Source organism: Cupriavidus sp. 09_S30, from assembly GCF_056930435.1.
Map to the genome: position 1 here is coordinate 1,452,323 of NZ_JBXOWI010000001.1, position 109,822 is coordinate 1,562,144.

The window sequence follows — 109,822 nt, forward strand, 5'->3', positions numbered from 1 at the left end:
CTTGTACAGCGCGATCAGATCGCTGACCGCATTGCCGCGATTGACGAGATAGGCATCCTGTTGGGCGAACAGGGCGCGTTGCGCATCGAGCACGCGCTGGAAGTCCGAGTAGCCTTCGCGAAACAGGGCGTTGGCCAATGTCAGCGAGCGGTTGGCAGCCTCGGACGCCTCGCGCAGGATCGCATCGCGCTCCAGCGCCTTGACGAGCCCGGTCGCCGCGTCGTCGGCCTCACGGGCCGCCTTGCGCACGCTGTCCTGGTAGGCGATGATCGACTGCTGCAGGCGGGCGTCCTGCACGCGCACATTATTGGTGATGTGCCCGTAGTCGAAGATATTCCACCGGATGCTGGGGCCGCCCAGCAGGACCAGGCCGTTGGGCGTGGTCGGCAGCGAGCTGGCAGACCAGCCGATGCTGCCCAGCAGTGTCAAGGACGGGTAGAGGTCGGCCTTGGCGACGCCGATCTGCGCCGATTGCGCGGCAACCTGCAGTTCGGCAGCGCGGATATCCGGCCGCCGCAGCAGCAGCTTGGCGGGCACGTCCTGCAGGACTGCGCGGTCGATCAGCGGCACCACCCCTTCCTTCTGCGCCTGCGCCAGTTCCGGCAGCGGGCCCGGCGGGCGGCCGACCAGGATGGCCAGAGCATTGCGGGTCCGCATGATCTGGTTCTCCAGTTCCGGGATGCTGCTGAGCGTGCCCAGGTACTGGGTCCTGGCCTGCTGCAGGTCCAGCTCATCGCTTTCGCCGCCCTTGAACAGCTTTTCGGTGATCTCCAGGCTGCGTTGCTGCAGCTTGGCGTTTTCGCGGGCGATGCGCAGGCGCGCCTGGGCGGTGCGCAGCGCGAAGTAGCTGTCCGCCAGTTGGGCGTGCAGCAGCACCAGCGCATCGTCGTGGTTGGCCTTGGCGGCGAAGAAGGCGGCATCCGCCGATTCAATGGCACGGCTGAAGCGACCCCAGAAATCCAGTTCCCAGCCAATATCGAAACCCGCGCTGTATTGCCAGACACGGTTGCTGACGGTCAAACCATCGTAGGCATTTCGGGCATGCACGTACAGCACGTCGGCACTCACCTGCTGCATCTGCGGGTAGCGGCCGCTCAAGGCGATGCCAAGCTGGGCGCGGGCCTCCATGACGCGCAGGCCGGCGATCTTCAGGCCGGCATCATTGGCATCGGCCTCGGCGATCAGCTGTTCGAGAACCGGGTCCTCGAAGATGCGCCACCATTGGCGCATGTCCGGCTGCGGGCGCTGATCGCTGGCCTGCTCGACGGCGGGGCTGCTCCAGTGCTCGCTCCATGGCTCGCGCGGGCTCTGGAAATCCGGGCCCAGGCGGACGCAGCCGCCCAGGCACAGCAGGCCGAGCGGCAGGAGACGCTCCAGTGAGGAAAGGGGTGACATCGCCCTTGCCGGCCGCTTCAGGTGTGTGCGCTGTCGCCCGCTTCGGGCGCCGGAGGCTGGTCGTCGACCCACTGCCAGAAGAGCCGGTACCCCACCGCGAGCGCGACCGGTCCCATGAACAGGCCGATGACACCGCCGGTGACCATCCCGCCGAGGGCGCCGACCAGCACCACCGGCATCGGCACATCGACGCCGCGGCCGAGCAGCAAGGGCTTGAGGACGTTATCCGCCAGCCCCGCAACGAAAACATAGATGGCGAACACGATGGTCGCCACGCTCACCCCGCTGGTGGCGAACACGAAGATGATCACGGGGATGGTGACGAGCGTGGCCGGTAGCTGCATGATCCCCAGCAGCAGCACCGCCAGGGCCAGCAGGCCGGCGCCCGGGACGCCCATGACGATGAAGCCGATGCCGACCAGCAGCATCTGGATCAGCGCGATCCCGACCACACCCTGCGCGACGGCCCGGATCGTGGCCGTGCACAGTTCAGCGATGCGCGGCCCCTTTTCGGGACCGGAGATCCGCGAGGCGATGCGGACCGCGCTGCGGCTGCCTGCCTCACCGTAGGCCATGACGATGCCCGCAATGACCAGCGCGACGACGAACAGCAGCAGCCCGATGCCAACGCCCGCGACCGTGTTCAGCAGCGAGACGCTGACGTCTTTGAGCCGTGGCGCGAGTTTTTCCACGAGTCCGGTCAGATCCGTGGCGGCCTGCATCCAGAAGTCATGCAGGGGCTGGCCCACCAGCGGCCAGGCCGCAACGGAATCCGGCGGCTGCGGAATCGCGAAGCTGCCGCTCTTCACCGCCTGGATGGCGTGCTCCGCTGAATCGGCGATCGCAGTGCCTAGCAGGTAGGCGGGCACCATGATGATCAGGATGGCGATCAGCACGATCAGGCTGGCAGCCAGGCCATCCCGCTTCAGCACACCGTCCCTGAGCCTCACATGCAGCGGGTAGAGCGTGACCGCCAGGATCAGCGACCAGGCGATGAGGTTGAGGAAGGGGTAGAAGATGCGGAAGCAGAAGACCGCAAGTACGGCGATCAGGCCGGCTCGAATCAAGACATCGAGCAGACCGCGCGACAGATTCTTCTCGGAGATGGGCGTGGGCATCATTGGTTTTCTCCTTGCAGCCTTGCCGCGAAGGTTCCGCATCGGCAAGCCAGGCCAGCGCGAAGCCTGCGGGCAAGCGCAAGCGCCCCAGGCATGTTGGTACACCAGCATCACCGGAAGGAAAAACCGCCCAGCGATCTGACTGCTCCCGCGTCGCATGCGCTTCCCGGCACTATGTTCTCCAGGGAAGCCATTCAACCGCCACTTGCAAGAGTCATTCTTGACGCAATCCGATGGCTTCAGCGCAAGGAGAGCGACGACAGTGCGTGTCTCCAATTCATTGCTCCATTCAGCATATCAACGCAAATTGCGTTGGGAGGAGAAAGGTTGCAATAAATGTGATGCTCCACTATGGTCAATTCGGGGTAAAGCGGGAATCGCAGGGGCCACGATGATGCGTGAGTGCCGGCACTGGGGAGGAAGCGATGACTCTTTGGGTTAAGCGATCGGCCCTGTCTGCCTGCAGACTGTTCCTGTGCTGGCTGGTATTCGGCCGGAGCGCAGCCATGGCGCAGAACCCGCCGGCCGCGCCGGCCACCTCGCCCCCTTCACCCGCCTCGCCCACTTCATCTGCCTCGCCTACGTCGCCCACCTTCAAGCCGGAGGAAATCGAGGCGCTGGTCGCACCGATCGCCCTCTATCCCGACTCGGTACTGACCCAGGTTCTGATGGCGTCCACCTATCCGCTTGAGATCGTGCAAGCGGCGCGCTGGGTCAAGGCCAATCCGAATGTGAAAGGCGATGCCGCGCTCAAAGCGGTTGAAGATCAGCCATGGGATGTCAGCGTGAAATCGATGGTCGCCTTTCCGCAGGCCCTGGAGCCGATGAGCGACAAACTCGAGTGGACGCAGAAGCTTGGTGACGCTTTTCTCGCGCAGGAGGCGGACGTGCTTGCCGCGGTACAGCGACTGCGCGCGCGTGCCCAGCAGTCCGGCAACCTCAAGTCGAATGAGCAGCAGACGGTGACGACGGAGACCGGCACGGTCGCGGGCCAGCCCGGGCAGACCATCGTCAAGATCGAACCGGCCAACCCGGAGGTCATCTACGTGCCGGCCTACAACCCGACCGTGGTGTATGGCGCCTGGCCCGCTCCGGCCTACCCGCCGTATTACTGGCCGCCTTATCCGGCGTACTATCCGGGCGCGGCGCTGGCCACCGGCTTCGCGTGGGGCGTCGGCCTGGCTGCCGCAGGGGCAATTTTCGGAAGCGCGAACTGGGGCCACGGCGACGTGAATATCAACGTCAACAAGGCGGCCAATATCGACCGGAGCTTCAATAGCAGCAAAGTGAAGGGCGGAGGGGGCTGGCAGCACGATGCTTCGCACCGCAAGGGCGTCGCGTACCGCGACAACGCGTCGCGCGAGAAGTACGGCCGCAACGTCGCCGGTGCGGAGGGCCGCAATGACTTCCGCGGACGCGGTGGCGAGGGTGGTCGGCAGAACGTGGCGGACCGCGGCAATGCGGGCAATCGCGCAGGCGTCTCCGACCGTGCGGCAGGGGGCGACCGCGGCGGCGCGGCCGGCGGCGGGAACCGTGGCGGTGCGGCGGGCGGCGGGGATCGTGGCGGTGCGGCCGCCGGCGGAAACCGCGCGGCGACGGCCGATCGGGGCGGTGGTGGCGCCGGTGGCGGAAACCGTGCGTCGACGGCCGACCGGGGCGGTGCCGGCGGCGGGCGTGACAATGCCTTCCAGGGGGTCGGTGGCGGTGGCGCGTCGTCGCAGCGCGACTACGACCGGGGCCGCAACAGCCTGCAGACCTCTCAGGCCTCGCGTGGCGGCGGTGGCGGCGCCCGTGGAGGCGGCGGCGGTGGATACAGCGGTGGCGGCGGACGCGGCGGCGGTGGCGGATTCAGCGGTGGTGGTGGTGGTGCACGGGGCGGTGGTGGCGGCGGCCGGGGTGGCAGACGCTAAGGGAGGAGAATGGCCATGATCACACCGCGTCAGTTGCCGCGCATGTCATTTGCCGTGACGTGCCGCCGGATCGCCGTCGCGCTGGCCCTCGTCGCCGGCATCGTCGGCCCGGTCCATGCCCAGAAAAGTTTCCCGACGGCGGAAGACGCGATGTCGGCCTTCGGCACGGCTGTCGCCCACAGCGACGACGCGGCATTGAAATCGATGCTCGGCGAGAATTACCGCAAACTGATTCCGCCGGGCGGCGCCGATGTCCGCTTCCGTTTCCTGACTGCATGGCATGCCTCGCACGCCGTGCAGCCGGTGGATGAGGGGCACGCCCGTATCGCCGTCGGCGACGACGGCTGGACACTGCCCATTCCCTTGGTGAAAGCCGCCAACGGCTGGCACTTCGACACCGTCGCCGGCGCCGAGGAAATACGCGCGCGCCGCATCGGACGCAACGAACTGTCTGTCATCCAGGCGATGCTGGCCGTCTACGACGCGCAGCTTGAATATGCCTCGACCAGCCATGATGGCAGCGGCGTGCTGGCCTACGCCGCCAGGCTCGCCAGTTCGCCCGGCAAGCAGGATGGCCTGTACTGGCCGACAGACCCGGGGGCGAAGCCCAGCCCGCTGGGCGCGGCCTTTCTCCTTGCCGGCAAGGGCAAGGGCGAGGCCGGCAGCGAGGGCTATTACGGCTACCACTACAGGCTGCTGACCGCGCAGGGTCCGCATGCCCCGGGTGGGGCATTCAACTACATGGTGAATGGCAAGCTGTTCGGCGGCTTCGCCGTGATCGCCTGGCCGGTGCGCTATGGCGATACGGGCGTGAAGAGCTTCATGGTCAGCCACGCGGGCGAAGTCTTCGAGCGTGACCTCGGACCCAATGGCGGGGCCAAGGCGGCCGCGATGACGACCTTCGATCCGGGGCCTGGCTGGGCCAAGGTGTCACCCAAGGTGTTGCCATGAACCGCCTTGTCGCCGCCTTCGCCTGCAGCGTCCTGCTGGCATTGCAGGGGTGCACCTACTATGGCGTGCCGCCGCCCGGCACCGTGCCGGCGAACTATGACCGCTCCTTCGATGCCGCGACAGAAGCCATGCGCGACCAGGGCCTGGCCATCACCGTCCAGGACCGGACGAACGGGACCGTGGTCGGGAATAATCCCGGCGGCACTGCCGTCCGCGCGATCGTGGCCAGGCAGCCGGACGGCTCGGTCCGCGTGCAGTTCGATGCCAGCGATTCGCGCGACCCCAGCCTGCTCGACCGCGTCTCCCGCAGCTACGATCGCCGCATGGGACGCTGAGCGCAGCGCCGGCCTATCCGCCGAGCCCCCGGTGCCGGCTACGAGGGGATAGGGTCTCTTCCGTACCCTTGAACCCTGCATGTGACCCGTCGTCCACGGCTGGGCCGGCGGGCGGATGCCCATTCTCGATCTCCGGCGGGCGCAGCCTGAACGCTCCGCGCCGCACGGCTTGCCGGGGAAAACGCCGAGCGGCCCGCATCCTGGAGCGAAGGGGGAAGCACGCGGCGCCATTCCCGCCTGGCGGCCTGACCGGCCGCACTTCTTTTTTGTCAGCCCGTGCTGCTTGCGGCCCCTGGCTTTGGTCGCGGAAGCGCAGATCGCTGTAAACTCTCGTCTTTGCCAAGCCCTGCATTCAGAACTATCCATGGAATTCCGTATCGTCACCGTGTCCCTCGGTTGCCCCGAGGGCGCTCGCAACCAGCACGCTCGCAACAAGCCGTTCGGGGGGCAGGCATGAGCGCGCCTCGTATCGGCATGATCAGTCTGGGCTGCCCCAAGGCGCTCGTGGACTCCGAACAGATCATTACCCAGCTGCGTGCGGAGGGCTATGCCATCAGCGGCACCTATGATGGCGCGGACCTCGTCGTGGTCAACACCTGCGGCTTCATCGACGAGGCGGTGCAGGAAAGCCTGGACGCCATCGGCGAGGCACTGAACGAGAACGGCAAGGTCATCGTGACCGGCTGCCTGGGCGCGAAGAAGGACGCCGCCGGGCAGGACGTCATCACCAGCGTGCATCCCAAGGTGCTGGCCGTGACCGGTCCGCATGCGCTGGGTGAGGTGATGCAGGCGGTGCACACGCACCTGCCCAAGCCGCATGACCCCTTCACCGACCTGGTGCCCCCGGCCGGCATCAAGCTCACGCCCAAGCATTACGCTTACCTGAAGATCTCGGAAGGCTGCAACCACCGCTGCTCCTTCTGCATCATCCCGTCCATGCGTGGTGACCTGGTGTCGCGTCCGGTGGCCGAGGTCATGCTGGAGGCGGAGAACCTGTTCAAGTCGGGCGTGAAGGAACTGCTGGTGATCTCGCAGGACACCAGCGCCTATGGCGTCGACGTCAAGTACCGCACCGGTTTCTGGAACGGCCGCCCGCTGAAGACCCGGATGACCGAGCTCGTGGCGGCGCTGGGCGAGCTGGCTCGCCAGTATGGCGCCTGGGTGCGCCTGCATTATGTGTATCCCTACCCGCACGTAGACGAGATCATTCCGCTGATGGCGGAAGAGGGCGTGCTGCCCTACCTCGACGTGCCGCTGCAGCATGCCCATCCGGACGTGCTCAAGCGCATGAAGCGCCCGGCCAACGCGGAAAAGACGCTGGATCGTATCCGCGCCTGGCGCGCGGTATGCCCGGATCTGACCATCCGCAGCACCTTCATCGCGGGCTTCCCCGGCGAGACCGAGGCCGAGTTCCAGACGCTGCTGGATTTCATCGCCGAAGCCGAGCTGGACCGCGTGGGCTGCTTCGCCTATTCGCCGGTCGAGGGCGCCACCGCTAACGAACTGCCGGGCGCGCTGCCCGACGAGGTGCGCGAAGAGCGCCGCGCGCGCTTCATGGAAGTGGCCGAGGCGGTGTCGGCGCAGCGCCTGCAGCGCAAGGTCGGCCAGACGCTGCGGGTGCTGGTGGACGAGGTCAACCAGGACGGCGGCATCGGACGCTCGTCGGCCGATGCGCCCGAGATCGACGGCCTGGTCTATATCGCCCCGGCCACGCGCCACTCGCAGCGCTACCGGGTCGGAGAGTTCGTCGACGTGCGCATCACCGGCGCCGACGGCCACGATCTGTGGGGCGAGGTCTGAGCGGCAGGGGCGCCCACGAAATGTGATTCTTGGGGCTGATTGCCAATATCGGCCCGTCATCGGACCGATATTGGCCATTAGGTAAAAGTACGATCGTTCGTTTCCGCCGCGGCGGCGCTATACTGTGCACCGCAACATTACCCTGCATGGAGACAATGTCATGACGCGTGAAGTGGTGGTAGTCAGCGGTGCTCGCACCGCGATCGGAACCTTCGGCGGCAGCCTGAAGGACCTGGCCCCGACCGAACTGGGCGCCCTGGTGGTGCGCGAGGCCCTGGCCCGCGCCAAGGTGGACGGTAGCGACGTCGGTCACGTGGTGTTCGGCAACGTCATCCAGACCGAGCCTAAGGACATGTACCTGTCCCGCGTGGCGGCCGTCAACGGCGGGGTGTCCATCGACGCCCCGGCCCTGACCGTCAACCGCCTGTGCGGCTCTGGCCTGCAGGCCATCGTCAGCGCAGCCCAGAGCATCCTGCTGGGCGATACGGACGTGGCCATCGGCGGCGGCGCAGAAAGCATGAGCCGCGCCCCCTACCTGGCGCCGGCCGCGCGCTGGGGCTCGCGCATGGGCGACGCCAAGATGCTCGACATGATGCTCGGCGCGCTGCACGATCCCTTCCACAGCATCCACATGGGCGTGACTGCCGAGAACGTCGCCAAGGAATACGACATCTCGCGCGCCCAGCAGGACGAGACCGCGCTGGAATCGCACCGCCGTGCATCGGCCGCGATCAAGGCGGGCTACTTCAAGGACCAGATCGTCCCGGTCACGGTCAAGTCGCGCAAGGGCGATATCCAGTTCGACACCGACGAGCATGTGCGCCACGACGCCACGCTGGATGACATGACCAAGCTCAAGCCGGTCTTCGCCAAGGAGAACGGCACGGTCACCGCCGGCAATGCCTCGGGCCTGAACGATGCCGCCGCCGCCGTCGTGCTGATGGAGCGCGCCGAAGCCGAGAAGCGCGGCCTCAAGCCGCTGGCCCGCCTGGTGTCGTACGCCCACGCCGGCGTCGATCCGAAGACCATGGGTATCGGTCCGGTGCCGGCCACGCGCAAGGCCCTGGAGCGCGCCGGCCTGTCGGTGTCCGACCTGGACGTGATCGAGGCCAACGAAGCCTTTGCCGCGCAGGCCTGCGCCGTGACCAAGGCCCTGGGCCTGGATCCGGCCAAGGTCAACCCGAACGGCTCGGGCATCTCGCTGGGTCACCCCATCGGCGCCACCGGCGCGCTGATCACCGTCAAGGCACTGTACGAGCTGCAGCGCGTGCAAGGCCGCTACGCGCTGGTGACGATGTGCATCGGCGGCGGCCAGGGTATCGCCGCAATCTTCGAGCGCATCTGAGGATGATGCACGGCGTGGCGAAGCGTTGGTCCGTCGCACGGCTTGCTACGCCCGGCAGGGTGGCAGGCCGGCGGGCGGGCCGCGCCGCGCCTGCCGTGCTCGCGCTTTGCGCCGGCCTCCTGGCCACAGGGCCGGCCTGGGCGGCCGAAGGCACCGAGCTGTCGACCGCCTCCGCTGCAGCAGGACCGGCAGCACCGGCAGTGCCGCAGGCAGAGCCGGACGCGCTGGGGCTGAACCAGGCGATCCGCGAGGGCGAGGCCCGGCGTGGCACTGACGGGTCCATGGCGCGGTGCAGTCCGCTGGCGCCGCGCCCGGAATATGCCAGGCTGCCGGTCTACGTCGGCACGGTCGGCGACCAGCCGGTGCGCCTGCGTCTGGGGCCCAAGCCCGACGAACGCGACAGCGTGCGCGGCGAATACACCGTCGGCAACAAGCCGGGCGTGCGCGTACTGGCCGGCGAATATGAGAACGGCGGCTTCCTCATGGAGGAATCCGACGATGGCACCCATGTCACCGGCAACTGGGAAGGCACGATCGATGCCGCCGGCGTGGTGCGTGGTACCTGGACCGATGCGCTGAATTCCGCCATCGCGTTGCCCTTCATGATCCGCCCCCTGGGCTCGCTGGTGATCCCGCCCTTCGATATGCAGCCCTCCAGCGGTGTCAACCACGCGCCGCCGCCGCCCAAGTCCTCGAAGTAGCCACTTGCGGCGCTGCGCCCGGATACGGCGCTTCTCTTTCCATATTCCGATCGCGGTAGGGTAGTTAAAGTGCGAAGAGTAGGGCGACCAGTTTGCTGGTAAGCTCGAAGCCTCTTAGAGCACAGGGCACGCCGCGGCGGGCCGCTCCCCGGGCGCCTCGCGGGTGCCCAGCGATGGCGGAGCGGCGGACCGGGCAGGGCGCCCGCCAGACAAGGAATCCGCCGTGTCCGATCCCACGCCGACCGACCGAACCGCAGCAGCAGCCGCCGCCGACGAGGCGTCCGCCTATCCGCAGACCGTCGCGGTCCAGCCCGATCTGCAGATCCCGCCGGGATTCGGTTCCTTCTCGCCGCCCACCTGGCGCGGCTCCACCGTGATCTTCCGCAACCTGGCCGAGCTGCGCGCCCATGGCGATGGCACCACCACCTACTGGCGCTATGGCCTGCACGCCACGCCCACCAGCGAGGCGCTGTGCCAGCACCTGGCCAAGCTGGAAGGCGCGCACGACACGCTGCTGCTGCCGTCGGGCCTGGCGGCCATCTCGCTGGTGTACTTCGCGCTGCTGCGCAGCGGCGACGACGTGCTGGTGCCCGACAACGTCTACGGGCCGAACCGGGAGCACGGCGAATGGCTGGCGCGCGATTTCGGCGTGACGGTGCGCTACTACGACCCGATGATCGGCGGCGGCATCGCCGCGCTGATCCGGCCCAATACGCGGCTGATCTGGATGGAGTCGCCCGGCTCGGTGACCATGGAGGTGCCGGATACCGATGCCATCGTCGCGGCGGCGCGCGAGCGCGGCGTGCTTACGGCCATCGACAACACCTGGTCGGCGGGCCTGTATTTCCGCCCCTTCGACAAGGGCATCGACATCTCCGTGCAGGCACTGACCAAGTACCAGTCCGGCGGCAGCGACGTGCTGATGGGCGCGGTGCTGAGCCGCGACGAAGCGCTGCATGCGCGCCTGAAGCGCACCCGCATGCTGATGGGGTGGGGCGTGTCCGCCGACGACTGTTTCCTGGTGCTGCGGGGCCTGACCAGCCTGCCGGTCAGGCTCGCCGCGCACGACCGCGCGGCGCGCGAGGTCGCCGAGTGGCTGCACCAGCGGCCGGAGGTGGTCAAGGTCCTGCATCCGGCCTTGCCCGACTGCCCGGGGCACGCATTCTGGCGGCGCGACTTCAGCGGTGCCAGCGGCCTGTTCTCGGTCGTGCTGCACGCGCGCTACACGCGCGCCCAGGTGGACGCCTTCGTCGAGTCGCTGCAGCGCTTTGCCATCGGCTGGTCATGGGGCGGGGCGCACAGCCTTGCCGTGCCCTACCATGTGCCCACGATGCGGCCGGCCGGCAGCTGGCCGCCCGCCGGCTGGCAGAACGCCGGCGAACTGGTGCGCCTCTACATCGGGCTGGAAGACACGCGCGACCTGATCGCCGACCTGCGCAACGCACTCGACACCAAGCTGGCGGTCTGAGGGGGGCTGGGTCGGCGCCCTCCCGCGTTGCGGCAAGCCGTATCGCCGCCGATAGCGGCGGCGCCGCCGCGGCGGTGGCGTGTGGCTTAGTGCGGGAACAGTTCCAGCAGCCCGTCCAGGCCCACGTGGTTGAAGGCGACGCTGGCCTGCGCGCGCACCACCGGCTTGGCGCGGAAGGCCACCGACAAGCCGGCCACGGCCATCATCTTCAGGTCATTCGAGCCGTCGCCCATGACGATGGCCTGCAGCGGCTGTGCGCCGATCTGCGCACACACTTCCTGTACCGTGCGCGCCTTGACGTCGGCATTGACGATCTCGCCTACAACCTGGCCGGTCAACTTGCCGTCGACGATTTCCAGGGTATTGGCGCGCGTGAAGTCCAGCTTCAGCCTTGCCTTGAGCTTCTCGGTGAAGTGCACGAAGCCGCCCGATACCAGCAGCGTGCGCAGGCCCAGCGCCTGCACCGTCTGCAGCATGCGCTCGGCGCCCGGGGACAGGCGCAGGCGCTCATCATAGACGCGGTCCAGCACGCTCGCATCCAGGCCCTTGAGCAGCGCCACGCGACGGCGCAGGCTTTCGTTGAAGTCGGTGATCTCGCCGCGCATGGCGGCCTCGGTGATGGCCGAAACCTCGGCCTTCAGGCCGCAGAAGTCAGCGATCTCGTCGATGCACTCGATGGTGATCAGCGTGGAGTCCATGTCCATCGCCACCAGCTTGAAGTCCGACAGCCTGCGGCCGCTCGGCACCACGGCCCAGTCGATGGCGCGCGGTCCGCAGTAGGCGTCGAGCGCCTCGCGCAGCGCGGGCGTCAGCGGCGCGCTCTCGTCGGCGGTGCCTACAGTCTCGCTGCGCAGCGACAGGGCCGGGGCCTGGGCGAGGGATCGGACGGCGTCGAGATCGGCGGGGGCGAGCGGGGCGAGGCTTTGGAGGATCAGGGGCATGGCGGGCGACAATCGGGGGCCGGGCAGGCCGCGCGCAGCGGGCCGGGCGCCGCGGCAGGACGGCAAAGGCGTTATTGTAATCGCCGCGGCCCCCTTGGGGGGCGGACGCGGCCATCCACGCGGGACGCTGCCGGCGCCGCGGTTTCCGCGCAGCCAGCCCGAATATAATTTCGTCCGACCTGGATCGGCTGCGCGCTGCCCTGCAAATTCGTCGGATGCCCTCGTACCTACTTGTCCTGTGCCTCGCTTTCTCGGTCGTCGGCAGCCTCGGCGTCGGCCTGGCCGCGTGGCCCCGCCGGGATGATCCGACCGTCAAGGCCTTCCTGGCCCTGACCTGCGGCGCGGCCATCTGGAGCGGCGGCAGGTTGATGGAACTGAGCGCGGCCGAGCTGCCGAGCCGTATCCTCTGGGCCAAGATGCAGTACATCGGCATCGTTGCCGTGCCCGTCGCCTGGCTGTGGGCCACGGCCCAGCTCAGTCGCCCGCGCTACGTCATTCCCTGGTCGCTGCTGCCCGTCCCAGTGCTGGTCAGCCTGCTGACGCTGGCGCTGGTGTTCACCAACGAGCGCCACCATCTCGTCTGGAGCAGCATCACGCTGACGCCGGCCGGTGTGCTGCCAGTGGCGGTGTTCGAGCACGGTCCCGCTTACTTTGCGGCGGCCGCGTGGACGTATCTGCTGCTCTTCCTCAGTCTCTATTTCCTGCTCACGGCACGGGTTCCGAACACCAGCCTGACCCGCGCCGGGCGCGCGGTGCTGGCCTGCAGCCTGGCCTTGCCGCTGGCCGCCCACCTGGCCTATATGTGGCGCTGGACCGGACCGCTGGGCGGCGACCTGACGCCTGCCACCTTCTCGCTGATGGCGGTGCTCGTCTGGCTCTGCGCCCTGCGCACGCACCTGGACGATATCGGCCACTATGCCCGGCTGCGCGTGTTCGACGCGCTGCGGGAGGGCTGCGTGGTCGTCAGCACAGAGTTTCGCGTGGTCGACCTCAACCCGGCGGCCGTGCGCATGCTGCCCGGACTGCGCCTGGGCGATGCCGTACCCAGCGCGTGGACCGAACTGATCGCCCAGGCGGGCAGGATGGCGGCGCCTGGCCCGCATCACGCTGCGGAAAGCGACGAGTACGAGCTTTCGGTTGAGCCGGTGCGGCGCCTGGACGGTAAGGTCATCGGCACGCTCGCCTTCCTGCGCGATGTCAGCCGCTATCGTTCCCGCGAGCAGGCCCTGACGGTGCGCCTCGATGCCACCGAGGAACAACTGTCGCGCATGGCCGCCGACCTCGAGCACGATGCGCTGACCTCCCTGTTCAACCGGCGCTATTTCGAGCGAATGGGCCTGGCAGCCGTGGCCAAGGCCTGTGAGCAGGGCACCCAGGTCGGCCTGCTGGTGCTCGACGTGGACAACTTCAAGCAGTACAACGACCGGCATGGGCACGTCGCCGGCGACGCCTGCCTGCGGCAGGTGGCCGGCGCGATCGCCGGCATCGTGACGCGGCCGGGCAGTTTCTGCGCGCGGCTGGGCGGCGAGGAATTCGCCGTGGTGCTGCCTGGCAGTTCCACGTCCGAGACGCTGGCCGTGGGAGAGCGGCTGCTCATGTCGGTGCGGGCGTTGCGCCTCGCACATGGTGGAGCGTTCGCTCAGCCCTTCGTCAGCATCAGCATCGGGGCCGCCTGCGAGCGGCCCGCCACGCCACGGCTCGAGGCCCTGGTGCAGAAGGCCGATGCCGCCATGTACCAGGCGAAGCGGGCCGGGCGCGATCGTTTCGTGATGGGCGGGGAAGGGACGGCAGAGGGGGCCGCACCATAGCGTGGGCTGGCGCCGGCGGGTTCAGGGCGTGCTGCTGCGCGCACCGAACAGGGCAATTTCCTTGCTGACGGCGCGCGCGAGGCGCTCCAGGTCCGCGGGCATCGCCACAAAGACGCTGTTATTGTTGTCCGAGGAAACGCACAGGCGGATGCGCGCCACCTCGTCGCCCGCCAATTGCGCGCGCAGGATGCGGGTCGTGCGGCCCGGCCGCCATTCAACGGCCCCGAGGAAATAGGTCTGCCCGTCCCCGCGTTCGCCCGGGTCGGTCAGCAGGCCGAAGCGGGAGGTCAGGAAGGCATGCAGTTCTCTGCGGGTCATGCCGCCCGCGTGCCGCCGGGCACGGTGTCCTCATGTGCGCCCTTATGTGCGCTGCCCGGCATTACTCCGAGTCCGAATGAAAGGCACGCTTGGTCGCGTGATAGCCCTCGCGCGCTATGTTGGCGATGCCGTGGCCGACCGCCTTGGCGCCATCCGCGATGCCATGGCCAGCTGCCTTGGCACCGTTTTTGATGCCGTGACCGGCCTCGCGCGCCACTTCGCCGGTCTTGTGGGCAGCCTGCTTGGTGTCCGCCTTGATCTCTTGTTTCGCTTCCTGCACGTCTGCCCGGGCGGGCAGGCTCAACGCTGTGGCAGCAAGCGCGGTGACGATCAGGGCAAGAAGAGGGTATCGGAGGGTTTTCGCGGGCATGTATTTTTCCGGAGCCTATCGGCAGTGCGCAACCGCAAATGTGGGCTTCGCAAAGACTATTGTAGCCGTGCGGCGGGCAGGGTGACCGGCAGGGCGCCTGACCGGCGCCACGGGTGCGCGCAGCACGCGCGCTGATTCTGGCGGCCCAGGCAGTCAGTGGCTGTGGGACGTGTGCCCGGAGCGGGGGCGCAAAAAGCAAATGGCCCGCATCGCTGCGGGCCATTTGCTTTCAATCTGGTGCCCAGAAGAGGACTCGAACCTCCACAGTGTTGCCACCGCTAGGACCTGAACCTAGTGCGTCTACCAATTCCGCCATCTGGGCTGGGGAAGCCGCGAATTATACAGAAATTGCGCAAGGGATCAAGAGGCCCCGTGCAGGATTTTCGGAGATGACGGTTTTCGGTTTCCGATGCGTCCTATCGAGGCTGGCAGGGGCACGTGGGATGATCCTTCTCTTAGGAATTCGACGGCCACCTTCGGCAGGCGGTCGCGATCATCGGTGCAGATGCGGGCACCAATTCCCACCAGGGTGCAATTCGGATGCAGATCTCGTTTTACCGCTTCGGGTCGCAGCACTTGCCTGCGTATCGGTCCTGGTTCACGAATGGCGAACTGGCGCGGCGGCTGTCGTATCCAACGGATGCGTGGTTGGCGCACGTGACCCGGCGCGATACATCGCGCTGCTGGGCGGTCATGTCGTCGAGCCAGCTGATCGGCGCGGTCCAGGTTGACGGGGGTAAGGAGAGGGGCGGCGCTATCGCATTGGCCGTGGAGCCGGGCCTTTGGGGTCGGGGCGTCGGGCATATCGTGCTCACGCAGTTCCTTGCCGGCGCAGGGCGGGGCTATCCAGTCCTAGTTGCTTATGTCGAGCCCGACAATCCGGGCAGCCTGGCGCTGTTCCAGGGCTGCGGATTCCAGCCCGCGTTGCAGCCGGACGGCGATGGCTTCATCCGGATGACCTATCGCCGTGACGGCGATTAGATGGAATCGGAAATCGGCACTTGCTGCGCGCCCCCTTTTTCTCGCCCGGCAGCCGCCCAAAAGCAAATGGCCCGCATTGCTGCGGGCCATTTGCTTTCAATCTGGTGCCCAGAAGAGGACTCGAACCTCCACAGTGTTGCCACCGCTAGGACCTGAACCTAGTGCGTCTACCAATTCCGCCATCTGGGCTGGGGAAGCCGCGAATTATATAGAAGTGTTCGGGCTTTGCAAGCCCCCAGAAGTAATTTTCCTTGGGCGCGTGTCGTTGAGGGCGGTGAGGGTCTCTGCCGGGTGCGTGTGCCTTCAGATTCCGGCGCGCAAGCGCATTCCAAGCGGCAGTCCGGCCCCGCACCTTATAATCCAACGTTTTGCGCCCCACAACATACGTTCGAGACAGACCATGCCGCAATACCGTTCCCGTACTTCCACCCATGGCCGCAACATGGCCGGTGCCCGCGCCCTGTGGCGCGCCACCGGCATGAAGGATGGCGACTTCGGCAAGCCCATCATCGCCGTGGTCAACTCCTTCACGCAATTCGTGCCGGGCCACGTGCACCTGCGCGACCTCGGTGCCCTGGTGGCCCGCGAGATCGAGGCGGCCGGCGGTGTGGCCAAGGAGTTCAACACCATCGCGGTGGACGACGGTATCGCTATGGGCCATGGCGGCATGCTGTACTCGCTGCCTTCGCGCGAACTGATCGCGGATTCGGTCGAATACATGGTCAACGCGCACTGCGCGGATGCCATGGTCTGCATCTCCAACTGCGACAAGATCACCCCGGGCATGCTGATGGCCGCCATGCGGCTGAACATTCCGGTGGTCTTCGTCTCCGGCGGTCCGATGGAAGCCGGCAAGATCAAGTCGCCCACCGATGGCCAGGTCATTGCCAAGATCGACCTGATCGACGCCATGATCAAGGCGGCCGATCCCAAGGTGAGCGACGCCGAGGCCGAGGAAGTCGAGCGCAGCGCTTGCCCCACCTGCGGTTCTTGCTCCGGCATGTTCACCGCCAACTCGATGAACTGCCTGACCGAGGCCATCGGCCTGGCGCTGCCGGGCAACGGCACCATCGTGGCCACGCATGCTTGGCGCAAGGGCTTGTTCGAGCAGGCCGGCCGCCTCGTCGTCGACCTGTGCCGCCGTTACTATCAGGAAGACGACGCCTCGGTCCTGCCGCGCAGCATCGCCACCAAGCGCGCGTTCGAGAACGCCATGGCGCTGGACGTGGCCATGGGCGGCTCCACCAACACCGTGCTGCACCTGCTGGCCGCGGCGCAGGAGGCGGGCGTGGACTTCACCATGTCCGATATCGACCGCATTTCGCGCAAGGTGCCTTGCCTGTGCAAGGCCGCGCCTGCTACCGACAAGTACCACATCGAGGACGTGCACCGCGCCGGCGGCATCATGGGCATCCTGGGCGAGCTGGCGCGCGCCGACCTGCTCGACCCGAGCTGCGGCAACGTGCACAGCGGCACGCTGGGCGAGGCGATCGCGCGCTGGGACGTCAACGGCGACGCTGGCGAGGCCGCGCACAAGTTCTACCGTGCCGCACCGGGCGGTATCCCGACCCAGGTCGCCTTCAGCCAGGAAGCCACCTTCGACGCGCTGGACCTGGACCGCAAGAGCGGCTGCATCCGCAGCAAGGAACACGCCTATTCGAAGGATGGCGGCCTGGCCGTGCTGTACGGCAACCTGGCCGAGAAGGGCTGCATCGTCAAGACCGCGGGCGTGGATGAGTCGCAGTGGGTGTTCACCGGGCGCGCCCGCGTGTTCGAGAGCCAGGACGACGCCGTGGAAGGCATCCTGGGCGACAAGGTCGAGGCCGGTGACGTCGTGATCATCCGCTATGAAGGCCCGAAGGGCGGCCCGGGCATGCAGGAAATGCTCTACCCGACCTCGTACCTGAAGTCCAAGGGCCTGGGCAAGACCTGCGCGCTGTTCACGGACGGCCGTTTCTCGGGCGGCTCGTCGGGCCTGGTGATCGGCCATGCTTCGCCGGAAGCGGCGGAAGGCGGCACGGTGGCGCTGGTCAACGACGGTGACACCATCCATATCGACATCCCCAACCGCAAGATCCAGCTGGACGTCAGCGACGAAGAGTTGGCCCGCCGCCGCGCCGCAATGGAAGCGCGCGGCGAGCGTGCCTGGCAGCCGGAGAACCGCGAGCGCGTGGTCTCGGCCGCGCTGCGCGCCTACGCGGCGCTGGCCACCTCGGCCGATCGCGGCGCCGTGCGCGATCTCTCTCAGCTCAAGCGGGGTTGATCATGCAGTAGCGCCCGGGGGGCAGCGGCGGCGTGGCCGCCTGCTCCCCCGGGGCTAGATCCAATACTGCAGTGCCGGCTGCGAACCACCCGTTCGCAGTGGGCAAGGATCCACATGCGCTTTGCCCCCACAAGGCGGAGCCGCGGGCCGGCTGGCAGAAGCCCAGCCCTGGTTAGCCCGCCTGCGAAGGCGCAGCCGGCTGCCTGCCCGGCACGATCTTCAGGGTACCGACACTGCCGTCGCGGAACACGGTGATGGTCGCCGAACGTCCCGGCGGCAGTTGCGCGACTTGCGAACTCAGTTCGTTCGGGTCGGAGATACGCGCCCCGTTGACCGCGACGATGATGTCGCCCGGCTCCACGCCGGCCGCTGCTGCCGGACTTCCGGGCGATACGTCAGCGACTAGAGCGCCACCCGGGGCGTCGGAACCCGACCCTCGTGTGACGGCCTGGACATGTACACCGATATATCCCCGCCCGGCGACGCCACCACCGTTGCCGTGTCCCGCCTTACCCGTGCCAGCCAGTTGCTCCCTGACGCGCATCGCCTGGTCGATCGGAATCGCGAAGGACAGCCCCTGGTAGCCGCCCGTGCGCGAATAGATCATTGAATTGATGCCGATGACTTCGCCGTCGAGGTTGAACAGCGGGCCTCCCGAGTTGCCGGGATTCACGGGGACATCGGTCTGGATGAAGCGCGCGGGACCGTCGTCGGACAGCGCGCGGGCCTTGGCGCTGATGATGCCCGACGTCACCGTGTTGTCCAGGCCATAGGGCGAGCCGATGGCCACCACCCATTCGCCGACCTTGCTTTTCGACGGATCGCCGATCTTCACGGCCGGCAGGCCGTTGCCTTCGACCTTGAGCACGGCCACGTCGAACGTCGGGTCGGTGCCGATGACCGTTGCCGGCAGCTGCCTGCCGTCGGCCAGCTTGACGGAGACCGCGCCAGCGCCTTCGACGACGTGGTTGTTGGTCAGGATGTAGCCATCGTTGCTGATGATGAAGCCCGAGCCGATGCTGGCGCCTTGCCGGTCCTGGCCGAAGTCGTCTTCGCCCGTCGCCATGCGTCGAGCATCGATGTGTACGACGGCAGGCCCGTAGCTGGCGACGATGTGCGAGAAGTCGGGGACGGCGGCCTTGTTGCTGGTGGGCGCCGGGGCGGGCTCGGGGGTTGGCAGCAGTGATTCGGCGCCAGGTTCCTTAGCGGCACCGGTGTGACGATACTCGGCGACGTAGCCGCCAGCGAGCGCGGCGGCCACGGAGGCGATTGCGACGGGGCGCCAGTGTCTTGCGATATTCATATGGGGTTTGGCCAAATCTGGAAAGCTCGGAGTCTCGAAAGACTAGCCGCGATTAATTAACGGCGACTTAAGGCGTGGACGCCTGCGGGTGCTTTTCCTAAGATTCCAGTAAAGTCCAATCAGCTGTTGTGCCGAGTAGTGAGCTTCTGCAGGCTCGCCGGTCGGGCCCTATCCCGATGCGACTGACTTCAACGGCGAGGCGGTGTTGCTTGCAGAGTCCACAAGAGGGGGCGAGCAGCCAGGCTGCCAGAAGAGAAGACCAAGTGCAGGAGGTTCTTATGAACCCGCGTCGTGTCGTTCAATGCCTTGTCATCCTGATGCTGCTGCTATTTCCGCCGCTGTCGGCATTTGCTTTCAGCGCGCGTACGCTACACGATGTCAATATGCGCACGGGACCGGGGCGATCGTTCCGCGTCATCACGGTTCTGCGGGCGAGGACGCCGGTAAGTATCCTTCAATGCTCACGGGACCGCCGGTGGTGCAACGTTGAGGCGCGTCGCCAGCGCGGTTGGGTCTACGCCAGGTATCTCTCGCGGACGGCCTCCGGAGGAGGGCCACCGCGCGGGTAGGAATTCTTCAGCGATGGCCGCGACGTAAAGTGCTCGGGCGATTATCACCTTGGACCACACGTACGCATTGATGGCCGACGATCCGCAAGCATGCGCCGGTTTCATCCGCGAATCATGTAACTGATAGCAGATGCTGGGGAGGGGGCGATGCCTCGAAAAGAAATAATTGAAACCCTGCATAGCTATACAGATCCATTCCGCGTCACCCAGGGCACGGATTTCCGCCTGAAGGACTTCGATCCCGGCGACACGCTGGGGCTGAAGATGAACAAGGCGGAAGCGGCGCAACTTCTCCAGCGCGGGTCGGACTGGCTCGCGATGGAGCAGGAAGTTCTCTACGCGCAGGATTCCTGGTCCTTGCTCCTGGTCTTCCAGGCAATGGACGCAGCCGGCAAGGACGGGACGATCAAGCACGTCATGTCACGCGTCAATCCGCAGGGCTGCGATGTCGTCTCGTTCAAGCAGCCCTCGGTTGAGGAGCTCTCCCACGATTTCCTCTGGCGATACTCTACGAAGGTGCCTCAGCGCGGGCGCATCGGCATTTTCAACCGCTCCTACTACGAGGAAGTGCTCGTGGTGCGGGTGCATCAGCAACTGCTCGAGGCGCAGAAGATCCCGCCGGAACTCGTCGGCAAGAACGTATGGGCCGAGCGGCTCGCCGACATTGCCAGGTTCGAAGACTATCTCACGCGCCAGGGCGTAATCATCCTCAAGTTCTACCTGAACCTGTCGCACGGGGAGCAGAAGAAGCGCTTCCTCAAGCGCCTCGACAAGCCCGAAAAGAACTGGAAGTTTTCCGCGTCGGACGTTCGCGAGCGCCGGCACTGGAACGACTACATGCAGGTCTACGAGGAGGCGATTCGCGCGACCGCTTCCAAGGCGGCCCCGTGGTTCGTCGTGCCCGCCGACAACAAGTGGTTCACGCGGCTTGTCGTCGCGGCTGCGATCGTCGAGGCCGTGGAGGAGCTCGATCTCCAGTACCCCCAAGTCACGCCGGAGCAGATGAAGGATCTCGCCGTGGCGCGCGATGAGCTCGAGGCGGAAGGGTAGGCGGGACGCGACGCGAGTGCCAACGTTGACTGCCGTTCCGGCCGGTCCGGCGAACGGCGCGCTGAATGGCGTAACCTGGAGAGACCAAGATGAGCTCAGCTGAGACGATGGCTTCAGGAGTGGACGCGGCGCCTTGGCATGCCATGGCGACCGACGAGGTGGAGCGGCGGTTCAGCGTCGATCCCGCGCAGGGCATCGATGCGGCGGATGCAGCCGCGCGGCTGGGCACCTACGGGCCGAACCGGCTGCCCCAAGGCAAGAAGAAAGGGCCGCTGGCGCGGTTCCTCGCCCAGTTCAACAATATCCTGATCTATGTCCTGCTTGCAGCCGGGTTCATCAAGCTGATGCTGAGCCTGTGGCTCGATGCTTCGATCATCTTCGCCGTCGTCATCCTCAATTCGCTGCTGGGCTTCCTGCAGGAAGGCCGTGCCGAGAAGGCGCTCGACTCGATTCGCAACATGCTGTCCGCGGAGGCGCGTGTGCTGCGTGGCGGGGCGGTTCGCCTCATCCCCGCCGAGGAGCTTGTTCCTGGCGACATCGTGCTGCTGGAATCGGGCGACAAGATCCCGGCTGACCTGCGCCTGCTCGACGCCAAGAACCTGCGCACGGAGGAGGCGGCGCTGACCGGCGAATCCGTACCCGCCGAGAAGACCACCGCTCCCGTGTCCGCCAAGGCCACGGTTGGAGACCGCGAGAACATGGCGTTTTCCGGCACCATGGTCGTGTCCGGCCGCGCAACCGGCGTCGTCGTGGCGACGGGGAGCCAGACGGAACTGGGCCGGATCAACCAGATGCTCGGCGAGGTCAGCGCGCTCGAGACGCCGCTGCTGCGCCAGATCAAGAAGTTCGGCTACGTCATTACGGCGGCCATCGGCTGCATCAGCGTGCTGCTCTTCTCCTGGGGGCACTGGTTCGGGCACATGACCTTCGTACAGCTGTTCCAGGCCGTCGTCGGCATTGCGGTATCGGTCATCCCGGAAGGCCTGCCGGCGCTGATCACCATCACGCTTGCGATCGGCGTGAAGCGCATGGCGCAGCGCAACGCCATCATCCGCCGCCTGCCGGCGGTCGAGACACTGGGCTCGGTCTCGCGCATCTGCTCGGACAAGACCGGCACGCTGACCCTGATGGAGATGATGGTGACTTCGGTCGTGACGGCCGAAAACGCCTATGCGGTAAGCGGCAACGGCTACGCACCTGAAGGCGAGGTCAGGGCGGGCGGGCAGCCGGTTGGCAATCCGCCGGAAGTGCTGGCGCTGATGGGCCGTGTGTCCCTGTTGTGCAACGACGCCGAGCTCTTTGAGGACGAAGGAAGATGGAAAGTGGAGGGTGACCCGACCGAAGGTGCCCTCTACCCATTTGCCGCCAAGCTCGGCATGGATCGTGCCGTCGAGGCGGCCGCCGCACCGCGGATCGACGCGATCCCCTTCGAGTCGGAGCACAAATTCATGGCAACGCTGAACCGCTCGGCGGACGCAGAGATGTTGCTGGTCAAGGGCGCGCCGGAAGTGATCCTTGACCACTGCGACCGGCAGCAGACGGCAAATGGTCCGGCGTCGCTCGATCGTGACCGTTTCGCCAGGGAGGGCGACCGGCTTGCCGCGCAGGGCGAACGGGTGCTGGGGCTGGCGTGGCTGCCGAGCCCGGGCCTCGAGGCGGGCGGGCTCGGGCCGCAGGACCTGCCGAAGACCCTTGTGCTTCTCGGACTCGTAGGCCTGATGGACCCGCCGCGCAAGGAGGCCATCGACGCCGTGCGGGAATGTCACGGCGGCGGCATCCGCGTGACGATGATCACGGGCGACCACAAGATCACGGCCGCGGCCATCGCGGGCATGCTTGGCATTGGCGACGGCAAGACCGCCGTGGCTGGAACCGAGATCGAGGCGATGAACGATGCGGCGCTGGAGGAATGCGTGCGCGACGTCGACGTCTTCGCCCGCGCCAGCCCCGAGCACAAGCTGAGGCTGGTGAAGGCGATCCAGGCCAATCGGCAGGTTGTCGCCATGACGGGCGATGGCGTCAACGATGCACCGGCACTCAAGAAGGCGGACATCGGCGTCGCAATGGGTATCAAGGGCACCGAGGTGACGAAGGAGGCGGCGGGCATGATCCTCGCCGACGACAATTTCGCCTCGATTTCCGCAGCGGTGAAGGAGGGCCGCACGGTCTACAACAACATCGAGAAGGCCATGCTCTTCATGTTGCCGACCAATGTCGCACAGGGTGCCGTGATCGCCATGGCGATCCTGTTCGGCTTCACGCTGCCGATCACCGCGCCGCAGGTCCTGTGGGTGAACATGGTCACCTCCGTCGCGCTCGGCCTTACCATTTCGTTTGAGCCCCACGAGGCAGACGTCATGCGTCGGCTGCCGCGCGCCATCGACCGGCCTATCGTCACCAGCTTCGGGATCTGGCGCATCCTCTTTGTCGGCGCGACGCTCGTGCTTTACACGCTCGCGGCCTTCTTCTGGATGAAGGCGCAGGGCGAATCGGACCAGATGGCACGCACGGCCGCCGTCAACGCCATCACGCTGGGCCAGGTCTTCTATCTTCTGAACAGCCGCTACCTGCTCGATTCTTCGCTGTCCCTGCGCGCCCACCTGGGCAATCCCTATCTCTGGTACGGAATAGGTGCTGTGATTGCGCTGCAAATCCTGTTCACCTACGCGCCGCCTTTCCATGCGGTCTTCGACACCGAGGCGCTGCCCCTCTCGGACTGGCCCTGGCTTGTCGGCGGGGCAGTGCTGTTCTTCCTCGTGGTCGAGGTCGAGAAACTCATCATTCGGTCCATCCCGGCATTGACTGGATCTGTGACCGCTCAGGAGGTGGGAGCCGCCATGCGAGAGGTCTGAGCGCTTTCCTGATCAGGTGGTGCGCTCGTTTCGATACTGCAAGCTATAGCGCTATAGGGGCCTTTGTCATGCCATGAACGCCCGATCGACCCTGGCTCGACGGATGCGCATCGTTGCGCTCGCGCTTGTCGTGCTCATCTTTGATCAGCCAACCCCCGCGCTACGTATCTGAACAGGATTGGGGCTAGATCCTGGTGGCCGGCATCCAGCCATTGGCCGCACTGGCCTGCGCCACCTGCTGCGCGATCGAATCGCCCAGCCGCTCGGCCAGCGCGGGAATGCTGTCACGCTTCAGTTCCGACGCGCCGTGCAAGCCGGCGCCTGCCGCGGCGGCCGTCGCCACGTGGCCGACCGCGGTGCCCACCCCGGCGGTCTCCGCCATGCCGGGCATGTGCCCGCTGTCCGCGTTGGCGGCGAAGCTCTGCAGCGGCATCGGCGCGCCGCCGGCGGGCTTGTACAGGACCTGGACCTGGGCACCGACTTCGCTCTTGCCCGCACCCAGGCCGATCAGCATGCGGCGGCGGCGCCTGCCTTCATCGATCTTCTCCAGGTCGCCCTCGACGATCAGTGCATTGGCAGCGGCGGGCACGGGACCGGTCGCGCGCACGGCGGGCAGGCCCATCGACCGAAGCTTGTGCACGATGGCGTCGGCCAGCTGCTCCTGCGCCTGGCGCGCCGTGTCGGCCTGCGTGCCGGCATCCGTCGCGCCGCTGGCCGTCGTCTTCAGGCGGCTGGCCATGCCCGTGTCCAGCTTTACTTCGCCGGCGCTGGCCGCGAAGGGGTAGACGTAGATGATGTCCGCGCGCGCAACCGGCCGGGCTTGGGCCGGCGTCACCTGGGTGATGGCCTCAGCGCAGCCCGCTGTCAGGAGCGATGCTGCCGCGAAAACGGCGAGCAGCAGGCGCGAGGCGTTGTTGGCAAGGAAGCGCAGGGGGTGGAGGGTAGCTTGCATGTCGATCCTGTCAGGGGCACGTCGGTGCCGTTGCTTGTCGATGAGAAACACGATGTCACCGACAATCCTTCGATCCGCAGGATCACAAACCATCGGAGATCACACCAGCGTGTGCTGCGTAACGGCTTGTGGCCTGCGCTGCAACGCTGCGCAAAGTATGGGAAAAAGCGGCGGCGGGCGCCATTGATCAATTATGTCGCCGCATGTCAGCCTGCCCTCTGCGGCCTCGCGGGCCTCGCGGGCCTCGCGGGCCTCGCGGGCCTCGCGGGCCTCGCGGGCCTCGCCGGCATCGAAGAGCGCGCTGCCGCGCGCGACGGCATGCGAGCGCGTCACGGCGTGTGCCGGCTGGCCGTTGTGCAAAGCCAGGCACCAGCGATGTCGAAAACGCGCACGAAAGCGCTAGCCGGGAGACACCTGCAGCGGCAGGGCCACCACGGCTTCCAGGCCGCCGCCGTCGCGCGGGCGGAAATGCAGCGAGCCGCCGTGCAGGCGCGCGATGCGATCCACGATGGCCAGGCCGAGGCCGGTGCCGCCAGCGTGGCTCTGGGCGTTGCGGCCGCGGCTGAAGGGTGCCTTGAGCGCCTCCAGTTCCTGCGCGCTGATGGTGTTGCCCCGGTCGCAGATGGCGACGCAGGCCATGTCGCCCTCACGCCAGGTGCGCACGGCCAGGCCACTCTTGCCATAGACGACGGCGTTCTGCATCAGGTTCATCAACAGCCGCATCAGGCTGACCGGCCGGAACGGCAGCGTCGGCAGCGCGCCGAGCGATAGCTCGAACGCGTGGCCGAGGCCGGCGAAATCCGCCGCCAGCTGGCTGACCAGGGCATTCAGGTCGCCGGCCTGCAGTAGTTCGCGCTCGCCGCTGCCGGCGTAGTCCATGAACTGCTGCAGGATGGTGTCGATCTGGTCCAGGTAGCCTTCCACGGATGCCACGAAGGCTTCGTCGCTGCCGCGCGGGATGGCCATCGCCATGGCCAGGCGCAGCTTGGTGAGCGGCGTGCGGATATCGTGCGACACGCCGGCCAGCATCAGGGAGCGCGTGGTTTCGGCCTGCTGCAAGGCCTGCGTCATCTGGTTGAACGCGGTGCTGACCTGGGCGATTTCCGTCGGCCCGTTAGTGGGCAGCGGCACCGGCTCCATGCCGGCGCTGAGCTCGCGCGCGGCGCGCGCCAGGTCCTGCAACGGGCGGTTGATGTGCAGATGGATCAGGTAGCCCGTCAGCGCGGCCAAGAGGGCAAGGGCCGCCGACAGCAGGATGGTGGCGGTGAGGCCACCCGCGCGCGCATCCTCGATCACGGGCAGGGGCAGCCAGGCGGGCGAGCCGGGCCGGCCGGCCCCGTGCAGGCGGATCCACAGCCGCTCGTCCCCTCCTGCCTGCCAGCGCACCATGATGTCGGGCGGCAGGCGGCGCCGCAGCACGGCCATGAAGATGTCGCGCTGATAGGTGCGGAAGAAGCGCAGCAGGCTGGGCGGCGGCTCCGGTTCGGCGGACGGCGGTGGCTGCGCCTGCGCGCCGAGGCGGGCGACCTCGGCGATGGCCGCGTCGGGCGGCAAGGCGGCCAGCATGGCGTCCAGGGTCAACACGTAGCCGGCGAAGACTTCGGCAGCGCGTTCGAGGCGCGGGCGCTGCACGAAATGCAGCAGCACAGCCAGCGAGCACGCCTGAGAAAGCGCCACCAGCGCCACCAGCAAGGCGATGTTGCGCGTCAGCAGCGAGCGGGGCAGCACGGGTCGCATCACGGTTCGACGCCAGCCGGTTCGACGCCAGCCACGAGCATGTAGCCGATGCCCCACACGGTCTTGATGAAGCGCGGTTTCGACGGATCGTCTTCGATGATCTGGCGCAGCCGCAGGATCTGCACGTCGATGCTGCGGTCGAGTGCGTCGTGGTCCCGGCCGCGCGCGCGCGCCAGCAGGTTGTCGCGGCTGACTGCGCGGTTCGGTGACAGCCCTAAGGCGTGCAGCAACAGCATCTGCGCCGAATGGATCTCGACCGGCTCGCCGCGGCGCTGCAGGGTTTGCTTGCCGACATCGAACTGGAACTCGCCGAAGCGCAGGGTCTGCGTGGTCACGGTCGGGTCGCCTGCCGCCATCTTCTGCCGGCGCAGCAACGCGCGGATGCGCGCCACCAGTTCGTCCGGCACGAAGGGTTTGGCGAGATAGTCGTCGGCGCCCGTCTCCAGCCCGGTCACCCTGTCCACCGGATCGCCCTTCGCGGTCAGCATCAGGATCGGCAGCGTCTGGCCTTCGGCGCGCAGGCGGCGGCAGACGGTGAGGCCGTCCTCGGGCGCCATCATCAGGTCCAGCACGAGCAGGTCATAGGGCTCGCGTTGCAGGTAGCGATCGAGCTGCTTGCCGTCGCCGACCACGCGCACGCGGAAACCGTGTCCGCTCAGGAAGCGCTGCAGCATATTGCGCAGCTCGGCTTCGTCGTCGAGCACGATGATCCTGTTTTCCTGTTCCATGCTGGGTCTCCGGCAATGGTCGGGGGAGGGCGGCCGGGCATCAGCGGGCCAATCAGCGGGCCATCGACTTCTGCTGCATGAACGCCGCGATCTGCGGCAGCGTGACGAATCCGGCCCGCTGCGTGTCGATCTCGTCGAAGTACCGCGCCACCATCGGCATGCCGGCTGCAGCCTGCTCCCGGGTCAGCATGCCGTCATGCGTGGTGTTGGCATTGGCGAAGCGGGTTTCCAGCTGCTGCATGGCGTGCTCGATGCGCGCGCCGCCGCCCGTCGGCGGCGTCAGGCTCTGCGCGGAAGCGCCTACAGAAACAATACACAAGATAAGGGCCGCGACGTGCTTCTTCATGAGGTTCTCCAGGGTTTGGTCGGGGTGCAGGGCCACAGTCGAGCCCGCAGTCGAGTCATTTAGGGGGGCTCGGCGCCAAGGGCCCGGCGCCAGGCCGGCGGACAACGCCCGCTGCCGTCAGGCCCAGTGCGCAGGCACCCAGACGCGGCCGGCCCAGTGTCCCGGCACCCACACTGCCGCAGGCCGGGCGGGCGCCACGTAGACGGCGCGCGGGGCGACATACACCGCCGCGGGGCGCGCTGCCACGACCGCGACCGGCGGGGGCGGCGGCGCAGCGACATACACAACTTTCGGCGGGGGCGGCGGCGCAACGACCACCACCTTGGGCGGCGGCGGGGGCGGCGCGACGTAGGTCACCTTGGCCGGCGGCGGGGCAACGTAGACGGCGGTCGTGGTGCTCGGCGGGGGCGGGGCAATGGGCGCTGTTACTGCCGCCACGGTCACCGGTGCGGTGCCGACCGCGACAGTGCCGCTCACCGTGGTCACCGTGCCGCCGGCCGCGACCGTGCTGCCATGTACCACCATCGTGCCGCTCCCCGTGGTCACCACGCCGGGTGCGACGCGCGTTGCGCTGCCCGCGTGGGTGACGGTGCCGCCGTTGGTGCCGGTCACGGTGCCTGAGCGGTCGCAGGTCCCGCCCGCGCAACTGGTCGATGCGGCATGGCTGACGGTGTTGCCGTTCGATCCGGTGATCGTGCCGGAGGAGGCGTACTGGCCCGGGGCCTCGCGCGTCACGCTGCCTGAGGTGGTGGCGGTCTGGCCGTCGGGGCCGGTGAGGTTGCCCGTGTGCGAACAGGTGCCGCTCGCGCAGCTGGTACTGCCGTTGTGCTCCACGGCGCGCCCATTCGGCCCGGTTGCCGTGCCGCTGTTCGAGAACTGGCCGGGTGCGGTGCGCGTCACCGTGCCGGTGTTCGTCGCCACGCGGCCGTCGGGGCCGATCACGCCACCGGCGTGCGAGCAGCTTCCGCCGCTGCATGCGCCGGCATGCGCGCCGTTGTAGACGCCGTGCGGCGTGTAGGCGGTGCCGTGGCCGCTCCAGGCCGCAAGGGCGGGAGTGCTGGAAAAGATCAGCAGCGCGCTGGCGGCTGCAATCACGTGTCGGGGGTTCATGGGGAGTCCTTCGCGTTCAAGGTGGGTGCACGCACTGCGGCGTGGCAACGGGACGGACTATAGGCAGGCAGGGCACGGAAGTCGCCCTGGAAAACATGTCGCGCGGTTACACGGGAACAGCGGCCTCGGCCGTGACATGCGCCGACATAGTTTGCGCATGGCGCTTGCCGCCGCCGCCCCCTACATTGCCCTCACCCGACGCGACAGCGGTCACTACCGAAAGCGGCGCGTCCAATCTTGAAGAGGCAGTGCACATCATGCTTACCACCGGAAGAATCGCGCTCTACGTCACATCGTTCGTCGTTGCTGTCTCGCTGGTCGAGGCCTGCATCCTTACCTGGAAGGCCCGCCGCGGCGGCAAGCCATTCGACTGGTCCGAGGTCTGGCTCTCGCTGGGTGACCTGGCCGGCCGCAAGCTGTTCGCGCTGCTGCCGCTTTCGCTGGCCACCCCCATCTTCCAGTTCGCCTGGGAACACCGCATCTTTACTGTCTCGCTCAACAGTGCGCTGATGGTGTTGCTGCTCTTTATCGGGCAAGAGTTCTGCTACTACTGGTACCACCGCGCGTCGCACCGCATCCGCTTCTTCTGGTCGACGCACGCGGTCCATCATTCGCCGAACCAGCTGACCCTGGCATCCGCCTACCGTCTTGGCTGGACGGGCAAGCTGACCGGTACCGCGATGTTCTTCGTGCCGCTCGTGTTCCTGGGCGTGCGCCCCGAGGTCGTGCTCGCGACCGTGAGCTTCAACCTCCTGTACCAGTTCTGGCTGCACAACACGTGGATGCCCAAGCTGGGCTGGTTCGAATACGTGTTCAACACGCCGTCGGCGCACCGCGTGCACCACGCCTCGAATATCGACTACCTCGATGCCAACTATGGCGGCGTGCTGATCGTGTTCGACCGCCTCTTCGGCACCTATGTCGAAGAACGCGCCGACGAGCCCTGCCGCTATGGCCTGGTGACGCCGTCGCACACCCGCAACCCGATCGTCAACCAGTTCGAGCACTGGGTCAGCCTGGCGCGCGACATCGCCGCTGCCGGCAGCCTCTGGACCGCGATCCGCTACGTGTTCATGCCGCCGGGCTGGCGCGCCGATGGCAAGGGCGAGACCACGGAGAACCTGCGCCGCCAGGGCCGTGATGCCCAGCCGACGGTTGCCGTGAGCGGCAGCCTGCGGTGAGAGGAGGGGCGGCGGGCAGGGCGCCACGCCCCTTGTCTTGTCCGCCTGCCCCCCAGGCTGCGCCGGTTTTTCCTAAACTCAAGTTCTACCCAGTGCGAGGCGCAAAGCGGCAGACATGGCGCCTTGCCTTGCGTACCGGCATCGCGGTTCCAGGCGGAGGGCGTGACATGGAATTCCTCAACTCCGGCAAGGTCCTCCCGGCGGGACTGCCATTCTCTGAATGCGTGCGGGTCGGCCAGTTGCTATTTCTGTCGGGACAGATGGGCATCGTGCCTGGCACGACGCGGCTCGTGCCAGGCGGCATGCGCGAAGAAGCCAAGCAGACCCTGACGAATATCCGCATCACGCTCGAGGCCCACGGGCTTTCGCTTCAGCGCGTTGCCAAGTGCACCATCCTGTTGGCCGACATCAGCGAATGGCAGGCCTTCAACGACGTCTACAAGGAGTTCTTCCAGGAGCCGTATCCCGCGCGCAGCGCGCTGGGCACGAGCGGGCTGGCGCTGGGCGCCAGGGTGGAAGTGGATTGCATCGCCGCGTTCGAGTAGCCGGCGGCCATCGGCCGATGGCGCGGCGACGACGACATAGGCTTAACTGAACGGCATTGCCGCTCAGGCCTGCGCTTGCGCCATGGCCCGCCGCAGCACCGCCAGCACGCGCGGATCGGCTGATTGCGCTACGTTGAAGCGCATGAACCCCGAGGCCGTCTGCGACACGCTGAAGACATTGCCCGGCGCGAGCACGACATTGTCCTCGAGGGCCACGCGGGCCAGGGCGGTGGAATCCTGCCCCGGCGGCAGGCGACACCAGAGGTAGAAGCCGCCGCGCGGCATCAGCCAGGGCTGGATGCCCAGCGGCGCCAGCCGGTCGGCCGTGTCGCGCCGGGCGTGCGCCAGGCGGCGGCGCAGTTCTTCCATATGCTTGCGGTAGCCGCCACTGACCAGCACCTGCGCGATCAGCTCGGCCGCCACGGGGCTCGGGCCGCCGAAACTGGTCGCGACCTGCAGGTCGACCAGCCCGTCGATCCAGTCCGGCCGCGCGGCGATGTAGCCGCAGCGGACCGAGGCCGACAGCGTTTTCGAGAAACTGCCCACCCGGATCACGCGGTCGAGCCCGTCGAGCACGGCCAGCCGCGGCGACGGTTCCGGCTCGAAGTCGGCAAAGATGTCGTCCTCGACGATGGTCAGGTCGTGCGCCGCCGCCGCGCTCAGGATGCGGTAGGCGGCCTGCGGCGACATTGTGGCGCCGGTCGGGTTGTGCAGCGCGGAGTTGGTCAGGTAAAGGCGTGGCCGCTCTGCAGCCAGCGCCGCTTCGAAGGCGGCCAGATCGGGGCCGGCGGGCGTGTAGGGTACGCCGATAATCCTGGCCTGGTGCGCGCGCAGCAGCGCCCGGAAATTGAAGTAGCAAGGATCGTCGACCAGCACGGCGTCGCCGGGCCGCAGTAGGAAGCGGCAGATCAAGTCGAGCGCCTGTGTGCCCGAACCCGTCAGCAGGAGCTGCTCGGGCGCGGCGTCCAGGCCCTCTTCGGCAAAGCGGCCCAGCAGCAGGCGCCGCAGTGCCGGCGAGCCCCGTGTGCTGCCATAGTCGGCCAGCAGCGCGTCGTCGGCCCGTGCCAGCGTGCGCAAGGCGCGGCGCAAGGCGGGGTGCGGCATCCAGTCCTCCGGCAGCCAGCCGCAGCCGGGCTTCAATGCCGAGGGGTTGGCGTCCAGAGACTGCCGCGACACCCAGAATGGATCCACGGCCCCGTCGCGCCTGGGTTCGGCGGCCGCCAGCGCCATCGGCGGCAGGCCGGTACCCGCGACATAGAAACCGGAGCCGCGCCGGGCCCGGATCAGCCCCTGCGCCGCCAGGCGGTCGTAGGCCTCCACCACCGTGGACGGCGATACGCCCATGGTTTCGGCGAAGCGCCGGATCGAAGGCAGGCGGTCGCCGGAAACCAGTGCGCGGCTCGCCACCTTCATGCGGATGGCCGCCATCACCTTGCCGGTTTGTGTGTTGTCTGTGTCCTGCATGCGCACTCAGCGGAAGAGGATTGTGTGGTTAACCATATCCATACAGTTCTTCCAGATTGTATGGGAGTGTCACTACCCCTGCCAGCCGCCATTGCCTAGCATCCTGTTTTCAGGAGCGAACGAAGATGGCGCGGACGGCAAAAGGGTTGGTCAGCGGGTTGGGCAGCGGGTGGGGCAGCGGACTGGTGGGCGTGGTGATCTTCAGCGGATCCTTGCCGGCAACGCGGGTGGCCGTCGGTGGCTTCTCGCCGGTGTTTCTCACCTCGGCGCGGGCCGTCATCGCGGCGCTGCTGGGGGCGGTCTTCCTGGCGGCGCTGCGGCAGGGTCGGCCGGCACGGCGGGACCTTGCCTCGCTGGCCGTCATTGCGCTTGGTGTGGTGGTGGGCTTCCCTTTGCTCACGGCGCTGGCGCTCCAGCACATCACCTCGGCCCGCTCCATTGTTTTCATCGGCCTGCTGCCGCTGTCCACTGCCATCTTCGGCGTGCTGCGCGGCGGTGAGCGGCCCAGGCCGGTGTTCTGGCTGTTCTCGGGCCTCGGTGCCGCCACGGTGGCAGGCTTCTCGATGCTCAACGGAGGATCCGGCTCGCTCGCGGGCGACCTGCTGATGGTGGCCGCCGTCGTGCTGTGCGGCCTTGGCTACGCCGAAGGCGCCGTGTTGTCGCGGCGGCTCGGCGGCTGGCAGGTCATCTCCTGGTCCCTGCTGCTCGCGCTGCCGATGATGGCCGCGCTGGCGCTGTTCACCTTGCCGGCCACCTGGCACGGCATCGGCGGTGCGGCCTGGCTGGGGCTTGGCTATGTGTCCGTCTTCAGCATGCTGGTGGGCTTTATCTTCTGGTACCGCGGGCTGGCATTGGGAGGGATCGCCGGGGTGGGGCAGCTGCAGTTGCTGCAGCCCTTGCTCGGGCTGCTGCTGGCGGGTCTCCTGCTGCGCGAGCCGGTCGCATGGACGATGATCGTCGCCACCGGGGCGGTGGTGCTGTGCGTTGCCGGGGCCAAGCGCTTCGCGTGAAGCGCTCGCCGGCCACGCGGCTGCCGCGCTACGGCTAGCAGCCAACGCGGCTTGCGTTGCCTAGGCAGCCTGCATTGCGCGCCGGTACGCATTCGGCGGTGCGCCGTGCGCATCGCGAAAGCGGTGGCTGAAGTGGGCCGCGTTCGCATAGCCGCACTGCGCGGCGACCTGGGCGAGCGGGAGCGTGGTCGTCTTCAGCAGCGAACGCGCCCGCGCCAGGCGCTGCTCGGCAATCCAGGCGTGCGGCGCATGGCCGAACGAGGCGCGGAACATGCGCGTGAAGTGATATTCGGACAGGGCAGCAAGCCCGGCCAGTTCCCCGACCGTCAGCGGCTGGGTGAGGTGCGCGTCGATGTAGTCGCGCAGGCGGCGCCGTACCGTCGCAGACAGGCCGCCCTTGAGGCGCGCGTCGGCGCGGTTCATGCTCTGCCCACGCAGCAGCAGGCTCAGCACGGCATGGGCGGCTTCGTTGACACGCAGCCTGCCGTCGGCATCGTTCCAGCGCTCCAGCATGAGCGCCCGGCAGAGCTCCACGATGCGCGCGTCCTCGAAGTAGGTACGGTCCGCCAGCGTCAGCTCGCGCGGTTCGCGGTCGAGTTCCTGCACCGCGCGGCGTGTGAAATGCTCGGGCAGGAAATACAAATGCAGGAAGTGCATTTCGCCACGCACCCACCAGCGCGACTCATGATCGCTCGGCAGCGCGCAGAGCCGGCTCGGTGCGCCGTAGCCGGGCACCTTCTGGCGCTCGGTACGGTAGCCGCCATCCAGGTAGCACGAGAGCGTGTGGTGGCCGGGCTGCGCGTAAGTCGTCTCGGTTTCCTCGGTGATGCGCGTCCATTCGGCAATGGCCAGGCCGTCGCCCAGCCAGGCAAAGCGTTCCAGCGTGGCATTGGCCTCGCGCAGCGTGCGGCAGACGGATTGCAGCCCGAAAGGGGTCTCTCCGGCAGGGGCGGCAACGGCACCGGCACCGGGCAAGGGCAGGCCGTCGCCGGCGGGGGCATAGGGGCGGTTGCGCATGATAGCGCCCAGTATAAGGGTGACGCGGGGGCGCCGCGGGCGCGGGATCCGGCCGCTACAGAAAAACCGCAGTTCTGGACAATCCGCAGGTGGTGCGGGGCGGCATCATCGGGTCGACGGCGCGGCTCCGTTCCGCCACCTCATGACCCAATTGCAATGAACGCCTTCCTCTATCTCCTCACGGTGCTGATCTGGGGCACCACATGGATCGCCATCAAGTGGCAGCTCGGCACCGTGCCGCCGCCGGTGTCGATCGCCTGGCGCTTCTGGCTCGCGGCCGCGGTGCTGTTCGCGCTGCTGCGCCTGATGCGCAGGTCCGTGCGCGTGCCGCGCGCGGCATGGCGCTTTCTCGCCGCGCAAGGCATTGCGCTCTTCTGTTTCAATTTCCTGTGCTTCTACTATGCCGAACAGGTCGTGCCCAGCGGGCTGGTGGCGGTGGTGTTCTCCATCGCGCCGCTGCTCAACGCTGTCAATGGCCGCCTCTTCATGGGCCGCCCGCTGCAGCCTTCTGCCATCCTCGGCGCGCTGCTGGGCCTGGTCGGCATCGGCTGTCTGTTCTACCAGCAGATGGCGGGACATATCGGCGACCATGCCCTCTGGCAGGGGCTGGCAATCGCCTTCGCCGGCACGATGTGCTTTTCGACGGGGAGCCTGCTGTCCAGCCGGATGCAGTCGATGGGCCTGCACCCGCTGGTGACCAACGCCTGGGCCATGCTGATCGGCGCCGCGGTACTGACCGTGGGCAGCCTGCTCGCCGGGTTGCCATTCCGGTTGGAGGCCAGCCCGCTCTACATCGGCGCGTTGATCTACCTGGCCGTGCCGGGCTCCGTGATCGGATTCACGGCATACCTGACATTGGTCGGCCGGATCGGCCCGGAACGCGCCGCGTATTGCACCGTGCTGTTCCCGATCGTCGCGCTGGCACTGTCGACGGTGTTCGAAGGTTATCGATGGTCCGTGCTGGCGGTGCTGGGGCTGGTCCTCGTGGTGGCGGGCAACCTGGTGGCGTTCGACCTGACACGCCGGCTGTCGGTCCGACGAGCCTGATCGTAACGGCACGCCCGCGGCTGAGGGCGATGATGGAATGCGGCGGCGGCCCGGCTGATGCATGCTTGTCATCGCGTTGCGCAAAGAAATGCGAGCGGGTCATCCGCGACATTGCGATGAAACGATGAAACAAGAGGGAGTCTCTGCCGAGATTCCTGCCTTGTTCTAATGCGCGCCTATCCTCCCGCTACAGTTCAGTTGGCGATGCGCGGTTCAATATATCAAGACGTGATATATCTGTGATCCGTGCAGATGCTATCGCCAATCGGCCGGTTGGCATGCGGGAATGGCTGGCCGCCGTGCTGTCATCCTTCTGACATGTTTCGCAGGCGGCACACTCTTGTTCTTGTCACGGCGCGCGGCAGGCAGTAGAGTTTCCGGCGCCGCAATGGCAGCGCAAGATCGGTCGCCATTGTGATGTGACTAAAAGAGGTGCGACGGGCTCGCCACAGCCACGTTAGACACTGACAGGAGACCTTTCAATATGTCGACCTACGCCCAGGTCCGTTCCGCCACGTCATCCGATCTGCTGGCGATTGCCTCCCTGCTGGAAACATGCGGCCTTGCCACGACCGGCCTGACGCGAATCCTGGAAAACTTCCACGTTGCGCTGTGCGACGGCATCCTGATCGGTTGTGCGGCTGCCGTGCGCCTCGGCCAGGCCATCGTGATCCGCTCCGTAGCCGTGGCGCCCGCGTATCGGGACAGAGGGATTGCGAGCCGGCTGGTGGAGTTGCTGCTGGTTCGCGCACGCGGCACGGAGGCGAGGCATGCGTTTCTTCTCTCGTCGTCGGCTCCCGCCTATTTTGCGCGCTGGGGGTTCTCGCATATTCCCATCGAGGTCGCCCCTGCTGAGGTGCAGGCCATGACGGATACGCATGCCGCGTTTCCGTCGATGGCGTTATGCATGCGCTGCGAATTGCGCTAAGCGTAAGCCGTTCGAAAGGCGGGTGCCCTTTCGCTTCGCGCGATGCAGCGGGGCAGTAAAGAGAATGCTTTCGGATTGGACCGCTCAGCGCCTGCTTGAAAATGCGCGTCATGCCCAGGCGGGCGCCCAGTGTCTTGTCGCGTGCCGGCGCCGCGAAAGGACGCAGGCTCCCCGCCTTCGCAGGGATGACAAGTGGAAGGCCCGCCTGTAGAAAGGCCACACCACACGTTTTTTCGTTGCAGGATCCTGCGGGTTCTCGATATATTTTCTTGTCGAGACGCCACGGACGAGGTTCGCTCATGACAGTCTTCGTTGCGCATGATCGCGCCACCGCGATCGCGCATATCAATGCCCGCCTGGTTGGAACGGTGGATCTCGACTACGAGACCGCCTGGCAAGACGCGCTGGAGCTTCGCAGTCTTGGAGAGAAATACGGGGTCGCGGTGCAATTCCGCACCATCGAGCATGTTGCCGTGCGTTCTCCGGAGGCGCTCGTGCGCGGGCTGCGGGCGCCGAAATCCACGTTCCGGCAGCGGCATCTCTACTGCATGTTCGACCTCATGGACCTGCCGGAGCCGAGCCTGAGCGAACTCGAGGCCCGAGCGATCCAGAATGGCGACTACATCCTGGCGGGACACCTGCTGAGAGAAACGACCCTCACTTGGGAGTGAGGGGAAAATCGTGCAGCCGGCGCACTGAGGGGTATCCGCGCCGCCGATACGTACGCCGACACGCCAGGCGAGCGGTATCGGGGCGCGAGTCCTTTTGTTTTGGCGTCAGGCCAGGGCAGGGTAGTCGATATACCCTTCTGCGCCCGGGTGATAGTAGGTCTCAGGGCGCGGCACGTTGAGCTCGGCATCCAGCCGCAGCCGGTGCGGCAGGTCGGGGTTGGCGATGAACAACTGGCCGAAGGCGACCGCATCGGCCTCGCCGGCGGCCAGCACCTGCTGGGCGCTCTGCTTGGTCATCTTCTCATTGGCGATGTAGACGCCGCCGAAGGCTGCCTTCAGTGCCGGCCCGAGGCGGCCTTCGCCCAGCGCCTCGCGCGCGCAGAGGAAGGCGATGCCGCGCTTGCCGAGTTCGCGTGCCACATAGCCAAAGGTGGCCGCCGGGTCGGAGTCGCCCATGGTGTGCGCGTCGCCGCGCGGCGCCAGGTGCACGCCGACTCTGCCGGCACCCCACACCGCAATGCAGGCGTCGGTGATTTCCAGCAGCAGCCGCGCACGGTTCTCGATCGGGCCGCCATAGGCGTCGGTGCGCTGGTTGGTGGAATCCTGCAGGAACTGGTCGATCAGGTAGCCGTTGGCGGCGTGCACTTCCACGCCGTCGAAGCCCGCCTTCTTGGCGTTCTCCGCGCCGTGGCGGAAGGCGGCGACGATGCCGGGGATTTCCTCGGTGTCCAGCGCGCGCGGCGTCACATAGGCACGCTTGGGACGCACCAGGCTGACATTGCCCTGCGCGGGGATGGCGCTCGGCGCCACCGGCAGCTCACCGTCCAGGAACACCGGGTCGGAGATGCGGCCCACGTGCCAGAGCTGCAGGAAGATGCGGCCGCCGGCGGCGTGTACTGCGTCGGTCACCTGCTTCCAGCCGGCCACCTGGGCGTCGGACCAGATGCCGGGGGTGTCGGCATAGCCGACGCCCTGCGGCGTGACCGCGGTAGCCTCGGAGAGGATCAGGCCGGCCGACGCGCGCTGCACGTAGTACTCGGCCATCATGGCATTCGGCACGCGCTGGCCGCCGACCGCGCGGGAGCGCGTCAGTGGCGCCATGACGACGCGGTTGGGCAGTCTCGAGATCGCCGACACGGATGGGATCGAAGAGAGAGGACATGGTTGTTTGCCTTGGCGGTTGAGTGGGAGAAACACCGGGCCGCTGCCACGGCATGACGCCGTGGGCATATGGCCCGCGCGGCTCAAAGATCCTGGTGGAGTTGGTCGAGGAAGGCCTGGATGGTCTCCTCGTCACGCTTGAAGAAAACCCATTGCCCGATGCGCTTGGCACGCACCAGCCCGGCGCGCTGCAGCGTGGCCAGGTGCGCGGACACCGTCGATTGCGACAGCCCTGCATAGGCATCGATCAGCCCCGCGCAGACACCCAGGTCGAGCGGATACTCCTGTGCGGAGAAGTACGCCTCCGGCGTGCGCAGCCACGCCAGGATGTTCCGTCGCACGGGATTCGCGAGCGCCTTGTGGATTGCGTCCACGTCCAGCGCGGGCTTCTCGCCGGCAGCGCCCGGGGCGCTTTGTTTCGCTGTCTTGCGAACCATATATCGGGAAGTCTTCAAATTTATATTGGAAATTTACGATACATCGAACGGGCCTGCTTGACGCGCTTCGATGACCCTGTCGCCTGTATGGGGGATCTGCGGATCGGGTGCATCCAGATGTGAAGGAAGCCACTCTTGGTGGCATCGGCGGCCCAGCCTTGCCGCCGGCCGCCACCCTTTGCCCCGGTGAGCCGCCTGCCAATGAGGCCGCCACGCGGTCCGATGCGGTCAATTGCGCGCTTTCACCGCTTTCGGCTCGGACAACGCTGATAATCGTTACGTCGACGCTGACCAGCGCTTCCGCCAATGTTATCCTTCGTGCCCCTTTCTGCCAGTCGAGAGGGGATAACAGCATTTCAGGAAGGATTTCATGTATCGCGCTTTCAGGCTGGTTGCGTCTACCGCCTTGTTTCTCGGCATCACCACCGCCGCTCATGCGGCAGCTGATTTTGCAGCTTGCCAGCAGTTCTTCGCCCAAGGGGCAATTCCACAGGTCCACAACACCCAGAGTCTGAAGCCGCGAGCGCTGTGTTTCGACTCGTTCGCGATCCTGCATTCGGGCACCACGAAGACCCCCGTCTACGTGGCCGAGCGGATGAATGCGGCGCAGGTGGAGGATGCGCAGGACGAGCAGCGGACCAATAAGTTCTTCGCCGACGCGCGCCTGCCCCGCGCCGAGCGCGCGGAGCTGGATGATTACAAGGGCTCCGGATATGACCGGGGCCATATGGCGCCGGCCGGGGACATGCCCAATGCCACCGCGATGGCGCAGAGCTTCTCGCTGGCCAATATGGTGCCGCAGGCCCCGCAGAACAATCGCAAGAGCTGGGCCGGCATCGAGAAGGCGACGCGCAAGTACATCAAGCGCGCCAAGGGCGACGTCTATGTCATCACGGGACCGGTATTCAGCCAAGCGCCCAGCACGATCGGCCCCGGCCAGGTATGGGTGCCGCAGTATCTCTTCAAGCTCGTCTACGACCCGACGACGCATCGCGCCTGGGCGCACTGGATCGCGAACTCAGACTCGGCCCGGGCCGAGCGCCCCATCACGTACCGCGAACTGGTCAAGCGCACCGGCATCGAATTCCTGCCCGGCGTGACGCTGACGGAGTGAAGCGGTTCGAAGAGATGGTGCCGCCGCCGGCGGCCGCGCCAACTCTTCCCGGCGATGGCCCGGGCCACGGCCATCGCTGCGCTTTGAAAGAAAACCGCGCGCTTGTGAGCTACATTGATTTCAGGCGCGCGGCGATCCATGAGGTCACCGTACGCAGGCAGGCCGCATGAGGGGCCGGCCCAAATGGATCGAGGTGATGGCACACGGCCGGTGCCAGGCCGGGTGAGAATCGATGCAGCCGCGCGAGGGTTCCCCGAAGTGGAGCCGCTTCTATATCCTGGATGACAAGAACCGGCCGGTGCAGGTATTCGACCGCGATTCTTGGTCGCGCTGGATGGCGGAGAACGACCTGGTCTTCCGCCGCACCTTGCTGGAGCAGTCCGGCTGCACGGTGACGACGCGCTTTCGCGGCGTGTCGGAAGCCGCGCCGAAGGACACGCCCTTGTTCATCACGCGCGTGACGGGACTGCCCGCGGGCGCTGGCGAGAGTCAGGGCGAAAGCTACGGCGCCCCGACGCTGGATGCGGCGCTGGAGCAGCACGAGCGCATCGTACAGGAGTTGCTGCGCGTGCTGACCGGGCGATGAAGGGGCGATGAAGGTGCGATGACGGCCGCGCGCCTTTGTCCGAACGCCGGTCCCAGGGACGGTGTCCAAGCTATGTCGCAGGCCACGTCGCGGAGGCGCTGCCATGACAGACGTTTCCTTCCTATCTGCGCACGCCGCCCACGGCCAGTGGCAGGAAGCGCTGGCCGAGTGCCAGCGGCAACTGGACACCCAGGCTGCGCTGCGCCAGGCGCGGGAAGGCGCGGCAGCGCCGCTCACGCTCGGCTGGTGCTATCTGAGCGACTACTACGCCGCGTCGGCCGATGCGATCCTGGCCGCGCTGCAACAGAACTGGCCCGGCATCGCCTGGGTCGGTATGGATGCCGTGGGGGTATGCGCCTGCGGCACCGAGTACATCGACGAGCCGGCCATGGTCCTGATGGTGGCGCCTCTGCCGCGCGGCACCTTCCGGCTGTTCTCCGGGCGCCGGCCGCTGCCAGGCACGGCATCCGGCTTCACCGCCCATACCGCGCTGGTGCACGCCGATGGCAGCACCCCGGATATCCAGGATCTGCTGCGGGAACTGAGCAGCCGCACCGCCACCGGCTACCTGTTCGGCGGCCTGTCGTCGGCTCGCGACCAGGCGTTCCATATTGCCGATGACGTCCTGACTGGCGGCCTGTCCGGCGTCCTGTTCGGCCCCGAGGTCGGCCTGATCTCGCGCGTGACGCAGGGTTGCCAGCCGATCGGGCCGACGCGCACCGTGACCCGCGCCGACCGCAATCTGCTCTTCACGCTGGATGGCAAGCCTGCCCTGGATTGTGTGCTGCAGGATCTCGGCCTGGCGCACGACGCGCCGGTCGAAGAAGTGTCCGACGCCCTGTCCACCACGCTGGCAGGATTGGGCACGGGCGAGGACGACGCGCCGCACCTGCCAGGAACGTTCGGTGCCGACACAGTGGTGCGCCATGTGATCGGCGTGGACGTGCAGCACCGGGTACTGGCGCTGGCCGACATGGCCGAGCCCGGCATGCGGCTGGCGTTCTGCACGCGCAATCCGGAAGCCGCGCTCGCGGACATCATCCGCATGGCGAGCGAGATCCGCACCGAGATCGAGCGCGGAACGGCAGGGCGGGCCGCCGGCGCGCTCTACATCAGTTGCTCGGGCCGGGGCGGGCCACATTTCGGCGCCCCGAATGCCGAACTGGAGACCGTGCGCCGCGCACTGGGCGATCTGCCCCTGGCGGGATTCTTCGCCGGTGGCGAGATTGCCCGGGACCACCTGTATGGCTACACCGGGGTGCTCACGGTCTTCGCCGCGCCGTAAGCGATTTGAGCGATCTGAGCGATCTGAGCGATCATGCGCCACTTGCTGGAAGCCCGCCTGGTCAACGACACCTTCGGCGATCCGGGTCTGCTGGTGGACTTCCTTGAGGAGCGGCGCGCGCTGCTGTTCGACCTTGGTGATATCACCGGGCTGATGCCGCGCCAGTTGATGCGCTTGTCGCATGTGTTCGTCACCCACGCGCACATGGACCATTTTTCCGGCTTCGACCACCTGCTGCGCGTACTGCTCGGGCGCAAGCCGCGCATCGTGCTGGTCGGCGGGCCGGGATTCGCGGCACAGGTCGAGCACAAGCTGCGGGCCTATTCGTGGAATGTGGTCGATCGCTACGATATGGAACTGGTGGTCGAGGCACGCGAGCTTTGCCTCGATGGGCAGATGCACAGCGCCTGCTTTTCGAGCCGCCAAGGCTTCGCCAGGCAGGCCGGGGCTTCCATCGCACGCAACGGCGATATCGTCCATGACGAAGCCGCCTTCCGGGTGCGCGCCTGCTTTGTCGACCACGGCATCCCCTGCCTGGCCTATCTGCTGGAGGAGAAGGTAAGGCTCGGCATCCACAAGGAGCGGCTGGCCGCATCGGGCCTGACGACCGGCGCCTGGCTGCGCGAGCTGAAGCATGCCGTCCTGAGCGGCGCGGCCGACGACGCGCCCATCCTGGTGCAGTGGCGAGACCGGCAGGGCGACCATGCCGTGACCCGCCAGGTCGGCGAGTTGAGCGAGTTCATCCTCGACGCCGAGGCGGGCCGGCGCATCGGCTACGCCACCGATCTGCGCTATACGGAGGCGAACGTGCAGGCCGTGGCGCAACTGATGCAAGGGGTGGACCAGTTCTTCATCGAAAGCATGTTCCTGGACCGGGACGGGGCGCACGCGCTGCGCAAGCACCATCTGACTGCCGCCCAGGCGGGCTGGATCGCGCGCCGGGCGGGTGCCAGGGCCGTCACGCCGTTTCATTTCTCGCCCCGCTACCATGGCCGCGGCGAAGCGCTCGCTGCCGAGGTGCGGGCTGCGTGGTCAGGACAGGACCGGCGGGCGGCTTGTCCGGCCTGAGCCGCACGCCGCGAATCTGCAAGCACGGGTGAGGCCGGCCGGAATCCATCCCGGCGGGGGCCGGGATGGTTCAGCAAGGGCAGGAGAGGATCGAAAAGGCGCCGTGCCGCGCGCTCTCGCCTCAGATACTGAGCCTGTTGATCTTGGTGCCGTTCAGCGAGACGTCGAACATCAGGCCCGCGTTGGTCTGCACGAAGCCGACCACCGGCTGCTGGCTGGTGAGGGTGTCGATCTGGCCGTTGGCGCCAACCTTCACAATCGACACATTCGCATCGACGCCCGCGGTCCAGCCGCTGCTGGATACGAACTTCTGGTAGGCATCTGGCGTCATGAACATGATGAAGATTGCCTTGGACTGTGCACCGGCGGTGAACCCGAAGGAACCACTTGTCGTACTGAAGTAGCCCACGGTGCCACCGTGCGCGCGCAGTGCCCCATCGCCATGCTCGGCGCCGACGATGAAGCCGGCGGAGAGCACGCGGGGGAACACCAGAACGCCCTGCGCACGCTGAGCCAATTCATGCGAACCGCCCACCGACGAATACAAGCGGTTGAGCGCGCCATCGACACCCGCATCGATTTCCTTTCTCCTGGCTGCCGGGTCCGAAGAACTGCCGCTGGTCGTCGTGCAGCCCGCTGCGAACGCGGTCGCGACGACAAGTCCTGATCCGGCAATCCGGGTAACAAAATGGCGTCGATTCATGGGTACCTCCTTCTGAGAAAAGTACTGATGCGAGCACATCATCTTGAGGCAGCCAGGACGGCCATTCCATCCCCTTACTTTGCTTGAGATGGGGCTGCTGTCTACATACTAGGCCGGGATTGTCATGCTGCACATGCTCGATGGTGGCTACGACACTTCCGTTCCCCTGGCATCCGCCAGACCCCCGGCGTTTGTAAGGTTCTGTGCCAAACCTTCCCGTTCAGCCTCTCCCGTAGCAGAGGCGACGATGCTGCCGATTCTCATTCTCCCGTTGCCTGCAGCCGACCCGATTTCACCGCCGCCTTCAGGGTCGCCCAGTCCGCTTCATTGCGCTCGGCATAGGCGAGGGCAAACTGCTGGATAGCCTCGTCGAAAGCGTCCGATTTGCCGACATACCCCAGGATCAGCGCGGGATCGCCGGCTTTTGCCATCGAACGGGCCAGCGCGTGTCCGCATGACACTGCGTACTCGCTCAGATCCTCTGCGTCGAAGGTATTGATGTCGAACGCGCCCTTCATGTCGCGCAGCTGACGCACGTAAAAGTCATTGCCTGTTGCTCGCATCTTGGACCAGCCGAGGAAAATGTCGGTGGCCGATTGCAGCAGGCGCTGCCCGGTCGCTACCCGCTGGCCGTGGTTGGCAAACTTGCTTGCCGGCAGGTAGTCCTCCAGCACGGATGCGCGCGCCTCCTTGACCTGCAGGAACAGTGGGCTCTTCCCATCGGCCATGAACAGCGCCTCGTAGCAGCGCGTTCCAACCGACCCCACCCCGACCACGCGCACGGCCATATCGACCAGCTCGTAGCGATCGAACAGTGCCCGCCGCTCGACAGGCAGAGTCTGCCGGTACTCGGCGAAGAACTGCCTCACTGTGTTGTGGAACTGCTGCGCTTCCTTGCGTTTTCTCAGGGGAAAGTGGTAAACGAGCGGCGGCACGTCCTTGATGCGCAGCTTGCCATTGACAAGTTCTGTGGCATGGCTCAGGACAAGCCGGGACGATTGTTGCCGGGCCTTGCTGATGATTGCCGCCTCCTTCTCCCTTTCTTGGACCGAGTCGGCAATGGCCAGCATGTCTTCGGCCGCGAACTGGTAATACCAGACGTCGAGCGTATCCATCGTGCTGAATTCGGCCATGCACTGGCGGAACGTCGCACACAGCCGGCGCACGATGGCACGCTGCTCGCGCGTGCCGAGGCCGCGCTGGCGGGCGGCGATGACGAAGGAAGCGGCGAGCCTGCGTACATCCCAGTCAAAGGGGCCCGGCAGCGTCTCATCGAAATCATTGGGCCCGAACAGGATGCGGCGCTCCGGGCTCGCAAACAGGCCGAAATTTGCCAGGTGCGCATCTCCGCCTAGCTGCACGATGATGTCCGTACGTGGCAGCCTGGACAGGTCAAAGGCCATCAGCGGTGCGGCGCCGCGATAGAAGGCGAACGGGTTTGCCAGCATGCGGCCGTAGCGGATAGGTATCAGGTTCGGCAGCCTGCCGGCATTGGATGCCTCGAGCAGGGCGATCGCGTCCCGGTCCACTCCCGTGCACGTTGCAAGCTGAGCGCGGGGCACGCGCTGGCGCGCGGCCTTGCCGGCAGCGATGCGTGATGCCCGTGAGCCGCGGCCCGCAAACAGCCCCTCAAGGTTCTCCGGCAGTGGCGCGGGCTGTGGCTCCGCGTGTTCCGCTGGCGCTGCTCTGCGCTGTGTCTCGGCGATCTTTGGCATGGCATGCCCTCATGCGGTCAAATGGCTTGATCCCATTTCACGTCGGCTTGGTGTCAGGCGCGGGAGTCGGCGCCGGCGGGGGCAATTCGCACAAGGCCTTGATTGCCTCGCCTACGGTCGCGTATATCCCGAACTTCCCTGGTGTCCCCCCAACTGCGTGATAGTTCTCGATCTCTCTCAGCACACCCTCTGGTATTGCAACCGCAGCAATCCCAACCCCGCGCCGGTCCAGTTCCGCGCCCAGCTGCACGAGCGTCTTGCCGGCCGTATAGTCGATGTTGAAGATTTGCGACGCGTCGACGACCACCCAGTTCACCTTGGGGCCCGCCTGCTCGACCAGCCGCAGGATCTCCTCCATGAAGCGGCCGGCGTTCGCATAGAAAATGTCCGCCTCGAAACGGTAGGCGACAATACCTGGCGATGCGAACAGGTTCGGTGCCACCTCATGCGCTTTCCACTCGCCGCTGGGATGGGGCGTCAGCACGCGCGTGCGCAGCCGGTAGCTGTAGCGCGTATGGTCGATCAGCGACAGCAGCACGGCGGCAAGGATCCCGTGCATGACGTCAACGAAGACCACCACGCCCGCCGTGATCAGGGCGACGACAAACTCATCCCTTTGCAAGCGGTATAACTCCCGCATGCCCTTCACATCGACCAGTTTCACGCCGATCATGAAGACGATTGCCGACAGCACGGCGGCCGGCAGGAAACTCAGCGGCCTGGTCAGGAAAAGCAGCACCAGCAGCACGATGACGGCGGTGGTCAGGTGGGCGAACTGCGTTCGCCCGCCGGCGTCGTCGACCATCTCGGTCTTGGTCGGGCTCCCGTTGACGACGAAGGTGCCGGTCAGGGCGGCCACTGCGTTCGCACCGGCAAGGCCGACGATGTCCTGGTTGTCGTCGCCGCGCTCGTTGTAGCGATTGGCATAGGCCCGCGCGGTTGCCGCGCTCTGCGCAATGATGACGATGAAGCACGAGGCGGCGGTCGCCAGAACCTGGTCAATCTGCGCAATATCAAGATGCAAGGGCGGCAGCGACAGCGACGGCAATCCACTTGGCACCTTGCCGATGACCTCGATGCCGTGCTGAGCGAAATCGAACGCCGCACTGGCTGCAATGGCGCCGATCACGGCAATCAGTGCGCCGGGCGCCCGGGGCAGGAATCGCTTGAATCCCAGGATTACCACCAATACGGAGAGAGATAGCCCAGCGGTGATGTAGCTTGCCTCGCCCAGGCGCTGAAAGACCGAGATAAGTTGAAAGAGCGGCCCGTGTCCTTGCTTGGCCAGCCCGAACAGCCCGGCAAGCTCGCCCACCGCGACCTGTATGCCGACCCCGGTCAGGAAGCCGACCAGCGCGCTGCGCGACAGGAAATCGGCAAGAAATCCCAGGCGGAAGACGCGTGCCAGTACCAGCATGACGGCCACAGCGACGGCCACGGTACTGGTAAGGCCGACATACTGCGGGCTTCCCAGCGCTGCCACAGTTATCAGGGAGCCGGCGAGGATAGCTGCCGTCGCTGAATCGGCGGCAACGACCAAGTGGCGCGATGCCCCCAGCAGGGAAAAGGCCACCAGCGGCAGCAAGATGGTGTACAGGCCGGTGACGGTCGGCGTGCCGGCAATCTTGGTGTACCCCATCACTTCCGGGATCCCCAGGGCGGCGAGCGTGATGCCGGCAACGATATCGTGAGGCAATTGTGCGCGGTTGACCGGCAGCAGCCCTTTGAGGAGCGGCATGCGGCGCGCAGGTGCATCGGTCGGGGTGGTCGGCATCATGTCGTGTGCCTTTCTGGGAGGTTAACTCCTTCGGCCCGCGCGGTCGCAATCCGCTCACGGGGCAACCATGCCGGACGCGCTGTGGGAGGCGTCACCGCCGCTTCGTCTCCCATGGCGAGTCATAGCTCACGTTTTTCACTGGCTGGGAATGGCATGCCACTGGGGAGATGAATGAGATGACGAAGGCACCTGTCACCTGTCGCTGGTGCACTTCGTTTCGCAGCAAGGCTTGAGGTGCTTACTGTTTTCATTGTTCCACCCAAGTTCGGAACTGCCGTCAAAGCGGGGTGACGACATTTCCGCGAAACCGCGATAAGGACGCGCCTTTATCCAATCGCAGTATAGGCAACCAGATATCGCTTGGGCATTCGCGTGTTTTCCCGGCAGGGATTGCAGCTTAGTGTGACCGGCCTGCGTGGCCGGGCGAAGGGCGGCGGCCGCGCGGAAATGCCGCATAATGCCCGCTCAGTCTAGTCAGGATCCGCAGGATTGCCATGCCCACGCCACCCAAGCCCAGGAACCGGTCCGCTGCTACCGAGGGCGGCCGGTCATCTTCGCAGCGCGCCGAGGAGCAGCCGGCCGCTAGCCGACGGGCGCAGGAGATGGTGCGGCCCCCGCTGCAGCCGCGCAGTGAGCAAAACCTGGGCAAGATGGTGGCGGCATGCCGCGCGCTGGCAGAGCAGCGCGGCAACCTGGACGAGATCTCGCTGAACGATATCGTCGGTACTGCGAAGACGTCGATCGGCGCCTTCTACGCCCGCTTCAAGGACAAAGGGGCCTTCCTCGGCTACGTGCTCGATGTGGCGTTGCGAGAGGCGGAGGAAGTCACGCTGCGCTCGGTGGCGGAAGATCCCGTGTGGCAGTCCGGTCCGGCCGAAGCCATTGTCGAGCGCATCGTGCAGCTCTATGTCGGGCAGTTTCGCGAAAACCGCGGCCTGTTCAGGGGCTTCTTGCGCCATTACTCCTCGCGGGGCGCAGACGACAATCCGATGCGCGACGCCAACCGGCGCATCGCCCGCCTGGTCATGCCCTGGCTTACCAGCCAGCTTGCCGGGCGCCCGCAGGACACCGCCACCTTCGAGGTGCGCGCCGCCATGCAGTTCCTGGTGGGAACGCTGTCCAACCTGTTGCTGAACGACCCCGGCCCGCTGCGCCTGGATGGCGACGAACTGGAAGTGCACCTTAACCGCATGCTCAAGCGCTATCTCGGGCTGGACGGTGGGGCGCCGGCCAGCGGCCGCCGCCGTACGAAGTAGGGCGGTCCCGCCAAAGGTTGCCTCCAGCGCCCGGCGAGGCCGTCCGCACCGGGCGGGGGCCTCTTCTTCCGCTTAATGCTCAATAACAGAATCGATGTTCTGTTATTGGGTGTGCGGAATGGTCGTCTGCTTGATTTTCGTGGCTTCGATCTTTGCCAGAGCACTGACGTCGCCGGCGATGAAGCAAGCCCGGCAGGCACTCGCGCGCCGGTCGGGCTGCGCGATCCCAAATCAGTGGCCGGTGGCGCCGCGCCCGTGGTCGATGGTCTCCATCACATGGCGGCGCGCATCGAATTCCTCAGCGACCTTGTGGTCGTTGGCGAATTGCGCTTCCACATCGACGTCAGCAAACTCGATGGCGCCCATGTCCGCGAAGGCCTCCTGTACGCGCTTGCTCCACAGGCCGATGTCCTTGACCGTCGGCACGATGCGGCTGAACAGGCGCTGGCGGAACATGCGCATGGTTTCCGACTCCAGCACGGCTTTGGCGCATTCATCCCCGGGCAGGCCCAGGCGGCTCCAGACCTCCTTCTGGTCGAAGCGCTCGCGCATCAGGTAGCAGGCTTCGATCACGAAGTCCTCCCGCTCGCGCTGCTCGGCTTGCGTCAATTGCGGATAGTAGCCGCGCAGTGCGGTGCGGCCGAAGGCGACATGGCGCGCCTCGTCCTGCATGACATAGGCGTTGATCGAGGCCGCCAGCGGGTTTTTCGAGTAATCACGGATGCGCTGGAAGGCTGCCAGGGCCAGCCCTTCCACCAGCACCTGCATGCCGAGATAGCAGAAGTCCCAGCGTGAATCGCTGAGCGTGGTCTCGAGCAGGGATTTCAGTCCCGGGGTGATCGGATAGAGGACACCGACCTTCTCGTGCAGCAGGCGCGAGTAGGCCTCGACGTGACGCGCTTCGTCCATGGTCTGGGTGGCCGCGTAGAACTTGGCGTCCATGCCCGGCACCATCTGCACGATGCGCGCCGACACCATCAGCGCACCTTGCTCGCCATGCAGGAATTGCGACAGCGAATGCGCCTGCTGGTGCAGCCGCAGCTCGATGCGGTCCTTGTGGCCGAGCTTGTCCCACAGTGCCGTGCCATAGATCGGGATCATGCGATCGTCGAGTTCTTGTGGGTTCTCGGGGTCGAGTTCCTGTGACCAGTCGATGCGGTCGCTCGCGTTCCATTGCTGCTTCTTGCTGGTTTCGTAAAGCTGTAGCAGCTTCGACGATCCCTCGTCGTACTCCCAGTTGAACTCGGTGGCTACCTGGCTGCTGATGGACCAGCCCGTCTGGACCACGGGCAGTGTGTAGCGATGAAGCGATGTCATGTCGTCTCCTTAGGCTCAGGGGTTTTTGTGCCGATCGCTGGCCCTGCTTTGCCGGAGTCGAGGGATCGGCCTTGTATTCGCATCGGCCACCGGCTATAAAAAGAATCATAATTCTGTTTCTAGGCAATGCAAGGACGAAAACACGTCCGCAGGACGGAGGAGGCTTCCATGCAGTTCCATCGTTTGACCGTCGCAGAGGTGGTGGAGGAGACCGAAGATGCGCGCTCCTTTGCGCTTTCCGTGCCGGATGCCTTGCAGCCGTCGTTTTGCTACCGGGCCGGGCAGCACCTGACTTTCCGGGTAAACGTGGATGGGGAAGCGCTGATGCGCAGCTATTCCCTGTCGAGCTGCCCCGAGGGGGGAGGCCTGCCGGTGGTCACCGTCAAGCGCGTTGCCCAGGGGAGGGTGTCGCGCTGGTTCCACGCCAATGTGCAAGCGGGCATGACGCTGGAAGTGAGCGAGCCCGCTGGCCGCTTCGTCTGCGACGACGGCGCGGCGCCGATGGTGTTCTGCGCGGCAGGCAGCGGGATTACCCCGATTCTCTCGATGATCCGTTCCGCGCTGGTCACCTCCGGCCGGCGGATGACGCTGTTCTACGCTAACCGCGACAGGGCCAGCGTCATCTTCGGGCAGGCGATCGCGGAACTGGCCGCGTCGCATCCGCAGCGGCTGACGGTGTGCATGCACTACGATGACCAGCACGGCTATCCGGATCCCGGCTCGCTCGACAAGCTGTTGCGGCAGGACGGGGATATCCAACTCTACCTGTGCGGTCCGGCGCCCTTCATGGCGACGGTCCAACAGGCCGCAGCCGCAGCGGGGGTGCCGGCCGCGCGCGTGCACCTCGAGCGCTTCGACGCGGCACCGGCGGCGCCGGCGACGGCCGGCGCGGTGGCGGGCGCGCCGGCGGATCGCTGGGCGGAGGCCGCGTGCGAGGCGCGGGTGACGTCGAAGGGAAAGCAGCACGTGGTGCGAGTGGAGGGCGGCCAGACCTTGCTGCAAGCGGCGCTCGCCATCGGGCTGGATGTGCCCTACGCCTGCGAGGAGGGCTATTGCGGATCCTGCGCGGCAAAATGCCTGGAAGGCGAGATCGCGCACGCACGCAATGACGTCTTCAACGCCGCCGAACTTGCAGCCGGCTGGATCCTGACCTGCCAGGCCCACCCACACCAGGACCGGCCGCTGGCGATCACCTACGACGTATGAGCCGGGCAGCCATCATGCCTGCCGCCGTGGAAGGCTGGCGCATACCGCGCCAGCAGCGCAGCGAGGCAACGCTCAAGGCGCTGCTGGCGGCGGGCAGGGCACTGATCCATGCATCCGGCAGCCTGACCGGATTCTCGCTGGCAGACTTGACGCGCGAGGCGTCCGTCTCGGTGGGGGCCTTCTATACGCGCTTCCCCGACAAGGAGACGTTCTGCGCGCTGGTGCTGGAGGACACGCTGGCTGAAATCTGCTCAGAGCTCGATGCCCGGATCGCAAGCGAGGCGGCATGGCACGACGGGCCGGCTCTCACGCTGTGCCAATGCATCGTCGCGTTCTACATCGATACGTTCCGCGCGCACAGCGGCCTCTTTGCCGCCTACATGCGGCATGAGTCCATCGGCAGTCCCTTGTGGCGCCCCATCCGGGAGGCCAACCAGCGCATTCTCGACCGCATGGTTCCCCACCTGGCCAGACAGGTTCCGGGAGGGGCCTCGCGCTGGCCCGAGGACGAGATCCGCGCGACCATCCAAGTGATGGTCAGTGCGCTGACGTGCGTGGTCCTCGATGCGCCGCAAGGCCTGAGCTTGCGCGATGCGAGCCTGCAGGAGCGCTTGTCGGCCATGATGCATCGCTACCTGTGCACGCCGGCCTAGCTTCGGCCGGGATGAACAGCGCCGTGAGCAGGTTCGGATTCACGATATTGCCGTCACTGCTTTCGAAGGAAGATGCCAGGCGTCGGCTTTCCGGGAGGTTCCACAGCGTGCAGGCGAGTCCGGCGCCATCCTGTCAGGCTCACTCGTAGCGCAGCGCCTCCGCCGGGTTGACGCGGGCGGCGCGCCAGCTCGGGTAGAGCGTGGCCAGCGAGGACAGCACGAAGGAGACGATGCCGATGGTGGCGATGTCGTGTGCGCTGGGGTCGGACGGCAGTTCGCTGATGAAGTAGATGTCGCGCGCTAGGAACTTCACGTGCAGCAGCCGCTCGATGAAGGGCACGATCACGTCGATATTGGTGGCGATGAGGGTGCCACCGGCCACGCCCAGCAGCGTGCCGATGAAGCCGATGGCCACGCCCTGCACGATAAAGATCTTCATGATCGAGCCGGGCTGCGCGCCCATGGTGCGCAGGATGGCGATGTCGGCCTGCTTGTCGGTGACGGTCATCACCAGCGTCGACACCAGGTTGAAGGCGGCCACCGCGATGATCAGCGTCAGGATGACGAACATCATGCGTTTCTGGGACTGCACGGCCGCGAACCAGTTGCGGTTCTGCTGCGTCCAGTCGCGCACGTAGAGCTCGCCGCTCAGTGTGCCGGCCAGCTGGTTGGCCACTTCCGGCGCGCGCTGCATGTCGGCCAGCTTGAGCCGCACGCCGCTGGGCCCGGACAGGTGGAACAGCGTCTCGGCATCCTGCAGGTGGACCAGCGCCATGGCGTTGTCGAACTGGAAATGCCCCGACGAGAAGATGCCGACCACGGTGAACTGCTTGAGCTGCGGCAGTGCGTTGCCCGACGTGATGGCGCCACCCCGGTCGCCACCCTGCGCGGTCGCCAGCATGACCTTGTCGCCCACCTGCACGCCCATCGCGCTGGCCAGTTCGTTGCCCAGCGCGATGCCGGACTCGCCGGGCCGCAGCTGGTCCAGTCCGCCGGCGCGGAACTGCTTGCCCAGGTCCGATACCTTGGGCTCCTGTGCCGGGTCCACTCCGCGCAGCAGTACCCCGCGCACATTGTCCTCGCGCGTCAGCATGGCCTGCGCCGCCACATAGGGCGCCGCGCCGATCACTTCCTTGTTGCGCATGGCCTCGGCGGCGGTGCGCTGCCAATCCGGCAGCGCACCTGGCGCGATGAGCTCGATATGCGACAGCACCGACAGCATACGGTCGCGCACTTCCTTTTCGAAACCGTTCATCACGGACAGCACCACGATCAGCGCCGCCACGCCCAGCGCGATGCCGGACATCGAGATCATCGAGATGAACGAGATGAAGGTATTGCTGCTGGCGCGCTTGCCCGCGCGGGTATAGCGCCAGCCGATCTGCCACTCGTAGGGGAAATTCAAGAGGCGTCCTGTTTTCTGGAGGATTGACGGGGTAGGGCGGTGCGAACGGGCGGTTGGGGCCTGCAATGCCGCCATCGCGGTGGCGATGGGGCGGACTGCCTGATTTCTCGCAAGCAAGGGGCCGTCAACCGCGACGGCTGCTCGCTTTCGCGGCAAGGGCGACCAGTAGAGCTTGTCCGGCAGTGTTCGCGACCGCTCCTGTAAGCCGGCAAGTGTACAACGGCGTATCCCGGGAGAACGGTGTGCCGGGATTTCCGGCAAGGTCTTACGCCCCGGGAAGTGGCCTGTCGTCCATGCAGATAGCAGGGAAGGGGGCGGCGGCTTATCGGGAAGGCAGGGTTCGCAGTGGGTTAGCAGCATCGCGCTGTCTCGATTGTGGTCTTGTGAAGAGACAATGTGATTCCTACCATGGGGCGACAAGCCGACCTTCCTCTGAGCCGGCAACAGATCGAAAAGCAGGGAAGACACGAAAGGGACGCCATGAAAGTGATCCTGTTCGGCGCGACCGGGATGGTCGGGCAAGGCGTGCTGCGCGAATGCCTGTTGGCGCAGGATGTGGAAACGGTCCTCGTCGTCGGCAGGACCGCGGTGGAGGAACGCCACCCCAAGCTGCGGCAGCTCGTGCGCGCTGACCTGTTCGACTATCGGGACGTGGAAGACCAGCTGCGGGGCTACGACGCCTGCCTGTTCTGCCTGGGCGTCTCCGCTAGCGATGTCGACGAAGCCGGATACGTGCGCCTCAACCATGACCTGCCGCTGGCGGTGGCGAGTACGCTGGTCAAGCTCAATCCGGCCATGACCTTCCTCTATGTCTCTGGCAGCGGGACCGATGCCACGGAACGCGGGCGCGTGATGTGGGCCCGGGTCAAAGGCAAGACGGAGAATGCACTGCAGCGGCTTGGGTTCCGCTCGGTCTACTTGTTCCGCCCCGGGCTGATCGCGCCGCTGCACGGGATTCGCTCGAAGACACGGGCCTACCGCTGGTTCTATCAGTGCTTCGGGTGGGTGCTGCTGGGTTTGCGCAAGCTGTGGCCGGACCAGATCCTCGATACGGAGCAGATCGGGCAGGCCATGCTGGAGGCGGTGCGCAGAGCGGAGGGTAACCGTGTAGCGGAGAGTGCGGCGATCCATCGGCTCGCCATGGGCGCAGGGAATCGGGCGAGCTGAGGGGGCGGCAAGCTCCGGCCGGGCGCTCCGGCATCGCATCCCATTACGGCCGATGCGTGCGCAGCCAGTCCTTCAGCGCATCGTTCATCCGCGTCTGCCAGCCTTCGCCGCTGGCGCGGAAGGCAGCCAGGATCTCCGCGTCATAGCGAATGGTGACGGATTCCTTCGGGTTGGCGAGCCGCGGCCGTCCGCCTCGGTTCCTGATGTTGACCGGCCTCATCTCGCGGATCTCCTCGGCGCTGAGTTCGTAGCTATCGGGGTCGGCTGCAATGCCGCGTTGGATCGCTTCGTCCTCCTGCGGCGTGGGCATGACGATCTTACGATTCTTGAACATATCGGATCTCCTTCCGGCTGGCCTTGCGCAGGCTGATGATCCGGAGCAAATCATGACGCTGCGTGAATACCACGCAATACAGGCGATCGCCAATCCAGCCGAACCCGATCTCCCGTAGCTCCCCGAAGTCGTACCGGGTGTCGGGCCGTACGAGCACTTCCGACCAGTCGATCTCAGCAGCGAGTGCTAGCGACTCGCCATGCTTGGCGATATTTGCCCGATCCTTATCGGGGTCGAACGTGATCTCCATGCGTATGGATAGAGGTAATTGTAGTTACATAAACATGCGGAGGCAACCGGCTCTTTGCATCACAACAGGGAGCTCGTGAGGGGGCAAACGCGATCAACGTGGCGCGTCGTGCGCCGTCGCTGGTCCGGCCGGCTAGGGCTGCCGACTCCGCAGACCATAGCGTGAGTGACGTGGCAGCAATGTTGCTAACTGTGCCGGATCGCTAGGCGGCGTCGAGATCCTTCTTTGTCGCCCCTTGGGCGCTGCCGATGGCCAGCGTCGCAGCGTGTGGGTATCGGCTTGACCTGCCAACTCGCCGAATTCGACTGCAGGCCCCCGAGCGGAAGTGGGCTGCACTGACCGAAGCCGGGGCCACTGGGAACGGGTCGTTGCTAGTCCGACACACGGGCTTCGGGGACACATCGAAGCAGGCAAGAGATTATGGCCTACACTGAAAACGCGTCTTTCGCGTGCTTAGGTGCCGCTTCGACGCAAGGCATCGTGGCTGGCAATCGATTGAAGCGGGCGAATGGCGATGGCGCGGGCAACACACCGTCAATTGCTGCCTGAATTCATTCAGAACTGATGTGCAAGTAGGGGACATCATGTTGCAAGCCAGCGAAATCCAAAAGCGTTTTATGCATCTGCAGCAGACCGTCAGCGAGGCATCACGGACCTGTCACGCTGACTCTTCGATTCCAAGAGACCTGATGAACTGGATGGATGAGATCGATAAGGAGTGCAAATCAGGAAAGAAGGTCATGTCTTCCAAGGACGAGGATCGGATCCGGCAGTGGGTCGATGATCTAGAACGGATCGGCGATCGCGCCGAGCGCGCTTGCCAGCAGGCCGGCGGTCTCGACACCAAGGTCAAGGATGCAGTCACTTCGATGCATTCGGAACTCTCGGACCTGAAGCGACAACTCCACTGACCTACGTGACAGCCCCGGCCCAATCCGCCGGGGCTGTTCTGACTTCACACTGCGTCGCCGCCAAGACGCGCAGCAACGATTCCGCTCGATGCGCGGCCGTTTGCTTCCGTGTGACTGCCGTGCCCGCTTGCGGAGCCATTTCTGGCACGGAGGCATGCCATGGCCACCTACGTCATCCTCAGCCGTCTCTCGCCCGATGCGTTCAAGGATCCCAAGGACCTCAAGCAACTCGCCGCCACCGTGGCTGAGAAGATCAAGACCGAATGCCCTGCTGTCACCTGGAAGGACAGCTATCTGACACTCGGGCGCTTCGATGTCGTGGACCTTGTCGAGTCGAACGATCTGAAACAGCTCGAGCGGGCGGCCTTGATCATCCGAGCCTATGGGCACGCCGCCACCGAGACCCTGCAAGCGACACCGTGGCACGAGGCCATCGCGGCACTGTAAGTGAGAGCGATGGATCGGGTTTCAGGCGATGAAGTTCACCGGGCTGCTGCTGGGTTTCGCCATCGCCTGCCTGGCCATGTTTGCAAGTGTCATCCTGCTGCAGGACCGTTTCCTCTACTTCCCTGAGAAGGCCACGATCGAGGAACTGACCTCCGGCGGGCTGCGCGCCTGGCCGACACCCGAAGCGTTCCGAGGCCTCGTGGCGGAGCCGGCCGGACAGGTGCGTGGCACGGCCATCGTCTTCCACGGCAATGCGGGGCACGCAGGACACCGGTCCATCTATGCCGCGACGCTCACTCGCCTGGGGCTGCGCGTGATCCTCGCCGAGTATCCGGGCTACGGGCCGCGCGACGGCACGCCGGGGGAACAGCAGCTGGTGGCCGATGCCCAGCAGACCATCGCACTTGCACATCGCCTCTACGGCGCGCCGGTGCTGGTCATCGGTGAATCGCTCGGGGCAGGCGTGGCAGCATCGGCCGGTTCGCGCGAGCACGACAAGACCGCCGGTCTGCTGCTTATCACGCCATGGGACCGCCTCGATCACATCGCAGCTTTCCACTACCCGTGGCTGCCGATGAAGTGGCTGCTGCACGATCGATACGACAGCGTGGCGCACCTGGCGTCATACGGCCGCCCCGTCCTCGTCGTGGTGGCGGAGCGGGACAGCATCGTCCCCGCTCGCTTCGGCAAGGCGCTCTACGATGCGCTGGCCGGCCCGAGACAACTGCGGGTCGTGCGCGCGGCAGATCATAACGACTGGATTGGGTACGTTGACGATGGCTGGTGGCGGGAGGCGATCGGCTTCCTGCTGGCGCCTTCCCATTGACTACCCGATGCGTGCCTTCACCTCTCGTTGCAGCCGGGGAATCATCTTGCTCGCCTGCTGGGCCAGGTTGATCTGCATCGTGGTAGCGGCAAGCTCGACCAGTTCTTCCTGCAGTGGGTAGGTCCCCTTGGCGCGGAACCAGGCGAGAACATCCGCCAGATGCCAGATCGCTGCCGCCCCCTCGTGCACGGGAGGCGGAAAGCTCGCGGCATGCGTCAGCATGAGCTTGCGTACATTCTGCCGGGTGACGCCGATCACTTCGGCCACGTCCGTCAGGCCGACGAAATCGGGCGCCGCCTCGATCAGCTGGGCAGAGGGAAGGGCGCGCTTGACGTCAGCCAGTGCGCTGAGGAGTGCCACTTCCGCGGACTCGGCTTCGCGGGCGAACTCCAGCGCGATGCGGCCAGGCTGGCCGACGCCGACGAGAGCGTCGTCGCAGCCGGCGGCGCCTAGCTCTTCAACTAGCGTGTCAGCGTCCCATTTCTGCTCGGGTACCCGGTACTTCAGCGTGAAGGTGTATTCCATGGCGCAACTAGTCTTCGGTCTGCTTGCGATGTGCCGTGCAATTGTCGACGACCCGTTTCAAGGCTCGGGCGTGGTTGCCGGGGCTTCTCGGTGTGCTCCATACGCAAGCGATGCAGAACTCGCCGCAACGACAGTCCTGATCGCGGTAGGGGCAGAACATCTTGCCCCAGGCATGCGAGCCGCCCGGTTCCACGCGCCAGCCATTGGCCTCCGCATAGCGGAGCGCGGCTTCGACTTCCTTCTTCGGGTGGGACGTGCGGGCCATCCGATCTCCAGCATAGTTAGATCGTATTTGGTTGTCAACTGACAACGTGCAGGTTGCCGCCAGAAGCGTCCGATCGCTGGCGCTCGTTTCTGCCTTGGTCGTTACCGCGGCCGACGGCTGTGCGAGGATCGAGTCCTCGTGGCCGCGGGTTCCGCGCGAGGCAAGTTAGCAGGGGAGGAGAGCTTGCAGTGTTTCCGGCTGTGCCGATTCGCTGCGCTGATTTCGCGACGCGCTCAGAGCGTCCTCGCGGCACGCCGCCTGATTAACCGGAAGACCGCTTGCCGCGCGGCGAAGCCTGCGGCGGAGATGGGGCTTGCAGCGATCCTTGCGCATCGTGCCCGCCGTGCCGGGCGGCGCGTCGCGCCGGCGCAATCGGTGGGCCGGGATGTGTGCCCGGCTGCTGCACGCTCGATGAGCGGAGCCGCAGCGTTGAGCAAGGCCCGGGGGCTTATCCCCCGGCCTGCCAGCGACGCCTGGCGCAAGCCAGGCCCAGCGCTCAGCCGATCGTTGCGATCGGCGCGCCCGCCGCCACGGCGCTGCCGGCGGCGGCATGCAGGGTGATGCGACCCGCGCGGTGCGCGTGGACTTGCATCTCCATCTTCATGGCTTCCATGACGGCGACCAGTTCGCCTTCCGCAACCTCGGCGCCTGCTTCCACCTTCCAGGCGTGCACGGTGCCAGCGATGGGAGCCAGCAGGTCGGCTTCGGAGGTGGCGGCGACTTCCGAGGCGGTGGTGGCGGAGCCGGCGGCCGGCGCTTCGGCCAGGCCCCGCATCAGTTGCGCCGGCACGCCCAGGCTCACGCGGCGGCCGTCGATCTCGATGACGGTGCGCAACAGGCTGTTGTCGGGCTGAGGCACGGCGCGCACGGCGGCGGCCAGCGGCTCGGCAAAGTCGGACTCGATCCAGCGGGTGTGGACCTGGAAGCCATCCGCACCCACGAAGTCCGGGTGGTCGATCACCGCGCGGTGGAAGGGCAGCACTGAGGCTACGCCCTCGATATGGAACTCGCGCAGCGCGCGGCGGGCGCGGGCCAGGGCCTGTTCACGCGTGGCGCCGCTGACGATGAGCTTGGCCATCAGCGAGTCGAAGGTGCCCGGCACCACCGAGCCCGACTGCACGCCTGCGTCCACCCGCACGCCGGGGCCGGAGGGGGCTTCGAAACGTTGCACCGGGCCGGGCGTGGGCAGGAAGCCGCGGCCCACGTCCTCGGCGTTGATGCGGAACTCGATGGAATGGCCCAGCGGCGCGGGCGTTTCCGTGATGGAGAGCGGCAGGCCGTCGGCCACGCGCAGTTGCTCCACCACCAGGTCCACGCCGGTGGTCTGCTCGGTCACAGGGTGCTCCACCTGCAGGCGGGTGTTCACCTCCAGGAAGGAGATGGCGCCGCTGGTGCTAAGCAGGAATTCCACCGTGCCCGCGCTGGTGTAGCCGGCGGCGGCGCAGATGTCGCGCGCGGCGGTGTGGATGCGCTCGCGCTGTGCGTCGCTGAGGAAGGGCGCAGGCGCTTCTTCCACCAGCTTCTGGTTGCGCCGCTGCAGCGAGCAGTCGCGCGTGCCCAGCACCACCACATTGCCGTGGGTGTCGGCCAGCACCTGGGCCTCGATGTGGCGGGGCTTGTCGAGGAACTGTTCGACGAAGCACTCGCCGCGGCCGAAGGCCGTCACGGCCTCGCGCACGGCGGAGTGGTAGAGCTCTTCGACCTCGTCCATGCGCCAGGCGATCTTCATGCCCCGGCCGCCGCCGCCGAAGGCCGCCTTGATGATGATGGGCAGGCCATGCTGCTCGGCGAAGGCCAGCACCTCGCCGGCATCCTTGACGGGGTCGGGCGTGCCGGCCACCAGCGGGGCGCCCACCTGCAGGGCGATCTTGCGCGCCTCCACCTTGTCGCCCAGCTTGGCGATGGTGGCGGGCGCGGGACCGATCCAGCGCAGGCCGGCATCGATCACGGCCTGGGCAAAGGCTTCGCTCTCCGACAGGAAGCCATAGCCGGGGTGCACCGCGTCGGCGCCGCTCTTGCGGGCGATCTCCAGCAGTTTGGGGATGTTCAGGTAGGTGTCGACCGGGCGGTCGCCGTCGAGGCCGTAGGCCTCGTCGGCCATGCGGGCGTGCAGGGCGTCGATGTCGGCGTTGGCATAGACGGCCACGGACTGCACGCCATAGTCGGCACAGGCGCGGATGATGCGGACGGCGATCTCGCCGCGGTTGGCAACCAGGACTTTCTTCATGGCAGGTCTCAGAGGGTGCCAGCCTCGCCCGGGGCGGCGGCTGGGGAGAGGTCTTCAAAAACGCGGATCGGGTGGAAGCGCAGCCAGGCGCCCACCGGAATCTGGCCGGCGCGGTCGAGGTGGTGCGGTGCCACTGTGGCGATCACGGGGTAGCCGCCGGTGAGCGGATGGTCGGCCAGGAACAGCACGGGCTGGCCGCTGGGCGGCACCTGCAGTGCGCCCAGGGCGGTGCCTTCGCTGGGCAGCTCGCCGGCGACGGCGCGCTCCAGCGGCACCTCGCCCGCCAGGCGTAGGCCCACGCGGTTGGACTGGGGCGTGACCTGCCAGCGCTGCGCGGCCAGGCATTCTATGGCCTCGGGCGTGAACCAGTCGGTGCGCGGGCCCATGACCACGTCCAGCACCACTTCCTGCTCCAGCGTGGGCAGGTCGGCTGCGGGCAGCTCGGGCTCGCCCACCACGGCGCCGGCAGGGGCCGGGCGCAGGGCCAGCACATCGCCCACCGCCAGCGGCGCGGGGCCCACCTTGGCCAGGGTGTCGGTGGCGCAGCTGCCCAGCACCGGCGCTACGGCAAAGCCGCCGCGCGCGGCCACATAGCAGCGCGCGCCGGCCGCGGGCTGGCCGATGCTCAGCACGTCGCCATCGGCCAGGGCCACGGCCTGGTGGCCGGGCGCGGTCCAGCGGCGGCCGTCGGCGGCTTTCACGGCCAGGGGAGAGTCGGCACCGGTCACGGCCACCACGGTCTCGCCGAGGCTTTGCAGTTGCAGGCCGCCGCCTACGGTCTCGAGCGCGGCAAAGTCACTGGGGTTGCCCACCAGGCGGTTGGCCGCCTTGAGCGCGGCCTGGTCCATCGCCCCCGAGGCCGATACGCCTTGGCCGGCCTGGCCGTGGCGTCCCAGGTCCTGGAATACGGTCAGCAGGCCGGTGGCCTTGACCCGCAGCGCCGCCTGGCCCGGAGCCAGCGTGTCACGGGTGCGGTCATTGGCGGCGGAAGCGTCTGCGGCGGCGCCGGCGTTCTCCCAGGCCGCCGCGGCCTCGGCGCCCAGCGTGGCGATATTGACAAAGCGCACGCGGTAGCCCGGCTGCAGCAGCGCGGGCTGCGCGCGGCCCAGGTCCCACATGGCCACCGGTGTCACGCCGATGATCTGCCAGCCGCCGGGGCTGGCCTGCGGATAGACGCCGCTGAAGGTGCCGGCCAGGCCCACGGCGCCGGCCGGAATGCGCGTGCGCGGCGTAGCGCGGCGCGGCACGTTGAAGCTGGGGTGGCCGCCCGCGAGGTAGGCAAAGCCGGGTGCAAAGCCGGTGAAGGCCACGGTGTACTCGCTGTCCGTGTGGCGTCGCACCACTTCCTCGGGCGTGATGCCCAGCAGCTGCGCCACCTCGGCCAGGTCCTCGCCGTGGTAGTGCACGGGGATCTCCACCAGGGTGGCGCTGCGCTCGGCGCGCTGGGACAGGTCGCGTGCGGCGATGGCCTGCACCAGCTGCGCCAGGCCGCAGGCCGCCGGGCGGAAGCGCACGAGGATGGTGCGCGCGGCGGGCACCAGTTCCTCCACGCCGGGCAGGGGATCACGCTGCAGCGAGGCCAGCAGGGCCAGGGTCTGGTCCAGGTCGGCCAGTTCCACCAGCAGCGCATTCAAAGAGACGGGTAGGAAACGCAAGACGAACTCCGCAAGCGATCAAATGGGGAGGGGGGCGGTGCGGCACATCTTAAGAGACAGGGGCTGCCAGTGGCAGGGCCTGTGCCGGGAAGAGCGCAGCCCTTCCCACCGGCTCGCTCGGCTCCATGTGCCTTGCCTTGGCAAAACACACACAGGTTGATGCAGAACTACGTATGACTCAACTTAACGAAGAAGATTGTTCAACAATATGGATTGATTGACGATCATGGTATACACCTAGCACGGCAAAATGGGTTGTATTTGCGCCAAACTGGCGCGTTTGCGAGAGCAACGTGCGCTAACATGCAAGCCCGCAGCCGGGCTGCCGCGGCGCTCCGGCCGGAGCGGGCGAGCGGAACCGGCAAGGCAAGGGGGAACTGACCCGTCCATGCAAGTGCCGACACCACATGACATCCAGTCCTGACACCAAGAACCTGGCCGAACGGGTCACCGAACAGATACGCCAACGGATCGTGCAAGGGGATTTCTCGCCCGGCCAGCGCCTGTCCGAAGCCGCGCTGAGCGAAAGCCTGCAGATCTCGCGCAACACCCTGCGCGAGATCTTCCGCGTGCTGACCATGGAAGGCCTGCTCAAGCACGAGCCCAATCGCGGCGTCTCCGTGGCGATCCCCAGCATTGCGGACATCATCGACATTTACCGCGTGCGCCGGCTCATCGAGTGCCAGGCCGTGGCCCAGGCCTATCCCAGCCATCCGGCGGTGAAGCACTTGCGCGAGGCGGTCGACATGGGGCTGCGCTGCCGCGAGAGCGGCGACTGGCAGGGCGTGGGCACGGCCAATATGGCGTTCCACATGGCCATCGTCGAGCTGGCCGACAGCGAGCGGCTGAAGATGATGTTCTCCCACCTGCTGGCCGAACAGCGCCTGGCCTTCGGCATCCTGCGGGATCCCGAGTTCCTGCACGGCCCCTACGTCGAAATGAACCAGCGCATCCTGCAATTGTTCGAGTCAGGCAAGCTGGCCGAGAGCGCGGCGGTGCTCAATGACTATCTGATGCAGTCGGAACGCATCGTGCTGTCGGCCTGTGCGCGGCATCCGATGTTCAGCGCGCGCTGATTGGGTGGGGGCGGCCAGCGTCGGTGTGCTGGCCGCCGAGGGGATTACGCGCCCGCAGCCTCCAACTCGCGGCCCCGGGTTTCCGGCAGCGTCAGCGCGGCGAGGATGAGCACGCCATAGGCTGCAGCGGCGAAGATGCCGATGCTGGTGCCGAGACCGTATTGCTTGGACAGCGCGCCGATCAGGAAGGGGAAGAGGGCGCCGACGGCCCGGCCGAAGTTGTAGCAGAAGCCCTGGCCGGAGCCACGCACCCGGGTCGGGAACAGTTCCGTCAGGAAGGCGCCCATGCCGCTGAAGATACCCGAGGCGAAGAAGCCGAGCGGAAAGCCAAGCCAGAACATGGCGCCGTTGGTCAAGGGCAGCATGGTGTAGCTGAAGGCGACCGTCATCGAGCCCAGCGCGAACAGGATGAAGTTGGGCTTGCGGCCGAGCCTGTCGGTCAGGTAGGAGCTGACGAGGTAGCCGACCCATGAGCCGAAGATGATCATGGCCAGGTAGCCGCCCGTTCCCATCACGGTCAGGTGGCGTTCGGTCTTCAGGTAGGTCGGCAGCCAGGTCGTGATCGCGTAGTACCCGCCTTGGGCGCCGGTCGCCAGCAGCGCCGCGCGTACCGTCGTCGACAGCAGCTTCGGGCTGAAGATCTCCGTGAGGCTGGGGCGATCGCTCGCCTTGCCTTGTGCCGACTTCTCCTTTTCGTAGACCTCCGGCTCCTTCACGTAGCGGCGGATGACGACCACCAGCAGCGCCGGCAGCAGGCCGACCAGGAACAGTGCGCGCCACGCCAGCTCGGCGGGCAGGACCGAGAACAGCGCGGCGTACAGGATGGCCGTCAGCCCCCAGCCGATGGCCCAACCCGACTGCACCAGGCCCACGGCCTTGCCGCGATCCTTGGCGCGGATCACTTCGCCGATCAGCACCGCACCGGCGGTCCATTCCCCGCCGAAGCCGAAGCCCATCAGCGCGCGGGCGGCCAGCAACTGGTGGTAGTTCTGCGCCAGGCCGCACAGGCCGGTGAAGACCGCGAACCATAGCACCGTCAATTGCAGCGTGCGCACCCGGCCGATGCGGTCTGACAGGATGCCGGCGGCCCAGCCGCCCAGCGCCGACGCCAGCAAGGTGAGCGTGCCGATGAAGCCCGCGTCGGCCAGGCTGATGCCCCAGGTGGCGACCAGCGTCGGAATGACGAAGGAGAGCATCTGCGTATCCATGCCGTCGAGCATGTAGCCGACCTTGCAGCTCCAGAAGGCGCGCTTCTCGCGGGGCGAGGCCTCGCCGTACCAGGAGAACAGGTTGCCGCCGGTGTCGGCAGCGGCCGTTGGCGCAAGAGGCGAGGCCATCGCGGGATCGGCGGCGGCCGCCGCTGCGGGGGGATTATGGTCCATGAAGCGCTCCTGGGTGCGTGAGGTGGAACGACGAAGCAACGGAAACGAAGCAACAGAACGGGAAACGGGTGGCGTGGCGTGGCGCCGGCGCGCTCGCGCTAGAACACGGCAAGCGAGGCGTTCTTGATATCGGTCACCAGCATATGGCCGGGCTTGTGCGCGATCGCCAGCGGCAGCTTCGCCGCCATGATCGCGGTCTGGGGCGTGACGCCGCAGGCCCAGAAGACCGGCAGCTCGCCCGGCTTGATCGTGACGGGGTCGCCGAAATCCGGCCTGGCCAGGTCTTCGATCCCCAGCTCGGCCGGGTCGCCGATGTGGATCGGCGCGCCATGGACGGCGGGGAAACGGCTGGTGATCTGCACGGCACGGATCGCCTCGGCGCCGCGCATGGGCCGCATCGAGACCACCAGTTGGCCGCCGAACACTCCCGCGCGCCGGTTGGCGATCCTGGTGCGATACATCGGCACGTTGCGGCCTTCCTCGACATGCCGCAGGGGAATGCCCTCCTGCGCCAGCATCTGCTCGAAGGAGAAGGAGCAGCCGATGGCGAACACCACGAAGTCGTTCTGCCACAGCTCGGCCAGCGAATCGGTCTCTTCGGCCAGCCGCCCGTTGCGATAGACGTTGTAGGCCGGCACGTCGTTGCGGATATCTACCTCGCGCCCGAGCTCTGGCACATGCCATTGCCCTGGCTCGCCGACTCCCAGCAAGGGGCACGGCCTGGGGTTGGCCTGGCAGAAGCGCAGGAAATCGCTGGCGTGCGCCGACGGCAGGATGGCCAGGTTGGCCTGGGCATAGTCGCCGCAATGGCCGGCCGTGGGGCCGCGGAACTGGCCGCTGCGCACGGCTTGGCGAAAGTCGAAGGGCTTCAGGTCTGCGGGCATTTGCGGTCTCATATCGTTATGACTTCGTCGTGTCTGTCCTGAACGATAGAGAGTAAAATTTTCTATCGCCAACGAGTTTTTATTGGCGGACCTGTAAAGAAATGCTTAACAACTTTGCGGGTTTTCCCTTAGCTGCACTGCACTGCTGCTAGCGCGGTGCGCACGCCATTTGTCATGATCTATCTGGCAACCTGATGTCTTCTGCTGTGATTTTCGTCGCAGTCCGATGAATACGCGCTTCCTCGAAACCTTCGTCACGCTGGCCAAACTGCAAAGCTTTCGTGCGACAGCCACCGCGCTGCATGCGACACCAGCGGCCATATCGCAACGCATCAAGGCGCTGGAAGACGAGCTGCAAACGGCCCTGGTCGACCGGGAGAGCCGCGAGTTCCGCCTGACACCCAACGGCGAGTATCTGCTCGGCTACGCCAAGGGCGTGGTGGAGGCGGCGCGGCGGCTGCAGGCCGCCGCCTCGGGCGACAGCAAGATCCGCGGCCGCCTGCGCCTGGGCGTGATCGAGACGGTGGTGCATAGCTGGCTGCCCAACTACATGCGGCGCCTGGCCGCCGACTACCCGCAGCTGGAAGTCGAGCTGACCGCCGACGTGAGCGTGGTGCTGCAGCGCAGGTTGATTGCCGACGAACTCGATCTGATCATCCGCGTCGAAGGCAGCGACGAAAGCAATATCGTGTGCAATGCGCTCGCCAACTATCCCGTGCACTGGGTGGCGCGCGCCGGCCTGCTGTCTCACACGCGCGGCTCGCTCGCCGTCCAGGTACTGCAGCATCCCATCCTCACCTTCGGTCGCGGCACCGCGCCGCACCGGGCGCTGGAAGACATCGTGGCCAAGCTCGCCGGCCTGCACGGCGTGCCGCTCTCGGAAACCCGCATCACCGGATCGCCGTCGATCGCCGTCATCGTCCAGCTCGTGCGCGACGGCTTCGGCGTGGCCGCCATCCCGCGCTTGTTCGTCGACAAGCTGATCGAGAGCGGGGAGGTGGTGGAGCTGCCGCTGCTGCCCGCGCCGCCCTCCATCGTGGTGTCGATGTCGCGGCGCGCCGACGCGGCTCTCTTCGTGCACAGCGCCGCCAACTCGGCGCGGGCGGCGTGTGCAGAGTATTGCCACAACAGTGACAGGCGGCTGGTCGAGGCGCTGTGACGGGGAGGGCGGCGGGCGGTGCGTCGGTACCCGCTGGGTCTTGCTAGAGCACTAGAGCGCTAAAGCATTGGTTGCGGTGTTCATGCAACAATGCAGAATCGCACAAACACCCCCCACAGCCGGGAGAAACCGATGACCGCATCCGCCGCCGTTCTGGCCATTCTCGTCGCGCTGTGGCTGGGCGCGATGATTCCCGGGCCCAGTTTCGTGCTCGTCGCGCGCAATGCCATCGGCCTGTCGCGCAGCGACGGGCTTGCCACCGCGCTCGGCATGGGCGTGGGCGGCATCGTGTTTGGCGGCGTGGCCCTGGCCGGGCTCTACACCCTGCTGCAGGCAGTCGAATGGCTCTATATCGGCCTCAAGATCGCGGGCGGTGCTTATTTGATTTTCATGGCGTCGAAGATCTGGCGAGGCGCCGACCAGCCGGTTACCGTTGACGATGCGCTTGCCGCGCGCTCCAGCAGTGCTCGCAAGTCTTTCTGGGCGGGGCTCACCACGCAGCTGAGCAACCCAAAGACTGCTATCTGGTACGGCAGCATCTTCGCCGCCTTGCTGCCCCAGCATCCGCCTCTCTGGTGCTATTTCGTGCTGCCGCCGCTTGTGTTCCTGGTCGAGTGCGGGTGGTACACCATGGTCGCGCTGTGTTTTTCCAGCCGGGGCCCGCGCGAGATGTATCTGCGCGCCAAGAAATGGGTGGACCGGATTGCGGCCGGCGCCATTTCCGCGCTGGGTTTGCGCTTGATCCTGACCGCGCCCAAGGCCGGCATGTAGCCCGGCCACAAGGCCATCGCGACGCTACAATGCCGTCCAACCGTTTCCCCTAGCGTTCCTGCCATGCTTCCCGACAGCGAATCCCTCCTGTTGCTCGTCTCACGCCAGATGCACTTTGGCAAGTACAAGGGGACGCTGATCGCCGATCTGCCCGGCAACTATCTGAACTGGTTCGCGCGGGAGGGATTTCCACCCGGCGAGACCGGCCGTCTGCTCGCGCTGATGCATGAGCTGGATCACAACGGCCTGCGTCACCTGTTGAAGCCGCTGCGCGGGCGCGTTTGAGCCGCCGGGCGCCCGGCGCGACCACCTGCGCTTGGCGTCGCTACTACCGCTATTTCCCTTATTCCGGCTTCGGCATTTTGCCCGAAGCGCCTCGCTTCTGAGCGCATCCGCATTGTTTGATCGATCGTATCTGCCGATTGATTCACGCGATATTGCCGCTTGTTCCCTTATCCGGCCTAGCCCAGAATTGCCCCTCCATCCAACCTGGAGGGCAAGCATGAACGAGGAAATGATGCCGCCGGCCAATCATGGCCGGCCGCTTGGCATAGCACGCAATGGATTGGCAGAGCCGATCGAATTTACGCTCCAGGGCGACCGCATCCGCGGCACCTTCTACCTGCCGGCCGGCGCATCCGGGCCGCTGCCTGCCGTGGTGCTGGCGCATGGCTGGTCGATGGTCGCCGGCGGGGACCTGGAGGACTACGCCGCCGCAGTCGTCGCGGCCGGTATGGCGGCGCTGACCTTTGACTTTCGCCGCCTGGGCCGCAGCGAGGGGCTGCCGCGGCAGGAGATCGATCCGGCCTGGCAGATCGAGGATTTCCGCGCCGCCATCTCCTATGTGCGCAGTCGCCCCGAGGTCGACCGCGAGCGCATCGGCATCTGGGGTTCGAGCTACAGCGGCGGGCATGCCCTGGTGGTGGCCGCGATCGACAAGCGCGTGAAATGCGTCGTCAGCCAGGTGCCGACGATCGACGGCTACGCCGCGGGGCAGCGGCGCCTGCGCTATGACAAGGCGCAAACGCTCCAGGCCGCGTTCGAGCGTGACCGGGAAGCACGCTTCGCGGGCCAGCCGCCGGCCACGCTGCGCCTGATCGACGCCGACCCGGAGGCCGCGGTCGCCTACCCGGGGCGAGATTCCTATGACTACATGGGCGGGCAAGCCCGGCGCTGCCCGAGCTGGGTCAACGAGGTGACGCTGCGCTCGCTGGAACTGGCCCGCGCGTATATGCCGGGTGCCTACATCCAGCGCATCGCGCCGACGCCGTTGCTGATGATCGTGGCGACCGGGGATGGCCTGACACCGGCCGACCTGCAGCAGGAGGCCTTCCGCCTGGCGCACGAGCCCAAGCGGTTGATGTTGCTGCCGGGCGGGCACTACGGCGTCTACACCGAGCATTTCGCGGCGACCAGCGCCGCGGCCGCGGACTGGTTCCAACAGCATCTCGCATAACACTCACCCCTAAACACCTACCCCAAAAAGACACAGGAAGAGACAGCGCAATGCACTCCGCACCCATGACGCAGGAAGGGCGCCTCCGGTCCCTGCGGGCCGCCGCCGCCGGCAATGCCCTCGAATGGTTCGACTGGACCCTGTACGGGACCTTCTCCATCTACCTGGCCAGGAACCTCTTCGACACCACCGACCCCAGGTCGGCGCTGCTCGCCACGCTTGCCGTCTTCGCCGGCGGCTTCGTGGCGCGCCCCGTGGGCGGCTGGCTCTTCGGCAAGCTCAGCGACCGGCTGGGGCGCAAGACGACCCTCATCGTTACCATGATCATGCTGGCCGCGAGCAGCGTGGGCATCGCGCTCATCCCGTCCTACGGGCAGATCGGCGTGGCCGCGTCGGCGCTGCTGCTCTGCCTGCGCCTGGTGCAAGGGCTGGCGCATGGCGGAGAGTCCGGCGTCTCCTACACCTACGTCGCGGAGATCGCGCCGAAGGAACGCCGTGGCCTGTGGTCCAGCTCGGTCTTCGTCAGCGTCACGCTCGGCGTAATGGGGGCGACAGCCCTCGCTGCGGCGCTGTCGTCCTGGCTCGGGCCGGACGCCATGCAGGCCTATGGCTGGCGCCTCGGCTTCGGTGTCGGCGGCCTGCTCGGGTTCTATGCACTGTTCCTGCGCCGCAGCGCGGAGGAATCCGATGTCTTCGAGGACACGAGATCCGAAACCAGGCCCGCGCAGCGGCTCACCGGCTACCAGATGTTTCGCGTCGGCCTGAACATCGTGATGGTCGCGGCGGCCTCGAACGTGGCCTACTACACCTGGGTGACCTTCGCGCCGGCCACGGCGATCGCGCATGGCATGGACCCCGCCGGCGCCTACCAGGCCAGCCTGCTGGCGCAATTGCTGTGCGTCCTGTGGCTGCCCGTGTGCGGCTGGCTCTCGGACAGGTTCGGCCGCAAGCCCATGGTGGTGGCCTGGGGCATCGCCGTGATGGTCCTGACCTACCCGATCTCGAGCATCGTGACGAAGGCGCCGCTCACGCTGTTCCTGGCGCAGGGCATGGGCCTCGGCGCTTGGGCGCTGCTGGCCTCGATCTTCCCGGCCATCCTCTCCGAACAGGTGCCGACGCAAGCGCGGGCGCAAGGCGTGGGGCTGGTCTCGTCGCTGTCGGTCGCGATCTTCGGCGGCACCGCGCCTTACCTGAACACCTACCTGGCCGGCAGCGGCCACGAGCATCTCTACACCGCCTACGTGATGGCGCTCGGCCTGGTGGCCGTCATCGCCGGCCTCGTCATCCGCGAGACCGCCGGCCTGGATCTCGCTGCCATCCAGGCCCCCGGCTCCGATCACGCTACATCGTTCTCCAGCAATGCAACCTACCACTATGCCAAACATGACTAACCCGATCGACCTGACAGGGAAGGTGGCCGTCGTCACCGGCGCCGCCGGCGGCATCGGCCAGGCCATCGTCGCCACGCTGCGCCGGCACGGCGCCACCGTGATCGGCACGGACCTGCACCGGCCCGCCGAGCCGGACCCCGACTTCCGCCTGCTGGACGTCTCCGACACCGAGGCGATCCAGGCGGTGGCGGCCGAGGTGGCTGGCACCTACGGCGGGCTCGATATCTGGGTCAACAATGCCGGCATGCTGCAAAGAGTGGACGCGCGCGAGCTCACCGAAGCGGCCTGGGAGCGTTCGCTTCACGTGAACCTGCGTTCCACTGTCTTCGGTTGCCAGGCCGCGGCAAGGGAAATGGCAAGGCACGGCGGCGGCGCCATCGTCAACCTGTCGAGCTATGCGGGACTGAAGGCGCGCCCTAACTGCATCGACTACGCCGCGGCCAAGGCCGGGGTCGATCACGCGACGAAATGCCTGGCGGTGGAGTTCGGCGGGCTCGGCATCCGCGTCAACTGCATCGCACCGGGCTATATCGACACGCCCATGAGCGGCTGGATGCACGCGGACCCCGCGCTCCGTGCCGAATACCTGGCCAAGACGCCGCTGCGCCGCCTGGGCCGGCCCGAGGAAATCGCCATGGGGGTGCTCTACCTGGCCAGTCCGATGTCGTCCTTCGTCACCGGGCATACGCTGGTGATCGACGGCGGGATCATCCACGCCTGACTTCCACAGCGGCAAGTCGGTCGGGGACAGCCTTCTGCCGCCCGGTGCCATGCCGATCGACCCTGCCGATGATTCCAGCCCCAAGCTGAGTCCTCTCGGCCCCACCAGGATGGCGAAACGGGCAGGCGTTCGCCGTCTCCTTCCCCGGCCTGGCCGCAGTGCTATGATCCCGCGATTTCCATCGGACATCCCGATGGGCCAATGGCCAATCCAGTGGGGCCCGCTATGGATCTCAGACAACTCGAGTGCTTTCTGGCGGTTGCCCGCGAACTGCACTTCGGCCGCGCGGCGGAATCGCTCTACATGAGCCAATCGTCGGTGTCCGAGGCCATCAAGACGCTGGAGCGCACATTGGGCGGCCAACTGTTCGACCGCACCAGCCGCCGCGTGGCCCTGACCCCGCTCGGCGAAGCGCTGCGCCACGGCGCGGCGCCCGCCGTCATCCAGCTCAAGGCCTCGATCGAAGCCTGCAAGCGGCAGGCGGCCGGCAAGGCGCACCAGTTGAAGATCGGCTTTCTCGGCGGCGGCTTCTACGAACTGCACCAGCCCCTCGTCACCGAGTTCACCGCTGCCCACCCGGAGATCGAACTCGAGTTCGTCGAGCTTACCTATGTGACGCACTTTGCCGCCGTCAGCGACGGCTCGGTCGACGCCGCCTTCTGCCGACTGCCCCTGGGCGTCGACGGCCTGCTGCACGGGCCCGTCATCATGCGCGACCAGCGCATGCTGTGCGTGCCACGAGACCACCCCTTCGCCAGCGCCGGCCTGCTCGACCCCGAACTGCTGTCGCAGGAGCGGCTGGTGCGCATGGTGCCGGGCTCGGTCAACCAGGAATGGCAGGACTACCACTTTCCGCGCCACACGCCGCAAGGCAAGCCGATCGGGGAAGGGCCCGTGATCCGCACCATCCGCGAAGCCATCTCCGCGGTCTGCACCAAGCAAGGCCTGCTCATGATGACCAAGCGGGCTGCCAGCTACTACGCGACGCCGCAGATTGCCTTCGTCGAGATCGACTTGCCGGCCATGCCGTCCGCTCTGGTGCGGCGGGTGGATGACCATCGGCCTATCTTGCAGGAGCTGGATGATCTGCTGCTGCGGATTGCTTGCCGCTATGGGATTGCGCCGGTGTGAGAGGCAGGAGATGGGCCTCGGGAGTCGCCAACGCCTCCATCAATCGCAGGCTTTCCAGTGCGCTCGTCAAACATGACGCCGCCTGGCGGACCTCGGTCAAGGTAGGGGAGGGCGCTGGTAATAACAGCGCTTATTTGATTCGACGCTAGTACGAAAACTAGCGTTACCTCTTGCGGGCGGCGATACCAGTTTGAATGTCTGGCCCTGCGTCGATACCGATGCAGAGCATGTCTGGGTCTTGCTACTCATCTCAGACAAAATACAGAAACTCGATATTTCAATCTGGAATACTTGTCGTCAGACCATTGATCGCATTCGCGTCCCACATTGCGTCCGCTTGCATGAGAAGCTGGCGGACGAATTAGAGCAAATGGCCCCCCCAAAGGACGGGAATAAGACTTCAGCTCCCGGTGGAGGCCAAGCCGACCATCATACGGAGCGCTCCCCGCTTTCGCTGCCTTGACCACCAGCCACCTACCAGTTGCCACATCGAGGGTTCCGGTGATGGTTACATTTATCTAACTTTCATCTATTCTGATACCCGGAAATCTGGGTAGCGCGTTTGGAAAATATATTGCATGGCCAGCCTCAATTATTTGAGGAAGTTCAGTATTCCTGCGGCGAGCACAACTCCGGAGAACTCTCATGAAGTGTCCCCCAGTATTGGAGACCGAGGCAGAACGGCTAGAGGCGCTGTCAGGATACGGGCTGGGAAGCGATAGACCGTTGCCCAGCCTGGACCCGGTGGTCAGAATCGCCGCGCGTGTATTCAAGATGCCTGTTGCAGCGGTGAACATGATCGGCAGCGATCATGTCTTTTTTGCGGCAAGCACTGGTCTCGAAGGCGCACAAGTCGACATGAGCCGTGACGTTTCTTTCTGCGCGCATGCGATCACCCAGAGCGAAGTCATGGTGGTGCCGGACGCCACGGTCGACGAACGCTTTTTCGACAATCCATTGGTCACGGGGCCGGCCAACCTGCGCTTCTACGCCGGCGTCCCCCTGATGTCTCCTGATGGCCATGCCTTAGGGGCGCTCTGCGTGATTGATGGACAGCCGCACCTCGACTTCTCAGAGGAAGACTGCGAGCGTCTGCGCGAGTTGGCCAAAATGGCAGCGGACAGGCTGGAGTTGCGCCGCATCGAAATTCGTGCGCAGGAGGTACGAGGGCGTTCCCCGGAGCCGCTGACTGACAGCCAGCCAACTGCCGTCGTGCTGTTCGATGAACGAGGAGATGTCGTCAGCTGGAACGACACGGCTGCTGCCCTGTATGGGTACGAGCCGAGCGAGGGCCCAAGCCTGGCCGTTGACAGCCTGTTCCCCGAGCGAGACAGGGCTGGATTGCACCAGTTGGTCACGGGTGCGGCGGCTGGCGCGGTCGATAAGCCACCCATGCTCGGGGAACTGCACGGCTTGCGCAAAGACGGAACGGAGTTCCCTCTCAGGTTATCCGTGACTTGCGTGCGTACTGACGCGGCCCGTACTTTCAACGCGCATCTTCAGGATCTGACAGCGCAGCGGCGTGAGGAACAGGCGTTGCAACGGCTTGCGAATGTCGACATGCTCACCGGACTCGCCAACCGAGCGTGCTTCTACCGGCGTGTGGAAGACGCACTCACGCTCGCCTTGCCGGTAACCGTGGTCATCGTGGACATTAATCGGTTCAAGGACGTCAACGCCACCCTTGGCAACGCGGTAGGCGATAGGATTCTCTGCGAGCTGGCTCGCCGCCTGGAGAGAGCTGTGGGACCGAACGCTACGGTCGCGCGGATCGGCGGGGACGAGTTCGCTATCCTGCAGCCGGAATGTGACGCTTCCGAACAGGCCAAGGATGTCGCTCACGCCGTGATCGCCCACATGGCCGAGCCGATCGTCATCGATGGACATGAGGTACGGCTATCGGTCAGTTGCGGCGTGGCCATCGCGCCGGCTCATGCACAGGAAGCGCTGGAACTGATCGGCAATGCGGAGTTGGCCCTGTTCAAGGCAGCAAGCATTGGCCATGGCCGATCGTTTGTCTTCGCTACTGCGTTGCGGAATGAAGCCGTCGCGCGCCGAATCTACAATATCGAGTTGCATCGGGCCGTCAGCGAAGGCGAGTTCGTGCTCTTCTATCAACCACAGGTTCGCCTGGCCGATGGTTCCCTCACAGGTACCGAGGCACTGATCCGCTGGCTGCATCCGCGGCATGGCCTTCTGTCTCCGGCGGCTTTCTTGCCCGCCTTGGAAGAGGGAGCGCTAGCCGTGATTGCAGGATCGTGGATTCTTGACGAAGCGTGTGCCCAGGCAGCGCTATGGCGCAGAAGTGGCGCCAAGGATTTCCGAATCGGCGTCAACCTGTTCGGTGCACAGGTCCGCGCGAACGACATTGCTTCACAGGTCTTTTCAGCCCTGGAGCGGCATGGCCTGCCACCGCAGGTGCTCGAGCTTGAGGTGACCGAGAACATCGTGCTCGATGGCGACGATCTGGTGCTGAAATCGCTCCAGCGCTTGCGCAATCATGGCGTGGGCATTGCCTTCGACGATTTCGGGACCGGGTACGCATCGCTCAGCCTGCTCAAACGCTTTCCGCTGAGCCGGATCAAGATCGACCGTTCCTTCGTGCAAGGCATGCTCGAATCCGAACGGGATGCTTCCATCGTCCGCGCGCTGATCGATATGGCGCGCAGCTTCGGCCTGGAGACGATTGCCGAGGGGGTCGAAACCGAAGAACAACGTGATAGTTTGCGCCGTCTCGGGTGCCAGGAGGCGCAAGGCTACCTATTCAGTCGCCCAGTACCAGCGCTTCAACTTGCCGACGCATTCAAGATCAGGCCATACATGGGCCGTCTTTGACGGCGTCAATCGCCATGTAGCGCAAATAAGGAAGAACTCCCCGCGGGTTACGTGACCGGCCAGAGCGCGACCAGGTAGCCGACCGCATCCTCGCGCGCGATCAGCGTCTCGTTGCCTGAAGGCGCGTCCAGCCAGGCAGCGGCGCCCGGCTGCACTTGGCACGCTTCGCAGTCTTGCGAAACAAGCGACAGCGCACCCTGCACGCAATAGACCAGCCATTGCATGCCCCGCCGTCGCAGCGGCAGCGTGCGGCACATGCGCGCTGCCAGGGCCAGCGTCTCGACTTCATGCGCCCAGGCATCACGTCGGGTCATGACGTTGAAATCGGTTAGTGGCGCCGCGATGGTGGCGTGGATATCGACCTCGCCGGGAAAGCGCGCGGGTGGCTCGCCGGTCGCGAGCGATATGGCCTTGCCGTCGGCCCGATGCAATGTCATACGCCCGCCCTGGGTCACCGCCAGCGATCGGTCGACGCCGGCAAAGCGCGAGAACGGCCCGGCGGCATCGACCTGCGCGGCACTGATGCGCCAGTCGAATGCGTCGAGTGTCGCGCCGGCCGGCGCAATGGCGATCTCGGTGGTGACGCCGCCGCCGTTCTTCCACGGCATGCGGCGCATGGCTTCAGGCGCGAGCAGCCGCATGCCGCCGAAGCAGGTGGTAGGCCAGGCGTGCGGCCACGCGGACCGTGCGGCGGTCCTGGTCGTAGTCGGGGTTGGTTTCTGCGATGTCCGCCACACGCACTTTCCCGCTGGCGCAGACGTGTCGCACCAGTTCTTCGAGCACCGGCAGCGTGACCCCATAGGCGGCAGGCGCGGACACGCCGGGCGCCACGGCGGCGGCCAGCACGTCCATGTCGATGGTCAGGTAGATGTGGTCGGCATCTGCCAGCCAGGCGTCCAGGTCGGCCATGCGGGCGTCGAGATGGCGCTCCTGCATGTGCACGTCTTCCACGTAGTGCGCATGCAAGGCGTCGGCACGGTCGAACAGCGCGGGCGTGTTGGACAGGCGGCTGACGCCCAGGCAGCAATACGTCAGGTCGATGCCGTGGGCGTTGCAGTCTTCTGCGACCTGGTCGAACGGCGTGCCGGAATTGCCTGGACGGCTGGTACGCAGATCGAAGTGCGCATCGAAGTTGACGACGGCCAGGCGACCGCGCCACCCCTGTTGCTGCCAGTGGCGGCGCAGCCCCAGGTAGGTGCCGAAGGCGACCTCATGGCCGCCGCCCAGTACGACAGGATGCGCGCCGGCATGGAGCAGGCCGCGGACCGCCTCGCCAAGCTCCGTTTGCGCGCGCTCAAGGTCGCCGTCTTCGCAGCTCACGTCGCCGGCGTCAAGGAGGCGCGCCAGGCCATGTGCCGGCAGGCTCGCCAGCGCACGGCGGATTTCGCGCGGGGCCAGGGCGGCGCCGGCGCGGCCCTGGTTGCGCACCACGCCCGCATCGCAGGCAAAGCCGAGCACGGCCGGCACATCCGACAGGTCAAGGGTATCGGCGGGCTGCACGACCTGGAACAGGCGCGTCACATCGCCGCGCTCGCCAGTGTCGCGGCGGCCCTGCCAAAGGGAAGCGTCAAACGTCATCGTCATGCTCGGGTCAACACCGCCTGCAAGAAGGACCGCGTGCGCACTTCCTTCGGCTCACCGAAGATGATCGACGGCGGCCCGGCCTCGACGATGCCGCCACCGTCCATCACCACCACCACGTCGGCCACCTCGCGCGCAAAGCCCATCTCGTGCGTGACCACCAGCATGGTCATGCCTTCCTTGGCCAGCAGCTTCATCACCTGCAGCACCTCGCCGACCAGCTCTGGGTCCAGTGCCGAGGTCGGCTCGTCGAACAGCATCACCTTCGGTTCCATGGCCAGCGCGCGGGCGATTGCCACGCGCTGCTTCTGCCCGCCGGACAGGCTGGCGGGCATGGCGTCCGCCTTGTGCGCCATCCCCACCTTCTGCAGCAGTTCGCGCGCGGCGGCTTCGGCCTCATGCTTGGTCTTGCCGCGCAGCATGCGGGGGCCGATGGTGATGTTATGCAGCACCGACAGATGCGGAAACAGGTTGAACGACTGGAACACCATGCCGACCTGCATGCGCAGGTGGTTCAGGTCGTGCTCCGGCAGCAGCTTGCCTTGGTCGATCAGCTGCTTGCCGCAGATCTCGATGGTGCCGCCTTCGGCAGTCTCCAGGCCGTTGCAGCAGCGCAGGAAGGTGCTCTTGCCCGAGCCGCTGGGGCCGATCACGACCACCACTTGCGAGGGTGCCACGTCGAAGTCGATGCCCTTGAGCACGGTGTGGTTCCCGTACGATTTGGTCAGGCCGCGAATCTTGATGATCGGGGCCTCTCGCACCGGGTGCAGATTTGCCGGGTTCGCGTTCATTGCACCATGCCTCCCGCACGGATGTTGCGTTCAAGTCTGTGCAGCATGTAGCTGGCGGCGCTGGTGAGCAGCAGGTAGACCAGTGCGATCGCCAGGTACACCTCCAGCGAGCGGTAGGACACGCTGATGATCTTCTGCCCTTCGTGCATCAGGTCGTGGATGGTGAGCAGCGACACCAGCGCCGAATTCTTGATCAGCGCGATGAACTCGTTGCCCAGCGGCGGGATCATCCGCACCACGGCCTGCGGCAGGATGATGGAACGCATCGCCTGGCCCGATGACATGCCGATCGAGCGCGCTGCCTCCATCTGTCCGCGGTCCACCGACTGGATCGCGCCGCGCACCACTTCCGAGACGTAGGCACCCGAGTAGACGCCAAGCCCCAGCACGCCGCACACGAAGGCGGGCAGCAGGATGTCGAACTGCGGCAAGCCGAAGAACAGCAGAAAGAGCTGCACCAGCAGGGGCGTGCCGCGGATGAACGTCACATAGGCGGTGCAGAAGCCGTAGACGAAGCGTCGCCGCGGATTCAAGCGCCCGATGCCGACCAGCAGCCCCAACACGCAGCCGAGCACCAGCGCGGCGGCCGTCACCTCAACGGTGACGAGCCCCCCGCGCAGGATGTCCGGCCAGCCGGCCAGGACAGGAGAGAAATCGAGTTCCATAAGAGCCTTCCGATCAGCCGATTACTTGGCGGCGCCAAACCACTTCTTGACGATCTGGTCGTAGGTGCCGTCGCTCTTGATCTTCTGCAGCGCGGCGTTCAGGGCCTTGGTCAGCTCCGGCTCGTCGCGGCGCACGGCAATACCGTATTCCTCGGTGGTCAGCGCCGGCTCGACGATGCGCAGGCCCGGGCGGGCACGCACGTAAAACTGCGCAGCCGGGCGGCCGGTCACCGCCGCGTCGGCGCGGCCGATCTCGACCAGGCTGAACATCTCCTGGTTCTTCTCCACTTCCACACGCTCGACCTGCGGGTAGTTTTCCTTCAGGAAGTTGACCGACTTGGTGCCCACCTGCACGCTGACCTTCTTGCCCTTCAGGTCGGCCGGCGTCTTGACGCCGGTGTTGCTCTGCTTGACCAGGGCGACCAGGCCACCGTGGTAGTAGGGCACCGTGAAGTCCACCACCTTCTTGCGTTCATCGGTGATGTAGATGCCGGAGATGGCGGCGTCGAAGCGGCGCGACACCAGGCCCGGCACGAGGCCCTTGAAGTCAATGTCCGTCCACTCCACGGTGCGGCCCATGGCGCGGGCGAGTGCTTCCATGAGTTCCACGTCAAAGCCGGTGCGATGACCGTTCTCGATGAACTCCATCGGCGCGAAGGTGGCGTCGGTTGCCACGCGCAGCGGACCGCTCTGCGCGTGAGCAAAGGTCGTAGCGGCGCACAGTGCTGCGGCACAGGCCAGCATAAAGCGACGGCGGTTTTTCATGAGTGGTCTCCTTGTGTGCATCTGGGGTGGAAGAAGGATCAGGCGTGTTGCAACCGGGTCGAGATGGACGCGGCGGTGGCCACCGTCATGTCGATCAGGCGTTGTTCTTTGCCGCGCACGCGCGTGGCTGGGGCCATCAGGGTGATCGAGCCGAGCGCGTGGCCCGGCAGCCGGAACACCGGCACGCTCACGCCCCAGACGCCGGGATCGACTTCGCCTTCGGACAATGCATAGCCCGCCGCGCGAATCGCGGCGAGTTCGGTTTGCAGAAGGGCTTGCCGCTCGGGATCGCCGGCCAGCAGATCGGCGAGGATGGCGCGGGCAGCGGCGGGCGGCATAAAGGCGAGCAATGACTTGGCGGAAGCGCCGGCCAGCAGAGGAACGCCGCGCCCCTTTTCGAACGAGCAGCGCAGCGACTGCTGGCTGTCGACCATTTCCAGGCACACCGCCTGGTCGTTGACCGCAACCACAAGCCCGACCGACTCGCCCGACTCGGCCACCAGCCTGGCCATGCCGATGCGCGCTTCCTCCACCAGGTGGGAGGCATGGTCAAAGCCAAGCGCGAGCTGCAGGCTGATCGGGCCGGGCGCGTAGGTGCCGACGGATTCCTGCACGAAGCCCCAGCGCTTGAGCAATGCCACCTGCCGGTACAGCGTGCTCTGTGGCAGGCCCGTCAGCTCGACCAACTCACGCGCGGCTACCGGGCGGCCGTGGCGAGCGATGGTGGCGAGCACCATCAGCACGCGATCCGCGCCGGCGCTGGGTTGTGCTGGGTTCGCTTCGGTCATCGCAGAGTTCTGTGGCCTTGAGTTGCGGTGGAGAATAGGCGCAACTTCTCAAATTCACAACAATCGATTCCCATGTGATGAGAATTTGTGGTCAGAATCAGTGTTAACACCTACGCGTTTTTCGATTCCACTGGCTCTTGTGCCAAGAAAGATCGGAACACTGCTGGCAAAAGATTCGCTGAGGGCGCTTTTTGGGGGGGGCGCATCCAATGCCTTCACCCGCTCGGGTGTGGCGTGACCATGCTGGCCGTTCCACTCCGCTGGTCGCGCGCTTCTACTTTCAAAAGAGTGACGAGCCGACGTGCACGACGTGATGTGCTCGATCACGTGCCGGCGCCTAGAATCACTTTGCTGGCTGCAACCCGGTTCCGGGGTCATCCGGGGTCATCCAGCGTCAGAGGGTATCGACGACCTTCGTCTACCTCCTGATCGGTTCATCCCGCAGTTCCCAATAAGAAGAACGCGATATGGAAAAGAGAACAACGGAACGCCTGCTCGAGCGCGACAGCGCGATTGGGCGGCTTGCGGAGGCCTTGGAGAGTGCACGCGCGGGTGTGGGGAAGGTCATCCTCGTGGCAGGCGAAGCGGGAATCGGCAAGACGGCGCTGGTCGAGCGCTTCATTTGCGATCACGCCGGACAGGAGCGCGTGCTGCGCGGCGGCTGCGATGCGCTCTCCACACCGCGCCCGCTGGGGCCGATCTTCGATATGGCGCCTCAACTCGACAGCGCGGTGAACGACGCGCTGCAGGACCACGGTCGGCCGTTCCGGATCTTCTCCGCGCTGTTGGCCGATCTGACAACGCAAAGAGCGTCCACGCTGATCGTGATCGAGGACGCGCATTGGGCGGATCACGGCACACTCGATCTCATCAAATATCTGGGACGGCGAATCGCGCATACCCGGACGCTGCTCGTCGTCACCTACCGTAGCGAGACATCGGCCGGCGACGGCATGCTGTCGCGCGCGCTGGGCGAACTCCCGGCCGCGAGCACGGCACGGATGGAGTTGGAGGCGCTGTCGCCCGAGGCCGTGGCGCAGCTTGCGCGAAGCGATCGCCGTTCAGCCGATGCCTTGCACAAGCTGACAAGAGGCAATCCCTTCTATCTCGCGGAGCTACTGGCAAGCCCTGAAGATACGGTACCGCCATCGGTGCGAGACGCAGCGCTAGCGCGGGTGCGCGCGCTGTCGGCTCAGGCGCGGGCCTTGTGCGAGCTGGTGAGCGTGATTCCCGGGACGGCCGAATATGAGTTGATTTCCCACGCGCTAGCCGATTCGACACGGGGGAACGGCGAGTCTCCCGTTGACGAATGCCTGCGCCTCGGCGCGCTGCAAACGAACGAAGAGGGCGTGAGGTTCCGCCATGAACTGGTACGGCTCGCCGTGGAGGAAGCCCTGCTGCCAGGGCGCAAGCAGGCCTTGCACGAGACGGTGCTGCACTGGCTTCGCCAGAAGGGAAACGCATCGAACGCCCGGCTGGTGCATCACGGAGCGCAAGCCGGAATGGCCGAGGTCGTGCTCGACGTGGCGCCAGCGGCGGCGGCCGAGGCCACGCAGCTCGGCGCGCACCGGGAAGCGGCTGCGCACTATGCCAGCGCGATCCGTTTTCTCGACCGGGCGCCTGCGCCGCTCAAGGCGCACTTGCTGGAAGGCTGGGCGGTGGAGTTTTGCGTAACCGGCTGGCCCGATGAGCGCGTCTTCGGCGCGTTCGAGCAGGCAATCGAGCATTGGCGCATGCTGGGCGAGGTCGAGCGACAGGGCGCTGCCTTGTTCAAGCTTGCTTCGGTCTGTCATGGCACGTGGCAACGCGAGCGCGGCAAGCGATACCTGGACGAGGCAATCGCGGTTCTCCACACGATCGAGCCAACCGCTACGCTTGCGGACGTCTACAGCAAGCGCGCGCATTTTCACATGGAAGACTCTGACACGGACGCGGCGCTGGCGTGGGGACGCAAGGCCTTGGCATTGGGCGAAGCGCTCGGGGTCGCCCAGGCCGATGCGCTGGCGCTGGCGTCGATGGGCGCAGCGCTGTTGCGGCGGGGCGATGCGGAAGGCGAAGCGATGCTGAATGAATCTCTCGCCCGTGCGAAATCGAGCGAGTACTTCGGAACGCGGGTCATCGCGTACGTCTACCTGTGCGAATGCCTCTCGCGGCAGTATCGCTTGACGGAGGCCGAGGCTTACTGCGCGGCGGCGCTGGGGGCGTTCGAGGAAACCGGCATGATCCAGCATTACTTCCTCGGCATGCGTGCACGGCTCGCGCTGCAGCGCGGAGCGTTGCAGCTTGCGATCACGAAGGCCGCCGAGACGCTCGATCGCCTGACGATTGCGCCGACGGTCATGCAGTGGACACTGCTCTGCGCATCGGGGCTTGCGCGCAGCCGCGCTGGCGGCGAAGGCGCAGAGGCATTGCTGCGCCAAGCATTTGAGATCAATCTCGCGACGGGGGTGCCTTTTTACCTGTTGCCGGCCGGCGCTGCCTTGGTCGAGCATCTGGCCTTCGCACGACGCTTCGATGAAGCGCGCGAGCTGCTTGCGCAGGCGTGGGAGCATCGGGGCCGCGAGACCGACGGCTGGGCGATCGGTCCCTATCTGGTATGGGCGGCGCGCCTCGGCGTGCGCCTGCGGCACGGCGCGGGACAACTCTATGCGCCGGCGCCGCCTTTCCAGGCCGAACTGGATGGCGACTACGGCAGCGCCGCGGCCCATTGGGAGCGGCTGGGCGCGCCGTTCGAGCAGGCTTGCTGCCTGATGCACTGTGGCACCGACGGCATCCGGCGTGCGATCGAGTTGTTTGCGCGGACCGAGGCCCGCCCTGCTGAACGTATGGCGCGCAGCGAGGCACATCGACTGCGCGTACGGGGGGTCAAGCGTGGCAGCTATGCCGCAGCACGTGCGAATCCACTCGGGCTGACCTCACGGCAGATGCATATCCTCCGCATGATTGCCGCCGGATACAGCAATGCGCAGATCGCAGCCGCTGTGTCGCGCTCCGAACGCACGATCGAGCACCATGTCTCCCGTCTGCTTGCCCAGACAGGAAAGAAGAACCGGCGCGAACTGGCTGCCTACGCGCAGACATCCGGCGCAGTCGATCCATCGCGCGGCCCACTCGAAAAATAGGTACCAGTACCCAATACCTGGTCAATCCGGCCACCTACACTCGCCGTAAGTCAGCGGCGTTCGATTCCGCGCCTGAATGGCGGAACAAGGAAAAGAGTGAAGCGACTGACCATGAGGGGTGGTGGAGGGCGCCGGTGAGGCGTGCAAGGCAGCGCGCCGTCACCGGGCAGACCCGCCACGTAAAAAAGGGGTGGCGAAATGCGCGAACTACGGATGTTCGAACTGGACGAGCCGAGCCCGCCCGTGAGCTTGCACGGCGGCTGTGGACACAGCGTGAAGGTCATGGAAGGCCGCTTATGGGTGACCGAGGAAGGCCGCATCGGGGACGTCTGGCTAAAGCCGGGCCAGGTGTTCGAGTTGGCCGAGGGCCGGCGCTTCTGGCTGTCCGGCGACGGTGCCGTGCGGTTCATGCTGGCCAAGACAATGGCGCCGCCGTCGCTGTGGCGGCTGGTGGCATGGCTGCGCCTGCACGATGTAGCTTGAGCCTTGCTTCGCATCGAATTCCGCTATTGAGCTGAGGCAACGAGTCCGCTGTGAAGCGGGCCGCGCGCACTCCGGGCATGGGCCAGTGCCGATGCAGGTTCGCCACTGGCAAGTCGGGCAAACGGAACGGGAGAACTCACCATGACAACAACCGAGCGGCAATGTTACCCGGGGCAGGTCCACGCCTTGATCTTGAAGCGCGGAAGTACTCTCGTGGCGAAGGACGGCGCCATATGCGTGGAATATCGGGACGGGTCACTGGACTGGTTCCTGAGCATCGCGCCTACCTATTTCGTCAAGTTGGAGGAAGGTGCCCAGCACGTCCTGCCGTGCCACGCATTCGTCAAGATCCAGGCCGAAGGGACGCAGGCGGTGACTTGCATGATCACGCCCCCGCGGTCTCTGGCGTCGCACCTTCTGGCCCGGGTGAGCATGGCTTGGTCCTCGCGCCGGGTGCTTTCGAATACCGAATCGCAGGAATTGCGCTGAATTCATTGGCAACCCTCTTTACGGCTTGAGCGCATACGCCGGATCGCGAATCGCCCTCCGGCGTAGCGCCGCATTGAGCGGATCCGACCACAGCCGCGCCACGCACACGCCCACCGCGCCCGACAGCACCAGGTAGGCAATCAATAAGCCGATCTTCTCATCCCCGGCCGTCAAGGCTGGAGGCATCGCCGTGCGCATCAAGCCAAGCACAAGCAGATGGAAGAGATAGATCTCGTAGCTACGGCGCCCAAAGGCTGCCAGCACCAGGGCCGGCTTCGACGATGGCGCGGGGCCGCTGCCCAGCAGCAGCAAGGCTGTGGCCAGCGCCATCGCACTCACGCCCAGCACATTGCTTTGCGCGATCGGCCAGGCCAGGTACAGCAGCGTCATCGAGGCGATGATCCCCGCCCGGACCGAGCGCCGCTGCAGCATAGGAAATGGCCTGCGCCGCGCCAGCAGGGCGGCGCCGCAGCCGATGACGATGGCGTCGAAGCAGGCCGGATACGCGTAGAGATATGCGCTGTGTTCCCCGGGGTTCGCGTAGCGGTACAGTGGCCCTGTGCACACTGCCAGCAGCGCGAGGGCCAGCAGGTACGATGGCCGCCGCAGCCACAGGCAGGCCAGGGGGAAGAGCAGGTAGAACACCACCTCGACCGACAGCGACCACAGCACGCCCAGCGGATAGTTGATCCAGCCGTGCTGCGTGATGAGGACATTGATCCAGAAGGTCGCGCCCGCCAGGTTGGCAGTCCACAGCGACACCGGCGCGCCCACGCGGTTGTCGAAGATCCGCACGCCTGCCAAGGCCAGGGCGTCCACCATCAGCAGCATCAGGAACAGGGTGGGCAGGATGCGCGCCGCCCGCAGCGCATAGAAGTCCGGCAGCCGGATCCGGTCCAGGCTGCCCCAGCGCCCGAGCGCGTTGGACGTGATGAGGAAACCGGACACGACGAAGAACATCGTCACGCCGTAGTTGCCATTGCGGGCCACGGCACGCACGGCGGGCCAGCCCAGCACTGCCGCCAAAGCGGTGTCCTTGAGCGGGTAGGCGATATTGAAATGGTGAAACAGCACCAGCAGGATCGACACGCCGCGCAGCATGTCGATCCGCCCGTTGCGCGGATCGGCGTGCACGGCAGTGTCAGTCCTTCGTGTTGGCGTTGACCAGGCCGGGGAACTCCCGGAGGAAGGCATCGCGTGTCCGCATGCCGGCGTTCGGCGTGGCGGCCCGTTCGTCCTGGGTCAGGCGGGCGAACACCAGTTTCCGACCGCCTTTCTTCGCCCAGCCCACGAACCAGCCGTAGGCATGGTCGCGGTCATACTTGCCATTCGTGCCGGGCGATCCTGTGCCGGTCTTGCCGTACACCTGCCAGCCGTCCGGCGCCTGCTCCTGCAGGAAGATGCGCTCGGTCATGTCGTAGGCATGCGCGCTCACGGGCAACTGCCGGTTGGCGATCTTGCGCAGGAAGACGACCTGTTCCAGCGGCGAAACCCGCAGCGACGAGATGAACCAGGCGCCCTGCGTGCCGTTGTGCTTGCCGGGGTCGCCCGAGACGTCCTGGTTGCCGTAGCCGAAGGCCGAGGTGTATTGCTGGAGGCGATCCTGGCCCAGGCGCCCAGCAATCTGCTGCGAGTACCAGAATACCGAGTACCGGATCCACCGCGCCGGGTCCGTGGGCTGGCGCCATGGCTCGCCGCCCCAATCCGGATAGCCGGGCTGGAACTGCCACGAGGGTGCGTGTTCGTCCTGCAGGATGCCCGCGTCGAATCCCATCAGGCTGAGGGCGATCTTGAAGGAGGAGGCCGGCGTAACTCGGTCGGCGCATTGGCCCTGCTGCAGCAGGGTGCGGCCATCCGTCGCGTCGGCGACCACGGTGCAGATCGTACGGGCGGACGCCGGCAGCGCGCACAGTCCGCACAGGAGCAGGGCGGCGGATATCCCGCCCCAGTTCAGGCTTGGTTTCATATCGGAGGGAAAGTGGTGGAAAGCCAGGACCGGAACAACAGAGAGGACAAACCAGCGCCGCGGCCCTGCGAGACGGCGCCGTGGGAGCTGCGCAGGCTATGCTGGCTGCTGGCGCCCGTTGAGCAGCACCAGGGTCAGGTCGCGTCCTTGCACCCGCACGCGCATGACCAGGCAGCGGCCCGCCAAGGCGGACATGCCCGTCTTGGATAGCTGAATGTCCCATCCCTGGCGGCCGACCAGCGGGTTGGTATTGCGGTAGTGGACGGGGCCGCCCTTGAGGTCCACCGTCTCGGCGAGTTGGGTGCTGTCGCGCGCAATCTCCGGATAACGAGCGGCCGCGCCCACGATGCGCTCCACGTCCGTGGCCGTCGAGCGATTCGCCGCGGACAGGCCGGTTGGCTCTTCCAGCGTCGTATGCTCCAGGCCGAGTGTCGTCATCTTGTTGCGCAAGGAGCGCGCAAACGCTGGCGCGCCGCCGGGATAGCTGCGCGCCAGCGCATGGGCCGCCCGGTTGTCCGAGGACATCAGCGCCAGGCGCAGCAGCGTGCCTAGAGTCGTGCTGGCGCCTACCGGCAACTGCGACACGCTGCCCCGCGTCGCCGCGGCATCCTGTTCATCGATCCGGACACGCCGAGCCAGGTCCGGCGTGGCGTCCAGCACCACCATGGCCGTCATCAGCTTGGTCAGCGAGGCGATGGGGACAGCTTCGTGCTCCGCGCGTCCGATCAACTTGGCGCCCGACGTCGAATCCACCACCAGGACATGGGCGGCCCCGCTGGCCTTGACCAGCGCTTCGATGCTCGACAAGGCGGGCGGGGCGCCAGCCGCCGCGCCCAGCTCCGGTTTGAGCGGCGCATCCGTAGCGCCCAGGCCGGACCAGGCGCCAAGGCCGGCGATCCCCAGCAGCAGCCCCACGGCAAGCAATGGAACGGCGAGCGCGGAACGCGCGGGCGCCGGTGCGGGGCGCACCAGGCGACGGATGCGCTGGACCAACTCTCCGTCTCTCGCCTGCTGCGCCAGGCCGAGGCCGGCGGCCTCGGCGGCCTCGTATTGTGCGAAGCGGCTCAGGCCGTCGAGCGCGAGCGCCAGCGTGCGCGGCTCCCCGATGATGTCCGCGGCAAGATCGTCCGCGATGTGCTCGCGTTCCTCACGGATGCGGCGGGACAGCCACCAGACCGACGGGTGGAAGAACAGCAGGGCCTCGACCACGCGCTGCAAGAGATTGACCAGGTAATCCAGGCGCCGGACATGCGCGAGCTCATGGGCCAGCAGCGCCTCCAGCAGATCGGCCGGCATCCCCGTCACCAGGCCGGCGGGCACCAGCACCACCGGCCGCCACCAGCCCGCCGTCACCGGGCTGGACAGGCCATCGACCACGCGCAGCGCCACGCCGCGCGGCAGCCGCAGCCGGCGCGACATCGCGGCCACGCGTGCCACCCACGCCGTGTCCGTCCAGGGCCGGCTGGCACGGACAGTGCGCCGCAGCCAGGCCAGGCCAAGCAGGATCCGGAGCGTCATCAGCAGCACGCCGGCCAGCCAGGCCGACGCCAGCCAGGCTTGCCAGGGTGCGCCCGGAAGGGGCATCAGGTCCGATATCACGCCAGGCATCGCGCCCATGCCGGCAGCACCATCCGCCAACACACCTGAGGTCCGCCAGGCATCCAGGTAGGCGGCCGCATCCATTGCAGGCACCGCCACACACAGGAACAGCGCGGCGCACAGTACCGCATAGCGTGCCCGAGCCTCCGCTGGCCGAAACACCCACAGCAGGCAAGCCGCGGCAGCCTGGATGCACAGGCCCTGCCACAAGAAGGCCAGCAGCGTCTCGCCCGCTACCCAGGCGAGCCCCGGCAACGGGCCACTCACTTGCCGTCTCCGCGCAGCAGATCCTCGATCTCGGCGCGCTCCAGCTTGCTCACATGACCACCACGCAGCGCCGCCAGCACCAGCGCCTTGCCGGACCCGGCGAACGCCTTGCTGATCAGGTCCCTCACCAGGCTGGCCTGCATCGACTTCTGGCTCTGGGCAGGCGCATACACGTGGGAACGCTCGCTTTCATCGCGCTCCAGCAAGCCCTTGGCGTGCATGATCTGCATCAGCCGCAGCACGTTCGCGTAGGTCAGGTCGGACCGACTGGCGGACATGGCCTGGTGGACCACCTTGACCGTAGCGGGTCCCGTTTCCCATAGGGCTTGCAGAATGTCGAGTTCGGCGCTGGTGGGCTTGGCGGGCGGGGAGGGAGAACGGCTCATGGCTAGGGTACGTGAAATGCGATGCAGGGATCGATGGATCCCGGCGCGTGGATCAGCCTTTGTAGACTATTCTTTCTAGAAGATGTTGTCTAGAAGTTTTTTTCTAGATTGAGGCAGATGGCCTGGCAAGGGTGGGGCAAATTCGCTGTCCTCCAAGGGATGATCGACCGGACCGAATTGCGGTAGGATTCCTCCGGTCAAAATGACAACGAACACAACAACGCCATCGGAGACAAGATCAAATGACCTGGGCAAACATCTGGTTCTTCATCATTCCCTACCTGGTCGCATCGGCCTTGCCCGGGCCGGCCCAGGGATCGATGATCGCCCACGTCATCGCACGGGGAAGATCCTCGGCGCTGTCGTTTGTCGTCGGCATGGTGACGGGCAATTCGGTCTGGCTGATCGCGACGATCTTCGGGCTGGCGGCGCTGGCGCTGCGCTTCGCGTCGGTGTTCGTCGTCGTCAAATGGCTGGGCGTCATCTACCTGCTGTTCGTGGCCTGGAAGCTGTGGAATGCCGAAGCGCCCGCTGGCGAGGCGAAGGAAGCGCAGTCCAAAGGCTTCCTGGCAGGCATCCTGCTGACCTTGGGCAATCCCAAGGCCGTCGTGTTCTTCGGCGCCGTCTTGCCGCAAGCCTTTGATCTGCGTGCCTTGTCGATGTCGGAAACCTTGTTGATTGTTGCGATCGGCATCGCCATCGACCTGTCGATGCAGCTGTTCTATCTGGTCGCGGCCTTGAGGGCGCGCAGGCTGATCACGGAACCCCGCCAGATGCGCTTGGTGAATCGGGTGGCGGCGACATTGATCAGCGGGTGCGCGCTGTTGATCGCAAAACGGGCGTAGCAGACGAGATGCGCCATGTGGTGCGATAGGAGCGTCGGCGCGAAGCCAGCGAAGCCGGCCGGCACTCCATCGCGCGCACGACGCAGCGGCGCTTACGTCAATCTGCCGTCCCCGCGTGTGCGGCCTTCAACGCGGCGATGTCGAGCTTGACCATCTTCATCATGGCCTCGGCCGCCCGCTTCGCCTTGGCCCGATCAGGGTCGGCCATCAGCTCGCCGAGAACCGTCGGGACGATCTGCCACGAGAGCCCGAAGCGGTCTTTCAGCCAGCCACACTGCTCGGGCGAGCCGCCATCGAGCAGGGCGTTCCAATAACGGTCGATTTCTGCCTGGTCATCACAATGGACCACGAAGGAGATCGCGTGGTTGAACGGGTCCAGTGGCCCGGCGCTCATGGCGGTAAAGGGCTGTCCGAAGAGAACGAACTCGACGATCTTCACGGAGCCCGGCGGGCCGCTAGGCGACTCGCTCGGCATCGAAGTGACGCGGGTGACGCGTGAGTCAGGAAAGATGGATGCATAGAGCGTGGCGGCTTCCTCCGCTTCCTTGGAATACCAGAGGAATGGGGTGATCTTCTGCATCTTCATGGCAAATCTCCTGTCGTGGTGGTCGAATGGTGCGGCAAGCCGGGTGCCCTCGTGAAGACGACGAAGGAGGGGCATCGAATTCGACACGCCTGCAAAATATTTTGCACTTCCAGGATCTCAGGCCATGCAGGGTGCAGTTGACCCGCCTTTTGCAGGGGAGGGTGCTTGAAAATGCCCGCCGTTCCCGCGCAGGCGGGACAAGCCCCACAGTCCGGATCAGTGCAACAATCAAGCCCTCGGCACCCTTTGCAACGCATCCCGGACCACGGAGGCGGATATGTTGAACATAGAGAAGGGAAGGGTTTTGGCAGCGACGAGCAGGATTCTCGGATCCATGCTGACCCTGTCGTTGGCATCGGCCTTGGTCAGCGTAGCGCTCGCCATGACTTCGGCGCAGGCGGAGCCTGCGTCCTTCGAGACCTTTGCCGTCCCCACCGGCAGCGCGCCGCACGACGTTGCGCCGGGGCCCGATGGCACCGTGTGGTACACCGCGCAGGCTCAGGGCGCGGTCGGAAGGCTGGACCCCCGCAGCGGCAAGATCGACGAGGTCCCGCTGGGCAAAGGGTCGGCGCCGCACGGCGTGATCGTTGGTCCCGACAGGGCGGCATGGATCACGGACGGCGGCCAGAACGCGATCGTGCGCGTCGACCCGAAGACCCTTGCCGTCACGCGCTTTCCCTTACCGAAGGACCGGCCGAGCGCCAATCTGAACACCGCGGTCTTCGACAAGCGAGGGCACCTGTGGTTTACCGGGCAAGGCGGCATCTACGGCGAACTCGACCCGGCGCGAGCCAGCATGCGCGTCTTCAATGCGCCGCGCGGACCCGGCCCCTACGGCATCTGCGTGACCCCTGACGGCAGCCTGTACTTCGCCTCACTGGCCGGCAGCTACCTCGGCCGCATCGATCCCGCCAGCGGCGCGGCCCAGGTCATCGAGCCGCCGACACCGAACCAGGGCGCACGCCGGGTATGGGCCGATTCCAAAGGGCGGGTCTGGGTCAGCGAATGGATCGCGGGGAAAGTCGGCGTGTTCGACCCGGCAACGCATCAATGGCGCGAATGGAAGCTACCCGGCCATGAACCGCACGCGTACGCGATCTTCGTCGACGACCGGGACATCGTCTGGCTCAGCGAATGGAGCGCCAACGCGCTGGTGCGCTTCGATCCGCGCACCGAGCGCTTCGACGTGCTTGCGCTGCCGCGTCCGCATGCGAACGTGCGGCAGATGATGGGGCGGCCGGGAGAAGTCTGGTTGTCCGAGTCCGGCACCGACCACCTGCTGCGCTACCGCCCTCGCGCAGCCGATGCCGGCGGCAACTGATGGCGCGCTGCGGCGGCGCTGTCCGATGGACCATTGAGGCGCCTCGACGCTATGCGCCAAGGCGCTTCAATGGCCCCGTTTTCTCTATCGCTTGCCCGGCCTGCGCCAGGATCCACTCGAAGAACGCGCGCCTCGCTGGGGTAGCGAGCGTCTCCGCCCGATAGACAAGGTGGTAGGCCAGCGGCGTGCGCAACGCTGGCACCTTCACGGCCAGCAGCCGGCGCGAGGCCAACTCCGGCTCCACAAGGGAGCGCCGCACGAGGGCGACACCGCGGCCGGCGAGCGCGGCCTCGATGGCGGCATTGGAGCCCACGAAAACGATGCCGCCGCCGCAATCCAGCCCGTGCACGTCCGCGCGGCTTCGCACCACAGCCGCCAGTCATCGCGGTGCTCGTCGTGCAGCAAGCGCTCAGCGGTGATGTCGGCCAGCACGGCCGAGCGGCGCGGCGCCACCAGGCGCGGGCTGCAGAGTTGCCCCAATCCGGCACGGCTGACAAGGCTGCGGGCGGAACGGCGTCCGCAGGGCGGGGGGCTTGATCTTCGGAACTACCGCATGCCAAAGCCTTGGTCAGCAAACAGGCGCTCGGCCATGAAGTCAATGAACACGCGCAGTTTCGGCGCCAGGTGCTTGCTGGAGGGCCAAAGCAGGCGGAAGGTGCCTTGGTGTTCGACATGCTTGTTCAACACGGTGGTCAGTTCCCCCTGTTCGAGCGCTTTGCGCACCATGAAATCAGGCAGGCAAGTGATACCCAGGCCATCCTTGGCAACATCCATCAGTGCCTCGGACGTGTTGCAGACCATGGTGACAGGCAGCGCCACGTCCGGCTGCGCATCCGTGCGCTTCAGCGGCCAGGCTTCAAGCTTGCCGGTACTGGGGAACTTGTGCTGCAGACAGGCGTGGGCGGCGAGATCGGCGGGAATCCGCGGCCTGCCGTGGCGGGACAGATAATCGGGCGATGCGACCAGTATCAGCCGATATGTTCCGAGCGGACGTGACATCAGGCGCGAGTCCGTGGGCTCGCCGGTCCGCACGACGGCATCGAATCCTTCCTCGATGACATCTACCAGGCGATCCGAGAAATCCACGTCCAGCTCAATGGCCGGGTAGCGATGCATGAAGGCGCTCAGGACGGGCATGATCAACCTGAACACCAGGGGCAGGCTGATGCGCAGCCGCCCCTGTGGGGCCTGGCGTGTCTCGGACAGCTCCAGTTCGGCGGCCTCGAATTCGCACAGGATGCGCCGGCAGCGTTCCAGGAACAAGGTGCCTTCGGCAGTCAGCGTAATGCTGCGCGTGCTGCGGTGAAGCAGGCGGACGCCCAGCCGCTCTTCAAGCCGGGCGACGCTTTTCCCGACCGCTGAGGACGACACGCCGAGATTGCGCCCAGCCTCTGAAAAGCTGCGGGTTTCCGCTGCCTGCACGAAGAACGCGATACCGCTGAGCGATTCCATATCACGCCAATTAAAGAAGTTTTGTCCGATATGTTCTGAACATTAGCATTATTGTCTTGCGTTCGCCATCAGCCTAAGGTGATCGCCTGCTCTGCATGCGCGCGTGGTGCGTGTGCAGTCGGCGCTCTGAACAGGTGAACCATGACAACTTCGACAGGAACAGGAATTCTCGGCAATGACGGCGAAGCCCCTGAAGGATCGGGCCGGCTTCCCATTGCGTCCCTACTGGCATTGGCCTTGGCAGGATTCGTCACCATCCTGACCGAAGCGCTGCCGGCCGGCCTGCTGCGGCAGATCGGTGCGGGGCTGGCGGTGTCGGAATCGCTCGCGGGCCAGCTCGTGACCATCTATGCGATCGGCTCCCTGCTTGCCGCGATTCCATTGACCGCCACCACGCAGGGCGTGCGGCGCAGGCCCTTGTTGCTGGTCGCCATCGCGGGCTTTGCCATCGCCAACATGGTCACGACGCTTTCGACAAGCTATGCCGTGACGATGGTGGCCCGGTTCCTGGCTGGCGTGTCGGCGGGGCTACTATGGGCGCTGCTGGCTGGGTATGCCGCGCGCATGGTGCCAGAGCATCAGAAGGGGCGGGCCATCGCGATCGCCATGGTGGGTACGCCATTGGCGCTGTCGCTGGGCGTGCCTGCTGGCACCTTTCTCGGCACGCTCGTGGGATGGCGCGCCTGTTTCGGCATCATGACCCTGTTAGCGCTGGTCCTGATGGTCTGGGTGCAGGCCAAGGTGCCGGACTTCGCCGGACAGGCGAGGGGCAAGCGCCTGCCGCTCGTGCGCGTGTTCACCTTGCCAGGCATTCGTGCCGTCCTGTTCGTGGTGCTGGCCTTCGTGCTGGCGCACAACATCCTCTACACCTATATCGCGCCGTTTCTGACAGTGGCCGGCATGGCCGACCGGACGGACCTTGCCCTGCTGGTTTTCGGCATCGCCTCGCTGATCGGCATCTGGATCATCGGTGTCTTGATCGACCGCCATCTGCGTGCGCTGACCCTCGCCAGCACGCTGCTGTTTGCGCTTTCCGCGCTCGCGCTCGGTGTCTGGGGCGATCGCCCCGCCGCGATCTATGGCGCGGTCGGCGTGTGGGGACTCGCCTTCGGCGGTGCCGCCACGCTCTTCCAGACCGCACTTGCCAAGGCCGCCGGCGACGCGGCGGACGTTGCCCAATCCATGCTCGTTACCGCCTGGAACATGGCGATCGCGGGTGGCGGCATCATCGGTGGCCTGCTGCTCGACAAGGCCGGCGTCGGCGCCTTCGCCCCGGCCACGCTCTGCCTGCTCGTCCCGGCCTTTGTCGTGGCCTGGGCCGCGCGCCGAAACGGCTTTCCTGCCGCCCCATCCCGCTGATCCGATTCCCTCAACGCCCTGGAGCTTCCCATGCCCTATGCTTCGGCCAATCGTCTCTCATTTCCCTCCATCCTGCCGCTTTCCGGCCTGACCGAGCGCGTCGATTCCGTCGTTGACACTGCCATTGCGGAACAGCGCGTGGTGGGCGCCGTCGTCCTCATCGCCAAGGAGGGCGAGACGATCTATTCGCGTGCCGCCGGGTTTGCCGACCGCGAAGCCGGTCGTGCGCTGACACCGCACACGCTGTTCCGCCTGTCATCCGTGTCGAAGGTCTATGTATCGGTCGCGGCAATCGTGCTGATCGAGCAGGAGCGGCTCAGCCTCGATGCGCCGGTCGCAACATGGCTGCCCGATTTCCGGCCGGCGTCGCCGGCCGGCAGCGTCCCCGACATCACCATCCGCCACTTGCTCAGCCATACCGCGGGTCTGGGCTACGGCTTCCTCGAACCTGCCGACGGGCCGTATCATCGCGCCGGCGTGTCCGACGGGATGGACATCGTCGACCTAACGCTGGAAGAGAATGTCCGGCGCATCGGCACCGTGCCGCTCCTGTTCGCGCCGGGCACTGCCTGGAACTACTCGCTTGCGACGGATGTGCTCGGGTTCGTGATCGAAAGGGCGTCCGGCATGCCGCTGGCCAAGGCGATCCAGGCGCTGGTAACGGGGCCGCTGGGTCTGGCGGACACAGGCTTTGCCGTCGCCGATCCCAAACGCCTCGCCGCCGGGTATATCAATGAGGGCGGCGCCTCCCGTCGCATGGCCGACCTCGAAATCATTCCGCTGCCCTTCATCGAAGGCGCGGACGGGATGCGCATGTCGCTGGCGCGGGCCTTCGAGAACCATGTCTTCGCCTCGGGAGGTGCGGGCATGATCGGCTCGGCCGGCGATCTTCTCGCCCTCCTCGAAACCCTGCGCAAGGGCGGCGCGCCGCTGCTGTCGGCGTCTCAGGTCGAGGCGATGGCGATGGACCAGGCGCGGGGCATGGATCTCCTGCCATGGCCGGGCCGCGGCTTCGGCCTCGGCTTCACGGTGCTGCGCGATCCGGTCGCCGCCAACTCGCCCGAACCCGTGGGGACGTGGCGTCTGGGCGGCGCCTACGGGCATTCGTGGTTCGTCGACCGTTCCAATGGCCTGACCGTCGTCGCGTTCACCAATGCCGGTCTGGAAGGGCAGTCGCCTGGCGGGCGATTCCCGGATGATCTTGCCTGCGCAATCTATGGGAGATCAGGCGTGATGGGCGGGTGACCGCTTTCCAATGTGGCGGCCGCTCGCGGAAGGCCGCGTGCGGCTGCTGTGTGCTCGGGCAAGGACTCCACGGCCTGGGTCTGCATGGAAGGCGCGCTTTAAACGAGAGACATAGGCCTTCCTCATGATCATGAGTGACGAGGCACGTGCCGCATCTGCTCGCCGGCAACGACTGAACGCCGCAACTGCTGAAAGATCACTAGATGCAGATGCGCGAGCAACGGCACGAGGAAGCACGGGATGAGGATCCACGGCAACGTCGTCATCAAGTTGCTGCTTGCGCCATGATGCCCGAGAGCAAACGGAATCCCTGGTGAGGAGACTACGCCTAGCGCAATAGCATCCACCAGGTCGAACAGCCCCAGTGCATTCCAGGCTAGTACCCCAAAGCGCCAAGCCGGCGCCCTCATTGCGGCCAGATACGCGACCGGCAATGCAGTGGCGCCGATCAACACATCTCCCCAGCCTGCGGAGGGGGCAAACGGCGCGGGTAGGCGACCGGCCGAATAGAGCAGCACAAAGAACACACCAAGCAAGCGAATCGCGTGCACGCCGATCAGCACCGGCAAGGGAATGGCGCCAAGGGCTTCGCGCAGAGTGCCGGCCCGCGTGCTGGCGTATGTCAGCACCGCAAACGGGACAATAACGGCGACGCCCATCCCCGCTGGCCCTATGCCATGCACCGCGTCCAAGGCGCCCGTCGCGCCACACGTCACAACCAGCGCGAACCACGCGGCAAACAGGCTGGCGACGGCTGCCCGTCGCCTGTTGCTCAGCGGGAGATAGTAGACGTAGACGAAAACAACGAGCGCTGAAGCCACGCTCAAGGCAACTGCCCCAATCAAGTCGATCATGGCACACCTCCGTCAAACAATATGACAAGCATCATATTGACAAAAATATGATGCGCATCATAATTTGTCAATGAAACCAGGAGGGATTCATGCCTTGGAGCGAGGATCACAAGCAAGCCACCCGCGAGCGGATCATTGCGGCGGCCGCGAGCGCAATCCGCGAGCACGGGCCAGACGGCGTCAGCGTGGCGGCCATCATGAAAAGTGTTGGCCTGACCCACGGGGGCTTCTATGCGCATTTTGCTTCGAAAGAAGCGCTCATCGCCGAGGCGCTCTCGCACGCCATGGCCGAAACACTCGCCTATCTTGAGCGCACGGCCGCGGATGCGACGGGCGAGCAGCCCCCCGGGCTGGCAGACATCGCAGACGCCTACCTGAGCCTCCCCCACTACGCGCATCCCGAGCGGGGCTGCGCAGTTGCTGCGTGCGGCTCCGAACTCGCGCGCGCCGAGGAGGCGGTGCGTGCAACCTTTAGTGAAAACGTCCGAGCCTATCTGCGATGGTTCGGGCAGCGCAGCCAGGCCGAGCAGCGCAATGGGCGGGCGCGCGAGGCAACGGGTGCGCTCGCGGCGATGGTCGGCGGAATGATCCTCGCGCGTGCTGCGGAGGATCCGGCAGAAGCGAGGCGGATCCTGGCTGCGGTACGGTCTTTTGTGCGAGGCGCGTTGGAAGACTGATAACGATCTACGACTTGACGGCAAACTTCCGCAGGTGACCCGTTGCGGTCACTCGCCAGCATCCGCTATGTTGATAGTCCGTTAGCCTGCCGGGTATTCGAATTCCACGCACCAATTCCACGCCAGAACGAGGCCAGTACGTCAGTGCGCCTATCCTGCTTGTTCGAGCGGCCACACCTCGACCACACCGTGTGCGACAGCACAGGGGGTCTTGGACACCATCTCCACCGCCTCCTCCAGCGTCGCGGCTTCAATGATTGCGAAGCCGGCTACAGGCAATGTGGAAGACATGAAAGGACTGCTCCTGGTCTCGACACCGCCTGCATCGGGGTTTCGTACCTGAACGGGAGTGCCCGCGATACCCATCAGAACGCCTGATTCGCGCAGCCGGGCGTCGTGCGCGTGAGCCGCATCCCGAACGGCCGCGTCGGTGCGATCGTACCCCGCGCGGTCGCCGTATCCGATCGTTATGAATTTAGGCATGGCATCAATCTCCGTGGCAGCGCCTCGACTCCTCTCGAATTCCAAACGGCAGTTGCAAGTGGGCGAAGCCCGCGTGCAACTGACAGCTCGCTGGGGGGGGCGCATCACAGCCACCGGCGAACTTTCTCCTTGTATGCGGCGTACTGCGGACCGAAGAGCGATGACAGCGCGCGCTCCTCGGGCATGATCTGGAACCGGTTGATATAGAGCACGAACAGAGGCAGGAATAGCGGAGCCAGCCAGTTCGACAAGTACACTGCCCACGCGCACAGGAACAGCAGCATGCCCAGGTACATGGGATTGCGCGTGAAGCCAAATACCCCGCCGGTGACCAGCAACGACGCAGCATCGGGCTTGACCGGGTTCACCGTGGTCTTCCCCCGCAGGAATGAAACCGTAGCTGCGATCGCGATAAGCGCGCCAATGCAAGCGATGGCCACTGCGATTCCTGCGCGAAGCCAGAACGGAACTTCAAGCGGGGCAATCAACGGGGATGCCAGCCACATAAGCAAGCCGACCAGCAGCGCCACGAGCGGTGGCGGGATCTTCAGTTCAAGGGAGTTCATTGCAATGAGGAGGGCGCATAGCGACCGAATCGGCTAGCGCGCAGTGTCGGGATCCAATGCCGAGTCAGGCAGCCATTGCGCTCAGTTTATTCCCTTTCTTTTCATGGCGTTCATATGTGGTCTGCCGGCGCATTGCCGGCACCTTTCCAACGCTAGTCCCTGTCGGGCGCTCCCAACGGAAAGAACTGCCGATAAGGGCGCGCCTCGTCGACGACCCGTGCCACGGAAGGGCGGGACAGCAGCCGTGCCCGGTAGGCGCCGAGCGCTGCATGACGTTCGGGAATCGGATGAACCCAGTCCGCATAGAACAGCGCCGGAGCGGCCGCGCAATCGGCAATGGTGAAGCGGCCACAAGCCGCCCATTCCTTCCCCTGCAGGCGTGAGTCCAGCCAGGCGTAGCTTCGATCGAGCAGGGCCTGCGAATCGGCGACGCCGCGCGGGTCCCGTTCATCTTCGCCGCGCAAGGCATCGCCGACAATCCGCTGCATCGGTGCATTGACGTAATCGTCGAACACATCCGCCATCATGCGCGCACCCAGCGCCTCGCGCGGATCGGCCGGCACCATCGGCCTGCCGCTGCCATGAAACAGATCGAGATACTCGATCACGGCATTGCTTTGCGTGATCTCCCGATCCCCGTCGACCAGTGCCGGAAATTGCCCGGTGGGGGAGAGCGCGGTCATGCGTGCCTGGTTCTCTGGATGATCAGGATCGACCATCCGGAACGCGAAGGCCACATCGCGCTCGTAAAGCGCAATCAACGGTTTCCAGACGAAGGAGGCGAACGGATGCCCGTACAGTGCAAGCGTCATGGCGTGGCTCCGCGGGATCAAAGGATGGTTTCAATCTTGTCGAACTGGAGCCCGGTCCCGTGGCGGCGATCGGCGGTGCCGTCCTTGCCATCCAGGAACACGATCTGCTCGGTATAGGAAACGCGGGTCCCGTCGCCTTGCGGTTCGAGTTCCAGGCTCGACAAGGTGATCGAATGGAAGCGTCCGGACAGATGCAGATCATAGGCATAGACGAGGCGCCGGCCCGGTTCGATCGCGTGAAAGCGGGCCTCGAAAAGCGTCACCATGCCGCTTTCATTGAAGCGGCCTTCCAGCACCTCCAGGCCACCCACGCGAAAATCCATCGACCGGCGAATCAGGTTCCATCGCTCCGCGGGACCGGTGAACCACTGCGCCTTGATAAGCGGATCGGACCAAGCGCCAAATACCCGCTCGGGCCGGACCGCCCACACGCGGTTCAAGGTGAAGGTACCGTGGAACAAGGGTGTTTCCGTCATGGCTCGTCTCCTTTGATTTCACTGCTTTCGAGCAGGGCGCCGAGGCGATCGAACCGGCTCTCCCAGAGCTGGCGACGCTCGCTCAGCCAGTGTTCGACTCGCTCGACCGCCTCGCTGGAGATCCGGCATTCGCGCGTGCGCCCGCGTTTCTCCGTCACGATGAGCCCGCTCGCTTCGAGCACCTGCACATGCTGATGGATGGCAGCGAGCGACGAGCCATAAGGCTTGGCCAGCTCGCTCACCGAGGCGGGCCCCTGCGAGAGGCGATCAAGAATCCCCCGGCGCGTTGCGTCCGCGAGTGCGTGGAAGGCTAGATCCAGCTGCTTTGAATACTCAACCATTCACTTAAGTTAGATGCGGCTTGAGGGAAAGTCAAGCAATGACTTAAGTGTTTGTGAGTCGCTTGATGGCAGGTCTGTGATGCGGTCATTGCTTGCGCAGTACGGCTTGAGGCGTGCTTCAGCGACGGCGTGAATGCACCATCAGCCTCCCCGGGGTATGACACGTGCTTATATTTGGACTGTCTGTCCATTCTGCTATACCCAACTCATGAGCGGTGCGCGGCCCTCGCGCCGCACGGCGAGTCGGTGCCCGTCGCGACGGGCGCGACACCGGGCAACACATCGGTGGGAATCGCTTCTTCGGGCTGGAGGCTGGCAGGAGGCTGACATGGCAAATTACCTGTTCGTAGAATCGCGCGATCCATATGGTGCCGGCGATACCCAGCACGTCGATGAACTGGTGAGGGGCATAAGCCAGAGGGGCAACACGGTCACTCTGTTCCTGGTTCAGAACGGCGTGCTTTCCACTCGCCCGGGGGCGAAATTCAGTGAGCGATATGCGGATCTGACGCGCAGCGGCATCACGGTCCTTGCCGATGAATTCTCCCTGCGCGAACGGGCGATCGAACGGCTGGCGGAAGGTGTCCAGAAGGCAGACATCGGTCAACTGGTGGATCTTCTTTTTGTGGCTGGGACCAAGGCCATTTGGCATTGAAGCAAGGAGAACGTGATGGCTACCGGTAAGAAATTGACCCTGGCACTGATGGATCCCCCTTATGAGAAGGCAGCGAGCACCACGGCGCTGCGCATTGTCGATGCGGCACTGCGTCGGGGGCACGACGTAACGGTGTTCGCCTACGAAGGCGCAGTCAACCTGACCATGAAGGCGCAAGCTCCGCATCCCAATCCGGTCAAGGGTACATCCGTGGAGGAGGAGGATCACCCCACAACCAGGGACTGGGCGGCAGCCCTGTTTCAACTTGCGGGCCAGCAGGGTGCCAAGCTCGATTGGATCAACTGCGGCCTGTGTGTGGACGAACGCGGCGCAGGCGACTGGATCGAGGGGCCGCGCCGAGGCAGTCCGAAGGATTTTCTCGACGCCGCGACGCAGAGCGATGCTGTGCTGGTAATCCCGACGAAATAGGAGCCGCGCCATGAAAGTTTTGAGCATTGTTGAGACGGCGTACCGGGCTACCCTGGAAGAACAGGATGACACCATCCTGTGGCTGAACCATGTGCTGAAAAACGCCGGCGCGGACATCAGCCTGCTGCTGTGCGGGAGCGCCGTGAATTACGCGGTCCGCGGGCAGGATGCCAGCGGTCTCGCTTTCGGCGCGCGCCGGCAAGCCCATCCGCCGGCGCTCGATAAGGATCTGGAGAAGATGATCGGCGCCAGGGTTGCCGTGTATGCGGTCACCGAGGACATGCGCGACCGTGGACTGTCGCAGGAAGACGTCATCGGCGGCCTGACGCTGCTCGCGCGAGCCGAGATTCCTGCCCTGTTCGACCGCTTCGATCAGGTCTGGCACTGGTAATGGTGTAACGCACTCGGCCGTCAGCGGCGAGTCGTTGCGTTCGGCATGCAACCGTCGCGGGGCGCTATGAGCAGGGCGCCTCGCTTTCCCTGGCTGAGCGTTGATCCGATTGCGTCGGGGTGTCCCGAAATGCCAACGCCGAGCCGTATGATCGCGCTCCTTCCCGCCGGTAGTGCGCCAGGCGCCGGAGCAGGCTGCGTGGCTGATGTCAGCCATCGGCGTTGCCCAGCGAAGGTCAGTGAAACCGCGGAAATTGTTTCAATCGTGAAACTGTTCTGGGGCATGCTCTACCGCCTTCCTTTCACGCAGCGTGAGGTGCTATTGCTGGTTTGCGTCGAGGAACTGAGCTACTTGGAAGCGGTAGGAGTTCGATGATTCTCCAGACGTAACTCGGCCACGGCAACCTATCATTTGAGTTGGAGTCTGTCGCCAAACGTTTATGCGACTACTCGTTATGCACTGATCATCAGCTGCTGCATTCCAGGAGTGATGTTATGTGCTCAACTTTATTGTTGGCAGTCACTCCCGTATCGATGCTAGTCCTCCACAAGTCGAGCGTATGGATCAGACAAACTCCGGCGCCTTAGGTCCTGGCACGGGATCAAGGGTCTGACTTCTTCTCCGATGGAGGCTAAAAATGAAGAAGAACGCGATTGTGGTTGGACTGATGCTGGCATTGGCTTACGGAGGTTTAGCGATGGCAGCCGATTCCGGGCCAGGCGATTCCGGGCCTTATCTGGTCGGACATTGGAAAATGAATGATAGATTTACTGATCACAAAAGCCCGTCAAATCAGATCATGACGGACAATACAGAGTTTGTCTTTCTCAACCCCACCCCGTTGACTTTGACGCTCGAGTATGCTTTTTTTGATGGGAACACTGGTAATTTTTGCGGCTGTGATCGCGATACTTTGCATCCAAACGGGCGTACCCGGTACACGATGCTAGGGGAATTGGCAGGTGGTCAGTTCAGTCGGGCCTTGTGCCCAGGCACGGCAGCAAATCCTCAGACTGACGGCGTGATGAAGACCATCGTTTTTACGTCGGCAAGCGGTAGCAGCGTCGTTATTGGCAACGCGGTACAAGCCGGTTACCAAGTTGATTTGGCTGGAGGAGTAAGAACCCAAGCGGGCTTGAAGGCGGTTGTTCTGAATCAGGACACACTGTCTGAAATAGCTTCCATTCATCAGCAGTGCGTCAAGTTCATTGGAAACTAACTGACACCAAATTAAAAAAACGGCCGTTCGTTACCGTTCCCCATAGCGTTGGATATGTAAGCACTATCCAACCCTGACCGTGATCAATTGGTCCTGGGCTGGGAATCGTGTGACGGGCGGCCTTATCGCACTTCGCGGCGCAGCTCGCCTAGCATGTGGTTTCTGGCTGCATTTGGAGTCTGGCAAGCGCTCCGCTGACTCTTTCGACAAGATATCAGGCAGCCTCGCCCCGCTGTTCGCGGTGCTGGCGCCGGTATGTGCCCGGCCCCACGCCGAAATGCTGCGTGAACACGCGGCCAAACGCCGCCTGCGAAGCGTAGCCGCATCGCTCACCCACCGCAGCGGCAGACAGTTCGCCCTGCCGCAATAGCCGCGCGGCGCGCTCCATGCGCAGCGTCGTGACCAGTTCCAGCGGCGTAGTGCCTCCCAGTTGCGCAAAGCGCCGTGCCAGCGTTGCGCGCGAGACGTTGCAGAGGGCGGCCAGGCTATCCACGCTCCATGGCTGCTCCGGGGCGCGCACCACGGCATCGACGGCTTTCGCCATGCGGGCATCCGCCATCAGGGCGAGCAGTCCCCGCGCCACCGCGCCGCGCGCGATCAGCGTGCGCAGCAGGATGGTGAAGAGCGCGGTGGAGAGTTCCGCGATGATGGCCGCGCCGCCCGGCTGGGGCCGGTCTGCTTCCACATTCATCATGCCGATCAGTCCGCGCAGCCAGTCGGCATCGTGGCTGGCGGTGTCCGCGCGCTGGGCGGCCGTCGTCACGCACAATACCTCGGGCAGGGTGCGCAGCAGGAGGTCTGCTGAACTGCCGAGCACGAAGGTACCGCACAGGATGTCCAGCGGCGCGGCCGCGCCGGCTACCGTGACTTCCGTGACCATGCCGTTGAAACGGCGCGACTCCGCCGCGCGCACGGCGCCGCCCTGGAGGCCGACGATGGTGTGCGCGGCCCCATGCGGGAATAGCAGGACGTCTCCGGCCGAGACCCGCAATACCTCCTTGCCCACCAGGATCTCCGCGCTGCCGTCGAGGATCACGTGGTACGGCACATGGCCGGGAGCGGCCTGCGCATTGTGCGCGGACCAGGCGCCGGCCACGCGGCAACGCAGGTCGACCGTGCCGGAGGGCGACAGCAGGCGGACCAGTTGACTCAGGCTGTCCATGATCTGAGACGATCAAGCAAAAAGATGAGTGAATTCTAACCTTTCCGGATCGGCGGTACCCCTACCATGAAGTCCAAGGAAACGCCGCACACGAACCCAGGTGATTCCCCCTCAACTTCGAATGAACCGGAGATCGATCATGACCACCCGCCTGCATACCACCCCCGTCGCGCAAGCCACTGGCCAGGCCGCTGAACTGTTCGGCGCCATCCGCAAGGCCGTCGGCAAGGTGCCCAACGCCTATGCCACCATCGGCAGCAATGCCCCCGCGGTGCTGGCCCAGGCCCTGCAGACCAACCAGGTGCTGAAGAGTGGTTCGCTGTCCGCCCGCGAACTGGAAGCGATCAACCTCTCCGTGAGCGAGCACAGCGGCTGTGACTACTGCGTGGCCGCGCATTCGCTGACGGGCAAGTTGGCTGGCTACACGGAAGCGCAGACGCGCCAGCTGCGCCAGGGCAGCTATCCGGACGATGCAAAGATCGACGCGCTGACGCGCTTTGCCGTGGAACTTGTCGGCACCCGCGGCACGCTGCCGGCATCCAGCCTGGAGGCCGTGCGCCTGGCTGGCTACAGCGACGGGCAGATCGTCGAGGCGATCCAGGCGGTAAGCGCGATTCTCTTTACGAACATGGTGAATCGGGTCAACGACACGACGCTGGACTTCCCGGCCGTCGCATAAGGCATGGCAAGGGGGGGCGGGGCGCCCCCTTTACGTTGCGTGCTGCCGTTGGGGGAGGTTGCGCATACGCGCCATTGCGACCGGGCAAGCAGGCCCCGGGCGGCGCCAGACGCTCCGAACCGTCTCCGGCCGGGCAGTCTTTGTATCAGCACATTTGGCAACCCTGGACATATACACAGCAATACAAAAGTCCCGAAGTCCGACACATGCCACTTGCCCCGGCCTCCTAGACTTGTGCTCAGGTTGATCCAGCACACAGGAGAAGAAAATGTCGGACCAAATCGATTTCCCTCGTCGTGGCTTTCTGGGCGCAGCGGCAATGACGCTGGCGGCGGCGCAGTTTGGCCTGACGCAGGCCGCCCGGGCACAAAGCGGCGTCTCGAAGGCGGCACCCCTGCCTTCGACCACGCCGGGCACCCATACGACCTTCGCACCGATCAAGCACATCAACGCGGGTGTGCTCAACGTCGGCTACGCCGAAGCCGGCCCGGCCGACGGGCCCGTCGCGCTGCTGCTGCACGGCTGGCCCTACGACATCCACAGCTTCGTCGACGTGGCACCGCTGCTGGCGGATCGCGGCTATCGCGTGATCATTCCCTACCTGCGTGGCTACGGTTCGACGACCTTCCTGTCAGCCCACACCATGCGCAACGGCCAGCCCTCGGCCATTGCCGCTGACATGATCGCGCTGATGGACGCACTCAAGATCCGGACCGCCGTGGTGGCCGGCTTCGACTGGGGCGCGCGCACCGCGAACATCATGGCTGCGCTGTGGCCGGACCGTTGCAGGGGGCTGGTCTCGGTCAGCGGCTACCTCATCGGCAGCCAGGCGGCCGGCAAGCAGCCGCTGCCGCCCGAAGCCGAGCTCCAGTGGTGGTACCAGTTCTATTTCGCCACGGACCGTGGCCGCGCCGGCTATCAGAAGTACACGCACCAGTTCGCCAAGCTGATCTGGAAACTGGCATCGCCGAAATGGAATTTCGACGATGCCACGTTCGACCGTAGCGCCGGCGCGTTCACCAATCCCGACCACGTGGAGATCACCATCCACAACTACCGCTGGCGGCAGGGTCTGGCCACCGGCGAAGCCAGGTTCGACGACATCGAGAAGCACCTCGCCACCGCGCCCACCATCGGCGTGCCCACCATCACCATGGAAGGCGATGCCAACGGTGCGCCGCACCCGGAGCCCAGCGCCTATGCCAGCAAGTTCACCGGCCGCTACGAGCACCGCAACCTGACGGGCGGGATCGGCCACAACCTGCCGCAGGAAGCGCCCACGGCGTTTGCGCAGGCGGTGCTCGACGCCGACAGGCGTTGACGAGGATTCCTCGGGGCGGCGCCCTCAGCTGTGGCCAGGATCGGCGCCGCCGGGAAGGTGGCGGCGATCGTGCATCTCGCGTCCATTTCCCGGACGCGCCAGTTCACAAAAGAGCGTTCAACCGTTACAATGGCGACCCTCTTGCCCAGATGGCGGAATTGGTAGACGCACTATCTTGAGGGGGTAGCGCCGCGAGGCGTGCGGGTTCGAGTCCCGCTCTGGGCACCAGTTCTACGATCAGCGCGCCGCGGTTTTCTCGAACTCGGCGCTTTTGATCTTCAATAGCGGCCTCGTGACTGCGCCGCTAACTCGCTTAAGCTTCAAGCGCCAGCGAAGGCAGGCCAATCTATATCTCCGCCTTTAAGTCCCCGAAGGCGTCCGACGCCGCGCAGTCGTTGGCTTAGAAAGGGCAGGGCATAGCGCTGCGCCGAATTCTCGGCGGCCACGATCAGCGGCGCTTCACAACCCGCATTTCTCTGCAACAAGCCAGCTTCCCGTCACTGATTATCACGAGCCAAGGTCGCTCGCCGTCCTTGAAACGCCGGCAGGCGCCAGCCGAAATAGAGCGATGCCAGCCGCACGACGACGCAGGCGAGCGTAGCGAACCACGGTGTCCACCAGGCCGTCCAGCCTGCGTAGGAGAACCCTACCTGCACCGCCGCGCCAAGCAGCGCGGCCGACGCGTAGATCTCGCGCTCGAGTATGGCTGGCACGCGTGAGAGCAGCACGTCGCGCATAACGCCGCCGCCGACCGCGCTCACGATGCCCAACAGGATCGCGAACTCCGCGCTATGGCCATAAGCGAGCGACTTCTGCGCCCCCGAGACGGCGAACAGGCCAAGCCCGATCGCATCGAAGAGCAGCACAGGCTGGCGCAGGCGGCGGACCTGGGGATACGCGAGAATCGTGACCACGCACGCAGCGAGCGAGGTGGCCAGATAGTGCCAGTTCGAGAGTCCGGCGGGCGGGATGGCACCGATGCAGACGTCGCGCACGATGCCGCCGCCGCACGCCACCATGAACGCGATCGAGGCGATGCCGAACAGGTCAAGCCGCCTTTGTCGCGCGGCAACGGCACCGCTGATGGCGAAGGCGAAGGTGCCGATCAGGTCGAGGACGGTGTAGACCGCGTGGGAATTCACGATGATCTGCCTCAGTGGACGAGCCAGGCGCCGGCTGCGCACAGCATGGCTTCGAGGCCGGTACGCAGTGTCGGGTCGAGCGTCGGCGCGAACTGGGGCGAGTGGTTGCTTGGGATTCTGTTGAGTGTCTTCGCCGCTTTCGCCTTCGCATAGGTCTCGGCGTCGGTGCCGCCGACGAACCAGAAGGCGTATGGCACGTTCCATTCGCGGCCGAACACGCTGAAGTCCTCGCTCGCGGCGGCAGGTTGTGTCTCGTAGGCCCGCTCGCCGAACCACTCTTCGAACGCCACTTGGAGTCGTTGCGTGGTGGCGCTGGCATTGACCGTCATGGGGTAGCTGCTGAGCGTCGTGAACTCCGGCTCGCGCGGCGCATTCGACGCCATGCACTCGGCGCAGCAGATGCGACGGATCGCGCCCAGCATGTACTCGCGCACGTCCTCGTCGAAGGTGCGCATATTGAGCTTGAGGGTCGCATCGTCGGGAATGATGTTCTCTTTCGTGCCGGCCTGCAGCGCACCGACCGTCAGTACCGCGCTCTGCCGCGGGGAGATCTCGCGCGACACGATCGTCTGCAGGCGCAAGGTGGTTGACGCAGCCATGATGACTGGGTCGATCGACGTCTGCGGTTGTGAGCCATGCGAGCCGCGACCGAACAGCCGGACCTTCAGGCTGTCGCCCGCCGAAAGGATCGTGCCGGAGCGATAGCCTACCGTGCCCGCGGGGCCGACCATCACGTGCTGGCCCAGGATGACGTCGGGCTTGGGAAAGCGCGACATCATGCCATCATCGATCATGCTGCGCGCGCCGCGGCCCACTTCCTCGCCGGGCTGGAACACGGCAAGCAGCGTGCCGTGCCATGCATCACGATGCTCGGCCATGAGGCGCGCCACGCCCATCAGCCACGTAACGTGCAGGTCGTGCCCGCACGAATGCGCCACGCCTACCTCGATGCCATCCTCATCGGTCATCCTGATCGTGCTGGCATAGGGCAGTCCGGTGGCTTCCGCCATCGGCAGCGCATCCATGTCGGCGCGCAGCATCACTGTGGGGCCCTCGCCATTGCGCAGCACGGCAACGACGCCCGTGACGCCGACGTTGCGTGTCACCTCGTAGCCGAGCTTGGCGACATAGTCCGCCACGATCGATGCCGTGCGGACCTCCTGCATGGACAACTCCGGATGCTGATGCAGATCCTTGTAGATCGCCTCCAGTTCCGGCAGAAGCGCGTCGATCGCGCCTCCCATCGCTTCGATCCAATTCGACATGGACGGCTCCTTGTCGTTACCGTGTACGCTGCAACCGGGGCTGCATGGCGACACAATCAATCGGGCGCGGCGGGTGACTCGCCGCTCATCAGGTTGTTCGACAGCTTGTCCAGCAGTCGCTCCAGTGTTTTGCGCTCGCTAGTCGTCAGCGCCTTGGCCAGATCGACCTCCAGCGCCAATCCCAACACCTCCGACGCCCGCGCTACCTCGAGACCGTGCGCCGTCGCGCGCAGCATGACACTGCGCCGGTCAACCGGATGCGTGTTCCGGCTGATCAAGTCCCGCGCTTCCAGCTCGGCAAGCACCTTGGAGAGCAGCGTTTTCTCGACCAGCGTACGCTGCGACACCTCCTTGGGCGTCGAGTCCGGCTCAGTGCACACGAGGCGCAGCACGCGCAGCGCGCGCACATCGAGATTCCAGCGCTCGCGGTAGGCCACATTGGCGCGATCCATCAGCAATGCGCTGGTCAGATCGAGCTTGAAAGTCAGGAAGTCCGAGTACACCGCTGCTCCAGGATCGGGGGCACGCCTTGCGTGCCCAGCGAGGCGATTATAGGCATATAGTTGAAAAATTCAACTATATTGCGTGGTGGGTGTAGCGGGCCTCACACGCTCCCGGACGTCTGTGGCGTTTAGTGCTGGCCCGTGAAATAAGCGTCGCAGGGCAAGTCCGGCGTGGGCGTCGATCAATGCTGGCGTGACGGCGCGGCCACGACCCATTGCAGCCAGAGCAGGGCGATGGCCGAGAGGGCAACGGGCGGAAGGATCAGCGACGTCACGGTTCCCCAGCCGAATGTGGCAAGCAGGCTGCCCGAGGCGAACGAACCTACAACCATGGCGCCAAACACGACGAAGTCGTTGATCGACTGCACGCGGGCGCCTTCCTCCGCCGTATGACAGGTCAGCACCATCGCAGACGCACCGAGGAAGCCGAAGTTCCACCCAAAACCGAGCAGAACCAGCGCCATCCAGAAGTGGCTGACCGACATGCCGCTCATGCCGATCACGGCGGCCAGGGCGGTCAACACCAGGCCGGCCAGGATGATCGTGGATTCGCCGAAGCGGGCGATCAGGCGGCCCGTGAAGAAGCTTGGTGCATACATCGCGATGACATGCATCTCGATGCCGTAGTTCGAATAGAGGCGCGGAATGCCGCACAACTCCATCGCAAGCGGCGCGGATGTCATCATGAAGTTCATCATCATGTAGCTGACCACGCCGCAAAGCATGGCGACCACCAGTCTTGGCTGACGAAGGATCTCGCGAATCGGCCGGCCCGCCTTGTGGCGCGATCCGGCCGGCGCTGCCTGGAACCGGATGCCCCGCAGCACGAGCGCAGACGCGGCTGCAATGCCGGCGGAAGCCAGATACGTCACCGCATAGGCATAGGGTGGCCAGAGGTTCATGGTGGCGGAAACCAGTTGGGGGCCCAGGATCCCGGCCGCGACACCACCGGCGAGCACCAGCGATAGCGCGCGTGGTTTGTCTTCGTGGCTGACGCATTCGGCGGCAGCGAAGCGGAAGGTCAGCACCACGGCCGCATAGGCACCGCCGAAGAGCATAGAGATGCAGTACAGCGTGAAGGATTGCGCCACCAGCGCGGCAGCCGCCAGCAGTCCGACGAGGACACCGCAGGCATTCCCGGCAAGAAAGGTGACGGGCCTGCCGAAGCGGCGAGCCAGCGCGCCAGCCGGCAGCGTCGACAGTGCCATGCCTACTACGAACAGCGAGATCGGCAAGGTGGCAAGCTCTGGCCGCGGCGACAGCATATTGCCGATGATGGCGCCAGTGGCATAGACCACCGTTGAGTTGGCTCCTGCTAGGGCCTGCGCGATGGCGAGCCGGGCGACAGACGAATTCGAATACATGGGATGCGGGGGAATTGGGTCAGGTTGCGCGCGGGGTCATGGTCAGCACCATCCGGAACTTGACGTCGCCATGCTTCAGGCGCTGGTACGCTTCAGCCGCCCGCTCCAGCAGCATTGCGCTATCTCGCAGAGGAGGGAAAAGGCCAGGGCGCCCATGCTTGCGCCTGGCCATGAGCGATTACGCAACCTCGTAAATGCGTACGTCGGGCGCGGCTTCGAGCAGCGGCCTGAGTCCGCTGACCACGTCGGCAGTGAACAACTCGCTGTGCAGATAGGCGTTTGCGTTCTCCGCAGTGTCAAAGCCGTGCAGGACTTGCACGTCGTCGTCACGGACCAGCAGTTGCTTGGATGCGGCTCCCTTGATGGTGTTGAGGAATGGCGCCTTGTACTGCTGATAGATGCCTGCCGCGGCGGCCCGGTTGTCCTGGTGGATCCTGAGCGTGATCTGCAGATAGACCATGGTGTTTCTCCTTGTTAGCGATGGATGCTTGGCGTTGGAAATCAGTTGCGGCCAGCCATGACGCCGCCATCGACGTCCCAGATAGCGCCGGTGACCCAGCTCGCCTTTTCGGACAGCAGGAAGGTGACCGCTTCGGCCACATCCTGCGGCGTGCCGACTCTGCCAAGCGGATGGAAGCTGTTGAAGCCCTGAAGCGCGCTGGCGACCTCGTCCTTCGGGATAAAGCCTTCGTAGATCGGCGTCTGCACGACCGCTGGCGAGACGGCATTGACGCGGATGCGCATCGGTGCCAACTCCATGGCCAGGTGCTGGGTCAGCGAATGCAGGCCGGCCTTGGCCATGGAGTACGCTGAAGAAGGCGTAGCCGCGATTGCCTGCCTGGCCCACATTGATCCGATGTTGACGATCGCGCCCGGACGATTTGCCGCGACCAGGTTTGCGGCGACCTTTTGCGTAATGAAAAAGAGCGCCTTGTTCAGCAACATGTACTGGTCGTAGTCGGCGTCCTGGTGTTCCAGGAAGGGCTTCGGGAAGAACACACCGGCCGCATTGACTAGCAGGTCGATGTCCGTGTGCTGCTCGTCGATTGCCTTGAGCAGCGTGGCAAGCCCTTCGCTGCTGGACAAGTCTGCGGCCAGCGCAGTGACCTGGCCGAGTGCGGCCAGTTCCTTGCGGGCTTCTTCGGCCTTGTCCGGCCGGTTTCCCACGATCACCGCACTGCCACCTTCGGCCAGCACATTCCGGGCCGTCTGCAGACCCATACCGCTGGTGCCGCCGACCACCAGCAGCTTCCTGCCTTTGAATTGCTTGTTCATCCTTCATCTCTCTGTCCGGTGGACGACGAGCGAGAAAGAAAATCTGTTGAGTCAAGCTTCCTGCTCGATGCCCACCTTGGTGCGCGCTTGCGATCGGCAAGCGCTATGAGATGGATTCTTGGCTATCCTTTCCTGGCTGACAAACGAGATAAACTCTCTCGTATTGAAAGAAAATCTTTAGTGATGAAATCGCCTGTACATCTGAACGCACTGCGCGCTTTCGAAGCCAGCGCCCGGCACCAGAGTTTTTCCGCTGCGGCGGCCGAACTCCACGTCACGCCCGCTGCGGTCGGTCAGCTCGTCCGTACGCTGGAGGAATGGCTTGGGGTGCCGCTATTCCATCGGGCTTCAAGCGGGCGAATTCGGCTGATTCCTACCGAAGCGGCAGAACGGGCGTTGCCGGACATCCGGGCCGGCTTTGACAGGCTCGCGCTGGGCCTGGATCGACTGAAGGAGGGGGCGACAAGCGGGGTGCTCACGGTGACCGTCAGTCCGGCCTTTGCTGCCAAATGGCTGTTGCCGCGCGTCGACAGGTTTCAGGCTGCATGGCCTGATATGGACGTACGCCTGGAGACCAGTCTCAAGCCAGTCGATTTCCTTGCACAGGGCATAGATATCGGCGTGCGCTACGGCACGGGAGTATGGCCTGGCCTGACGGCCGAGAAGCTCATGGGCGAGGAGGTCTATCCGGTGTGCTCGCCCAAATTACTGCGCCAGCGCAGTGTGAAACGGCCGGATGACCTGGCGGGAGAGGTGTTGATCCACGATCTGTCGATGGAGGGCCACGCGGGCTTTCCGTCTTGGGATGCGTGGCTGCGCAAGGCGGGTATCAAGGAAGCCGTCACGACTCGTGGCATGAAGATCAACAACTCCGCGGCTGTCTTGCAGGCCGCGGCTGAAGGGCAGGGCGTCGCGCTTGCTCGCAGCGTCATGGTGCGCGACGACCTGGCAAGCGGGCGGCTTGTGCGCTTGTTCCCGGAAATCAGCTTTGCGTCGCCTCTTGCCTATTTCGTCGTCTATCGCAGCGAGTGTTCCAATCTTCCGAGATTGGTCGCCTTTCGGGATTGGTTGCTTGAGGAAGCGGCCGGTGGAAGTCCGATTCCTGATATTGAGTCTTAGACGTCCTAACAAGATGATTCCCTGAGATGGTGCCAGCAGATGATGCGGCAAGCCATTTTCAGGAAGGCT

At 65.7% G+C, this 109,822-nt stretch carries 109 protein-coding genes, 3 tRNA genes and 3 pseudogenes (2 of these 115 cut by a window edge); 57 read left to right on the top strand and 58 right to left on the bottom strand.

The genetic code is table 11. The features are described from left to right. Together AC1Z3O_RS06950 and AC1Z3O_RS06955 are read right to left on the bottom strand one after the other, a co-directional pair. Nucleotides 1-1,395 carry the 5' portion of a TolC family protein gene (locus AC1Z3O_RS06950; protein WP_483514652.1) on the bottom strand. Its footprint begins 159 nt before the window's first position, so 1,395 of the gene's 1,554 nt are visible here — the first part of the coding sequence; its start codon is at nt 1,393-1,395; its stop codon lies off the left edge, out of view. A gap of 17 nt (nt 1,396-1,412) precedes the next feature. Beyond that, nucleotides 1,413-2,516 carry an AI-2E family transporter gene (locus AC1Z3O_RS06955; RefSeq protein WP_483514654.1) on the bottom strand — a complete coding sequence of 368 codons (1,104 nt, stop codon included), beginning with the start codon at nt 2,514-2,516 and terminating at the stop codon, nt 1,413-1,415. Nucleotides 2,517-2,938: 422 nt separating this feature from the next. On the opposite strand from AC1Z3O_RS06955, the gene AC1Z3O_RS06960 reads away from it, so the two are divergent. The 7 genes from AC1Z3O_RS06960 (at nt 2,939) to AC1Z3O_RS06990 (ending at nt 11,023) form a co-directional block, all read left to right on the top strand. Next, a complete protein-coding gene (locus tag AC1Z3O_RS06960) occupies nt 2,939-4,423 on the top strand; it encodes a DUF3300 domain-containing protein (protein ID WP_483517534.1) in 1,485 nt (494 codons plus the stop codon). A 15-nt stretch (nt 4,424-4,438) separates the two neighbouring features. Beyond that, nucleotides 4,439-5,374 carry a DUF2950 domain-containing protein gene (locus AC1Z3O_RS06965; protein WP_483514656.1) on the top strand — a complete coding sequence of 312 codons (936 nt, stop codon included), beginning with the start codon at nt 4,439-4,441 and terminating at the stop codon, nt 5,372-5,374. Next, nucleotides 5,371-5,709, top strand: a complete 339-nt coding sequence (locus AC1Z3O_RS06970) for a hypothetical protein (protein ID WP_483514658.1) — start codon at nt 5,371-5,373, stop codon at nt 5,707-5,709. Before AC1Z3O_RS06965 ends, AC1Z3O_RS06970 begins: the two co-directional genes overlap by 4 nt. Nucleotides 5,710-6,162: 453 nt before the next feature. Then, nucleotides 6,163-7,509, top strand: a complete 1,347-nt coding sequence (rimO, locus tag AC1Z3O_RS06975; RefSeq protein WP_483514660.1) for a 30S ribosomal protein S12 methylthiotransferase RimO — start codon at nt 6,163-6,165, stop codon at nt 7,507-7,509. A 160-nt stretch (nt 7,510-7,669) separates the two neighbouring features. Further along, complete coding sequence (gene bktB, locus AC1Z3O_RS06980) at nt 7,670-8,854, top strand: beta-ketothiolase BktB (protein ID WP_483514662.1); 1,185 nt, start codon at nt 7,670-7,672, stop codon at nt 8,852-8,854. A 95-nt stretch (nt 8,855-8,949) separates the two neighbouring features. Further along, on the top strand, nt 8,950-9,555 hold the full coding sequence (locus AC1Z3O_RS06985) for a hypothetical protein (RefSeq protein WP_483517535.1): 606 nt from the start codon (nt 8,950-8,952) through the stop codon (nt 9,553-9,555). A gap of 223 nt (nt 9,556-9,778) precedes the next feature. Then, a complete protein-coding gene (locus tag AC1Z3O_RS06990) occupies nt 9,779-11,023 on the top strand; it encodes a cystathionine beta-lyase (RefSeq protein WP_483514664.1) in 1,245 nt (414 codons plus the stop codon). An 86-nt stretch (nt 11,024-11,109) separates the two neighbouring features. Here the strand turns inward: AC1Z3O_RS06990 and serB are convergent, their stop codons facing one another. Next, nucleotides 11,110-11,964, bottom strand: coding sequence for a phosphoserine phosphatase SerB (gene serB, locus AC1Z3O_RS06995; RefSeq protein WP_483514666.1), 855 nt, complete (start codon nt 11,962-11,964; stop codon nt 11,110-11,112). A 215-nt stretch (nt 11,965-12,179) separates the two neighbouring features. Between serB and AC1Z3O_RS07000 the strand changes: the two genes are divergently transcribed. Beyond that, a complete protein-coding gene (locus AC1Z3O_RS07000) occupies nt 12,180-13,772 on the top strand; it encodes a GGDEF domain-containing protein (RefSeq protein WP_483514667.1) in 1,593 nt (530 codons plus the stop codon). A 21-nt stretch (nt 13,773-13,793) separates the two neighbouring features. Here AC1Z3O_RS07000 and AC1Z3O_RS07005 read toward each other — a convergent pair whose 3' ends face one another. The 3 genes from AC1Z3O_RS07005 to AC1Z3O_RS07015 all read right to left on the bottom strand — a co-directional run bounded on the left by AC1Z3O_RS07005 (nt 13,794) and on the right by AC1Z3O_RS07015 (nt 14,782). Further along, entirely contained in the window at nt 13,794-14,090 is a 297-nt protein-coding gene (locus tag AC1Z3O_RS07005; RefSeq protein ID WP_483514669.1) for a hypothetical protein, read from the bottom strand. A gap of 61 nt (nt 14,091-14,151) precedes the next feature. Continuing rightward, complete coding sequence (locus tag AC1Z3O_RS07010) at nt 14,152-14,460, bottom strand: hypothetical protein (protein ID WP_483514671.1); 309 nt, start codon at nt 14,458-14,460, stop codon at nt 14,152-14,154. A 235-nt stretch (nt 14,461-14,695) separates the two neighbouring features. Further along, nucleotides 14,696-14,782, bottom strand: a tRNA-Leu gene (locus AC1Z3O_RS07015). A gap of 218 nt (nt 14,783-15,000) precedes the next feature. On the opposite strand from AC1Z3O_RS07015, the gene AC1Z3O_RS07020 reads away from it, so the two are divergent. After that, on the top strand, nt 15,001-15,441 hold the full coding sequence (locus tag AC1Z3O_RS07020; RefSeq protein ID WP_483514673.1) for an N-acetyltransferase family protein: 441 nt from the start codon (nt 15,001-15,003) through the stop codon (nt 15,439-15,441). A 102-nt stretch (nt 15,442-15,543) separates the two neighbouring features. Here AC1Z3O_RS07020 and AC1Z3O_RS07025 read toward each other — a convergent pair. Further along, nucleotides 15,544-15,630: transfer RNA gene (locus AC1Z3O_RS07025), tRNA-Leu, on the bottom strand. A gap of 211 nt (nt 15,631-15,841) precedes the next feature. Here AC1Z3O_RS07025 and ilvD point away from each other — a divergent pair. Beyond that, nucleotides 15,842-17,704, top strand: coding sequence for a dihydroxy-acid dehydratase (ilvD, locus tag AC1Z3O_RS07030; protein ID WP_483514675.1), 1,863 nt, complete (start codon nt 15,842-15,844; stop codon nt 17,702-17,704). Between the two features lie 172 nt (nt 17,705-17,876). Here ilvD and AC1Z3O_RS07035 read toward each other — a convergent pair whose 3' ends face one another. Next, nucleotides 17,877-19,007, bottom strand: a complete 1,131-nt coding sequence (locus tag AC1Z3O_RS07035; RefSeq protein WP_483514677.1) for a S1C family serine protease — start codon at nt 19,005-19,007, stop codon at nt 17,877-17,879. A gap of 383 nt (nt 19,008-19,390) precedes the next feature. On the opposite strand from AC1Z3O_RS07035, the gene AC1Z3O_RS07040 reads away from it, so the two are divergent. The 3 genes from AC1Z3O_RS07040 to AC1Z3O_RS07050 all read left to right on the top strand — a co-directional run bounded on the left by AC1Z3O_RS07040 (nt 19,391) and on the right by AC1Z3O_RS07050 (nt 23,478). Continuing rightward, nucleotides 19,391-19,576 carry an SH3 domain-containing protein gene (locus AC1Z3O_RS07040; protein WP_483517536.1) on the top strand — a complete coding sequence of 62 codons (186 nt, stop codon included), beginning with the start codon at nt 19,391-19,393 and terminating at the stop codon, nt 19,574-19,576. A 147-nt stretch (nt 19,577-19,723) separates the two neighbouring features. Further along, entirely contained in the window at nt 19,724-20,626 is a 903-nt protein-coding gene (locus AC1Z3O_RS07045) for a polyphosphate kinase 2 family protein (RefSeq protein WP_483514679.1), read from the top strand. A gap of 89 nt (nt 20,627-20,715) precedes the next feature. Next, nucleotides 20,716-23,478: an HAD-IC family P-type ATPase gene (locus tag AC1Z3O_RS07050; protein ID WP_483514681.1), complete on the top strand. Its 2,763-nt coding sequence runs from the start codon at nt 20,716-20,718 to the stop codon at nt 23,476-23,478. 184 nt (nt 23,479-23,662) lie between these two features. On the opposite strand, the gene AC1Z3O_RS07055 is transcribed toward AC1Z3O_RS07050, so the two are convergent. The 6 genes from AC1Z3O_RS07055 to AC1Z3O_RS07080 form a co-directional block, all read right to left on the bottom strand. Further along, complete coding sequence (locus tag AC1Z3O_RS07055; protein WP_483514683.1) at nt 23,663-24,430, bottom strand: DUF4410 domain-containing protein; 768 nt, start codon at nt 24,428-24,430, stop codon at nt 23,663-23,665. A 99-nt stretch (nt 24,431-24,529) separates the two neighbouring features. Continuing rightward, entirely contained in the window at nt 24,530-24,790 is a 261-nt protein-coding gene (locus AC1Z3O_RS07060) for a hypothetical protein (RefSeq protein WP_483514684.1), read from the bottom strand. Nucleotides 24,791-24,829: 39 nt separating this feature from the next. After that, the gene (locus AC1Z3O_RS07065) at nt 24,830-26,167 is read right to left on the bottom strand and encodes an ATP-binding protein (protein ID WP_483517537.1); all 1,338 of its coding nucleotides are present in this window, start codon (nt 26,165-26,167) and stop codon (nt 24,830-24,832) included. Beyond that, nucleotides 26,167-26,895 (bottom strand): response regulator, encoded by a 729-nt coding sequence (locus tag AC1Z3O_RS07070; RefSeq protein ID WP_483514686.1) that lies wholly within the window; start codon nt 26,893-26,895, stop codon nt 26,167-26,169. The genes AC1Z3O_RS07065 and AC1Z3O_RS07070 overlap by 1 nt, the downstream gene beginning before the upstream one ends. A 52-nt stretch (nt 26,896-26,947) precedes the next feature. Continuing rightward, nucleotides 26,948-27,241 (bottom strand): EF-hand domain-containing protein, encoded by a 294-nt coding sequence (locus AC1Z3O_RS07075; RefSeq protein ID WP_483514687.1) that lies wholly within the window; start codon nt 27,239-27,241, stop codon nt 26,948-26,950. A gap of 117 nt (nt 27,242-27,358) precedes the next feature. Continuing rightward, nucleotides 27,359-28,351 (bottom strand): hypothetical protein, encoded by a 993-nt coding sequence (locus AC1Z3O_RS07080; RefSeq protein ID WP_483514688.1) that lies wholly within the window; start codon nt 28,349-28,351, stop codon nt 27,359-27,361. Nucleotides 28,352-28,608: 257 nt separating this feature from the next. Here AC1Z3O_RS07080 and AC1Z3O_RS07085 point away from each other — a divergent pair, with 257 nt between their 5' ends. After that, nucleotides 28,609-29,532: a sterol desaturase family protein gene (locus tag AC1Z3O_RS07085; protein ID WP_483514690.1), complete on the top strand. Its 924-nt coding sequence runs from the start codon at nt 28,609-28,611 to the stop codon at nt 29,530-29,532. A 167-nt stretch (nt 29,533-29,699) separates the two neighbouring features. Further along, the gene (locus AC1Z3O_RS07090; protein WP_483514692.1) at nt 29,700-30,077 is read left to right on the top strand and encodes a RidA family protein; all 378 of its coding nucleotides are present in this window, start codon (nt 29,700-29,702) and stop codon (nt 30,075-30,077) included. Nucleotides 30,078-30,140: 63 nt separating this feature from the next. Here the strand turns inward: AC1Z3O_RS07090 and AC1Z3O_RS07095 are convergent, their stop codons facing one another. Further along, nucleotides 30,141-31,541: an aminotransferase-like domain-containing protein gene (locus AC1Z3O_RS07095; protein WP_483514694.1), complete on the bottom strand. Its 1,401-nt coding sequence runs from the start codon at nt 31,539-31,541 to the stop codon at nt 30,141-30,143. A 125-nt stretch (nt 31,542-31,666) separates the two neighbouring features. On the opposite strand from AC1Z3O_RS07095, the gene AC1Z3O_RS07100 reads away from it, so the two are divergent. Continuing rightward, nucleotides 31,667-32,551 (top strand): DMT family transporter, encoded by an 885-nt coding sequence (locus AC1Z3O_RS07100; protein ID WP_483514695.1) that lies wholly within the window; start codon nt 31,667-31,669, stop codon nt 32,549-32,551. 60 nt (nt 32,552-32,611) lie between these two features. On the opposite strand, the gene AC1Z3O_RS07105 is transcribed toward AC1Z3O_RS07100, so the two are convergent. Further along, nucleotides 32,612-33,568: a helix-turn-helix domain-containing protein gene (locus AC1Z3O_RS07105; protein ID WP_483514696.1), complete on the bottom strand. Its 957-nt coding sequence runs from the start codon at nt 33,566-33,568 to the stop codon at nt 32,612-32,614. A 156-nt stretch (nt 33,569-33,724) separates the two neighbouring features. Between AC1Z3O_RS07105 and AC1Z3O_RS07110 the strand changes: the two genes are divergently transcribed. The 3 genes from AC1Z3O_RS07110 to AC1Z3O_RS07120 all read left to right on the top strand — a co-directional run bounded on the left by AC1Z3O_RS07110 (nt 33,725) and on the right by AC1Z3O_RS07120 (nt 36,214). Then, nucleotides 33,725-34,615: a DMT family transporter gene (locus AC1Z3O_RS07110; RefSeq protein WP_483514698.1), complete on the top strand. Its 891-nt coding sequence runs from the start codon at nt 33,725-33,727 to the stop codon at nt 34,613-34,615. A gap of 484 nt (nt 34,616-35,099) precedes the next feature. Next, a complete protein-coding gene (locus AC1Z3O_RS07115; RefSeq protein WP_483514699.1) occupies nt 35,100-35,543 on the top strand; it encodes a GNAT family N-acetyltransferase in 444 nt (147 codons plus the stop codon). Between the two features lie 299 nt (nt 35,544-35,842). Continuing rightward, nucleotides 35,843-36,214: a PHA-granule associated protein 4 gene (locus tag AC1Z3O_RS07120; protein WP_483514701.1), complete on the top strand. Its 372-nt coding sequence runs from the start codon at nt 35,843-35,845 to the stop codon at nt 36,212-36,214. 105 nt (nt 36,215-36,319) lie between these two features. On the opposite strand, the pseudogene AC1Z3O_RS07125 reads toward AC1Z3O_RS07120, so the two are convergent. Both AC1Z3O_RS07125 and AC1Z3O_RS07130 read right to left on the bottom strand, forming a co-directional pair. Beyond that, a pseudogene (locus AC1Z3O_RS07125) lies at nt 36,320-37,376 on the bottom strand (alkene reductase). Between the two features lie 82 nt (nt 37,377-37,458). After that, entirely contained in the window at nt 37,459-37,812 is a 354-nt protein-coding gene (locus tag AC1Z3O_RS07130) for an ArsR/SmtB family transcription factor (RefSeq protein ID WP_483514703.1), read from the bottom strand. Nucleotides 37,813-38,182: 370 nt separating this feature from the next. Here AC1Z3O_RS07130 and AC1Z3O_RS07135 point away from each other — a divergent pair, with 370 nt between their 5' ends. From AC1Z3O_RS07135 to AC1Z3O_RS07155, 5 genes are all read left to right on the top strand, one after another. Further along, nucleotides 38,183-38,926, top strand: a complete 744-nt coding sequence (locus tag AC1Z3O_RS07135) for a DNA/RNA non-specific endonuclease (protein ID WP_483514705.1) — start codon at nt 38,183-38,185, stop codon at nt 38,924-38,926. Further along, a complete protein-coding gene (locus AC1Z3O_RS07140; protein ID WP_483514707.1) occupies nt 38,923-39,096 on the top strand; it encodes a hypothetical protein in 174 nt (57 codons plus the stop codon). The genes AC1Z3O_RS07135 and AC1Z3O_RS07140 overlap by 4 nt, the downstream gene beginning before the upstream one ends. A gap of 62 nt (nt 39,097-39,158) precedes the next feature. Further along, nucleotides 39,159-39,512 carry a hypothetical protein gene (locus tag AC1Z3O_RS07145; protein WP_483514709.1) on the top strand — a complete coding sequence of 118 codons (354 nt, stop codon included), beginning with the start codon at nt 39,159-39,161 and terminating at the stop codon, nt 39,510-39,512. A 103-nt stretch (nt 39,513-39,615) separates the two neighbouring features. Beyond that, a complete protein-coding gene (locus AC1Z3O_RS07150; RefSeq protein ID WP_483514711.1) occupies nt 39,616-40,797 on the top strand; it encodes an FIST signal transduction protein in 1,182 nt (393 codons plus the stop codon). Nucleotides 40,798-40,830: 33 nt separating this feature from the next. Further along, nucleotides 40,831-41,865, top strand: coding sequence for a ribonuclease Z (locus tag AC1Z3O_RS07155; RefSeq protein WP_483514712.1), 1,035 nt, complete (start codon nt 40,831-40,833; stop codon nt 41,863-41,865). Nucleotides 41,866-41,986: 121 nt separating this feature from the next. Here AC1Z3O_RS07155 and AC1Z3O_RS07160 read toward each other — a convergent pair whose 3' ends face one another. The 3 genes from AC1Z3O_RS07160 to AC1Z3O_RS07170 form a co-directional block, all read right to left on the bottom strand. After that, nucleotides 41,987-42,568: a BPSL1445 family SYLF domain-containing lipoprotein gene (locus tag AC1Z3O_RS07160; RefSeq protein WP_483514714.1), complete on the bottom strand. Its 582-nt coding sequence runs from the start codon at nt 42,566-42,568 to the stop codon at nt 41,987-41,989. Between the two features lie 260 nt (nt 42,569-42,828). Then, on the bottom strand, nt 42,829-44,283 hold the full coding sequence (locus AC1Z3O_RS07165; protein ID WP_483514716.1) for a DUF2252 domain-containing protein: 1,455 nt from the start codon (nt 44,281-44,283) through the stop codon (nt 42,829-42,831). Between the two features lie 37 nt (nt 44,284-44,320). Continuing rightward, nucleotides 44,321-46,060 carry a SulP family inorganic anion transporter gene (locus AC1Z3O_RS07170; RefSeq protein WP_483514718.1) on the bottom strand — a complete coding sequence of 580 codons (1,740 nt, stop codon included), beginning with the start codon at nt 46,058-46,060 and terminating at the stop codon, nt 44,321-44,323. A gap of 494 nt (nt 46,061-46,554) precedes the next feature. On the opposite strand from AC1Z3O_RS07170, the gene AC1Z3O_RS07175 reads away from it, so the two are divergent. After that, a complete protein-coding gene (locus AC1Z3O_RS07175) occupies nt 46,555-47,316 on the top strand; it encodes a TetR/AcrR family transcriptional regulator (protein WP_483514720.1) in 762 nt (253 codons plus the stop codon). A gap of 231 nt (nt 47,317-47,547) precedes the next feature. On the opposite strand, the gene AC1Z3O_RS07180 is transcribed toward AC1Z3O_RS07175, so the two are convergent. Next, nucleotides 47,548-48,633, bottom strand: a complete 1,086-nt coding sequence (locus AC1Z3O_RS07180; protein ID WP_483514722.1) for a ferritin-like domain-containing protein — start codon at nt 48,631-48,633, stop codon at nt 47,548-47,550. Between the two features lie 168 nt (nt 48,634-48,801). On the opposite strand from AC1Z3O_RS07180, the gene AC1Z3O_RS07185 reads away from it, so the two are divergent. Then, nucleotides 48,802-49,839: a 2Fe-2S iron-sulfur cluster-binding protein gene (locus AC1Z3O_RS07185; protein WP_483514723.1), complete on the top strand. Its 1,038-nt coding sequence runs from the start codon at nt 48,802-48,804 to the stop codon at nt 49,837-49,839. A 14-nt stretch (nt 49,840-49,853) separates the two neighbouring features. Then, nucleotides 49,854-50,492, top strand: a complete 639-nt coding sequence (locus AC1Z3O_RS07190; RefSeq protein ID WP_483514725.1) for a TetR/AcrR family transcriptional regulator — start codon at nt 49,854-49,856, stop codon at nt 50,490-50,492. A 139-nt stretch (nt 50,493-50,631) separates the two neighbouring features. Here AC1Z3O_RS07190 and AC1Z3O_RS07195 read toward each other — a convergent pair whose 3' ends face one another. Beyond that, nucleotides 50,632-51,897, bottom strand: a complete 1,266-nt coding sequence (locus tag AC1Z3O_RS07195) for a lipoprotein-releasing ABC transporter permease subunit (protein WP_483514727.1) — start codon at nt 51,895-51,897, stop codon at nt 50,632-50,634. 480 nt (nt 51,898-52,377) lie between these two features. On the opposite strand from AC1Z3O_RS07195, the gene AC1Z3O_RS07200 reads away from it, so the two are divergent. Beyond that, the gene (locus AC1Z3O_RS07200; RefSeq protein ID WP_483514728.1) at nt 52,378-53,064 is read left to right on the top strand and encodes an NAD(P)H-binding protein; all 687 of its coding nucleotides are present in this window, start codon (nt 52,378-52,380) and stop codon (nt 53,062-53,064) included. Nucleotides 53,065-53,107: 43 nt separating this feature from the next. Here AC1Z3O_RS07200 and AC1Z3O_RS07205 read toward each other — a convergent pair whose 3' ends face one another. Then, nucleotides 53,108-53,398 carry a BrnA antitoxin family protein gene (locus tag AC1Z3O_RS07205; protein ID WP_483514730.1) on the bottom strand — a complete coding sequence of 97 codons (291 nt, stop codon included), beginning with the start codon at nt 53,396-53,398 and terminating at the stop codon, nt 53,108-53,110. Next, nucleotides 53,382-53,648, bottom strand: coding sequence for a BrnT family toxin (locus AC1Z3O_RS07210; protein ID WP_483514732.1), 267 nt, complete (start codon nt 53,646-53,648; stop codon nt 53,382-53,384). Before AC1Z3O_RS07210 ends, AC1Z3O_RS07205 begins: the two co-directional genes overlap by 17 nt. Before the next feature lie 584 nt (nt 53,649-54,232). Between AC1Z3O_RS07210 and AC1Z3O_RS07215 the strand changes: the two genes are divergently transcribed. The 3 genes from AC1Z3O_RS07215 to AC1Z3O_RS07225 all read left to right on the top strand — a co-directional run bounded on the left by AC1Z3O_RS07215 (nt 54,233) and on the right by AC1Z3O_RS07225 (nt 55,832). Further along, nucleotides 54,233-54,559, top strand: coding sequence for a hypothetical protein (locus AC1Z3O_RS07215; protein WP_483514734.1), 327 nt, complete (start codon nt 54,233-54,235; stop codon nt 54,557-54,559). A gap of 159 nt (nt 54,560-54,718) precedes the next feature. Further along, complete coding sequence (locus tag AC1Z3O_RS07220) at nt 54,719-55,006, top strand: GYD domain-containing protein (protein ID WP_483514735.1); 288 nt, start codon at nt 54,719-54,721, stop codon at nt 55,004-55,006. Between the two features lie 28 nt (nt 55,007-55,034). Beyond that, nucleotides 55,035-55,832, top strand: a complete 798-nt coding sequence (locus AC1Z3O_RS07225; RefSeq protein ID WP_483514737.1) for an alpha/beta hydrolase — start codon at nt 55,035-55,037, stop codon at nt 55,830-55,832. On the opposite strand, the gene AC1Z3O_RS07230 is transcribed toward AC1Z3O_RS07225, so the two are convergent. The 4 genes from AC1Z3O_RS07230 to pxpB form a co-directional block, all read right to left on the bottom strand. Continuing rightward, complete coding sequence (locus AC1Z3O_RS07230; RefSeq protein WP_483514739.1) at nt 55,833-56,357, bottom strand: helix-turn-helix transcriptional regulator; 525 nt, start codon at nt 56,355-56,357, stop codon at nt 55,833-55,835. A 7-nt stretch (nt 56,358-56,364) separates the two neighbouring features. Further along, nucleotides 56,365-56,622, bottom strand: a complete 258-nt coding sequence (locus AC1Z3O_RS07235) for a hypothetical protein (protein ID WP_483514741.1) — start codon at nt 56,620-56,622, stop codon at nt 56,365-56,367. Between the two features lie 496 nt (nt 56,623-57,118). Beyond that, complete coding sequence (locus tag AC1Z3O_RS07240; RefSeq protein WP_483514743.1) at nt 57,119-58,849, bottom strand: acetyl/propionyl/methylcrotonyl-CoA carboxylase subunit alpha; 1,731 nt, start codon at nt 58,847-58,849, stop codon at nt 57,119-57,121. Between the two features lie 8 nt (nt 58,850-58,857). Next, on the bottom strand, nt 58,858-60,504 hold the full coding sequence (gene pxpB / locus AC1Z3O_RS07245) for a 5-oxoprolinase subunit PxpB (RefSeq protein WP_483514744.1): 1,647 nt from the start codon (nt 60,502-60,504) through the stop codon (nt 58,858-58,860). Nucleotides 60,505-60,911: 407 nt separating this feature from the next. On the opposite strand from pxpB, the gene AC1Z3O_RS07250 reads away from it, so the two are divergent. Then, entirely contained in the window at nt 60,912-61,580 is a 669-nt protein-coding gene (locus AC1Z3O_RS07250; protein ID WP_483514746.1) for a GntR family transcriptional regulator, read from the top strand. 44 nt (nt 61,581-61,624) lie between these two features. On the opposite strand, the gene AC1Z3O_RS07255 is transcribed toward AC1Z3O_RS07250, so the two are convergent. Further along, on the bottom strand, nt 61,625-62,917 hold the full coding sequence (locus tag AC1Z3O_RS07255; protein ID WP_483517538.1) for an MFS transporter: 1,293 nt from the start codon (nt 62,915-62,917) through the stop codon (nt 61,625-61,627). Between the two features lie 143 nt (nt 62,918-63,060). Further along, complete coding sequence (locus AC1Z3O_RS07260; RefSeq protein WP_483517539.1) at nt 63,061-63,834, bottom strand: putative hydro-lyase; 774 nt, start codon at nt 63,832-63,834, stop codon at nt 63,061-63,063. Nucleotides 63,835-64,072: 238 nt separating this feature from the next. Between AC1Z3O_RS07260 and AC1Z3O_RS07265 the strand changes: the two genes are divergently transcribed. The 8 genes from AC1Z3O_RS07265 (at nt 64,073) to AC1Z3O_RS07300 (ending at nt 73,310) form a co-directional block, all read left to right on the top strand. After that, nucleotides 64,073-65,005 carry a LysR family transcriptional regulator gene (locus tag AC1Z3O_RS07265; protein WP_483514747.1) on the top strand — a complete coding sequence of 311 codons (933 nt, stop codon included), beginning with the start codon at nt 64,073-64,075 and terminating at the stop codon, nt 65,003-65,005. A 132-nt stretch (nt 65,006-65,137) separates the two neighbouring features. After that, nucleotides 65,138-65,776: a LysE family translocator gene (locus AC1Z3O_RS07270; protein ID WP_483514749.1), complete on the top strand. Its 639-nt coding sequence runs from the start codon at nt 65,138-65,140 to the stop codon at nt 65,774-65,776. A 63-nt stretch (nt 65,777-65,839) separates the two neighbouring features. Beyond that, nucleotides 65,840-66,061: a DUF3820 family protein gene (locus AC1Z3O_RS07275; RefSeq protein ID WP_483514750.1), complete on the top strand. Its 222-nt coding sequence runs from the start codon at nt 65,840-65,842 to the stop codon at nt 66,059-66,061. Nucleotides 66,062-66,278: 217 nt separating this feature from the next. Continuing rightward, entirely contained in the window at nt 66,279-67,232 is a 954-nt protein-coding gene (locus tag AC1Z3O_RS07280; RefSeq protein ID WP_483514751.1) for an alpha/beta hydrolase, read from the top strand. Nucleotides 67,233-67,282: 50 nt separating this feature from the next. Next, on the top strand, nt 67,283-68,623 hold the full coding sequence (locus AC1Z3O_RS07285; RefSeq protein WP_483514753.1) for an MFS transporter: 1,341 nt from the start codon (nt 67,283-67,285) through the stop codon (nt 68,621-68,623). Continuing rightward, entirely contained in the window at nt 68,607-69,344 is a 738-nt protein-coding gene (locus AC1Z3O_RS07290; RefSeq protein WP_483514754.1) for an SDR family NAD(P)-dependent oxidoreductase, read from the top strand. Before AC1Z3O_RS07285 ends, AC1Z3O_RS07290 begins: the two co-directional genes overlap by 17 nt. Nucleotides 69,345-69,569: 225 nt before the next feature. After that, the gene (locus AC1Z3O_RS07295; protein ID WP_483514756.1) at nt 69,570-70,475 is read left to right on the top strand and encodes a LysR family transcriptional regulator; all 906 of its coding nucleotides are present in this window, start codon (nt 69,570-69,572) and stop codon (nt 70,473-70,475) included. 645 nt (nt 70,476-71,120) lie between these two features. Then, the gene (locus AC1Z3O_RS07300; protein ID WP_483514758.1) at nt 71,121-73,310 is read left to right on the top strand and encodes a putative bifunctional diguanylate cyclase/phosphodiesterase; all 2,190 of its coding nucleotides are present in this window, start codon (nt 71,121-71,123) and stop codon (nt 73,308-73,310) included. A 47-nt stretch (nt 73,311-73,357) separates the two neighbouring features. Here AC1Z3O_RS07300 and AC1Z3O_RS07305 read toward each other — a convergent pair whose 3' ends face one another. From AC1Z3O_RS07305 to AC1Z3O_RS07330, 6 genes are read right to left on the bottom strand one after another with little or no spacing between them, the layout of a single operon-like run. Next, a complete protein-coding gene (locus AC1Z3O_RS07305; RefSeq protein WP_483514760.1) occupies nt 73,358-73,951 on the bottom strand; it encodes a HutD/Ves family protein in 594 nt (197 codons plus the stop codon). Next, a complete protein-coding gene (hutG, locus tag AC1Z3O_RS07310) occupies nt 73,932-74,894 on the bottom strand; it encodes a formimidoylglutamase (protein WP_483514762.1) in 963 nt (320 codons plus the stop codon). The genes AC1Z3O_RS07305 and hutG overlap by 20 nt, the downstream gene beginning before the upstream one ends. Continuing rightward, nucleotides 74,891-75,682, bottom strand: coding sequence for an amino acid ABC transporter ATP-binding protein (locus tag AC1Z3O_RS07315; protein WP_483514764.1), 792 nt, complete (start codon nt 75,680-75,682; stop codon nt 74,891-74,893). The genes hutG and AC1Z3O_RS07315 overlap by 4 nt, the downstream gene beginning before the upstream one ends. Next, on the bottom strand, nt 75,679-76,347 hold the full coding sequence (locus AC1Z3O_RS07320; RefSeq protein ID WP_483514766.1) for an amino acid ABC transporter permease: 669 nt from the start codon (nt 76,345-76,347) through the stop codon (nt 75,679-75,681). The genes AC1Z3O_RS07315 and AC1Z3O_RS07320 overlap by 4 nt, the downstream gene beginning before the upstream one ends. A 21-nt stretch (nt 76,348-76,368) precedes the next feature. Continuing rightward, a complete protein-coding gene (locus AC1Z3O_RS07325) occupies nt 76,369-77,112 on the bottom strand; it encodes a glutamine ABC transporter substrate-binding protein (RefSeq protein WP_483514768.1) in 744 nt (247 codons plus the stop codon). Nucleotides 77,113-77,150: 38 nt separating this feature from the next. Next, nucleotides 77,151-77,900, bottom strand: coding sequence for an IclR family transcriptional regulator (locus AC1Z3O_RS07330; RefSeq protein ID WP_483514770.1), 750 nt, complete (start codon nt 77,898-77,900; stop codon nt 77,151-77,153). A gap of 467 nt (nt 77,901-78,367) precedes the next feature. Here AC1Z3O_RS07330 and AC1Z3O_RS07335 point away from each other — a divergent pair, with 467 nt between their 5' ends. The 3 genes from AC1Z3O_RS07335 to AC1Z3O_RS07345 all read left to right on the top strand — a co-directional run bounded on the left by AC1Z3O_RS07335 (nt 78,368) and on the right by AC1Z3O_RS07345 (nt 81,994). Then, nucleotides 78,368-81,022 (top strand): ATP-binding protein, encoded by a 2,655-nt coding sequence (locus AC1Z3O_RS07335; RefSeq protein WP_483514772.1) that lies wholly within the window; start codon nt 78,368-78,370, stop codon nt 81,020-81,022. A 198-nt stretch (nt 81,023-81,220) separates the two neighbouring features. Next, nucleotides 81,221-81,505 carry a DUF2917 domain-containing protein gene (locus AC1Z3O_RS07340; RefSeq protein ID WP_483514774.1) on the top strand — a complete coding sequence of 95 codons (285 nt, stop codon included), beginning with the start codon at nt 81,221-81,223 and terminating at the stop codon, nt 81,503-81,505. Nucleotides 81,506-81,646: 141 nt separating this feature from the next. Further along, on the top strand, nt 81,647-81,994 hold the full coding sequence (locus AC1Z3O_RS07345) for a hypothetical protein (protein WP_483514776.1): 348 nt from the start codon (nt 81,647-81,649) through the stop codon (nt 81,992-81,994). 18 nt (nt 81,995-82,012) lie between these two features. Here AC1Z3O_RS07345 and AC1Z3O_RS07350 read toward each other — a convergent pair whose 3' ends face one another. From AC1Z3O_RS07350 to AC1Z3O_RS07365, 4 genes are all read right to left on the bottom strand, one after another. After that, the gene (locus AC1Z3O_RS07350) at nt 82,013-83,128 is read right to left on the bottom strand and encodes an acyltransferase family protein (protein WP_483514778.1); all 1,116 of its coding nucleotides are present in this window, start codon (nt 83,126-83,128) and stop codon (nt 82,013-82,015) included. A gap of 7 nt (nt 83,129-83,135) precedes the next feature. Beyond that, nucleotides 83,136-83,960: a class D beta-lactamase gene (gene blaOXA / locus AC1Z3O_RS07355; RefSeq protein ID WP_483514780.1), complete on the bottom strand. Its 825-nt coding sequence runs from the start codon at nt 83,958-83,960 to the stop codon at nt 83,136-83,138. 96 nt (nt 83,961-84,056) lie between these two features. Then, a complete protein-coding gene (locus AC1Z3O_RS07360) occupies nt 84,057-85,826 on the bottom strand; it encodes a M56 family metallopeptidase (protein WP_483514782.1) in 1,770 nt (589 codons plus the stop codon). Beyond that, nucleotides 85,823-86,212, bottom strand: a complete 390-nt coding sequence (locus AC1Z3O_RS07365; RefSeq protein WP_483514784.1) for a BlaI/MecI/CopY family transcriptional regulator — start codon at nt 86,210-86,212, stop codon at nt 85,823-85,825. The genes AC1Z3O_RS07360 and AC1Z3O_RS07365 overlap by 4 nt, the downstream gene beginning before the upstream one ends. Before the next feature lie 242 nt (nt 86,213-86,454). Between AC1Z3O_RS07365 and AC1Z3O_RS07370 the strand changes: the two genes are divergently transcribed. Beyond that, complete coding sequence (locus AC1Z3O_RS07370; protein WP_483514786.1) at nt 86,455-87,057, top strand: LysE family translocator; 603 nt, start codon at nt 86,455-86,457, stop codon at nt 87,055-87,057. A 97-nt stretch (nt 87,058-87,154) separates the two neighbouring features. Here the strand turns inward: AC1Z3O_RS07370 and AC1Z3O_RS07375 are convergent, their stop codons facing one another. Further along, nucleotides 87,155-87,643, bottom strand: coding sequence for a VOC family protein (locus tag AC1Z3O_RS07375; RefSeq protein WP_483514788.1), 489 nt, complete (start codon nt 87,641-87,643; stop codon nt 87,155-87,157). A gap of 277 nt (nt 87,644-87,920) precedes the next feature. Between AC1Z3O_RS07375 and AC1Z3O_RS07380 the strand changes: the two genes are divergently transcribed. After that, nucleotides 87,921-88,964: a Vgb family protein gene (locus AC1Z3O_RS07380; protein WP_483514790.1), complete on the top strand. Its 1,044-nt coding sequence runs from the start codon at nt 87,921-87,923 to the stop codon at nt 88,962-88,964. Between the two features lie 49 nt (nt 88,965-89,013). On the opposite strand, the gene AC1Z3O_RS07385 is transcribed toward AC1Z3O_RS07380, so the two are convergent. Both AC1Z3O_RS07385 and AC1Z3O_RS07390 read right to left on the bottom strand, forming a co-directional pair. Next, on the bottom strand, nt 89,014-89,331 hold the full coding sequence (locus AC1Z3O_RS07385) for a LysR substrate-binding domain-containing protein (RefSeq protein WP_483514792.1): 318 nt from the start codon (nt 89,329-89,331) through the stop codon (nt 89,014-89,016). 179 nt (nt 89,332-89,510) lie between these two features. Then, nucleotides 89,511-90,416, bottom strand: a complete 906-nt coding sequence (locus AC1Z3O_RS07390; RefSeq protein WP_483514794.1) for a LysR family transcriptional regulator — start codon at nt 90,414-90,416, stop codon at nt 89,511-89,513. 141 nt (nt 90,417-90,557) lie between these two features. On the opposite strand from AC1Z3O_RS07390, the gene AC1Z3O_RS07395 reads away from it, so the two are divergent. Next, nucleotides 90,558-91,775: an MFS transporter gene (locus tag AC1Z3O_RS07395; protein WP_483514796.1), complete on the top strand. Its 1,218-nt coding sequence runs from the start codon at nt 90,558-90,560 to the stop codon at nt 91,773-91,775. Nucleotides 91,776-91,805: 30 nt separating this feature from the next. Next, nucleotides 91,806-93,020, top strand: coding sequence for a serine hydrolase domain-containing protein (locus AC1Z3O_RS07400; protein ID WP_483514798.1), 1,215 nt, complete (start codon nt 91,806-91,808; stop codon nt 93,018-93,020). Between the two features lie 128 nt (nt 93,021-93,148). Here AC1Z3O_RS07400 and AC1Z3O_RS07405 read toward each other — a convergent pair whose 3' ends face one another. Beyond that, the gene (locus AC1Z3O_RS07405; protein ID WP_483514800.1) at nt 93,149-93,874 is read right to left on the bottom strand and encodes a hypothetical protein; all 726 of its coding nucleotides are present in this window, start codon (nt 93,872-93,874) and stop codon (nt 93,149-93,151) included. An 89-nt stretch (nt 93,875-93,963) separates the two neighbouring features. Between AC1Z3O_RS07405 and AC1Z3O_RS07410 the strand changes: the two genes are divergently transcribed. Further along, on the top strand, nt 93,964-94,551 hold the full coding sequence (locus AC1Z3O_RS07410; RefSeq protein WP_483514802.1) for a TetR/AcrR family transcriptional regulator: 588 nt from the start codon (nt 93,964-93,966) through the stop codon (nt 94,549-94,551). A 150-nt stretch (nt 94,552-94,701) separates the two neighbouring features. Here AC1Z3O_RS07410 and AC1Z3O_RS07415 read toward each other — a convergent pair whose 3' ends face one another. The 5 genes from AC1Z3O_RS07415 to AC1Z3O_RS07435 all read right to left on the bottom strand — a co-directional run bounded on the left by AC1Z3O_RS07415 (nt 94,702) and on the right by AC1Z3O_RS07435 (nt 97,229). Then, complete coding sequence (locus AC1Z3O_RS07415) at nt 94,702-95,034, bottom strand: YciI family protein (protein ID WP_483514804.1); 333 nt, start codon at nt 95,032-95,034, stop codon at nt 94,702-94,704. 104 nt (nt 95,035-95,138) lie between these two features. Further along, a complete protein-coding gene (locus tag AC1Z3O_RS07420; protein WP_483514805.1) occupies nt 95,139-95,600 on the bottom strand; it encodes a methyltransferase family protein in 462 nt (153 codons plus the stop codon). Nucleotides 95,601-95,752: 152 nt separating this feature from the next. After that, nucleotides 95,753-96,412, bottom strand: coding sequence for a glutathione S-transferase family protein (locus tag AC1Z3O_RS07425; protein WP_483514807.1), 660 nt, complete (start codon nt 96,410-96,412; stop codon nt 95,753-95,755). Nucleotides 96,413-96,429: 17 nt separating this feature from the next. Next, a complete protein-coding gene (locus AC1Z3O_RS07430) occupies nt 96,430-96,888 on the bottom strand; it encodes an SRPBCC family protein (protein WP_483514808.1) in 459 nt (152 codons plus the stop codon). Then, complete coding sequence (locus tag AC1Z3O_RS07435; RefSeq protein ID WP_483514809.1) at nt 96,885-97,229, bottom strand: ArsR/SmtB family transcription factor; 345 nt, start codon at nt 97,227-97,229, stop codon at nt 96,885-96,887. Before AC1Z3O_RS07435 ends, AC1Z3O_RS07430 begins: the two co-directional genes overlap by 4 nt. 328 nt (nt 97,230-97,557) lie before the next feature. On the opposite strand from AC1Z3O_RS07435, the gene AC1Z3O_RS07440 reads away from it, so the two are divergent. The 5 genes and pseudogenes from AC1Z3O_RS07440 to AC1Z3O_RS07460 all read left to right on the top strand — a co-directional run bounded on the left by AC1Z3O_RS07440 (nt 97,558) and on the right by AC1Z3O_RS07460 (nt 99,923). Then, the gene (locus AC1Z3O_RS07440) at nt 97,558-97,884 is read left to right on the top strand and encodes a sulfur reduction protein DsrE (protein WP_483514810.1); all 327 of its coding nucleotides are present in this window, start codon (nt 97,558-97,560) and stop codon (nt 97,882-97,884) included. Between the two features lie 15 nt (nt 97,885-97,899). After that, entirely contained in the window at nt 97,900-98,313 is a 414-nt protein-coding gene (locus tag AC1Z3O_RS07445) for a DsrE/DsrF/TusD sulfur relay family protein (protein ID WP_483514812.1), read from the top strand. A gap of 10 nt (nt 98,314-98,323) precedes the next feature. Beyond that, the gene (locus AC1Z3O_RS07450) at nt 98,324-98,704 is read left to right on the top strand and encodes a hypothetical protein (protein ID WP_483514814.1); all 381 of its coding nucleotides are present in this window, start codon (nt 98,324-98,326) and stop codon (nt 98,702-98,704) included. 282 nt (nt 98,705-98,986) lie between these two features. Then, a pseudogene (locus AC1Z3O_RS07455) lies at nt 98,987-99,073 on the top strand (RNA polymerase sigma factor); the annotation flags it as partial. A 268-nt stretch (nt 99,074-99,341) separates the two neighbouring features. After that, nucleotides 99,342-99,923, top strand: a complete 582-nt coding sequence (locus AC1Z3O_RS07460; RefSeq protein WP_483514816.1) for a hypothetical protein — start codon at nt 99,342-99,344, stop codon at nt 99,921-99,923. 214 nt (nt 99,924-100,137) lie between these two features. On the opposite strand, the gene AC1Z3O_RS07465 is transcribed toward AC1Z3O_RS07460, so the two are convergent. Next, nucleotides 100,138-101,085 carry an AraC family transcriptional regulator gene (locus tag AC1Z3O_RS07465; protein WP_483514817.1) on the bottom strand — a complete coding sequence of 316 codons (948 nt, stop codon included), beginning with the start codon at nt 101,083-101,085 and terminating at the stop codon, nt 100,138-100,140. A 139-nt stretch (nt 101,086-101,224) separates the two neighbouring features. Here AC1Z3O_RS07465 and AC1Z3O_RS07470 point away from each other — a divergent pair, with 139 nt between their 5' ends. From AC1Z3O_RS07470 to AC1Z3O_RS07480, 3 genes are all read left to right on the top strand, one after another. After that, complete coding sequence (locus AC1Z3O_RS07470; protein ID WP_483514819.1) at nt 101,225-101,764, top strand: carboxymuconolactone decarboxylase family protein; 540 nt, start codon at nt 101,225-101,227, stop codon at nt 101,762-101,764. 268 nt (nt 101,765-102,032) lie between these two features. Further along, nucleotides 102,033-103,085: an alpha/beta fold hydrolase gene (locus AC1Z3O_RS07475; protein ID WP_483514820.1), complete on the top strand. Its 1,053-nt coding sequence runs from the start codon at nt 102,033-102,035 to the stop codon at nt 103,083-103,085. A 143-nt stretch (nt 103,086-103,228) separates the two neighbouring features. Continuing rightward, a tRNA-Leu gene (locus AC1Z3O_RS07480) sits at nt 103,229-103,313 on the top strand. Between the two features lie 269 nt (nt 103,314-103,582). On the opposite strand, the gene AC1Z3O_RS07485 is transcribed toward AC1Z3O_RS07480, so the two are convergent. The 6 genes from AC1Z3O_RS07485 to AC1Z3O_RS07510 form a co-directional block, all read right to left on the bottom strand. Next, complete coding sequence (locus AC1Z3O_RS07485; RefSeq protein ID WP_483514822.1) at nt 103,583-104,227, bottom strand: trimeric intracellular cation channel family protein; 645 nt, start codon at nt 104,225-104,227, stop codon at nt 103,583-103,585. 11 nt (nt 104,228-104,238) lie between these two features. After that, nucleotides 104,239-105,492 (bottom strand): M20 family metallopeptidase, encoded by a 1,254-nt coding sequence (locus tag AC1Z3O_RS07490; protein WP_483514823.1) that lies wholly within the window; start codon nt 105,490-105,492, stop codon nt 104,239-104,241. A gap of 56 nt (nt 105,493-105,548) precedes the next feature. After that, entirely contained in the window at nt 105,549-105,995 is a 447-nt protein-coding gene (locus AC1Z3O_RS07495; protein WP_483514825.1) for a MarR family winged helix-turn-helix transcriptional regulator, read from the bottom strand. 182 nt (nt 105,996-106,177) lie between these two features. Then, complete coding sequence (locus AC1Z3O_RS07500) at nt 106,178-107,359, bottom strand: MFS transporter (protein WP_483514826.1); 1,182 nt, start codon at nt 107,357-107,359, stop codon at nt 106,178-106,180. A gap of 178 nt (nt 107,360-107,537) precedes the next feature. Continuing rightward, nucleotides 107,538-107,819 carry a hypothetical protein gene (locus AC1Z3O_RS07505; RefSeq protein WP_483514828.1) on the bottom strand — a complete coding sequence of 94 codons (282 nt, stop codon included), beginning with the start codon at nt 107,817-107,819 and terminating at the stop codon, nt 107,538-107,540. Nucleotides 107,820-107,860: 41 nt separating this feature from the next. Continuing rightward, nucleotides 107,861-108,634 (bottom strand): SDR family NAD(P)-dependent oxidoreductase, encoded by a 774-nt coding sequence (locus AC1Z3O_RS07510; RefSeq protein WP_483514829.1) that lies wholly within the window; start codon nt 108,632-108,634, stop codon nt 107,861-107,863. 183 nt (nt 108,635-108,817) lie between these two features. Between AC1Z3O_RS07510 and gcvA the strand changes: the two genes are divergently transcribed. Continuing rightward, the gene (gene gcvA, locus AC1Z3O_RS07515; RefSeq protein WP_483517540.1) at nt 108,818-109,753 is read left to right on the top strand and encodes a transcriptional regulator GcvA; all 936 of its coding nucleotides are present in this window, start codon (nt 108,818-108,820) and stop codon (nt 109,751-109,753) included. A 5-nt stretch (nt 109,754-109,758) separates the two neighbouring features. On the opposite strand, the pseudogene AC1Z3O_RS07520 reads toward gcvA, so the two are convergent. Beyond that, nucleotides 109,759-109,822 (bottom strand): annotated as a pseudogene (locus tag AC1Z3O_RS07520) (IS5/IS1182 family transposase) (its annotated part continues 128 nt past the right edge of the window); the annotation flags it as partial.

Coding starts and splice junctions, on each gene's coding strand:
- AC1Z3O_RS06955 (WP_483514654.1), bottom strand. CDS start 2,516: ATGATGCCCACGCCCATCTCCGAGAAGAATCTGTCGCGCGGTCTGCTC.
- AC1Z3O_RS06960 (WP_483517534.1), top strand. CDS start 2,939: ATGACTCTTTGGGTTAAGCGATCGGCCCTGTCTGCCTGCAGACTGTTC.
- AC1Z3O_RS06965 (WP_483514656.1), top strand. CDS start 4,439: ATGATCACACCGCGTCAGTTGCCGCGCATGTCATTTGCCGTGACGTGC.
- AC1Z3O_RS06970 (WP_483514658.1), top strand. CDS start 5,371: ATGAACCGCCTTGTCGCCGCCTTCGCCTGCAGCGTCCTGCTGGCATTG.
- rimO (WP_483514660.1), top strand. CDS start 6,163: ATGAGCGCGCCTCGTATCGGCATGATCAGTCTGGGCTGCCCCAAGGCG.
- bktB (WP_483514662.1), top strand. CDS start 7,670: ATGACGCGTGAAGTGGTGGTAGTCAGCGGTGCTCGCACCGCGATCGGA.
- serB (WP_483514666.1), bottom strand. CDS start 11,964: ATGCCCCTGATCCTCCAAAGCCTCGCCCCGCTCGCCCCCGCCGATCTC.
- AC1Z3O_RS07000 (WP_483514667.1), top strand. CDS start 12,180: ATGCCCTCGTACCTACTTGTCCTGTGCCTCGCTTTCTCGGTCGTCGGC.
- AC1Z3O_RS07005 (WP_483514669.1), bottom strand. CDS start 14,090: ATGACCCGCAGAGAACTGCATGCCTTCCTGACCTCCCGCTTCGGCCTG.
- AC1Z3O_RS07010 (WP_483514671.1), bottom strand. CDS start 14,460: ATGCCCGCGAAAACCCTCCGATACCCTCTTCTTGCCCTGATCGTCACC.
- AC1Z3O_RS07020 (WP_483514673.1), top strand. CDS start 15,001: ATGCAGATCTCGTTTTACCGCTTCGGGTCGCAGCACTTGCCTGCGTAT.
- ilvD (WP_483514675.1), top strand. CDS start 15,842: ATGCCGCAATACCGTTCCCGTACTTCCACCCATGGCCGCAACATGGCC.
- AC1Z3O_RS07035 (WP_483514677.1), bottom strand. CDS start 19,007: ATGAATATCGCAAGACACTGGCGCCCCGTCGCAATCGCCTCCGTGGCC.
- AC1Z3O_RS07040 (WP_483517536.1), top strand. CDS start 19,391: ATGCGCACGGGACCGGGGCGATCGTTCCGCGTCATCACGGTTCTGCGG.
- AC1Z3O_RS07045 (WP_483514679.1), top strand. CDS start 19,724: ATGCCTCGAAAAGAAATAATTGAAACCCTGCATAGCTATACAGATCCA.
- AC1Z3O_RS07050 (WP_483514681.1), top strand. CDS start 20,716: ATGAGCTCAGCTGAGACGATGGCTTCAGGAGTGGACGCGGCGCCTTGG.
- AC1Z3O_RS07055 (WP_483514683.1), bottom strand. CDS start 24,430: ATGCAAGCTACCCTCCACCCCCTGCGCTTCCTTGCCAACAACGCCTCG.
- AC1Z3O_RS07065 (WP_483517537.1), bottom strand. CDS start 26,167: ATGCGACCCGTGCTGCCCCGCTCGCTGCTGACGCGCAACATCGCCTTG.
- AC1Z3O_RS07070 (WP_483514686.1), bottom strand. CDS start 26,895: ATGGAACAGGAAAACAGGATCATCGTGCTCGACGACGAAGCCGAGCTG.
- AC1Z3O_RS07075 (WP_483514687.1), bottom strand. CDS start 27,241: ATGAAGAAGCACGTCGCGGCCCTTATCTTGTGTATTGTTTCTGTAGGC.
- AC1Z3O_RS07080 (WP_483514688.1), bottom strand. CDS start 28,351: ATGAACCCCCGACACGTGATTGCAGCCGCCAGCGCGCTGCTGATCTTT.
- AC1Z3O_RS07085 (WP_483514690.1), top strand. CDS start 28,609: ATGCTTACCACCGGAAGAATCGCGCTCTACGTCACATCGTTCGTCGTT.
- AC1Z3O_RS07090 (WP_483514692.1), top strand. CDS start 29,700: ATGGAATTCCTCAACTCCGGCAAGGTCCTCCCGGCGGGACTGCCATTC.
- AC1Z3O_RS07095 (WP_483514694.1), bottom strand. CDS start 31,541: ATGCAGGACACAGACAACACACAAACCGGCAAGGTGATGGCGGCCATC.
- AC1Z3O_RS07100 (WP_483514695.1), top strand. CDS start 31,667: ATGGCGCGGACGGCAAAAGGGTTGGTCAGCGGGTTGGGCAGCGGGTGG.
- AC1Z3O_RS07105 (WP_483514696.1), bottom strand. CDS start 33,568: ATGCGCAACCGCCCCTATGCCCCCGCCGGCGACGGCCTGCCCTTGCCC.
- AC1Z3O_RS07110 (WP_483514698.1), top strand. CDS start 33,725: ATGAACGCCTTCCTCTATCTCCTCACGGTGCTGATCTGGGGCACCACA.
- AC1Z3O_RS07115 (WP_483514699.1), top strand. CDS start 35,100: ATGTCGACCTACGCCCAGGTCCGTTCCGCCACGTCATCCGATCTGCTG.
- AC1Z3O_RS07120 (WP_483514701.1), top strand. CDS start 35,843: ATGACAGTCTTCGTTGCGCATGATCGCGCCACCGCGATCGCGCATATC.
- AC1Z3O_RS07130 (WP_483514703.1), bottom strand. CDS start 37,812: ATGGTTCGCAAGACAGCGAAACAAAGCGCCCCGGGCGCTGCCGGCGAG.
- AC1Z3O_RS07135 (WP_483514705.1), top strand. CDS start 38,183: ATGTATCGCGCTTTCAGGCTGGTTGCGTCTACCGCCTTGTTTCTCGGC.
- AC1Z3O_RS07145 (WP_483514709.1), top strand. CDS start 39,159: ATGCAGCCGCGCGAGGGTTCCCCGAAGTGGAGCCGCTTCTATATCCTG.
- AC1Z3O_RS07150 (WP_483514711.1), top strand. CDS start 39,616: ATGACAGACGTTTCCTTCCTATCTGCGCACGCCGCCCACGGCCAGTGG.
- AC1Z3O_RS07155 (WP_483514712.1), top strand. CDS start 40,831: ATGCGCCACTTGCTGGAAGCCCGCCTGGTCAACGACACCTTCGGCGAT.
- AC1Z3O_RS07160 (WP_483514714.1), bottom strand. CDS start 42,568: ATGAATCGACGCCATTTTGTTACCCGGATTGCCGGATCAGGACTTGTC.
- AC1Z3O_RS07165 (WP_483514716.1), bottom strand. CDS start 44,283: ATGCCAAAGATCGCCGAGACACAGCGCAGAGCAGCGCCAGCGGAACAC.
- AC1Z3O_RS07170 (WP_483514718.1), bottom strand. CDS start 46,060: ATGATGCCGACCACCCCGACCGATGCACCTGCGCGCCGCATGCCGCTC.
- AC1Z3O_RS07175 (WP_483514720.1), top strand. CDS start 46,555: ATGCCCACGCCACCCAAGCCCAGGAACCGGTCCGCTGCTACCGAGGGC.
- AC1Z3O_RS07180 (WP_483514722.1), bottom strand. CDS start 48,633: ATGACATCGCTTCATCGCTACACACTGCCCGTGGTCCAGACGGGCTGG.
- AC1Z3O_RS07185 (WP_483514723.1), top strand. CDS start 48,802: ATGCAGTTCCATCGTTTGACCGTCGCAGAGGTGGTGGAGGAGACCGAA.
- AC1Z3O_RS07190 (WP_483514725.1), top strand. CDS start 49,854: ATGCCTGCCGCCGTGGAAGGCTGGCGCATACCGCGCCAGCAGCGCAGC.
- AC1Z3O_RS07200 (WP_483514728.1), top strand. CDS start 52,378: ATGAAAGTGATCCTGTTCGGCGCGACCGGGATGGTCGGGCAAGGCGTG.
- AC1Z3O_RS07205 (WP_483514730.1), bottom strand. CDS start 53,398: ATGTTCAAGAATCGTAAGATCGTCATGCCCACGCCGCAGGAGGACGAA.
- AC1Z3O_RS07210 (WP_483514732.1), bottom strand. CDS start 53,648: ATGGAGATCACGTTCGACCCCGATAAGGATCGGGCAAATATCGCCAAG.
- AC1Z3O_RS07215 (WP_483514734.1), top strand. CDS start 54,233: ATGTTGCAAGCCAGCGAAATCCAAAAGCGTTTTATGCATCTGCAGCAG.
- AC1Z3O_RS07220 (WP_483514735.1), top strand. CDS start 54,719: ATGGCCACCTACGTCATCCTCAGCCGTCTCTCGCCCGATGCGTTCAAG.
- AC1Z3O_RS07225 (WP_483514737.1), top strand. CDS start 55,035: ATGAAGTTCACCGGGCTGCTGCTGGGTTTCGCCATCGCCTGCCTGGCC.
- AC1Z3O_RS07230 (WP_483514739.1), bottom strand. CDS start 56,357: ATGGAATACACCTTCACGCTGAAGTACCGGGTACCCGAGCAGAAATGG.
- AC1Z3O_RS07235 (WP_483514741.1), bottom strand. CDS start 56,622: ATGGCCCGCACGTCCCACCCGAAGAAGGAAGTCGAAGCCGCGCTCCGC.
- AC1Z3O_RS07240 (WP_483514743.1), bottom strand. CDS start 58,849: ATGAAGAAAGTCCTGGTTGCCAACCGCGGCGAGATCGCCGTCCGCATC.
- AC1Z3O_RS07250 (WP_483514746.1), top strand. CDS start 60,912: ATGACATCCAGTCCTGACACCAAGAACCTGGCCGAACGGGTCACCGAA.
- AC1Z3O_RS07255 (WP_483517538.1), bottom strand. CDS start 62,917: ATGGCCTCGCCTCTTGCGCCAACGGCCGCTGCCGACACCGGCGGCAAC.
- AC1Z3O_RS07265 (WP_483514747.1), top strand. CDS start 64,073: ATGAATACGCGCTTCCTCGAAACCTTCGTCACGCTGGCCAAACTGCAA.
- AC1Z3O_RS07270 (WP_483514749.1), top strand. CDS start 65,138: ATGACCGCATCCGCCGCCGTTCTGGCCATTCTCGTCGCGCTGTGGCTG.
- AC1Z3O_RS07275 (WP_483514750.1), top strand. CDS start 65,840: ATGCTTCCCGACAGCGAATCCCTCCTGTTGCTCGTCTCACGCCAGATG.
- AC1Z3O_RS07280 (WP_483514751.1), top strand. CDS start 66,279: ATGAACGAGGAAATGATGCCGCCGGCCAATCATGGCCGGCCGCTTGGC.
- AC1Z3O_RS07285 (WP_483514753.1), top strand. CDS start 67,283: ATGCACTCCGCACCCATGACGCAGGAAGGGCGCCTCCGGTCCCTGCGG.
- AC1Z3O_RS07290 (WP_483514754.1), top strand. CDS start 68,607: ATGCCAAACATGACTAACCCGATCGACCTGACAGGGAAGGTGGCCGTC.
- AC1Z3O_RS07295 (WP_483514756.1), top strand. CDS start 69,570: ATGGATCTCAGACAACTCGAGTGCTTTCTGGCGGTTGCCCGCGAACTG.
- AC1Z3O_RS07300 (WP_483514758.1), top strand. CDS start 71,121: ATGAAGTGTCCCCCAGTATTGGAGACCGAGGCAGAACGGCTAGAGGCG.
- AC1Z3O_RS07305 (WP_483514760.1), bottom strand. CDS start 73,951: ATGCGGCTGCTCGCGCCTGAAGCCATGCGCCGCATGCCGTGGAAGAAC.
- hutG (WP_483514762.1), bottom strand. CDS start 74,894: ATGACGATGACGTTTGACGCTTCCCTTTGGCAGGGCCGCCGCGACACT.
- AC1Z3O_RS07315 (WP_483514764.1), bottom strand. CDS start 75,682: ATGAACGCGAACCCGGCAAATCTGCACCCGGTGCGAGAGGCCCCGATC.
- AC1Z3O_RS07320 (WP_483514766.1), bottom strand. CDS start 76,347: ATGGAACTCGATTTCTCTCCTGTCCTGGCCGGCTGGCCGGACATCCTG.
- AC1Z3O_RS07325 (WP_483514768.1), bottom strand. CDS start 77,112: ATGAAAAACCGCCGTCGCTTTATGCTGGCCTGTGCCGCAGCACTGTGC.
- AC1Z3O_RS07330 (WP_483514770.1), bottom strand. CDS start 77,900: ATGACCGAAGCGAACCCAGCACAACCCAGCGCCGGCGCGGATCGCGTG.
- AC1Z3O_RS07335 (WP_483514772.1), top strand. CDS start 78,368: ATGGAAAAGAGAACAACGGAACGCCTGCTCGAGCGCGACAGCGCGATT.
- AC1Z3O_RS07340 (WP_483514774.1), top strand. CDS start 81,221: ATGCGCGAACTACGGATGTTCGAACTGGACGAGCCGAGCCCGCCCGTG.
- AC1Z3O_RS07345 (WP_483514776.1), top strand. CDS start 81,647: ATGACAACAACCGAGCGGCAATGTTACCCGGGGCAGGTCCACGCCTTG.
- blaOXA (WP_483514780.1), bottom strand. CDS start 83,960: ATGAAACCAAGCCTGAACTGGGGCGGGATATCCGCCGCCCTGCTCCTG.
- AC1Z3O_RS07365 (WP_483514784.1), bottom strand. CDS start 86,212: ATGAGCCGTTCTCCCTCCCCGCCCGCCAAGCCCACCAGCGCCGAACTC.
- AC1Z3O_RS07370 (WP_483514786.1), top strand. CDS start 86,455: ATGACCTGGGCAAACATCTGGTTCTTCATCATTCCCTACCTGGTCGCA.
- AC1Z3O_RS07375 (WP_483514788.1), bottom strand. CDS start 87,643: ATGAAGATGCAGAAGATCACCCCATTCCTCTGGTATTCCAAGGAAGCG.
- AC1Z3O_RS07380 (WP_483514790.1), top strand. CDS start 87,921: ATGTTGAACATAGAGAAGGGAAGGGTTTTGGCAGCGACGAGCAGGATT.
- AC1Z3O_RS07390 (WP_483514794.1), bottom strand. CDS start 90,416: ATGGAATCGCTCAGCGGTATCGCGTTCTTCGTGCAGGCAGCGGAAACC.
- AC1Z3O_RS07395 (WP_483514796.1), top strand. CDS start 90,558: ATGACAACTTCGACAGGAACAGGAATTCTCGGCAATGACGGCGAAGCC.
- AC1Z3O_RS07400 (WP_483514798.1), top strand. CDS start 91,806: ATGCCCTATGCTTCGGCCAATCGTCTCTCATTTCCCTCCATCCTGCCG.
- AC1Z3O_RS07405 (WP_483514800.1), bottom strand. CDS start 93,874: ATGATCGACTTGATTGGGGCAGTTGCCTTGAGCGTGGCTTCAGCGCTC.
- AC1Z3O_RS07410 (WP_483514802.1), top strand. CDS start 93,964: ATGCCTTGGAGCGAGGATCACAAGCAAGCCACCCGCGAGCGGATCATT.
- AC1Z3O_RS07415 (WP_483514804.1), bottom strand. CDS start 95,034: ATGCCTAAATTCATAACGATCGGATACGGCGACCGCGCGGGGTACGAT.
- AC1Z3O_RS07420 (WP_483514805.1), bottom strand. CDS start 95,600: ATGAACTCCCTTGAACTGAAGATCCCGCCACCGCTCGTGGCGCTGCTG.
- AC1Z3O_RS07425 (WP_483514807.1), bottom strand. CDS start 96,412: ATGACGCTTGCACTGTACGGGCATCCGTTCGCCTCCTTCGTCTGGAAA.
- AC1Z3O_RS07430 (WP_483514808.1), bottom strand. CDS start 96,888: ATGACGGAAACACCCTTGTTCCACGGTACCTTCACCTTGAACCGCGTG.
- AC1Z3O_RS07435 (WP_483514809.1), bottom strand. CDS start 97,229: ATGGTTGAGTATTCAAAGCAGCTGGATCTAGCCTTCCACGCACTCGCG.
- AC1Z3O_RS07440 (WP_483514810.1), top strand. CDS start 97,558: ATGGCAAATTACCTGTTCGTAGAATCGCGCGATCCATATGGTGCCGGC.
- AC1Z3O_RS07445 (WP_483514812.1), top strand. CDS start 97,900: ATGGCTACCGGTAAGAAATTGACCCTGGCACTGATGGATCCCCCTTAT.
- AC1Z3O_RS07450 (WP_483514814.1), top strand. CDS start 98,324: ATGAAAGTTTTGAGCATTGTTGAGACGGCGTACCGGGCTACCCTGGAA.
- AC1Z3O_RS07460 (WP_483514816.1), top strand. CDS start 99,342: ATGAAGAAGAACGCGATTGTGGTTGGACTGATGCTGGCATTGGCTTAC.
- AC1Z3O_RS07465 (WP_483514817.1), bottom strand. CDS start 101,085: ATGGACAGCCTGAGTCAACTGGTCCGCCTGCTGTCGCCCTCCGGCACG.
- AC1Z3O_RS07470 (WP_483514819.1), top strand. CDS start 101,225: ATGACCACCCGCCTGCATACCACCCCCGTCGCGCAAGCCACTGGCCAG.
- AC1Z3O_RS07475 (WP_483514820.1), top strand. CDS start 102,033: ATGTCGGACCAAATCGATTTCCCTCGTCGTGGCTTTCTGGGCGCAGCG.
- AC1Z3O_RS07490 (WP_483514823.1), bottom strand. CDS start 105,492: ATGTCGAATTGGATCGAAGCGATGGGAGGCGCGATCGACGCGCTTCTG.
- AC1Z3O_RS07500 (WP_483514826.1), bottom strand. CDS start 107,359: ATGTATTCGAATTCGTCTGTCGCCCGGCTCGCCATCGCGCAGGCCCTA.
- AC1Z3O_RS07505 (WP_483514828.1), bottom strand. CDS start 107,819: ATGGTCTATCTGCAGATCACGCTCAGGATCCACCAGGACAACCGGGCC.
- AC1Z3O_RS07510 (WP_483514829.1), bottom strand. CDS start 108,634: ATGAACAAGCAATTCAAAGGCAGGAAGCTGCTGGTGGTCGGCGGCACC.
- gcvA (WP_483517540.1), top strand. CDS start 108,818: ATGAAATCGCCTGTACATCTGAACGCACTGCGCGCTTTCGAAGCCAGC.